Origin of the sequence: Plasticicumulans lactativorans (assembly GCF_004341245.1) — a bacterium.
In the GTDB taxonomy this organism is placed as follows: Bacteria; Pseudomonadota; Gammaproteobacteria; order Competibacterales; family Competibacteraceae; genus Plasticicumulans_A; species Plasticicumulans_A lactativorans.
This window is the reverse complement of record NZ_SLWY01000011.1, coordinates 1-115,343: the sequence shown is the minus strand read 5'-3', so window position 1 is coordinate 115,343 and position 115,343 is coordinate 1. Positions and strand designations below refer to the sequence as shown.

98 protein-coding genes and 3 pseudogenes (1 of these 101 running past the window's edge) are annotated in these 115,343 nt (G+C 69.9%); 60 read left to right on the top strand and 41 right to left on the bottom strand.

Going from position 1 to position 115,343, the window contains the following annotated elements; genetic code table 11:
* The 9 genes from flgB to EV699_RS11095 form a co-directional block, all read left to right on the top strand.
* On the top strand, nt 1-340 hold the 3' portion of the coding sequence (gene flgB, locus EV699_RS11135) for a flagellar basal body rod protein FlgB (RefSeq protein ID WP_132542659.1). 47 nt of this gene lie to the left of the window's left edge; 340 of the gene's 387 nt are visible here — the last part of the coding sequence; the start codon falls outside the window, past its left edge; its stop codon occupies nt 338-340.
* 2 nt (nt 341-342) lie between these two features.
* Nucleotides 343-747 carry a flagellar basal body rod protein FlgC gene (gene flgC, locus EV699_RS11130; protein ID WP_132542657.1) on the top strand — a complete coding sequence of 135 codons (405 nt, stop codon included), beginning with the start codon at nt 343-345 and terminating at the stop codon, nt 745-747.
* A gap of 11 nt (nt 748-758) precedes the next feature.
* On the top strand, nt 759-1,439 hold the full coding sequence (locus tag EV699_RS11125; RefSeq protein WP_132542655.1) for a flagellar hook assembly protein FlgD: 681 nt from the start codon (nt 759-761) through the stop codon (nt 1,437-1,439).
* A 19-nt stretch (nt 1,440-1,458) separates the two neighbouring features.
* On the top strand, nt 1,459-2,757 hold the full coding sequence (flgE, locus tag EV699_RS11120; protein WP_132542653.1) for a flagellar hook protein FlgE: 1,299 nt from the start codon (nt 1,459-1,461) through the stop codon (nt 2,755-2,757).
* A gap of 46 nt (nt 2,758-2,803) precedes the next feature.
* Nucleotides 2,804-3,547: a flagellar basal body rod protein FlgF gene (locus EV699_RS11115; protein WP_132542651.1), complete on the top strand. Its 744-nt coding sequence runs from the start codon at nt 2,804-2,806 to the stop codon at nt 3,545-3,547.
* Nucleotides 3,548-3,560: 13 nt separating this feature from the next.
* The gene (gene flgG, locus EV699_RS11110) at nt 3,561-4,346 is read left to right on the top strand and encodes a flagellar basal-body rod protein FlgG (RefSeq protein ID WP_132542649.1); all 786 of its coding nucleotides are present in this window, start codon (nt 3,561-3,563) and stop codon (nt 4,344-4,346) included.
* 11 nt (nt 4,347-4,357) lie between these two features.
* Nucleotides 4,358-5,020, top strand: coding sequence for a flagellar basal body L-ring protein FlgH (gene flgH, locus EV699_RS11105; protein WP_132542647.1), 663 nt, complete (start codon nt 4,358-4,360; stop codon nt 5,018-5,020).
* Between the two features lie 761 nt (nt 5,021-5,781).
* Nucleotides 5,782-6,132, top strand: coding sequence for a hypothetical protein (locus EV699_RS11100; RefSeq protein WP_132542645.1), 351 nt, complete (start codon nt 5,782-5,784; stop codon nt 6,130-6,132).
* Nucleotides 6,133-6,252: 120 nt separating this feature from the next.
* On the top strand, nt 6,253-6,582 hold the full coding sequence (locus tag EV699_RS11095) for a hypothetical protein (RefSeq protein WP_132542643.1): 330 nt from the start codon (nt 6,253-6,255) through the stop codon (nt 6,580-6,582).
* Nucleotides 6,583-6,943: 361 nt separating this feature from the next.
* On the opposite strand, the gene EV699_RS11090 is transcribed toward EV699_RS11095, so the two are convergent.
* From EV699_RS11090 to EV699_RS11065, 6 genes are all read right to left on the bottom strand, one after another.
* The gene (locus tag EV699_RS11090; RefSeq protein WP_424450030.1) at nt 6,944-7,102 is read right to left on the bottom strand and encodes a hypothetical protein; all 159 of its coding nucleotides are present in this window, start codon (nt 7,100-7,102) and stop codon (nt 6,944-6,946) included.
* A gap of 381 nt (nt 7,103-7,483) precedes the next feature.
* Nucleotides 7,484-8,164, bottom strand: a complete 681-nt coding sequence (gene narI / locus EV699_RS11085) for a respiratory nitrate reductase subunit gamma (RefSeq protein WP_132542641.1) — start codon at nt 8,162-8,164, stop codon at nt 7,484-7,486.
* 16 nt (nt 8,165-8,180) lie between these two features.
* Nucleotides 8,181-8,885: a nitrate reductase molybdenum cofactor assembly chaperone gene (gene narJ, locus EV699_RS11080; protein WP_132542639.1), complete on the bottom strand. Its 705-nt coding sequence runs from the start codon at nt 8,883-8,885 to the stop codon at nt 8,181-8,183.
* A 10-nt stretch (nt 8,886-8,895) separates the two neighbouring features.
* Nucleotides 8,896-10,446: a nitrate reductase subunit beta gene (gene narH / locus EV699_RS11075; protein WP_132542637.1), complete on the bottom strand. Its 1,551-nt coding sequence runs from the start codon at nt 10,444-10,446 to the stop codon at nt 8,896-8,898.
* A gap of 21 nt (nt 10,447-10,467) precedes the next feature.
* On the bottom strand, nt 10,468-14,220 hold the full coding sequence (locus EV699_RS11070; RefSeq protein WP_132542635.1) for a nitrate reductase subunit alpha: 3,753 nt from the start codon (nt 14,218-14,220) through the stop codon (nt 10,468-10,470).
* 83 nt (nt 14,221-14,303) lie between these two features.
* Complete coding sequence (locus tag EV699_RS11065) at nt 14,304-16,976, bottom strand: nitrate/nitrite transporter (protein WP_132542633.1); 2,673 nt, start codon at nt 16,974-16,976, stop codon at nt 14,304-14,306.
* Between the two features lie 398 nt (nt 16,977-17,374).
* Here EV699_RS11065 and EV699_RS11060 point away from each other — a divergent pair, with 398 nt between their 5' ends.
* On the top strand, nt 17,375-19,177 hold the full coding sequence (locus tag EV699_RS11060; protein ID WP_132542631.1) for a histidine kinase: 1,803 nt from the start codon (nt 17,375-17,377) through the stop codon (nt 19,175-19,177).
* Nucleotides 19,165-19,839 (top strand): two-component system response regulator NarL, encoded by a 675-nt coding sequence (narL, locus tag EV699_RS11055; RefSeq protein ID WP_424450031.1) that lies wholly within the window; start codon nt 19,165-19,167, stop codon nt 19,837-19,839. Before EV699_RS11060 ends, narL begins: the two co-directional genes overlap by 13 nt.
* A gap of 10 nt (nt 19,840-19,849) precedes the next feature.
* Here the strand turns inward: narL and EV699_RS11050 are convergent, their stop codons facing one another.
* Nucleotides 19,850-20,743 (bottom strand): SHOCT domain-containing protein, encoded by an 894-nt coding sequence (locus EV699_RS11050; protein WP_132542627.1) that lies wholly within the window; start codon nt 20,741-20,743, stop codon nt 19,850-19,852.
* Between the two features lie 224 nt (nt 20,744-20,967).
* Here EV699_RS11050 and EV699_RS11045 point away from each other — a divergent pair, with 224 nt between their 5' ends.
* From EV699_RS11045 to EV699_RS11035, 3 genes are all read left to right on the top strand, one after another.
* A complete protein-coding gene (locus EV699_RS11045) occupies nt 20,968-22,350 on the top strand; it encodes a type VI secretion system contractile sheath domain-containing protein (RefSeq protein ID WP_132542625.1) in 1,383 nt (460 codons plus the stop codon).
* Between the two features lie 252 nt (nt 22,351-22,602).
* Entirely contained in the window at nt 22,603-23,586 is a 984-nt protein-coding gene (locus EV699_RS11040; RefSeq protein ID WP_132542623.1) for a tripartite tricarboxylate transporter substrate binding protein, read from the top strand.
* A 79-nt stretch (nt 23,587-23,665) separates the two neighbouring features.
* A complete protein-coding gene (locus EV699_RS11035) occupies nt 23,666-24,649 on the top strand; it encodes a tripartite tricarboxylate transporter substrate binding protein BugD (RefSeq protein WP_132542621.1) in 984 nt (327 codons plus the stop codon).
* Nucleotides 24,650-24,751: 102 nt separating this feature from the next.
* Here EV699_RS11035 and EV699_RS11030 read toward each other — a convergent pair whose 3' ends face one another.
* Nucleotides 24,752-25,234: an Lrp/AsnC ligand binding domain-containing protein gene (locus tag EV699_RS11030; RefSeq protein WP_132542619.1), complete on the bottom strand. Its 483-nt coding sequence runs from the start codon at nt 25,232-25,234 to the stop codon at nt 24,752-24,754.
* A 206-nt stretch (nt 25,235-25,440) separates the two neighbouring features.
* Here EV699_RS11030 and EV699_RS11025 point away from each other — a divergent pair, with 206 nt between their 5' ends.
* Nucleotides 25,441-26,694 (top strand): D-amino acid dehydrogenase, encoded by a 1,254-nt coding sequence (locus EV699_RS11025; protein WP_132542617.1) that lies wholly within the window; start codon nt 25,441-25,443, stop codon nt 26,692-26,694.
* A 32-nt stretch (nt 26,695-26,726) separates the two neighbouring features.
* Nucleotides 26,727-27,806 (top strand): alanine racemase, encoded by a 1,080-nt coding sequence (gene alr / locus EV699_RS11020; protein WP_132542615.1) that lies wholly within the window; start codon nt 26,727-26,729, stop codon nt 27,804-27,806.
* A 32-nt stretch (nt 27,807-27,838) separates the two neighbouring features.
* On the opposite strand, the gene maiA is transcribed toward alr, so the two are convergent.
* The 5 genes from maiA to EV699_RS10995 all read right to left on the bottom strand — a co-directional run bounded on the left by maiA (nt 27,839) and on the right by EV699_RS10995 (nt 33,183).
* Nucleotides 27,839-28,489, bottom strand: coding sequence for a maleylacetoacetate isomerase (gene maiA, locus EV699_RS11015; protein ID WP_132542613.1), 651 nt, complete (start codon nt 28,487-28,489; stop codon nt 27,839-27,841).
* Between the two features lie 69 nt (nt 28,490-28,558).
* The gene (locus tag EV699_RS11010; protein ID WP_132542611.1) at nt 28,559-29,899 is read right to left on the bottom strand and encodes an MFS transporter; all 1,341 of its coding nucleotides are present in this window, start codon (nt 29,897-29,899) and stop codon (nt 28,559-28,561) included.
* 178 nt (nt 29,900-30,077) lie between these two features.
* Nucleotides 30,078-30,782: a fumarylacetoacetate hydrolase family protein gene (locus tag EV699_RS11005; protein WP_132542609.1), complete on the bottom strand. Its 705-nt coding sequence runs from the start codon at nt 30,780-30,782 to the stop codon at nt 30,078-30,080.
* Nucleotides 30,783-30,817: 35 nt separating this feature from the next.
* Nucleotides 30,818-31,870, bottom strand: coding sequence for a gentisate 1,2-dioxygenase (gene gtdA, locus EV699_RS11000; protein WP_132542607.1), 1,053 nt, complete (start codon nt 31,868-31,870; stop codon nt 30,818-30,820).
* Between the two features lie 119 nt (nt 31,871-31,989).
* Nucleotides 31,990-33,183, bottom strand: a complete 1,194-nt coding sequence (locus EV699_RS10995) for a 3-hydroxybenzoate 6-monooxygenase (RefSeq protein WP_132542605.1) — start codon at nt 33,181-33,183, stop codon at nt 31,990-31,992.
* 172 nt (nt 33,184-33,355) lie between these two features.
* Between EV699_RS10995 and EV699_RS10990 the strand changes: the two genes are divergently transcribed.
* From EV699_RS10990 to EV699_RS19945, 7 genes and pseudogenes are all read left to right on the top strand, one after another.
* Nucleotides 33,356-34,270 carry a LysR family transcriptional regulator gene (locus EV699_RS10990; protein WP_341540221.1) on the top strand — a complete coding sequence of 305 codons (915 nt, stop codon included), beginning with the start codon at nt 33,356-33,358 and terminating at the stop codon, nt 34,268-34,270.
* 755 nt (nt 34,271-35,025) lie between these two features.
* A complete protein-coding gene (locus tag EV699_RS10985; protein WP_132542603.1) occupies nt 35,026-35,910 on the top strand; it encodes a hypothetical protein in 885 nt (294 codons plus the stop codon).
* A gap of 167 nt (nt 35,911-36,077) precedes the next feature.
* Nucleotides 36,078-36,479 (top strand): annotated as a pseudogene (locus EV699_RS10980) (transposase); the annotation flags it as partial.
* A 75-nt stretch (nt 36,480-36,554) separates the two neighbouring features.
* The gene (locus EV699_RS10975) at nt 36,555-37,229 is read left to right on the top strand and encodes a hypothetical protein (protein ID WP_132542599.1); all 675 of its coding nucleotides are present in this window, start codon (nt 36,555-36,557) and stop codon (nt 37,227-37,229) included.
* Between the two features lie 159 nt (nt 37,230-37,388).
* Nucleotides 37,389-37,660: pseudogene (locus tag EV699_RS10970) on the top strand (DUF4160 domain-containing protein).
* Nucleotides 37,657-37,941, top strand: coding sequence for a DUF2442 domain-containing protein (locus tag EV699_RS10965; RefSeq protein ID WP_132542597.1), 285 nt, complete (start codon nt 37,657-37,659; stop codon nt 37,939-37,941). The pseudogene EV699_RS10970 and the gene EV699_RS10965 overlap by 4 nt, the downstream one beginning before the upstream one ends.
* A 28-nt stretch (nt 37,942-37,969) precedes the next feature.
* On the top strand, nt 37,970-38,176 hold the full coding sequence (locus EV699_RS19945) for a hypothetical protein (RefSeq protein WP_165904099.1): 207 nt from the start codon (nt 37,970-37,972) through the stop codon (nt 38,174-38,176).
* A 41-nt stretch (nt 38,177-38,217) separates the two neighbouring features.
* Here EV699_RS19945 and EV699_RS10960 read toward each other — a convergent pair whose 3' ends face one another.
* The 10 genes and pseudogenes from EV699_RS10960 to EV699_RS10915 all read right to left on the bottom strand — a co-directional run bounded on the left by EV699_RS10960 (nt 38,218) and on the right by EV699_RS10915 (nt 49,538).
* Entirely contained in the window at nt 38,218-38,670 is a 453-nt protein-coding gene (locus tag EV699_RS10960; RefSeq protein WP_207923009.1) for a MaoC family dehydratase, read from the bottom strand.
* 46 nt (nt 38,671-38,716) lie between these two features.
* Nucleotides 38,717-39,129: pseudogene (locus EV699_RS10955) on the bottom strand (PaaI family thioesterase).
* Nucleotides 39,130-39,195: 66 nt separating this feature from the next.
* Entirely contained in the window at nt 39,196-40,836 is a 1,641-nt protein-coding gene (locus EV699_RS10950) for a fatty acid--CoA ligase (protein ID WP_243662634.1), read from the bottom strand.
* 182 nt (nt 40,837-41,018) lie between these two features.
* Nucleotides 41,019-42,374, bottom strand: a complete 1,356-nt coding sequence (locus tag EV699_RS10945; protein ID WP_132542595.1) for a GGDEF domain-containing protein — start codon at nt 42,372-42,374, stop codon at nt 41,019-41,021.
* A 24-nt stretch (nt 42,375-42,398) separates the two neighbouring features.
* On the bottom strand, nt 42,399-43,088 hold the full coding sequence (locus EV699_RS10940; RefSeq protein WP_132542593.1) for a glutathione S-transferase family protein: 690 nt from the start codon (nt 43,086-43,088) through the stop codon (nt 42,399-42,401).
* 260 nt (nt 43,089-43,348) lie between these two features.
* Nucleotides 43,349-45,121 (bottom strand): acetyl/propionyl/methylcrotonyl-CoA carboxylase subunit alpha, encoded by a 1,773-nt coding sequence (locus EV699_RS10935; RefSeq protein ID WP_132542591.1) that lies wholly within the window; start codon nt 45,119-45,121, stop codon nt 43,349-43,351.
* Between the two features lie 7 nt (nt 45,122-45,128).
* Nucleotides 45,129-46,694 carry a 5-oxoprolinase subunit B/C family protein gene (locus EV699_RS10930; RefSeq protein WP_132542589.1) on the bottom strand — a complete coding sequence of 522 codons (1,566 nt, stop codon included), beginning with the start codon at nt 46,692-46,694 and terminating at the stop codon, nt 45,129-45,131.
* Between the two features lie 3 nt (nt 46,695-46,697).
* Nucleotides 46,698-47,492, bottom strand: a complete 795-nt coding sequence (locus EV699_RS10925) for a putative hydro-lyase (protein WP_132542587.1) — start codon at nt 47,490-47,492, stop codon at nt 46,698-46,700.
* Nucleotides 47,489-48,262: a LamB/YcsF family protein gene (locus tag EV699_RS10920; RefSeq protein ID WP_132542585.1), complete on the bottom strand. Its 774-nt coding sequence runs from the start codon at nt 48,260-48,262 to the stop codon at nt 47,489-47,491. Before EV699_RS10920 ends, EV699_RS10925 begins: the two co-directional genes overlap by 4 nt.
* 34 nt (nt 48,263-48,296) lie before the next feature.
* Nucleotides 48,297-49,538, bottom strand: coding sequence for an NRAMP family divalent metal transporter (locus EV699_RS10915; RefSeq protein WP_132542583.1), 1,242 nt, complete (start codon nt 49,536-49,538; stop codon nt 48,297-48,299).
* A gap of 346 nt (nt 49,539-49,884) precedes the next feature.
* Between EV699_RS10915 and EV699_RS10910 the strand changes: the two genes are divergently transcribed.
* A complete protein-coding gene (locus tag EV699_RS10910) occupies nt 49,885-50,541 on the top strand; it encodes a GntR family transcriptional regulator (RefSeq protein WP_132542581.1) in 657 nt (218 codons plus the stop codon).
* A 476-nt stretch (nt 50,542-51,017) separates the two neighbouring features.
* On the opposite strand, the gene EV699_RS10905 is transcribed toward EV699_RS10910, so the two are convergent.
* Nucleotides 51,018-51,686 carry a glutathione S-transferase family protein gene (locus tag EV699_RS10905; protein WP_132542579.1) on the bottom strand — a complete coding sequence of 223 codons (669 nt, stop codon included), beginning with the start codon at nt 51,684-51,686 and terminating at the stop codon, nt 51,018-51,020.
* A 26-nt stretch (nt 51,687-51,712) separates the two neighbouring features.
* Complete coding sequence (locus EV699_RS10900) at nt 51,713-52,255, bottom strand: HD domain-containing protein (RefSeq protein WP_132542577.1); 543 nt, start codon at nt 52,253-52,255, stop codon at nt 51,713-51,715.
* A gap of 157 nt (nt 52,256-52,412) precedes the next feature.
* Between EV699_RS10900 and EV699_RS19940 the strand changes: the two genes are divergently transcribed.
* Complete coding sequence (locus EV699_RS19940; protein ID WP_165904098.1) at nt 52,413-55,511, top strand: mechanosensitive ion channel domain-containing protein; 3,099 nt, start codon at nt 52,413-52,415, stop codon at nt 55,509-55,511.
* Here the strand turns inward: EV699_RS19940 and EV699_RS10890 are convergent.
* From EV699_RS10890 to EV699_RS10870, 5 genes are all read right to left on the bottom strand, one after another.
* On the bottom strand, nt 55,490-56,362 hold the full coding sequence (locus EV699_RS10890; protein ID WP_132542575.1) for an ATP-binding protein: 873 nt from the start codon (nt 56,360-56,362) through the stop codon (nt 55,490-55,492). The genes EV699_RS19940 and EV699_RS10890 overlap by 22 nt on opposite strands.
* 17 nt (nt 56,363-56,379) lie before the next feature.
* Nucleotides 56,380-57,015 (bottom strand): response regulator transcription factor, encoded by a 636-nt coding sequence (locus EV699_RS10885; protein ID WP_132542573.1) that lies wholly within the window; start codon nt 57,013-57,015, stop codon nt 56,380-56,382.
* Nucleotides 57,016-57,184: 169 nt separating this feature from the next.
* Nucleotides 57,185-58,318: an acyl-CoA dehydrogenase family protein gene (locus tag EV699_RS10880; RefSeq protein WP_132542571.1), complete on the bottom strand. Its 1,134-nt coding sequence runs from the start codon at nt 58,316-58,318 to the stop codon at nt 57,185-57,187.
* Between the two features lie 109 nt (nt 58,319-58,427).
* Nucleotides 58,428-59,612: an acetyl-CoA C-acyltransferase gene (locus tag EV699_RS10875; protein ID WP_132542569.1), complete on the bottom strand. Its 1,185-nt coding sequence runs from the start codon at nt 59,610-59,612 to the stop codon at nt 58,428-58,430.
* 246 nt (nt 59,613-59,858) lie between these two features.
* Complete coding sequence (locus tag EV699_RS10870; protein ID WP_243662633.1) at nt 59,859-60,299, bottom strand: MerR family transcriptional regulator; 441 nt, start codon at nt 60,297-60,299, stop codon at nt 59,859-59,861.
* A 253-nt stretch (nt 60,300-60,552) separates the two neighbouring features.
* Here EV699_RS10870 and EV699_RS10865 point away from each other — a divergent pair, with 253 nt between their 5' ends.
* Nucleotides 60,553-60,822 (top strand): hypothetical protein, encoded by a 270-nt coding sequence (locus EV699_RS10865; RefSeq protein ID WP_132542567.1) that lies wholly within the window; start codon nt 60,553-60,555, stop codon nt 60,820-60,822.
* 235 nt (nt 60,823-61,057) lie between these two features.
* Nucleotides 61,058-62,857, top strand: coding sequence for a PHA/PHB synthase family protein (locus EV699_RS10860; RefSeq protein ID WP_132542565.1), 1,800 nt, complete (start codon nt 61,058-61,060; stop codon nt 62,855-62,857).
* Here EV699_RS10860 and EV699_RS10855 read toward each other — a convergent pair.
* Complete coding sequence (locus tag EV699_RS10855) at nt 62,850-63,707, bottom strand: helical backbone metal receptor (RefSeq protein WP_132542563.1); 858 nt, start codon at nt 63,705-63,707, stop codon at nt 62,850-62,852. The two genes, EV699_RS10860 and EV699_RS10855, sit on opposite strands and share 8 nt — an antisense overlap.
* A 74-nt stretch (nt 63,708-63,781) precedes the next feature.
* Between EV699_RS10855 and EV699_RS10850 the strand changes: the two genes are divergently transcribed.
* From EV699_RS10850 to EV699_RS10785, 14 genes are all read left to right on the top strand, one after another.
* Nucleotides 63,782-64,612, top strand: coding sequence for a class I SAM-dependent methyltransferase (locus EV699_RS10850; protein ID WP_132542561.1), 831 nt, complete (start codon nt 63,782-63,784; stop codon nt 64,610-64,612).
* A gap of 98 nt (nt 64,613-64,710) precedes the next feature.
* Nucleotides 64,711-66,399, top strand: coding sequence for an AMP-binding protein (locus EV699_RS10845; RefSeq protein WP_132542559.1), 1,689 nt, complete (start codon nt 64,711-64,713; stop codon nt 66,397-66,399).
* Nucleotides 66,400-66,524: 125 nt separating this feature from the next.
* On the top strand, nt 66,525-69,791 hold the full coding sequence (icmF, locus tag EV699_RS10840) for a fused isobutyryl-CoA mutase/GTPase IcmF (RefSeq protein WP_132542557.1): 3,267 nt from the start codon (nt 66,525-66,527) through the stop codon (nt 69,789-69,791).
* Nucleotides 69,792-69,917: 126 nt separating this feature from the next.
* Nucleotides 69,918-70,772 (top strand): 3-hydroxybutyryl-CoA dehydrogenase, encoded by an 855-nt coding sequence (locus EV699_RS10835; protein ID WP_132542555.1) that lies wholly within the window; start codon nt 69,918-69,920, stop codon nt 70,770-70,772.
* A 10-nt stretch (nt 70,773-70,782) separates the two neighbouring features.
* Complete coding sequence (locus tag EV699_RS10830) at nt 70,783-71,568, top strand: enoyl-CoA hydratase-related protein (protein WP_132542553.1); 786 nt, start codon at nt 70,783-70,785, stop codon at nt 71,566-71,568.
* 104 nt (nt 71,569-71,672) lie between these two features.
* Nucleotides 71,673-72,665, top strand: a complete 993-nt coding sequence (locus tag EV699_RS10825) for an acrylyl-CoA reductase family protein (protein ID WP_132542551.1) — start codon at nt 71,673-71,675, stop codon at nt 72,663-72,665.
* Nucleotides 72,666-72,784: 119 nt separating this feature from the next.
* A complete protein-coding gene (locus tag EV699_RS10820; RefSeq protein ID WP_132542549.1) occupies nt 72,785-73,645 on the top strand; it encodes an ABC transporter ATP-binding protein in 861 nt (286 codons plus the stop codon).
* A complete protein-coding gene (locus EV699_RS10815) occupies nt 73,642-75,576 on the top strand; it encodes a long-chain fatty acid--CoA ligase (RefSeq protein WP_132542547.1) in 1,935 nt (644 codons plus the stop codon). The genes EV699_RS10820 and EV699_RS10815 overlap by 4 nt, the downstream gene beginning before the upstream one ends.
* 11 nt (nt 75,577-75,587) lie before the next feature.
* The gene (locus EV699_RS10810; RefSeq protein ID WP_132542545.1) at nt 75,588-76,481 is read left to right on the top strand and encodes a branched-chain amino acid ABC transporter permease; all 894 of its coding nucleotides are present in this window, start codon (nt 75,588-75,590) and stop codon (nt 76,479-76,481) included.
* A gap of 3 nt (nt 76,482-76,484) precedes the next feature.
* Entirely contained in the window at nt 76,485-77,549 is a 1,065-nt protein-coding gene (locus EV699_RS10805; protein ID WP_132542543.1) for a branched-chain amino acid ABC transporter permease, read from the top strand.
* Between the two features lie 61 nt (nt 77,550-77,610).
* Nucleotides 77,611-78,849, top strand: a complete 1,239-nt coding sequence (locus EV699_RS10800; protein WP_132542541.1) for an ABC transporter substrate-binding protein — start codon at nt 77,611-77,613, stop codon at nt 78,847-78,849.
* A gap of 66 nt (nt 78,850-78,915) precedes the next feature.
* Nucleotides 78,916-79,740, top strand: a complete 825-nt coding sequence (locus EV699_RS10795; RefSeq protein WP_132542539.1) for an ABC transporter ATP-binding protein — start codon at nt 78,916-78,918, stop codon at nt 79,738-79,740.
* Between the two features lie 13 nt (nt 79,741-79,753).
* Complete coding sequence (locus tag EV699_RS10790; RefSeq protein WP_132542537.1) at nt 79,754-80,989, top strand: phenylacetate--CoA ligase family protein; 1,236 nt, start codon at nt 79,754-79,756, stop codon at nt 80,987-80,989.
* 49 nt (nt 80,990-81,038) lie between these two features.
* Nucleotides 81,039-82,991 (top strand): acetoacetate--CoA ligase, encoded by a 1,953-nt coding sequence (locus EV699_RS10785; RefSeq protein ID WP_132542535.1) that lies wholly within the window; start codon nt 81,039-81,041, stop codon nt 82,989-82,991.
* A gap of 13 nt (nt 82,992-83,004) precedes the next feature.
* Here EV699_RS10785 and EV699_RS10780 read toward each other — a convergent pair whose 3' ends face one another.
* Entirely contained in the window at nt 83,005-83,910 is a 906-nt protein-coding gene (locus tag EV699_RS10780) for a LysR family transcriptional regulator (RefSeq protein WP_132542533.1), read from the bottom strand.
* Between the two features lie 117 nt (nt 83,911-84,027).
* Here EV699_RS10780 and leuC point away from each other — a divergent pair, with 117 nt between their 5' ends.
* The 19 genes from leuC (at nt 84,028) to EV699_RS10685 (ending at nt 104,103) form a co-directional block, all read left to right on the top strand.
* Nucleotides 84,028-85,431 (top strand): 3-isopropylmalate dehydratase large subunit, encoded by a 1,404-nt coding sequence (gene leuC, locus EV699_RS10775; protein WP_132542531.1) that lies wholly within the window; start codon nt 84,028-84,030, stop codon nt 85,429-85,431.
* Nucleotides 85,432-85,441: 10 nt separating this feature from the next.
* Nucleotides 85,442-86,092, top strand: coding sequence for a glutathione S-transferase family protein (locus EV699_RS10770; RefSeq protein ID WP_132542529.1), 651 nt, complete (start codon nt 85,442-85,444; stop codon nt 86,090-86,092).
* Nucleotides 86,093-86,128: 36 nt separating this feature from the next.
* Nucleotides 86,129-86,767: a 3-isopropylmalate dehydratase small subunit gene (leuD, locus tag EV699_RS10765; RefSeq protein WP_132542527.1), complete on the top strand. Its 639-nt coding sequence runs from the start codon at nt 86,129-86,131 to the stop codon at nt 86,765-86,767.
* A 243-nt stretch (nt 86,768-87,010) separates the two neighbouring features.
* Entirely contained in the window at nt 87,011-88,087 is a 1,077-nt protein-coding gene (gene leuB / locus EV699_RS10760; RefSeq protein ID WP_132542525.1) for a 3-isopropylmalate dehydrogenase, read from the top strand.
* Nucleotides 88,088-88,098: 11 nt separating this feature from the next.
* Nucleotides 88,099-88,407 (top strand): hypothetical protein, encoded by a 309-nt coding sequence (locus EV699_RS10755; protein WP_132542523.1) that lies wholly within the window; start codon nt 88,099-88,101, stop codon nt 88,405-88,407.
* A gap of 66 nt (nt 88,408-88,473) precedes the next feature.
* Nucleotides 88,474-89,586, top strand: coding sequence for an aspartate-semialdehyde dehydrogenase (asd, locus tag EV699_RS10750; protein WP_132542521.1), 1,113 nt, complete (start codon nt 88,474-88,476; stop codon nt 89,584-89,586).
* Between the two features lie 298 nt (nt 89,587-89,884).
* The gene (locus tag EV699_RS10745; RefSeq protein ID WP_132542519.1) at nt 89,885-92,149 is read left to right on the top strand and encodes a motility hub landmark protein FimV; all 2,265 of its coding nucleotides are present in this window, start codon (nt 89,885-89,887) and stop codon (nt 92,147-92,149) included.
* A gap of 235 nt (nt 92,150-92,384) precedes the next feature.
* The gene (locus EV699_RS10740; protein ID WP_165904097.1) at nt 92,385-92,966 is read left to right on the top strand and encodes a hypothetical protein; all 582 of its coding nucleotides are present in this window, start codon (nt 92,385-92,387) and stop codon (nt 92,964-92,966) included.
* Between the two features lie 36 nt (nt 92,967-93,002).
* Nucleotides 93,003-93,782, top strand: a complete 780-nt coding sequence (gene truA / locus EV699_RS10735) for a tRNA pseudouridine(38-40) synthase TruA (RefSeq protein WP_132542515.1) — start codon at nt 93,003-93,005, stop codon at nt 93,780-93,782.
* An 85-nt stretch (nt 93,783-93,867) separates the two neighbouring features.
* Entirely contained in the window at nt 93,868-94,500 is a 633-nt protein-coding gene (locus tag EV699_RS10730) for a phosphoribosylanthranilate isomerase (protein ID WP_132542513.1), read from the top strand.
* A 1-nt stretch (nt 94,501) separates the two neighbouring features.
* Nucleotides 94,502-95,713, top strand: a complete 1,212-nt coding sequence (gene trpB / locus EV699_RS10725; RefSeq protein ID WP_132542816.1) for a tryptophan synthase subunit beta — start codon at nt 94,502-94,504, stop codon at nt 95,711-95,713.
* Between the two features lie 8 nt (nt 95,714-95,721).
* Complete coding sequence (gene trpA, locus EV699_RS10720; protein ID WP_132542511.1) at nt 95,722-96,537, top strand: tryptophan synthase subunit alpha; 816 nt, start codon at nt 95,722-95,724, stop codon at nt 96,535-96,537.
* Nucleotides 96,534-97,463 (top strand): acetyl-CoA carboxylase, carboxyltransferase subunit beta, encoded by a 930-nt coding sequence (accD, locus tag EV699_RS10715; RefSeq protein ID WP_132542509.1) that lies wholly within the window; start codon nt 96,534-96,536, stop codon nt 97,461-97,463. Before trpA ends, accD begins: the two co-directional genes overlap by 4 nt.
* Before the next feature lie 20 nt (nt 97,464-97,483).
* Entirely contained in the window at nt 97,484-98,755 is a 1,272-nt protein-coding gene (folC, locus tag EV699_RS10710) for a bifunctional tetrahydrofolate synthase/dihydrofolate synthase (RefSeq protein WP_132542507.1), read from the top strand.
* Nucleotides 98,756-98,860: 105 nt separating this feature from the next.
* Nucleotides 98,861-99,760: an SPOR domain-containing protein gene (locus tag EV699_RS10705; RefSeq protein ID WP_132542505.1), complete on the top strand. Its 900-nt coding sequence runs from the start codon at nt 98,861-98,863 to the stop codon at nt 99,758-99,760.
* A 94-nt stretch (nt 99,761-99,854) separates the two neighbouring features.
* Complete coding sequence (locus EV699_RS10700; protein WP_132542503.1) at nt 99,855-100,358, top strand: CvpA family protein; 504 nt, start codon at nt 99,855-99,857, stop codon at nt 100,356-100,358.
* 97 nt (nt 100,359-100,455) lie between these two features.
* A complete protein-coding gene (gene purF / locus EV699_RS10695; RefSeq protein WP_132542501.1) occupies nt 100,456-101,967 on the top strand; it encodes an amidophosphoribosyltransferase in 1,512 nt (503 codons plus the stop codon).
* A 241-nt stretch (nt 101,968-102,208) separates the two neighbouring features.
* Entirely contained in the window at nt 102,209-103,396 is a 1,188-nt protein-coding gene (locus EV699_RS10690; protein WP_132542499.1) for an O-succinylhomoserine sulfhydrylase, read from the top strand.
* An 8-nt stretch (nt 103,397-103,404) separates the two neighbouring features.
* Nucleotides 103,405-104,103: an HAD family hydrolase gene (locus EV699_RS10685; RefSeq protein ID WP_132542497.1), complete on the top strand. Its 699-nt coding sequence runs from the start codon at nt 103,405-103,407 to the stop codon at nt 104,101-104,103.
* A gap of 24 nt (nt 104,104-104,127) precedes the next feature.
* On the opposite strand, the gene EV699_RS10680 is transcribed toward EV699_RS10685, so the two are convergent.
* From EV699_RS10680 to EV699_RS20520, 9 genes are all read right to left on the bottom strand, one after another.
* The gene (locus EV699_RS10680; protein WP_132542494.1) at nt 104,128-104,853 is read right to left on the bottom strand and encodes an LrgB family protein; all 726 of its coding nucleotides are present in this window, start codon (nt 104,851-104,853) and stop codon (nt 104,128-104,130) included.
* Complete coding sequence (locus EV699_RS10675; RefSeq protein WP_243662632.1) at nt 104,846-105,208, bottom strand: CidA/LrgA family protein; 363 nt, start codon at nt 105,206-105,208, stop codon at nt 104,846-104,848. The genes EV699_RS10680 and EV699_RS10675 overlap by 8 nt, the downstream gene beginning before the upstream one ends.
* Nucleotides 105,209-105,212: 4 nt before the next feature.
* Complete coding sequence (locus EV699_RS10670; RefSeq protein WP_132542490.1) at nt 105,213-105,944, bottom strand: SDR family oxidoreductase; 732 nt, start codon at nt 105,942-105,944, stop codon at nt 105,213-105,215.
* A gap of 145 nt (nt 105,945-106,089) precedes the next feature.
* On the bottom strand, nt 106,090-107,517 hold the full coding sequence (gene lpdA, locus EV699_RS10665; RefSeq protein WP_132542488.1) for a dihydrolipoyl dehydrogenase: 1,428 nt from the start codon (nt 107,515-107,517) through the stop codon (nt 106,090-106,092).
* A 78-nt stretch (nt 107,518-107,595) separates the two neighbouring features.
* Nucleotides 107,596-108,879 (bottom strand): 2-oxoglutarate dehydrogenase complex dihydrolipoyllysine-residue succinyltransferase, encoded by a 1,284-nt coding sequence (gene odhB, locus EV699_RS10660; RefSeq protein WP_132542486.1) that lies wholly within the window; start codon nt 108,877-108,879, stop codon nt 107,596-107,598.
* 25 nt (nt 108,880-108,904) lie between these two features.
* Entirely contained in the window at nt 108,905-111,754 is a 2,850-nt protein-coding gene (locus EV699_RS10655; protein WP_132542484.1) for a 2-oxoglutarate dehydrogenase E1 component, read from the bottom strand.
* 213 nt (nt 111,755-111,967) lie between these two features.
* Complete coding sequence (locus tag EV699_RS10650; protein WP_132542482.1) at nt 111,968-112,369, bottom strand: group II truncated hemoglobin; 402 nt, start codon at nt 112,367-112,369, stop codon at nt 111,968-111,970.
* Between the two features lie 228 nt (nt 112,370-112,597).
* A complete protein-coding gene (gene ettA, locus EV699_RS10645; protein ID WP_132542480.1) occupies nt 112,598-114,262 on the bottom strand; it encodes an energy-dependent translational throttle protein EttA in 1,665 nt (554 codons plus the stop codon).
* A 143-nt stretch (nt 114,263-114,405) separates the two neighbouring features.
* The gene (locus EV699_RS20520; protein ID WP_132542477.1) at nt 114,406-115,110 is read right to left on the bottom strand and encodes a pyocin activator PrtN family protein; all 705 of its coding nucleotides are present in this window, start codon (nt 115,108-115,110) and stop codon (nt 114,406-114,408) included.
* Between the last annotated feature and the right edge of the window lie 233 nt (nt 115,111-115,343).

Here is a 115,343-nt window from a genome sequence, read left to right as displayed (position 1 = left end):
GCAGCTGCGCGCCCGCCGGGCCGAGCTGATCGCCGGCAACCTCGCCAACGCCGATACGCCCAACTACCTCGCGCGCGATCTGGATTTCGGCGCGGCGATGGCGACCGCACAGGGCCGCGGGCAGCTCACCACCAGCGCCGAGGGCCACCTCGCCAGCGGCCGCCGCGCCGACGGCGTGGCGCTCTACCGCGAGCCCACGCAGCGCAGCATCGACGGCAACACGGTCGAGCCCGAGCGCGAGAAGGCGCTGTTCTCGCAGAACGCGGTGGCCTACACGGCGAGCCTGCGCCTGCTCGGCAACCGCGTGCAGAGCCTCCTCAACGCGATCCGCGGAGAGTGACCATGTCCTTGTTCAAGGTCTTCGACATCGCCGGTTCGGCGCTGCACGCGCAGAGCGTGCGGCTCAACACCACCGCCAGCAACCTGGCCAACGCCGACAGCGTGGCGAGCAGCGTCGCCGCCACCTACCGCGCGCGCCAGCCGGTGTTCCAGACGCTGTTCGACGATGCCGGCGAGGCCGCCGGCGTCGGCGTGGCCGACATCGTCGAGAGCCAGACGCCGCTCGCGCGCGAGTACCGCCCCGGCCACCCGCTCGCCGACCGTGACGGCTACGTGTTCGTACCCAACGTCAACCCGGTCGAGGAGCTCGCCAACATGATCTCGGCCTCGCGCGCCTACCAGACCAACGTCGAGGTCGCCGAGGCGTCCAAGCAGATGCTGCTGCGCACGCTCGCGCTCGGCGAATAGAGGAGAAGGCGATGGGCACGACGATCGACGATTCCCTGTACCAGCGCCTCAACGCGGGCCTGAACGCCAAGAGCGAGGCCGCGCGCACCTCGACCGGGCTCGACCAGAACGCCTTCCTGACGATGATGATCGCGCAGATGAAGAACCAGGACCCGACCAAGCCGATGGACGCCGGCGAGTACCTCGGGCAGCTCGCGCAGTTCAGCACCGTCACCGGCATCCAGGAGCTGCAGCAGACCGTCAAGGATCTGACGCAGTCGCTGCAGACCTCGCAGGCGATCGCCGGCTCGGAGCTGGTCGGACGCTACGTGCGGGTGTCCGGCGATACCGGCTACCTCGGCAGCAACGCCCCGCTGACCGCCATCGCCCACCTCGACCGCAACGCCAGCGGGCTGACCGCGCAGGTGCTCGATGCGAGCGGCCGCGCGGTGCGCACGCTCGCCCTCGGCACCCAGGCCGCCGGTGACCTCGGCGTGGCGTGGGACGGCAAGGACAATGCCGGGGTGGCGCAGGCGCCCGGCGCCTACCGCCTGAAGGTCGAGGGCAGCGTCGACGGCAAGCGCATGAGCTTCGGCACTTCGGTGCTGCTGCCGGTGACCAGCATCAGCCGCGGCGACGCCACCACCGGCATGACCGCCAACCTGGCCGGCGGCGGCTCCGTCGCCGTCGACGCCATCGAACAGATCTACTGAGCCGCCGCAGGAGGCCGCCATGTCCTTTCGTACCGCCCTGACCGGTCTGAACGCCGCCACCAGCGATCTCGCGGTGGTCGCCAACAACATCGCCAACAACAACACCACCGGCTTCAAGTCGTCGCGGGCCGAGTTCTCCGACATCTTCTCGACCAGCTCGCTCGGCACCGCCACCCGCCGCACCATCGGCAGCGGCGTGCAGCTCGCCGCGGTCACGCAGCAGTTCAAGCAGGGCAACATCAACGGCACCGGCAACCCGCTCGACATCGCCATCGACGGCGAGGGCTTCTTCAAGCTGACCGACCAGCGCGGCAGCGTCTCCTACACCCGCGCCGGCAGCTTCGGCATCGACCGCGACGGCTTCGTGGTCAGCAACATCGGCCAGAAGCTGCAGGCCTTCCCGCTCGACGCCAACGACCAGCCCTTCGGCTCGCCGACCGATCTCAAGCTGACCACCAACGACATCGACCCCAAGGCCACCACCAAGGTCGAGTACGGCATCAACCTCGATGCCGCGGCGACCGCGATCGACGCCTCGATCTTCCCGTTCGATCCGGCCAACCCGAGCACCTACAACTACACCACCTCGCTGGCGGTCTACGACAGCCTCGGCGCCAGCCACACGTTGTCGGTGTTCTTCGTCAAGAACCCGCTCGCCAGCGGCGCCACCAGCAGCAGCTGGACCGTCTACGGCACCCTCGACGGCACCGACGAGAACCTGGTGCATTTCGGCACCGCCCTGACCGATCCGAATGCGTCGTCGCTGAGCTTCGACGACAAGGGCCGGCTGCTGTCGCCGCTGACGCCGCTCGACGTCACCATCGACCTGCAGGGCGTGGCCACCGCGATCGGCCAGCCCACCAGCGCGACGCAGCCGCTGGCGATGAAGCTCGACTTCACCGCCGCGACGCAGTTCGGCGGCCAGTCGAGCACCAACAACCTGGTCCAGGACGGCTACGCCTCGGGCACGCTGGTGGGGGTCAACGTCGCCGACAACGGCGTGATGTTCGGCCGCTACACCAACGGCCAGTCGAAGGCGCTCGGCCAGCTCGCGCTGCACCACTTCCGCAACCAGGGCGGCCTGGCGCCGGTCGGTGACACCGCCTGGGCCGAGACCTTCGCTTCCGGGCCGGCGGTGGCCGGCGTGCCGGGTTCGGCGCGGCTCGGGCTGATCCGCTCGGGCGCGCTCGAGGGCTCCAACGTCGAGCTGACCGAGCAGCTCGTCAACATGATCAACGCGCAGCGCAACTTCCAGGCGAACGCCCAGGTGATCAGCACCTCGGATTCGCTGACGCAGACGCTGCTGCAGATCCGCTGAGGCGCGCCCGCCGCGCCGGCGGGGCGCGGGGCGCCGGAGGTCGACCATGGACCGCATGCTCTACGTTGCGATGGCCGGTGCGCGGCAGACGCTGACCGCGCAGACGATGAACAGCCACAACCTGGCCAACGCCAGCACCACGGGCTTCCGCCAGGACCTCGCCGCGGCGCGCAGCGTCCCGGTGTTCGCCGCCGAGGGGCTGCCGAGCCGCGTGTACGCGCTCGCCGAGCGCGCCGGCATCGACCAGCGCCCCGGGCCGATCACCACCACCGGCCGCGACCTCGACGTCGCGCTCGCCACCGAGGGCTTCCTCGCGGTGCGCGACGCCGCCGGCAACGAGGCCTACACCCGCGCCGGCGACCTCAAGCTCGACGTCAACGGCCAGCTCACCACCGGCGCCGGTCACCCGGTGCTCGGCGATGCCGGCCCGATCGCCATCCCGCCGGCCGAGGCGATCGAAGTCGCCGCCGACGGCACGGTGTCGATCCGCCCGCTCGGGCAGAGCGCCGCGACCCTCGCGGTGATCGACCGCATCCGCCTGGTCCGCCCCGACCCGGCGCGCCTGTACAAGGGCAACGACGGCCTGCTGCACCTCGACGCCGGCGTGACCGCCGCGCCCGACGCCGGCGTGCGCCTCGCCTCCGGTGCGCTCGAAGGCGCCAACGTCAATGTGCCGGCCGCGCTGGTGCAGATGATCGACCTCGCGCGCCAGTACGAAACCCAGGTCAAGCTGATGTCGGCCGCCGCCGACAACGAACGCGCCACCGACCGCCTGATCGGCCTCAGCTAGGAGCAGCCCCGCGATGAACCCCGCACTCTGGGTGGCCAAGACCGGCCTCGATGCGCAGCAGACGCGCATGGACGTGATCGCCAACAACCTCGCCAACGTCAACACCACCGGCTTCAAGAAGAGCCGGCCGATGTTCGAGGACCTGCTGTACCAGAACGTGCGCCAGGTCGGCGCGCAGACCTCGCAGAACACCACGCTGCCGTCGGGGCTGATGCTCGGCACCGGGGTGCGCGTGGTGGCGACCGAGAAGCTGTTCACCCAGGGCAACGTGATCCAGACCGGCAACGCGCTCGACGTCGCCATCAACGGCCGCGGCTTCTTCCAGATCAGCCTGCCCGACGGCACCATCGCCTACACCCGCGACGGCAGCTTCCAGATCAACGACCAGGGCCAGATCGTCACCAGCGAGGGCTACGCGCTCGAACCGGCGATCACCATCCCGCCCAACGTGCTCAGCGTCAGCGTCGCCAGCGACGGCGTGGTCAGCGTCACCGAGAGCGGCACCGCCACGCCGACGCAGATCGGCAACATCCAGCTCGCCGACTTCATCAACCCCACCGGGCTGCAGCCGATCGGCGAGAACCTGTTCCTGGAGTCGGGCGCGAGCGGCGCGCCGCAGGTCGGCGATCCGCGCACCAACGGCATGGGCGCGCTCAGCCAGGGCATGCTGGAGAGTTCGAACGTCAACGTCGCCGAGGAACTGGTGAACATGATCGAGACCCAGCGCGCCTTCGAGGTCAACTCCAAGGCGATCCAGACCACCGACCAGATGCTCCAGTACCTCAACAACAACACCTGAGGCGCGTGCCGATGAAAGCCTGGCCGGTCCTCGGTGCCGCGCTGCTCGCCGGTTGCGAGGGCCTCCCCAACAACCACACCTTCAGCCCGGTGGCGCCGACGGTGATGGGCACGCTGCCGGTCGCAGCGGTGCCGGCGCGGCCGACCGGGGCGATCTACCCTTACGGCCGCGACCTGCGCCTGTTCGAGTCGCGCACCGCGCGGCGGGTCGGCGACATCATCACGATCCGCCTCGCCGAGCGTACCAATGCCTCGAAGAAGGCCAACACCAGCGTCGACAAGGACGGCAAGAACGAACTCGACGTGCCGGTGCTGTTCGGCAACAGCGTCAGCGACCTCGAAATGGACCTGGAACAGAAGCGCAGCTTCGACGGCAAGGGCAGCAGCGACCAGTCCAACAGCATCACCGGCACGCTGTCGGCGGTGGTGATCGGCGTCTACCCCAACGGCAACCTCGCCATCCACGGCGAGAAGCAGTTGACGCTGAACCAGGGCGAGGAGGTGGTGCAGATCCAGGGCGTGGTGCGCCCCGACGACATCGCCGCCGACAACTCGGTGGCCTCGGGCCAGGTCGCCGACGCCCAGATCACCTACGCCGGCCGCGGCGCGCTCGCCGACAGCAACGCGATGGGCTGGGCGAGCCGCTTCTTCAACAGCCCCTACTGGCCGTTCTGAACCGCGCGACGGCCGGCCGGATGTTCTGGCCCCGGTCAGGTGGAGTGACGCTGCAGACGCGCCTGTCCAGGTGAGGCGGGCGCATCCACCCGGCAGATCGACGCGTTTCTCCGCCGCCTGCACGCGTGTGGAAGCCTCGTACAACCGTGTACTCGCCACGTACACGCGTGTACGTGGCTTTTTTGCGCGTGTACGAACGAAGTTTTCGCGATTCCCAGGCGCGTACACGCGTGTCGGAAGCCGGAAGTCGCGTGTGCTTGCTTCGCACAAGCGATTTCAAGGCATGTACACGCGCTGTTTTGCTTCGTACACGTGTGTACGAAGGAAGGAGGCGGACGACGCGGGTGGGGAGGAGGATGTCCAAGGTCCGACTATGGGTTGCCATCGTCGCAGGAGAGCCATTGTTCCGGCGAAACCGGAGGAGTCCGGCAGAGAACAAAGAGGTGCACCCTTGTCGACACCGCCTGCTCCCGTAGGGCGAAGCAGTACTGGCAAATGCGGTCCGCATAAAATTTCTCATGAGTCGATAACAGGTTGAATATGAAGTATTTTTATGTGAATCGGGTCAGGTGTTAGGCGGACGGATCGCCGCACCATTTTTTATTGCGGCGATCCGTCCGCCTAACGCACGAAAAATTCCCGGGCAGCCTTGCCAACCGACTGATCGACCGCTATTTTTCGGTGAATTTCCCGCGACCGCGGGCGTGTTTAGGCGGCCGGCAGGTCGCCTACTTATAGTTAGCATTCATAAGGAGGAGTTCGTGGCATTCATCACTCGTCAGTGGCTCCAAGGTCGTACTTCGAGGAACCGAGGGCATTGTCCGGTAAAGGTAGAAATAAAAACAGATCGATCAACCGGTGCATGGTCGAAGGAGAACGAAGTAGTCCTCGATCTTTATGCGCGTACTAGGGACGAAGAAAGCTTTGAGGTGCAAAGCTATCAAGCGATCTATTTGAGAAGCGACGAAGTAGGCTATTTAGCAAACTCACTTGTTCAAGCATCTGATGCTCCGACGAAGATGGATCTTGCGGTTACTATTCTGGCCGATCTATCGGATTCAGAACTGGTCGCAACCATGTCTCGTGCTCTTATTAAACGAGAGAAGAGGTGAATGCTAACCAGTTGTTGCAGCGGACGCCTTCGCGCTGCGCGCTGCGGCGCCGCTGAACAGCGCATTAGGCCTCACATCATTCGATCGCATTGGCGATCTTCGTTAGCCAGAGGAGTCATCATGACCAAGCCAGTTCCACCATACCTTGCCGAAGATTCAGAGGCAGCCGACCTCATCAATCAATATCTTTCTCATGTACCTGATTGGGATGGCAAGGTGGCCTTCTCAAACTTCATTGAAGCAGTTGTCGGGCCGGCGCTAGTCGGACTTCTCATCGCCGCACTGGGCTCCTGGCTTTTCAGTATCGATCGGACGCAACAAGTGTTTGTCTTCTGTGCCATCGCTGTGTCCTACGCGATTGGTCAAATGAATTCAGGAACAAACACACCTCAGCATCATATTGCATTGGCTCTAAAGGCGCTGGTTGTTGCGGTTTATAGAAGACGCTAGCAAAGCTAACCTGCATGACAGCATCTGACCAGCGTGGACTGCCGTGATTCCACCCCCTCTCGGACGCCCCCTGAAGAAAGCCGTGTGAGGCCTAACATCTCGTATATGGACTCCTCCGTAAATCAAGACAGATCGTGTTTTTGACTTTCCGGGGCGCATCACCTGCAGTCGACTATCCGGCATCTGTGGTGGGTTCTGAATGACCCGTGCCGACATGGCATCTGCCCGCGATGCACCAATCGTTACAAGCGGCTGCTGGAGAGCCGGAAGCGTTATCGGCGTCAATTCGCGTGGGTGTGACCCGGTTTGCCATGATGAGCGATCCGTCTCGGCGCAAGGGTGAGGAGAAAGGGTGAATCGATCAGGCAGCGATGGCGAAGGCGGTGCATTCGAGCTTCTTGTTCGGGCGCGGTTGCGGATGGCCATAAGCGACGTGGTCGCGCAGGACCGCATAGCCGATGCGGGCACGTTTGTTGGCCAGCGCGCAGGCGGCCTTGTTGTGATGGGTGCGGCGCTGCACCTCGGTCGCCCAGGTGCGCAGTCCATCCAGGGGTCGACCCGCGTTGCGGGCCAGCGCCGCTGCACGCTGAACCGCCCCGGGTTCTGCAGAGATTCGTTCGTTTAAGTCAGACGGGCGCGGCCTGACCAGCGCGTTGACCTCGTCGCTCTGCTCATGACGCTATCCTCGTCAACGTCTGGAGCCTCCATGATTCCCGGGGCAATCCAGCCCCGGTTCGCCGTGAGCCTCGGGCCTGGCGCAGCGCGTTTTGATGGCTACGCAAACCCGAGGCTCAACAGCGGCTTGGCATCATCCTCTCTCACTCGCTTCCGCCGCTGGCGGGTCGCCCCATGCCTCCCCGTCGGAGCGGCCCGCTGATCCGGTGAGCGCGCGTGTCGGGCCTCAGCGGCTGCGCACCACCTGGTAGGGGCGGCGCACGTAGCCGACCGGCACGCTCCAGATGTGCACCAGGCGCGAGAACGGGAACAGCAGGAAGATCGTCATCCCGAGCAGCAGGTGCAGCTTGAAGATGAAGCCCTGGTCGGCGACCACCGCGGCGGCCTCGATGCCGTCGAAGGTGACGATGTTCTGCGCCCAGGCCATCAGCTTCAGCATGTTGCCGCCGTCGAGGTGGAACAGCGACACCGGGATGGTGAGCAGGCCGAGGGTGAGCTGCGCGTACAGCGCGAGCAGGATGACGATGTCCATCGTGCTCGAGTTGGCGCGCACGCGCGGGTCGGTGAGCCGCCGCCGCACCAGGAAGGTGAGGCCGATGAAGGCCGCCACGCCGGCGATGCCGCCGATGACGATGGCGATCACCTGCTTGGCGCCGGCGGAGATGCCGAGCGCGTGGAACACCGCGGGCGGCGTCAGCAGGCCGAAGAAGTGACCGACGAAGATCACCAGCACGCCGACGTGGAACAGGTTGCTGGCGCGGCGGAAGCCCCGGCTAGACAGCATCTGGCTCGAATGGGCTTTCCAGGTGTACTGGTCGCGCTCGAAGCGCACCAGGCTGCCGATCAGGAACACGGTGCCGGCGATGTAGGGATAGACGCCGAACAGCAGATCGTTGAGGTATGACATCGTGCGAGTCCTCCGCTCAGTGGGGGGTGTTCGGAGCCGGTCGCGGCATCCGCTGCAGCGGTTGCGCCGCCCGGCCGGCGCCGGTGGACGGGCAGCCGCCGCCTTGCTGCGGGGCGAGGAAGGTGACCGCTTCTTCCTCCCAGAGCTTGTCCATGTCGACGATGGCCGGGTCGGGGCCCTCGCTCGCCGCCTGCGCGCGGATCGCGGCGAGCGTGGCGGGCGCGCCGGCGATGGCGCCGAGCGCGTCGAACAGCACGTGGTAGTCGCTGCCGCGCTCGGCGAGGCGTGCGCCGAGCAGCGCCAGGGTCTCGCCGGCATCGCCGAGCAGCGCCCGCGCCTCGGCGGCCGGGCGCTGCGACAGGAACTCCAGCAGCAGCGGCAGGTAGTCGGGCAGCTCGCGCGCGGCGAGCTCGAAGCCCGCGCGCCGGTACAGCTCCAGCAGCTCGACCATCGCCGCGCCGCGCTCGCGCGACTCGCCGTGGACGTGCTCGAACAGGTGCAGGCTGAGCGCGCGGCCGCGGTCGAACAGCGCCACGTACTGCTCCTGCAGCGTCAGGAGCTCGCTGCGCTCGAGCCGGTCGACCAGGGCGAGCAGCGCCTCGCGCTCGCGCCGCGGCAGCGCGCGCTCGGCGGCGATGGCCTCGGTGAGCTCGGGCAGCGCCGCGATCAGCTCCGGCTGCGGGTAGCAGAGCAGGGCGGAGACGACTTTCAGGATCCTCATCGCCGCGCCCTCACTTGCTGCCCGGCTCGACGCGGATCGGGATCGCCTTGCGCTCGGTCTGCTTCTTGCCGCCGAACAGGTTCACCCGGCTCTCGCCGCCCGAGCAGCCGTTGCCGAAGCTGAAGCCGCAGCCGCCGCGCTCGCCGAAGGCGTCGTAGGTGGCGCTGGCGTACTCGCGGTGCGAGGTCGGGATGACGAAGCGGTCCTCGTAGTTGGCGATGGCGAGGTAGCGGTACATCGCCTCGACCTGGTCGAGGCGCAGGCCGACGGCGTCGAGCACGTCCTGGCGGATCTCGCCGTCGACGGTCTTGGCGCGCATGTAGGCGCGCATCGCCAGCATGCGTTCGAGGGCGAGCTTGACCGGGGCCTCCTCGCCGGCGGTGAGCAGGTTGGCGAGGTAGCGCAGCGGAATGCGCAGGCTGCCGACGTCGGGGATGATGCCGTTCATGCCGATCGCGCCGGCCTCGGCCTTGGCCTGGATCGGCGACAGCGCCGGCACGTACCAGACCATCGGCAGCGTGCGGTACTCGGGGTGCAGCGGGAAGGCGATCTTCCAGTCGATCGCCATCTTGTACACCGGCGATTCCTTGGCGGCTTCGAGCCAGGCGTCGGGGATGCCCTCGGCGCGCGCCGCGGCCTGCACCGCCGGGTCGAAGGGGTCGAGGAAGATGTCGAGCTGGGCCTGGTACAGCGCGCTCTCGTCACGCACCGACGCCGCCTGCTCGATGCGGTCGGCATCGTAGAGCAGCACGCCGAGGTAGCGGATGCGGCCGACGCAGGTCTCGGAGCACACCGTCGGCTGCCCGGCCTCGATGCGCGGGTAGCAGAAGATGCACTTCTCCGATTTGCCGGTGTTCCAGTTGTAGTAGATCTTCTTGTACGGGCAGGCCGAGACGCACATCCGCCAGCCGCGGCACTTGTCCTGGTCGATCAGGACGATACCGTCCTCCTCGCGCTTGTAGATCGCGCCCGAGGGACAGGCGGCGACGCAGGCCGGGTTCAGGCAGTGCTCGCACAGGCGCGGCAGGTACATCATGAAGGTGTTCTCGAACTCGCCGTAGATCTCCTTCTGCACCTGCTCGAAGTTGTAGTCCTGCGAGCGCTTGGCGAACTCGGTGCCGAGGATCTCCTCCCAGTTCGGCCCCCATTCGATCTTCTGCATGCGCTCGCCGCTGACCACCGAGCGCGGCCGTGCCACCGGCATCGCCTTGGACTCGGGTGCGTTCTGCAGGTGCGCGTAGTCGTAGTCCCAGGGCTCGTAGTAGTCGTCGATCTCCGGCAGGTCGGGATTGGCGAAGATGTTGGCGAGCACCCGCCACTTGCCGCCGATCTTCGGTTCGATCTTGCCGTTCTTCTTGCGCGTCCAGCCGCCCTTCCAGCGCTTCTGGTTCTCCCAGTCCTTGGGGTAGCCGATGCCGGGCTTGGTCTCGACGTTGTTGAACCACGCGTACTCCATGCCCTCGCGCGAGGTCCACACGTTCTTGCAGGTCACCGAGCAGGTATGGCAGCCGATGCATTTGTCCAGGTTCAGGACCATGCCGATCTGTGCACGTACTTTCATGATGTCTCCGTCCTCGCCGGTTCAGTGGCCCGCCGCCGCATCCGCGGCCGCTTCGTCGTCGAGCCAGTCGACCTTCGCCATCTTGCGCACGATGATGAATTCATCGCGGTTGGCGCCGACCGTGCCGTAGTAGTTGAAGCCGTAGCTCTGCTGGGCGTAGCCGCCGATCATGTGGGTCGGCTTGAGCACGGTGCGGGTGACCGAGTTGTGGATGCCGCCGCGGGTGCCGGTGATCTCCGAACCGGGGGTGTTCGTGATCTTCTCCTGCGCGTGGTACATCATCGACATGCCCTCGGGCACGCGCTGGCTGACCACGGCGCGGGCGGCGATGGCGCCGTTGACGTTGAAGGCCTCGATCCAGTCGTTGTCCTCGATGCCGGCCTTCTTCGCGTCGATCTCGCTGATCCAGATGATCGGGCCGCCGCGCGACAGCGTGAGCATCAGCAGGTTGTCGGTGTAGGTGCTGTGGATGCCCCACTTCTGGTGCGGGGTGATGAAGTTCAGCACGATCTCCGGGTTGCCGTTGCCGCGCTTGCCGAGCATCGGCTCGACGGTCTTCATGTCGACCGGCGGGCGGTAGGCGCACATCGCCTCACCGAAGCCGAGCATCCACGGGTGGTCCTGGTAGAACTGCTGGCGGCCGGTCACGGTGCGCCAGGGGATCAGCTCGTGGACGTTGGTGTAGCCGGCGTTGTAGCTGACCTTCTCGTCCTCCAGCCCCGACCAGGTCGGCGACGAGATGATCTTGCGCGGCTGCGCCTGGATGTCGCGGTAGCGGATCTTCTCGTGCTCCTTGGGCAGCGCCAGGTGGGTGTGGTCGCGGCCGGTGATCTTCGACAGCGCCGCCCAAGCCTTGACCGCGACGTGGCCGTTGGTCTCCGGCGCCAGCATCATGATCATTTCGGCGGCGTCGATGTCGCTGTCGATGCGCGGCCGGCCCTGGCTGACGCCGTCCTCCAGCACCGTGTAGTTCAGCGAGGCGAGCGCCTCGACCTCGTGCTGGGTGTTCCAGCCGATGCCCTTGCCGCCGTTGCCGAGCTTGTCGAGCAGCGGGCCGACCGAGGTGAACTTCTTGTAGGTGCTGGGGTAGTCGCGCTCGACCACGATCAGGCTCGGCGCGGTCTTGCCGGGGATCAGGTCGCACTCGCCCTTCTTCCAGTCACGCACCTCGGGCATCGCCAGTTCGCTCGGGGTGTCGTGCTGCGTCGGCAGCGCGACCAGGTCCTTCTCGACCCCCAGGTGGCCCTTGCAGACCTCGGAGAAGGTCCGCGCGATGCCCTTGAAGATGTCCCAGTCGGTGCGCGCCTCCCAGGCCGGGTCCACCGCCGCCGACAGCGGGTGGATGAAGGGGTGCATGTCGGAGGTGTTGAGGTCGTTCTTCTCGTACCAGGTGGCGGTCGGCAGCACGATGTCGGAGTACATGCAGGTCGTCGACATGCGGAAGTCGAGCGTCACCAGCAGGTCGAGCTTGCCGGTCGCGGCCTCGCGCCATTCGACTTCGAGCGGCTTCTCGCCGCCTTCCTCGCCGAGGTCCTTGCCCTGCAAGCCGTGGGTGGTGCCGAGCAGGTACTTGAGGAAGTACTCGTGGCCCTTGCCGCTGGAGCCGAGCAGGTTCGAGCGCCACACGAACAGGTTGCGCGGGAAGTTGACCGGGTTGTCCGGGTCCTCGAAGGAAAAGCGCACGTCGCCGGCGAGCAGTTGCGCCTTCACGTAGTCGGCCGGGGCCTGGCCGGCCGCCGCCGCGGCGCGGGTGAGCTCCAGCGGATTGGCGTCGAAGTGCGGCGCGGTCGGCAGCCAGCCCATGCGCGCCGAGCGCACGTTGTAGTCGATCTGCGTGCCCTGCCACTGCGCCGGGTCGGCGAGCGGCGAGAGGATCTCGCGCATGCCGAGCTTCTCGTGCCGCCACTGGCTGCTGTGCACGTAGAAGAACGAGGTCGAGTTCATGTGCCGCGGCGGACGGTTCCAGTCGAGCGCGAAGGCGAGCGCGGTCCAGCCGGTCTGCGGGCGCAGCTTCTCCTGGCCGACGTAGTGCGCCCAGCCGCCGCCGCTCTGGCCGACGCAGCCGCACATCATCAGGAGGTTGATGACGCCACGGTAGTTCATGTCCATGTGGTACCAGTGGTTCATCGCCGCGCCGATGATGATCATCGACTTGCCGCGGGTGCGATCGGCGTTGTCGGCGAACTGGCGCGCCACCGCGATCACCTGCGCGCGCGGCACGCCGGTGATCTTCTCCTGCCAGGCCGGGGTGTAGGGCACGTCGTCGTCGAAGGAGCTGGCGACGTTGCCGCCGCCGAGGCCGCGGTCGAGGCCGTACTGCGCGAGCGTGAGGTCGTACACGGTCGCCACCAGCGCTTCGCTGCCGTCGGCGAGGCGGATCTTCTTCGCCGGCACGTTGCGCACCTGGATCGCGTCGTGCGTGGTGCAGGCGAAGTGCGGGTGGTGGGTGGCGCCGAAGTAGGGGAAGGCGACCGGCACCACCTCGTCGCGGATCTCGTTGACCGACAGGCGCAGGCGCAGCTCGGCGCCGCTCAGCGCCTCCTTCTGTTCGAGGTTCCACTTGCCGACCAGGTCGCCCTGCTCGCCCCAGCGGAAGCCGATCGAGCCGTTCGGCACCACCAGGTTGCCGCTCGCCTCGTCGAAGGCGAGGGTCTTCCACTCGGGGTTGTTGGCCTGGCCGGCGCCGTCGGCGAGGTCGGAGGCGCGCAGGAAGCGGCCGTTGACGTAATGGCCGTCGGCACCGCGGTCGAGCCGCACCAGGTAGGGGAAGTCGGTGGTCTCGCGTACGTAGCGGTCGAAGTACTCGCTCTTGCCGTCGAGGTGGAACTCGCGCAGCACCACGTGCCCCATCGCCATCGCCAGCGCGGCGTCGGTGCCCTGCTTGGGGTGCAGCCAGATGTCGGCGAACTTCGAGGCTTCGGAGTAGTCGGGGCAGACCACCGCGATCTTCGTGCCCTTGTAGCGGACCTCGGTCATGAAGTGTGCATCGGGCGTGCGCGTCTGCGGCACGTTCGAGCCCCACATCATCAGGAAGGTCGAGTTGTACCAGTCGGCCGATTCGGGCACGTCGGTCTGCTCGCCCCAGACCATCGGCGAGGCCGGTGGCAGGTCGCAGTACCAGTCGTAGAACGAGCCGCAGTTGCCGCCGATCAGCGACAGGTAGCGGCTGCCGGCGGCGTAGCTGACCATCGACATCGCCGGGATCGGCGAGAAGCCGAAGATGCGGTCGGGGCCGTAGCGCTTGATCGTGTAGGCGTTGGCCGCGGCGATCAGCTCGTTGACCTCGTCCCAGGTCGAGCGCACGAAGCCGCCCAGGCCGCGCTTGCTCTTGTACTCGGCGCTCTTCTCCGGGCTCTCGACGATGCTCGCCCAGGCGTCGACCGGATCGCGGCCGCGCCGCGCCTCGCGCCACAGCGAAAGCAGCCGGCCGCGCATCATCGGGTACTTCACCCGGTTGGCGCTGTACAGGTACCAGCTGTAGCTCGCGCCGCGTGCGCAGCCGCGCGGCTCGTGGTTGGGCAGGTCGTCGCGGGTGCGCGGGTAGTCGGTCTGCTGGGTCTCCCAGGTGACCAGCCCGTTCTTGACGTAGATCTTCCACGAGCACGAACCGGTGCAGTTCACGCCGTGGGTGGAGCGCACGATCTTGTCGTGTTGCCAGCGTGCGCGGTAGGCGTTCTCCCAGCCACGGTCCTCGCCGGTGACCAGGCCGTGCCCGCCGGCGAAGGTGTCCTGCGCCTTGGTGAAGAAGCTCAGGCGATCCAGAAAATGACTCATGTTCCGTTACCTCTCTCCGTTCGTGGGAACGGGGGGCGGCGCCCCCGCTCCCTGGCCCCTCCCGCGTGGGGAGGGGAAGATGATCAGCAGGGCATCTCGGCGTTGCGGCGGGCGTAGTACCACCAGGTGAGCGCGATGCAGGTCAGGTAGAAGACGACGAAGCCGTACAGCGCGCCCTCGGGGCCGCCGAACAGCTCGATCGAGCTGCCGAAGCTCTTCGGGATGAAGAAGCCGCCGTAGGCGCCGATCGCCGCGGAGAAGCCGAGCACCGCGGCGGCCTCCTTGTTGGCGTCCTTGACCGCCTGCTCCTGCGCGGCGGCGTCCTGGCCGGCGGCGGCGCGCTGGCGTTCGGTGAGGAAGATCACCGGGATCATGCGGAAGGTGGAGCCGTTGCCGATGCCGGTGGTGACGAACAGCACCATGAACATCGCCAGGAAGCCGACGAAGCTGCCGCCCTGGCCGCCGTGCGGCAGGACGGCGAGCACGCCGAACACCGCCGCGATCATCGCGATGAAGTTCCAGAAGGTGACCCGCGCGCCGCCGAGCCGGTCGGACAGCCAGCCGCCCAGCGGCCGGACCAGCGCGCCGACCAGCGGGCCGAGGAAGGCGTACTGGGTCGGGTTGACGTCGGGGAACTGCGTCTTGGTGAGCAGCGGGAAGCCCGCCGAGAAGCCGATGAAGGAACCGAAGGTGCCCAGGTACAGCCAGCACATCAGCCAGTTGTGCTTGCGCTTGAAGACCACCGCCTGCTCGGCGAACGAGGCCTTCGCCGAGGCGATGTCGTTCATGCCGAACCACGCCGCCAGCGCCGCGACGATGATGAACGGCACCCAGACGAAGCCCGCGTTCTGCAGCCACATCTGCCGGGTGGCATCGCCCTTGGCCCAGGTCAGCGGCTCGCCGCCGAGGCTGCCGAACACGCTCGCGGTGATCACCAGCGGCACCACGAACTGCACCGCGCTGACGCCGAGGTTGCCGAGGCCGGCGTTGAGCCCGAGCGCCGTGCCCTTCTGCGCCTTCGGGAAGAAGAAGCTGATGTTGGCCATCGACGAGGAGAAGTTGCCGCCGCCGAAGCCGCACAGCAGCGCCAGGATCAGCATCACCAGGTAGGGCGTGTCGGGGTTCTGCACCGCGAAGCCGATCCACACGCAGGGGACGAGCAGCGAGATCGTGCTCAGCGTGGTCCAGCGCCGGCCGCCGAAGATCGGCACCATGAAGCTGTAGAAGATGCGCAGCGTCGCCCCCGACAGCGCCGGCAGCGCGGCGAGCCAGAACAACTGGTTCGCCGTGTACTTGAAGCCGAGGTTCGGCAGGTTGACCACCACCACCGACCACACCATCCACACCGCGAAGGCGAGCAGCAGGTTGGGGATCGAGATCCACAGGTTGCGCGTGGCGATGCGCCGGCCCTTGGCCTCCCAGAAGGCCTTGTCCTCGGGCTCCCACTCGGTGAGCGTGAGCGGGCTCGGCTGCACCAGTTCGGGCAGGTCCTGCGACAGGGCGTCGAGCTGCGGCAGCGCGCGGTGTTCCATCCGCAGGATGGCGAAGTGCATCCACACCGTCGACACGCCGACGATCACGAACAGCAGCATGAAGCAGCTCTGCCACACGCCGGTGAGGTCGTTGAGCATGCCGAAGGTGATCGGCAGCAGGAAGCCGCCGAGGCCGCCGATCATGCCGACGACGCCGCCGACCGCGCCGACGTGGTTCGGGTAGTACACCGGGATGTGCTTGAACACCGCGGCCTTGCCGAGGCTCATGAAGAAGCCGAGGACGAAGATCAGCACGATGAACAGGCCGATGCCGGTTTCCATCGAGAACTCGACCGGGCCGTGGATGCCGCGGATGGTGAAGCTCGCCGGCGGGTAGGCGAGCAGCAGCGTGCAGATCACCGACACGCCGAAGGTCCAGTACATCACCCGGCGCGCGCCGTAGCGGTCGGACAGCCAGCCGCCGAAGATGCGGAACAGCGACGCCGGGATCGAGTAGGTCGCGGCGATCATGCCGGCGTGCTTGATGTCCATGCCGTAGGCGCCGGTCAGGTAGCGCGGCAGCCACAGCGACAGCGCCACGAAGGCCCCGAACACGAAGAAGTAGTAGAGCGAGAAGCGCCACACCTGCAGGTGCCTGAGCGGCTCCATCTGCTGCAGGAAGCTGAGCGGCTTGGCGCCGGTCGCGCGCCGCTCGCGCAGGCTCGGATCGTCATCGGTGAACAGCCAGAACAGCACCGCCATCACCGCGATCGCCGTGGCCCACACCTGGGCGACGGTCTGCCAGCCGTAGGCCACCATCACGAAGGGCGCGACGAACTTGGTCACCGCCGCGCCGACGTTGCCGGCGCCGAAGATGCCGAGCGCGGTGCCCTGCTTGGCCGATTCGAACCACTTCGACACGTAGGCGACGCCCACCGCGAACGAGCCGCCGGCGATGCCGACGCCGAGCGCGGCGAGCAGGAAGGTTTCGTAGGTGGTGGCGTAGGTGAGCAGCCAGGTCGCCACCGCGGCCGACAGCATCACCACGACGTTCACCAGGCGCCCGCCGTACTGGTCGGTCCAGATGCCGAGTACCAGGCGGATCAGCGAGCCGGTGAGGATGGGGGTACCCACCAGCAGGCCGAACTGGGTGTCGTTGAGACCAAGCTCTTGCTTGATCTGTACCCCGATGATCGAGAACACGGTCCACACGGCGAAACACACCGTGAACGCCACCGTGCTCATCACCAGGGCGCGGGTCTGTGGACCTTTGCCGGCTTGCATGGGAGTGCCTCCTCGCGTCTGTGCGCGCCGTTCCAAATTTGGCGTGACGGTAAGGAAAGCTAGGCGAGACCCTGTTGATGCGCGTCAAGCCAGACCGAGGTGGGTAGGCCGGTGCGCCGCCGGGCTGCCTCCGGCTACCTCGCCCGGAGCGGCTGCTTAGGCACGGAAACGCTTACGCTTTTCCACATGGCACTGGCCGGGAGCGGTGTGCTCGTCTACCACCATCGGGTCGACGACATGTGCAACCGTGGACAGCGTGGCGGCGGCGGCGGGGCGCGCGGCGCGCTTGAGGCAGGTCAAGGCCGGCGGGCGTCGGCTCGCCGAGCCTGCGGGAGAAGGGCCGTGGTGGCCGGGGAGGAGACGTGGGAGCAGGAGGGGAACGGGTCGCAGGGCCCGGGTTGCGCGACTCGCTGATGCTGCGCATGGGCGTGCTGCTCGGCGGCATCGCGCTGTTCGCGGTGATCGGCATGGGCAGCTCGCTGACCATCGCCGAGGCCGGGCGCGGCGACGCCGCAGCGATCAACCTCGCCGGCTCGCTGCGCATGCAGAGCTACCGCATCGCCACGCAGGTGGCGCAGGTGCGCGCCGGCGTCGCGCCACCCGCGCGCGTCGACGAGGCCGGCGCGGAGTTCGAGCGCCGCCTCGGCAGCCGCGTGCTCGACCGCGCCGCCGGCGAGGACGCGCGGCGCGACCTGCTCGCGCAAGTGCGCGGTCACTGGCAGAGCGCGATCCGCCCGCTGCTGCCGGTCGCCGCAACGGACGCCGGCGCCCGCGGCGACGGCTTCCTCGAACGGGTGGACGCCTACGTGGCCGACATCGACCGCCTGGTGACGGCGCTGGAGCAGGGCGCCGAGGCCAAGCTCGTCTGGCTGCGCTGGCTGCAGGCGCTCGCGCTCGGCGCCTGCGCGATCCTCGCCGCGCTCGCCTGGCGCGAGGTGCACCGCTGCGTGCTGCCGCCGCTGCGCGACCTGCTCGCGCTCGCCCAGCGCGTGCGCGGCGGCGACTTCTCGCGCCGCGCCGCGTACACCGGCGCCGACGAACTCGGCGTGCTCGGCCAGGCCTTCAACGCCATGGCCGGCGACCTCGCCAAGCTCTACGCCGACCTCGAAACCCGCGTGCGCGAGCAGACGCGCGCGCTGCGCCAGTCCAACCGCTCGCTGCAGCTCCTCTACGACACCGCGCGGCGCCTCGGCGCCGGGCCGCCGGCGGCGGCGACGCTGCGCCCGCTGCTCGGCGAGGCGGTGCGCTCGACCGGCGCCGCCGCCGCCGCGCTGCACCTGGAACCGGAGGCCGCGGCCGCGCTCGACGAGATCGACGGGCGCGGCGGCGCGACGGCGCCGGACTGCATCGCCGCCGACCCCGAGCGTCCGCCGCGGAGCGACGCCGCGACGCTGCGCATCGAGGTGGCCGACCAGGGGCGGCGCTACGGTGTGCTCGAGATCGAGCGCGCGGCCGACGGCGCCCCCGGCCCCGAGCACCAGCGCCTGCTCGAAACCGTCGCCCAGCACATCGCCGCGTGCCTGCACGCGCGCCAGCGCGACCTCTCGCAGCGCCGCCTCGCGCTGCTGGAGGAGCGCAACGTGATCGCGCGCGAGCTGCACGACTCGCTCGCGCAGTCGCTCTCGTACCTGAAGATCCAGGTCAGCCGGCTGCAGTCGGCGCTGCCGGCGGGGCAGCCGGCGCAGGTCACCGACATCCTCGGCGAGCTGCGCGAGGGCCTCGGCAGCGCCTACCGCGAGCTGCGCGAACTGCTGGTGACCTTCCGTATCGCGATGCCCGAGACCGGGCTCGAAACCGCGCTGGCGCGCGCGCTGGCGGAGTTCGGCAGCCGCGGCGGGCTCGCCATCGAGCTCGATTTCGCTCCGGGTGCGCAGGCGCTGAGCCCGCACCAGGAGATCCACGTGCTGCAGATCGTGCGCGAGGCACTGTCGAACATCGTCCACCACGCCCGCGCGCGCCACGCGCGGGTGAGCCTCGCGCGCTGCGGCGCACGCATCCGCGTGCACATCGACGACGACGGCGTCGGTCTGGGCGACAATCCCGGCCGCGAACGTCACTACGGCCTCACCATCATGCGCGAGCGCGCCCGCAGCCTCGGCGGCGAGATCGCCTTCCTGAACCGGGACGGCGGCGGCTGCCGCGTCGAGCTCGGCTTTCCGGCCAGCGCCGCTGCCCCATCCGACGGAGGATCCAGCCCATGAACGCGCCCGACCTCGAGCCCCAGACCCTGCTGGTGATCGACGACCATCCGCTGCTGCGCAAGGGCGTGTCGCAGCTCGTCGCGCTCGAACCGGCGATGCGCCTGGTCGGCGAGGCCACCGACGGCGCCGAGGGCCTGCGCCTGGCGCGCGAGCTCAAGCCCGACCTGATCCTGCTCGACCTGCAGATGCGTGGCATGGGCGGGCTCGACGCGCTGCGCGCGATCAAGGCGCTCGACCTCGACACGCGGGTGATCATGTTCACCGTGTCCGACAGCGAGGAGGACGTGCTCGCCGCGCTGCAGGCCGGTGCCGACGGCTACCTGCTGAAGGACATGGAGCCCGAGGAGATGCTGGCGAGCCTGCGCCAGGCCGCGCGCGGGCGCCTGGTGCTGTCGGCGCCGGTCACCGAGCTGCTGGCGCGGGCGCTGCGCCACGAAGGGCCCGCCGCCGGGCTGCCGCTGTCGGAGCTGACCGAGCGCGAGCACCAGATCCTGCTGCACATCGCCGCCGGCAAGAGCAACAAGCTGATCGCGCGCGAGCTCGACATCACCGAGGGCACGGTGAAGGTCCACGTCAAGCACGTGCTGAAGAAGCTCGGCCTGCGCTCGCGCGTCGAGGCCGCGGTGTGGGCGGTCAAGACGGGGCTCGCGCCGCGCGCCTGAGCGCCGCGCGCTACAGCCGGCCGAGCAGCTCGGCCTTCTTGGTGGCGAACTCCTCGTCGCTGAGGATGCCCTTGGCGTGCAGCGCGGCGAGCTTCTCGATCGTCGCGAAGACGTCGGCCTCGCCACCGCCCGGCGCCGGAGCAGGTGCCGCGGCCGGTACCGGTGCCGCGGCCGATGCCGGCGGTGCGACGGGGGCGGGGCTGCGCACCGGCACGCCGTCGATCGACACCACCGGCAGGCTGGCGACGTCCACCAGCCCGTACTGGCTGGTGAAGCTGAGCGAGCCGCCGTAGCCCTGCTGCTGCGCGAAGCCGCCGATCTGGTGATCGAGCGTGTCGTAGACGGTGACGTGGCCGTTGACCTCGATCGCGAGCCGCCGCGCCTGCGCGAACAGCGCGTAGCGCACGTCGTTCTGCGCGCCGGTGCTGTTCGGCCAGCGCAGTTCGCTGCCCCACCAGTCGCCGCCGTCGCCGGGCGCCGGCGGCACGAACAGGCTCACCGGCCCGAGCGGCCCGCTGCCGTCCTGCTGCTGGCTGCCGCCGTAGCCGCCCTGCTGCTGCTGTTGCCCGCCGCCGAACGCCGCCTGCTGCTGGCGGCCCTGGCTCTGCGACTGGAAGCTGCCGCTGCGCAGCAGCTCGGGCTGGCTCGCCACCAGCCCCGCCAGTTCGTAGCAGAGCCCGTCGACGCGGCTCTTCAGGTAGTTGTTGAACATGTCGCCGAGCATCGTCATGCCACCCAGCATCCACTGGCCGGAACCGCCGAACTCGGGGTGGCTGAACTGCGCCATGCTGCCGTTGCCGTTGATCACGGCGTCCAGCATCACCAGCACGGCATCGGGGCTGAAGCCGTGGCGACGTGCCAGATCGTCGATGATCTGCTGGCCGGCGGGGGAGAGTTGTCGCATCGGGGTGTACTCGTCGTCGTCCGGCGGCGGGCCGCAGCGCGGTGCCGCGAGGCCGGACCAGGAAATGCCGCAGTGCGGCGGAAGTCGAGCATAGGGAGGCCGGAGCGGTTCGCGCAATGCCCGCTGGCCACCGGGCGCACGGCGGCGACGGCAGCGGGGCGTGCGGCTGGACTAAGCTCAAAGCCGCGCCGCGCGCCCCGCGGCCATCGCCCGGAGGACCCGAGATGCCCGGACGGATCGAATTCGCATTCGGCAACGCCCCGCGCCCGCGGCGCGGCACCGGCAGTTGCCGCATCCTCGTGCTCGCCGATCTCGCCGGCGATGCGCCGCGCGCGCCGCTCGCCGCCCGCGCGCCGCTCGCACTCGCCAGCGGCGGCACCGACGCCCTCGCCGCGCGCCTCGCGCCGCGGCTGGTGCTGCCGGCCGACGCGACGCTGCCGGCGCTGACGCTCGACTTCACGAGCGTCGACGACTTCCACCCCGATGCCCTGCTCGCGCGCGTGAGCCTGTTCGAGGAGGTGGCCGCGGCCGCCCGCCGCCTCGGCGACCAGTTGCAGGCGCCGGCCCCGGCGCCCGCCGCGCCGTCGCCGCCGCCGCCGGCGCCCGACGACACGTTCGCGTCGCTGCTCGGCGGCGCCGTCGGGCAGGGGCTGCCGGCGCAGCGGCATGCCGAGGACCTCATCCGCCGCCTGGTGGGCAATGTCGGCACGCCCGCGCCCGACCCGCGCCGGCAGGTGCTGGAGGTCGCCGCCGACCTCGCCCGCACCCGGGCGCTGCGTGCGCTGCTGCACCAGCCGCGCTTCCAGCGCCTGGAGGCGGCGTGGCGCGGTCTCGCCTGGCTCGCCGGCAACCTCGACACCGATGCCGGGGTGCAGATCGCGGTGCTCGACCTCGGCCGCGACGAACTCGTGGCCGACCTGCTGGGGGAGGCGCCGGTGCTGCCCGCGCTGTTGAGCGCGGCGGCCGAGGCGGGCGGGGCCTTCGGGCTGATCGCCGCCGATTTCGTCTTCGCCGCCACCCGCGAGGACGTGCAGGTGCTGGCCGGCCTCGGCGGGCTGGCCGATGCGCTCGATGCACCGCTGCTCGGCGGCTTCGAGCCGACGCTCGCGCAGGCGCCGCAGCGGCTGGCGGGGGAGACGCCCGAGGCGGCGCTGTGGCAGGCGCTGCGCCAGACCGGCGGCGCCGCGCGGCTCGGGCTCGCGCTGCCGCGGCTGCTGCTGCGCCGGCCGTTCGGGGCGCGCTCCGACCCGATCGACAGCTTCGCCTTCGAGGAGGACAGCGCCGGGGCCGGGCACGAGGAGCTGCTGTGGGGCAACCCCGCCTGGGGGCTCGCGCTGCTGCTCGGCCGTGCCTGGACCGACGCCGAGGGCTGGGACTTCGCCCCCGACGACAGCTGCGAACTCGACGACCTGCCGCTGCACGTGCGCGCGGTCGACGGCGAACGCGCGATGCAGCCCTGTGCCGAGGTGTTCCTGAGCGAGAGCGCCGCCGAAGCGCTCGACGCGCTCGGGCTGATGCCGCTGATCAGCCGCCGCGACCGCAACGCCGCGCGGCTCTACCGCTGGCGCTCGCTCGCCGGTGCGCTGCAGGGCCCGTGGGGCGGCTGAGCGACGGCGTCGCGGGCGCGCCGCGACCGGTTTGGGCCGTGCGCTTCATGCGTGTCGCGGCGGCCCTCCCATCCGGGCTGGTGGCGGGCGCAGGCCGGGTGGTGGGCTAGACTGCTTCGGCCGCGAACGCGCCGCGCAGGCGCCGGCCGGGTAGCGCCGGCGGCGCGCGCGGGGCCGCGTGCACCCAACCATAACGATGAGGTCGCCGGCAGCGCGAAGGCATCGCGCGCCCGACAGGAGGAAGCGAAAGTGATGAGAACGGCTGTGTTCCCCACCTGGGCGCGCAAATGCGCCCTGATGCTCGTGGCGCTCGCCGCCTTCAGTGCGTCCGCCGCCGAGTGGCCCGAGAAGACCGTGACCGTCGTCGTCCCGTTCCCGCCGGGGGGCCCCTCCGACATCGTCGCCCGGCCGATCACGACCAGGCTCGCCGAAGTCTTCGGCAAGCCGTTCATCATCGACAACCGCGGTGGCGCCGGCGGCAACATCGGCACCGATCTGGTCGCCAAGTCGGCGCCGGACGGCCATACGCTGCTGATCTCGTCGAGCGCGCCGATCGTCATCAACCCGAGCCTCTACAAGAAGCTCGCCTTCGACCCGGCGAAGGACCTGGCGCCGATCACGATGCTGGCCAAGGTGCCGCTGGTGCTGGCGGCGCATCCGTCGGTGCCGGCCAAGGACCTGCAGGAGCTGGTCGCGCTGATCAAGTCCAAGGACGGCAACTTCCAGTACGCGTCGTCCGGCAGCGGCACGCCGCAGCACATGACCGGCGAGCTGTTCAAGACCACCGCGAAGCTCGACATGATCCACGTGCCCTACAAGGGCTCGGCGCCGGCGATCACCGACCTGATGGGCGGCCACGTGCCGGTGATGTTCGACAGCCTCATCGCGATCCTGCCGCACATCAAGGCCGGCAAGGTCAAGGCGATCGCGGTCACCAGCGCGCAGCGCTCGCCGCAGCTGCCGGACGTGCCGACCTTCATCGAGGCCGGCTACCCGGGCTTCGAGGCCTATGCGTGGTACGGCTTCTTCACCCGCGCCGGGACGCCGCCGGCGGTCATCGACAGGATCAACGCCGAAACGCTGAAGATCATGAAGACGCCCGAGTTCAGCCAGCGCCTGGAGGAGATGGGGTCCGCGTTCGTCGGCGACACGCCCGACAACTTCCGCGCCTTCATCACCAGCGAAACCGCCAAGTGGGCCAAGGTGGTCAAGGAAAGCGGCGCGACGGTGGATTGACTGTCGCCGGGAAGTGTCTATCGGACGGCCCCGCACGCGCAGCGGCGGGGCCACCGCACGGCCACCGAGGAGCTCGTACATGATCAGCACACACACCACCATCGCCGGCCTGCTCGCCGCCGCCCTCGTCGTCGCGACGCCGGCACGGGCGAGCGAAGACTACCCGATCAAGACGATCACGATGATCGTGCCCTTCGCCGCCGGCGGCCCCACCGACACCGTCGCCCGCCTGGTGGCGGCCGCGATGGGAACCGACCTGAAGCAGACGGTCATCGTCGAGAACGTCGGCGGGGCCGGCGGCACGCTGGGCGCCGGACGTGCCGCGCGGGCCGCGCCCGACGGCTACACCCTCTTCATGCACCATATCGGCCAGGCCACCGCACCGGCGCTCTACCGCAAGCTGCCCTACGACCCCGTCGCCGATTTCGAGCCGATCGGCCTGGTGACCGACGTGCCGATGACGCTGGTGGGGAAGAGCGACTTCCCGGCCAAGGACGTCAAGGAACTCCTGGCCTACGTGAAGGCGAACAAGGACAAGGTCACGCTGGCCAACGCCGGCATCGGTGCCGCCTCGCACCTGTGCGGCATGCTGTTCATGAGCGCGATCGAGACCGAGCTGACCACGGTGCCGTACAAGGGCACCGGCCCGGCGATGAACGACCTGCTCGGCGGCCAGGTCGACCTGATGTGCGACCAGACCACCAACACCACGAGCCAGATCCGCGCCGGCAAGATCAAGGCCTACGGCGTCACCACCAGGACCCCGGTGGCCTCGCTGCCGAACCTGCCGACGCTCGACTCCGCCGGGCTGCCGGGCTTCGAGATCACCGTCTGGCACGGCCTGTACGCGCCCAAGGGCACGCCCAAGCCGGTCATCGACCGGCTGGTGCAGTCGCTGCACGTCGCGCTGAACGACGCCACCGTCAAGCAGCGCTTCGCCGATCTCGGCACCGAACCGGTCGCCGCCGACCGTGCCACCCCCGAGGCCCTGCGCAGCTACCTCAAGGCCGAGATCGACAAGTGGGGGGTGGTGATCAAGAAGGCCGGCGTCTACGCCGACTGAGCCCGCATCCGCCCGTCCGCGCGGCATCCCATGCCGCACGGACGGGCAGCGGCGGACGGGGGGCCGCGGTGCCGTGCAGCACGCCCGCCCGTCGCCGGGCGTTCAGGGGCCGTCGGCGATCGGGATCGCCAGGCTCTCCTTCACTTCCTCCATCACGACGAAGCTGTGCGAGTCGCGCACGCCGGGCAGCGTGCGCAGGATCAGGCCGAGCAGTTCGCGGTACTCGGTCATGTCGGCGATGCGGATCTTCAGCAGGTAGTCGAAGTTGCCCGAGACCAGGTGGCATTCCTGCACCTGCGGCACCTGCAGCGCGGCGCGCTTGAACTGGTCGAAGATGTCGGGCGAGGTGTAGTCGAGGCTGATCTCGACGAACACCAGCAGCCCGGCGCCGAGCTTGCGCGGGTTGAGCACCGCGGTGTAGCCGAGGATCACGCCGTCCTTCTCCAGCCGGCGCACGCGTTCGAGGCAGGGCGAGGGCGACAGCCCCACCGCGGCGGCGAGATCGACATAGGACAGCCGCCCCTGTTCCTGCAGCTTGCGCAGGATGCGCCGGTCCATGCGATCGAGTTTTCGGGCCTGGGCCATGACGCCACCGCAAGATTTTCGGCCGCCCGCGGGGCGAACCGGTGATACCGGCAATTCCGCCTGTATCGCCGCATCATTTCGACGCTATCGGCGGCACTCTTCCTCATACAATAGGTCATCTTGCTGAGATTGCCCCGGTTCATCGCAAGAGCGATCCCCGATCCGGGGCGGGGCGGCAGTCACCGGTTCGTAGAGGAGCGCAGCGCATGAAGATCGTCGTTCTGGGCAGTGGCGTGGTCGGCACCAGCACCGCTTATTACCTGGCCAAGGCCGGGCACGAAGTCGTGGTGCTCGAGCGCCAGCCGGGGCCTGCGCTCGAAACCAGCTATGCCAACGCCGGGCAGATCTCGCCCGGCTACTCGGCGCCCTGGGCCGGGCCGGGCGTGCCGCTGAAGGCGCTGAAGTGGATGTTCATGGAGCACGCGCCGCTGGTGCTGCGGCTCAAGTTCAATCCGGAGATGTGGCGCTGGATGTGGGAGATGCTGATGAACTGCAACGCCCGCGCCTACGAGGTCAACAAGTCGCGGATGATGCGCCTCGCCGAGTACAGCCGTGACCAGTTCGTCACGCTGCGCGCCGACACCGGCATCAGCTACGACGACCGCCAGCAGGGCACGCTGCAGTTGTTCCGCACGCAGAAGCAGGTCGACGACGCCGCCAAGGACATCGCCGTGCTGCGAAGCCTCGGCGTCGGCCACGAGGTGCTCGACCGCGCCGGCTGCGTGGCCGCCGAACCCGCGCTCGAACTGGTCTGCGACAAGATCCAGGGCGGCCTGCGCCTGCCCGGCGACGAGACCGGCGACTGCTTCAAGTTCACCCAGCGGCTGGCCGAGATGGCGGCCGGGCTCGGCGTGCAGTTCATGTACGGCACGGCGATCTTCGGCCTCGACCACAGCGGCGGCGAGGTCACCGGGGTGCAGACCAACAGGGGGCGCATCACCGGCGACGCCTACATCTGCGCGCTCGGCAGCTATTCGACCAAGCTGATGCGCGAGCTCGGCTACCGCATCCCGGTGTTCCCGGTGAAGGGCTACTCGATCACCGTGCCGATCACCGACCCGGCCTTCGCGCCGGTGTCGACGGTGATGGACGAGACCCACAAGGTCGCGATCACCCGCCTCGGCGACCGCATCCGCGTCGCCGGCACCGCCGAGCTGACCGGCTACGACCTGCAGCTCACCCACGAGCGCGGCAACACCGTGCGCCACGTGGTCACCGACCTGTTCCCGCGCGGCGGCGACGTCAGCCGCGCCGAGCTGTGGACCGGCCTGCGCCCGAACACCCCGGACGGCACGCCGATCATCGGTGCCACGCCGCTGAAGCGGCTGTACCTGAACACCGGCCACGGCACGCTGGGCTGGACCATGAGCTGCGGCTCGGCGCGGGTGATCAGCGACATCGTCACCGGCGCGCAGCCCGACATCGACACCGCCGGCCTCGGCATGGACCGTTACGCCTGAGCCCGACGGGCCCCGGCAGGAGGACTTCCGACATGCGTCCGGCCACCGCCGTGATCGACCTCGCCGCGCTGCGGCACAACCTGGGCCGGGTGCGGGCGCTGGCGCCGCACGCGCGCGTGTTCGCCGTGGTCAAGGCCGACGGCTACGGCCACGGCGCGGCGCGCCTGTTGCCCGCGCTCGGCGACGCCGACGCGCTCGCCGTCGCCTGCATCGAGGAGGCGCTGGCGCTGCGCGCGGCCGGCGCCACGCAGCCGGTGCTGCTGCTCGAAGGCGTGTTCGAGGCCGACGAGCTTGCGCTCTGCGCCGAGCACGGCTTCGAGATCGCGGTGCGCGACGAGGCCGGCCTGCGCCTGCTCGAGGCCGCGCGCCTGCCACGGCCGCTGAAAACCTGGCTCAAGCTCGACACCGGCATGCACCGGCTCGGCATCGACCCGCGGCACACCCGCGCCTTCGTCGAGCGCCTGCGCGCCTGCCCGGCGGTCGCCGACGAACTCGGCGTGATGAGCCACCTGGCGAGCGCCGACGACCCGGCGCACGCGCAGACCGCGCAGCAGCTCGCGAGCTTCGAGGCGGCCACCACCGGCCTGCCGGTGCGCCGCGCGCTGTCGAACTCCGCCGGCGTGCTGGCCTGGCCGGCCGCGCACCACGACTGGGTGCGGCCGGGGATCATGCTCTACGGCTGCTCGCCGATGCTCGGCCAGACCGGCCCCGACGCCGGCCTGAAGCCGGTGATGACCTTCAGCACCGGGCTGATCCAGGTGAAGACCGTGGCTCGTGGCGAGACCATCGGCTACAGCGGCACCTTCACCTGCCCGGCCGACATGCGCGTCGGCATCGCCGCGGTCGGCTACGCCGACGGCTACCCGCGCCACGCGCCGACCGGCACGCCGGTGCTGGTCAACGGCCGGCCGAGCCGCACCCTCGGCCGGGTGTCGATGGACATGCTCTGCGTCGACCTCACCGACCACCCCGAGGCGCAGCTCGGCGACCGCGTCACGCTGTGGGGCGAGGGCCTGCCCGCCGAGCGCATCGCCGAGGCCGCCGGCACCATCGCCTACGAAATCCTCTGCAACCTCGCCGGGCGCGTGCACAAGCGGGTGATCGGCGGCTGAGCCGCCACACCCGCGGTGCGCCCGCTGCCGCCTCACTCGGCGTCGGGCTGACGCTCCGGGCTCGCCGTGCGGAACGCCTCGAGTGCCTCACAGTTGGCGTGGATGCGCAGCGTCTCGGTGGCGAAGCCGAGGTCGCAGCCGAAGCGCTGCGCGTTGAAGATCTGCGGCACCAGGCAGCAGTCGGCGAGCGTCGGCGTGTCACCGTGGCAGAAGCGCCCGGTCGCGTCCGACGCACGCAGTTGCGCCTCGAAGGCGCGCAGCCCCGTCTCCACCCAGTGCCGGTACCACGCGTTCCGGTCGGCCTCGCTGACGCCGAGGCGGTTGGTGAGGTACTGCAGCACGCGCAGGTTGTTGATCGGGTGGATCTCGCAGGCGATCAGCTGTGCCAGCGCCTGCACCCGCGCGCGCTCCAGCGGGTCGCCCGGCAGCAGCGCGGGCGTCGGGTGCAGCGCGTCGAGGTATTCGATGATCGCGAGCGACTGCGTCAGGTGCTGGCCGTCGGCGGTCTCCAGCACCGGCACCAGCCCTTCGGGGTTCAGCGCGAGGAACTCGGGCCGTGCGGTCTCGCCGCCGTTGCGGGTCAGGTGCCAGGGCACGTACTCGTAGGCGAGGCCCTTCAGGTTCAGCGCGATGCGCACGCGGTACGAGGCGGAACTGCGGTAGTAGTTGTGCAGGCGGTACATGGGGCGACTCCGGGATCGGTCTGAGAGCAAGGCGGGCCGCGCTGCCGCGGCCCGCGGTCGGGGGTGGGGTCAGGCGTTGGCGCCGGCGGCTTCGCGCTGCGCTTCGAGGCGGCCCATTACGAAGATGGTGAGCGCGGCGAGCAGCGCCGGGACCGCGACGATCGCGAACATCAGCGACAGCGGCAGGCCGGCGGCGAGCATCACGCCGCCGCTCATCGAGCCCAGCACCGAGCCGATGCGGCCGACCGCCGAGGCCCAGCTGACGCCGGTGGCGCGCACGTGCGTCGGGTAGTAGGCCGCGGCGAGCGCGTTGGCACCGACCTGCGAGCCGCTGATGGTGACGCCGGCGCAGAACACCGCGAGCCCGAGCAGCCAGGGATTGGCGTGGGAGACACCGATCAGCGCGACGCAGCCCGCCCCCAGCGCGTAGGCGATCGCCAGCACGGTGCCCGGCGGGTTGCGGTCCATGAAGCGCCCGATCAGGATCGCGCCGACGGTGCCGCCGATCTGGAACATCGCGGTGACCACCGAGGCCATCTGCAGGCTCATGCCGGTGCTGCTGATCACCGTGGGCAGCCAGCTCGACAGCAGGTAGATGATCAGCAGGGTCATGAAGAAGGTGGCCCACAGCAGCACGGTGCCCCTGCCCAGCCCTTCATCGAACAGGTGGCGCGCGGGGAAGCCCTTGGCCTTGTGGTCCTTGAGCACGAAGCGGGCGTCCTGCAGGTCGGCGCCGGGCGCGATCCGGCGCAGCGTGCGGGCGATGCGTTCACCGGCATGGCCGTTCAGCACCTGGAAGCGCACCGACTCGGGCAGCACGAACCACAGCACCGGCACCAGCGCGAGCGGCAGCACGCCGCCGAGCAGCAGGATGCCGCGCCAGCCGATCGCCGGCACGAGCTGCGCCGCGGTGAGCCCGCCGATCGCCGAGCCGACGGTGAAGCCGCAGAACATCAGCGTCACCAGCGACGAGCGCCGCGCCGCCGGGCAGTACTCCGAGGTCAGCGTGATCGAGTTCGGCATCGCCCCGCCGAGCCCGAGCCCGGTCAGGAAGCGCAGCACCACCAGTTGTTCGAGGTTCGCGCTGTACATCGACACCAGGCTCGCGGTGCCGAAGAAGGCCACCGAAAAGAGCAGGATGGCCTTGCGCCCGTAGCGGTCCGCCAGCGGGCCGAAGATGAAGGCGCCGAGCATCAGCCCGCCGAGGCCGGCACCGAACAGCGGCCCGAGCGCCTGCGGCGTCAGCCCCCATTCGGCCTTCAGCGCCGGGGCGATGAAGCCGATCGCCGCGGTGTCGAAGCCGTCGACGGCGACGATCAGGAAGCACAGCGTCAGGATGGCCTTCTGGTATGCCGAGAAGGGGTGGTGGTCGATGAAGTCCTGCACGTCGATCGTGCGCTTGGCGTCCATCGTGATCTCCTCCGGGGATGTGGTTTCTTGTCGGGTGGTCGCCCGCCGGCGCGGCCCTCGGCCGCGTGCGGCCGGGCCGGATGCGGGCAGGCCGCACCCGTCGGGGGTTCCGGCGGGGAACCCCCGATGGCCGCCGCGGGCGCGGCGGGGCTCGGTCAGGCGGGGGTGATGGCGGGCGTCAGGCGACCTTCACGCGTAGCTCGCCGAGGCCGTCGATGCGGCCGACCATGGTCTGGCCGCGCTCGACCGCGCCGACGCCCTCGGGGGTGCCGGTGAAGATCAGGTCGCCGGGGCGCAGCTCGAACAGGGTCGACAGGTTCGCGATGATCTCGGGCACCGACCAGATCAGCTTGGCGAGGTCGCTCGCCTGGCGGGTCTCGCCGTCGACGCTGAGCGTGATCGCGCCGTGCTCGATCTCACCGGTGGCGTCGAGCGGGTGCAGCGGGGCGATCGGCGCGGAGAGGTCGAAGGCCTTGCCGACCTCCCACGGGCGGCCCATCTCGCGCATCTTCATCTGCTGGTCGCGGCGGGTCATGTCGAGCCCGACCGCGTAGCCGAAGATGTGCTGCGTCGCCTGCTCGACCGGGATGTTGCTGCCGCCGCGGCCGATCGCGACCACCAGCTCGATCTCGTAGTGGTAGTTCTGCGTCTCGGCCGGGTAGGGGATGGTCGCCGTGGTGCCGTCGGCGACCGGGACGATCGAGGCGTCGTCGTTCGGCTTGCAGAAGAAGAACGGCGGCTCGCGGTCCGGATCGAAGCCCATCTCGCGGGCGTGGGCGGCGTAGTTGCGGCCGACGCAGTAGACGCGGCGCACCGGGAACTGCTCGTCGCGACCGGCGATGGGCAGGCCGACGGTGGGGGTGGGGGCGAAGGCGAAGTTCATGGCGGTATCTCCTCGGGTGGCGTCAGGTGATGTGATCAGGCAAGGGTTTCTTCGCGCAGCAGGCCGAGCAGGCGCTGCACGGGGCGGTCGGAGAAGCTGAACAGCACGGTGTCGGTGGCGGCGCGCAGCGCGTGCGGGGTCCACGACGGGATCACGAAGTGGTCGCGCGGCCCGAACTCGATCACCTCGCGACCGGCGGGGGTGTCGAGCACCACCTCGCCGCGGCCCTCGACCACGCTGAACACGGTCGCGTCGGTCGAGCGGTGGCGCGCACCGTTGAAGTCGGCCGGCAGCCACTGCAGGAAGGTGCCGATGGTCGGCATCGCCGAGCCGCCGGTGACCGGGTTGATGTACTGCAGCTTGTGGCCGTGGGCCGGGTCCGGGGCGTCGGCACGGGCGAGCGCGTGCAGCGCGGCCCGCGACTGCCGGTACGGGTAGGCGAAGATCGGCGAGGTCGGCGTCGCCGGCGCGTAGCCCACCGGGGCCATGTTGTTGCCGAAGCGCGCGAGCGACTGGCCCTCGGCCTTGGTCACCGGCTGCACCTCCAGCGGGTGGTTCTCGGCGAAGCGCGCGTCGCAGAGGTCGACGATCGGGATGTCGAGCCCGTCGAGCCAGATCACCGGTTCGCTGCCGGGGTTGCCGTGGTCGTGGAAGGTCCACGACGGCGTGATGATGAAGTCGCCGGGCTCCATCGTGTGGCGCTCGCCGTCGACCGCGGTGTAGGCGCCGCGGCCCTCGACGACGAAGCGCAGCGCCGACTGCGTGTGGCGGTGGCTGGGCGCGACCTCGCCGGGCAGGATCAGCTGCAGGCCGGCGTAGAGCGCCTTGGTCACCCGCGAGCTGCCGCGCAGCGCCGGGTTTTCGAGCACCAGCACGCGGCGCACGGCTTCGCGGGCGGTGATCAGCTCGCCGCCCTGCATCAGGTAGGGGCGGATCTCGTCGAAGCGCCACAGCGCGGGGGCGCAGGGCGAGTCCGGCGTCGTCGGCACCAGCGTGTGCAGGTTCTCCCACAGCGGCGAGAGGTTGAGGCCGTCGATGCGCCGGTAGTAATCGGCGCGGGCGGCGTGGAGCGGGGCCTGGTTGGACATGTCGGCAGTTCTCCAGGCAAGCCGGGGGCGTACGGCGATCGCACGGATCCCGTCGGCAGCCTTGCAGGGGGTTGGGGGGCGGGCACGCGGCCCGCGGGATTCGGTGTCGCGCCGCCGCCTCAGGCGGCGAGGCAGTTCTCGACCTTCCAGCCGTACAGCCACTCCATCGCGTCGTAGAAGCGCTCGGCCGAGCGGCGCTGCCAGAGGTCGTTGCGCACCAGGCGCTCGACGCCCTTGGCGTGGAAGATGCGGCCCATCTCGCGAGCCGACAGCACCACGCGGGCGGTGCGGGCGATGCGCGAACGCTGGTACAGCGCAAACGCCTTGGCGACGTCGTTGCCGCTGACGCGCAGCGCCTCGCCGAGCGTCACCGCGTCCTCGAGCGCCATGCACGCGCCCTGCGCCAGGTACTGCAGCGTGGGGTGGGCGGCGTCGCCGAGCAGCGTGACGCGGCCGAAGGTCCAGTTGCCGATCGGCTCGCGGTCGGCGGTGGCCCAGCGCTTCCAGTCCTTCGGCAGGTCGATCAACTGGCGCGCCTTCGGGCAGATACCCTCGAAGTAGCTCTGCACCTCCTCGCGGCTGCCTTCGCGCACGCTCCACTCTTCCTTTTCGCGGCTGTGGAAGGTGACCACCACGTTGTACTGCTCGCCGCCGCGCAGCGGGTAGTGCACCAGGTGGCAGTTCGGGCCGACCCAGATGCTCGCGGCGTTCCACTGCAGCTCGGCCGGGAAGTCCTTGCGTTCGACCACCGCGCGGTACACCACGTGGCCCGACACGCGGGCGTCGTCGCCGACGTACTGGCGGCGCACCGCCGACTTCACGCCGTCGGCGCCGATCAGCGCGATGCCGCGGTGGCGGCGGCCGTCGGTGTCGTGCACGGTGACGCCGTCGTCGTCCTGCTCCACGCGCTGCACGGTGGTGGCGGTCAGCACCTCGATGCGGTCCGAGGCCTGCGCGCCTTCGAGCAGCGAGCGGTGCACGTCGGCGCGGTGGATCACCGCGTAGGGGTTGCCGAAGCGCTCGCGGAACGCCTCGCCGGTGGGGATGCGGCCGACGAGGAATTCGTCGAGCGCGTCGTGCATCACCATCTCGTCGGTGTAGACCGCGCGGCTGCGCGCCAGCGGGCCGACGCCGAGCGCATCGAAGGCGGCGAAGGCGTTCGGGCCGAGCTGGATGCCGGCGCCGATCTCGCCGAGCTGCGGCGCCTGTTCGAGCACCTTGACGTTGAAACCCTGGCGCGTCAGCGCGAGCGCGGCGGCGATGCCGCCGATGCCGCCGCCGGCGATCAGGATGGGCAGATTCGAATTCGACATGTGTGTTCTCCTCCTGGGGTCTGGTGCAGCGGCGAACGTGGGTGCCGCCGCCTGCCTCGGGAGCTGCTTCGGTGGGCCGCTCCGTTGACGACATCCTGAAGGCGAAGCACTATTTCGTTAATCACCTGCGGCCTATGGGCGCGATCAGGATTTCTGATAAAGGGGGGAGGGCGTGGACATCGAACTGCGCTGGCTGACGATCTTCGACGAGATCTACAAGACCGGCAGCGTCACGCAGGCCGCCGAGAACCTCGAACTCAGCCAGCCCTCGGTCAGCCTCGGCCTGGCGAAGCTGCGCAAGTACTTCAACGACCCGCTGTTCGTGCGCACCTCGCGGGGCATGGAGCCGACCCCGCACGCCGCCGAGCTGATCGGCCCGATCCGCCAGGCGCTCACGCTGCTGCACACCGCGGTGCGCCACCGCGTGGTGTTCGACGCGGCGCGCTCGGAGCGCACCTTCCGCATCGCGATGACCGACATCAGCCAGGTGATCCTGCTGCCGCAACTGATGAACCACCTGAAGCGGGTGGCGCCGGCGCTGCGCGTCGAGGTGATGCACATCGGCGCCGGCATCGCCGCGGAGCTGGAGGCGGGCGCGGCCGACCTCGCGATCGGCTTCATCCCGCAACTGGAAGCGGGCTTCTACCAGCAGCAGTTGTTCCGCCAGCAACTGCTGTGCGTGGTGCGGCGCGACCACCCGCGCATCGGCGACACCCTGACGCTGGAGCGCTTCGTCGCCGAGGCGCACATCGTCGTGTCGCTGTCGGGCACCGGCCACTGGATCGTCGACAAGGTGCTGGAAGACCGCCAGATCCACCGCCGCATCGTGCTGCGCGTGCCGAGCTTCCTCGGCATCGGCCGGCTGGTGGCGAGCACCGACCTGATCGTGATCGTGCCCGGCCGCTTCGCGCAGTTGCTGGAACAGAGCGAGGGAGTCAAGGCGCTCGCCCCGCCGATCGAACTTCCCGCGTTCGCGGTCAAGCAGCACTGGCACGAGCGCTACCACCACGACGAAGGCAACCGCTGGCTGCGCGCGACGGTATCGGAACTGTTCGCCGATCACACCGGGGCGCTGCTGCGGCAGTGAGGGGTGGTGGGGCGTTACGCAAGAGCGGGGGAGGCGAGTGGGATGTATTTTATGGCGCATCGAAAAATGCGTTAGGCGGACGGATCGCCGCACTATTTTTTATTGCGGCGATCCGTCCGCCTAACGCACGAAAAACTCCCGGGCGCAGCCTTGCCAAGCAACTGACCGACCACTACTTTTCGGTGAGTTTCCCGCAACCGCGGGCGTGTTTAGGCGGACGATAAGTCGCCTACTTATAGTTGGGCCCCGACATCCCTGTGCCTATGCCCTGACACTTAAGCATGTGAAAATTACCTAAAAATAATTGATCTACATCAATTCCGGGAAAACCGGTTTGGTGTAGATAATTACAAAAATTAGATGATAATTTTTGACATCATTTGAGTGACGCATAGATAAAATGCTCTGAGAAATGAAGCGCATTGTTTGCGTTTTCGATAGGCACATACCTCACCTGAAGAGTGCGAGCGTGATGTGTTGATGGGATGACGGTGCAAACTGACGTGGAACCAGCCTGATAACGACTTCGGTCCCTGCAGGTTGTTCTACTAATGAGGCTTTCACGGAGTGAATGTCATCAGGGCCAGTGCCGACGGGCACCTTGGTAGGCTGGATAGATTCCTGCAGGTTTGTTCCCGACAACCAACAGCACAAAACGCTTGCAAAATATAGGGGATCTATAGATGGGCGTATTGTCTCATGTGACAGTACTTATGAGAAGGTTGGTATATTGGCTCTGTCTAAGGAGAAATGAAATGAAGAAAACAAGACAAAAAAAATATGCATTCATTCTGGCAATAGTATCGTTTGCTATCCTCACTTCAGAAAGCGCAAGAGGTACGCCAATCGATTTTGATTTTCATTTATACGGTACCGTGCTTACGCCAACATTAGGTTTTGGAGATTTCGAGTTCAACGTGACTTACAATAGCGTTAGTGTGGCCAGTGGTTCAGCTGATTATGATGGCGTTCAGTGGACGTCATCTGGCATGCTTTCCGGTATTGCGTTGCCCCCCAGAGGTCAGTGGGGTGTTATAGATGTGAGCTTTACCAGAACTTTTGACGTGGACCCGACTAATGGAGGTCAGTTTGGGATGACGCTTAATGCTAACGGTGTCCGTATGCCGATCGATTTCGCCAACAGATTCGCCTATGCCAGTGCTCCACCGTCCAGTGGACGGCAAGGCCTGACCGTCATCGCGCTTCGCGGAGGTTCATTAGAGTTCATATCAGATAATACCGAACTATTTGCCCTTGCGTCCAATGAGGGCAATATTGAGACAGATATTCAAAACCCTCCCAATCGTGCCGATATTCTTAACTCCGCAAGCAGTGCTCCTGCAACTGCTTATGCGTGGGTCACCGGAGTTACGGATGGACTGTTCAATGTTACAGCTTTTCCCTCTGCCGGTGGTTTCCCGGATGATTTAATATATGATCTCACGAAGGCGAGTATCGGGGTTATTGATCCAACCCGACCGAACATTCGCTTAATTTCCGGACCGAGCTCAATTCCTGAACCGAACACACTCGGTCTATTTTTACCAGGAGTCGCATTGCTCATCGCAATGGCCCGCTTAGGATGGGTAGAGCGTACTACCCATCGCGAAGTCCATCCTACGGGCTATGGGCTTTGCTGAAGGAAGACCCCCGCTGATGGCAAGGCGGTTGCAGGCGCATGCGTATGACGGCACCGAGGGGGTGGGGTTTCTACGCCATCGCCTGCGCCATCTCGCGGGGCCGTTGTATGTCCTGTGGGGTGGGGCATCGATTCATCGCAGCGCCGTCTTGACGCGGACGGCGCGTCGAAGGGAGCGCGCCGGTCAATCCAGGCATGAATATTACGGTGGTGGGCTCACTAGGACGGTACGGCATGACCTCGATGATGAGGCTGCCAGGTGCCCTTGATGGCGTAGCCTTCAAAGCCTATGTGGACGCCTGCCTCGTACCGGTCCTGCGGCAAGGGGATGTGGTCCTGATGGATAATCTTCGGGTTCACAAAGTAAAAGACATTGCGGCTGCGATTGAGAAATCGGGCGCCAAAGTAAAATTCTTGCCACCCTATTCTCCTGATCTCTCACCGATTGAGTTGGCGTGGTCAAAGATCAAAGGACTGCTGCGCCAAGCAGCCGTACGGAGCTATGAGGCATTACAGAAAGCCATCGCTCATGCGGTTCAGTGCATCACTGAAAGCGACATTCTCGGATGATTTAAACATTGTCACTATTGTGTTTGACTGATCTAAATATCGCTGTATGGTTCGGCAAGATTGAGAGAGGACATCATGAAAATCATTTGTTTCAGAATCGAAGTTAATCCTCGCAAATGGACTTCAGTTGTGGTGGCATTGGCTTTGTTGGGGTGCTTCAATCATGCCTTTGCTGTTACTTATGGCGAACTTAATCAACAAAGATCTGCCATCGGTTTGCCACTTCTTACAGGGAATGGCCAAGTAGATTTTCAAATGCTGGTAAAGGAATGCAATAGAGGTATTAAATATTCGTGTTTTCTCGCGCAGCAACTACAAGGCGAGCCACAGCAACAACGTTCATCACCGACTATTCCATTTGATCTTAATAATCCACTTGAAGGTCTTCCGAAACTTAATCCGTCACAGTTAGAAGATAGTTCTGAAGTCAATGGCGCCTCACCTCAACCGTTTGACCTTAGAGACCCACTCGAAGGTCTTCCACTCTTAGGCACAAAATCGCAGCAGTGCGCTCAGTTAGCTGGTCGTATTAGCAATATGAAACAAAGGACAGCAGACCTCGTTCGCCAATCAGAGTTAGCGCAAAGTGAAATGGATTCTGTGTGTCGTGGCAAATCGCAAGTAAATTGTGCCATTGCAACTGGCAAAGCATCTGGTTCTGCTCAAGCAAGTAGCCGAGAGGGGGAGTTTTATGCCCAAAGAATAAATGAATTAGCTAAACAATATTACCAAATGGGTTGCGGGCAGTAGAAATGTCTGAGCAAGAGGAAAAGACTGCGTGAAATTATATTTAGAATGCCGAACAACCGCATTAAGGCCGACGCCGGGAAGCGCGGTGGCGCTGCGCGGCAAAGGCATTGGCGGCGCGGCTTATGCAGAGCGTTGGGCGTAACAAAAGAGAGCATCGTCATGCCCACAATTTCGATGTTCTATGATATTCTTATTCGAATGTTTTTCTATGACACCGACAAGCACAAACTGCCTCACATTCACGCCGAATATCAAGGCCAGGTGGCCGTGATTCTATTCTCGACGGTACCGTCTTGGCAGGTGAACTTCCACCGAAGAAGCACAAGCTAGTCGTTGCGTGGGTTGAAATACATCAGGATGATCTGTTTGCAGATTGGCAATTGGCGGTCAACGGCAAAAAGCCATTCCCCATTAGAGGACTTGATCAATGAATATCGCAGAAGTTATTCCCAAAGATAATTACGTGCTGTTTGTCATAGCAGAAGACGGAAAAACAGGTTTATTTGACCTAAAGCCATATCTCGAATCGGACGCCTTTGCTCCGCTGAAAGACAAAAATGAGTTTGAGCTAATTCATAACGGTAAATACTTCATCGAGTGGGACTGTGGAGCAGACCTGTCCGCCGACACCATTCAGGCACGATGGGAAATAGCGTCAACTGAAAACGCCCAACAAGTCGCTCCAGTCGACGCCCAAAAGCGGCGCGGCTGAGTTTGTTCGTCAGAACTCTAGGGCACCAATGGGCCTCACACTCATTCAAGACGCTGTATCGAGTCTGACGGTTGCCTCGGATATCGCTCAGGGCTTTCTCAAGCTGAAGTCAATTTCCGAGGTTCATGGCAAGGTTATTGATTTGCAGCACGGCAAGCAGATCAGGGCTCATCCAGAGCCCGGCATGTATCCGGAGACCCGGCGGCGATCCAGCCGGCCGATTCGCCGCCACTGACCGGCCGGCGTGCCATCAGATGAACCGCCGGCCGGCGGTGTTCAGGTGTCGCCGCGGGCCTGCACCCAGTAGCTCGGCGTTGCCACGGCGACGGTTTCGCCGTGCTGGTTGCGGGTGGTCCAGCGCGCGCGCATCACGCCCCAGCCGGGCTGCGAGCGCGACGGGGTGACGTCGAGCACCTCGATCGTCACCCGCAGCGTGTCGCCGGCGCGCACCGGGCGCGGCCAGCGCACGCCCTCGACGCCCATGCCGACGTGGCCGTTGGCGATGGTCATCGGCGAGCGCACCACCAGGCCCATCGTCAGCGCCAGGGTGTGCCAGCCGCTCGCCGCCAGCCCCTTGAACAGCGAGGCGTCGGCCGCGGCGTGGTCGAGGTGGAAGGGCTGCGGATCGAAGTCGCGGGCGAAGGCGTGGATCATCGCCTCGGTGACCTCGAGGGCATCGGTTTCGAAGGTGCGCCCGGGGGTGAGGTCTTCCAGGTACAGCAGGCTCATCGCATGTCCTCGTCGGTGGCGTGATGCGGGGGATCGCCGCGCCGGCTCAGCGCAGCACCATCTGCGTGCAGCGGAACATCGCGATGCGCCTGTCGCCGGCGCGGACGGTGGCGTCCCACACCTGGGTGTTGCGGCCGAGGTGCACCGCCACGCCCTCGCAGTCGACGATGCCGTCGCGCGCGGTGCCGAGGAAGTTCGACTTCAGCTCGACCGTGGTGAAGTTGCTCGCGCCTTCGGGCAGGTGCGCGACGGTGGCGTAGCCGCACAGGGTGTCGGCGAGCGCGATCACGCTCGCCGCGTGCAGGTAGCCGTCGGCGCGAGCAGCTCGGGGCGCAGCGCCAGGCAGCCGGCGATGCGGCCGGGTTCGAGCGCGGTCACCTGCACGCCGATCAGGCCGGGCAGGCGGCCGTTGCCGCGGACCTGCAGCTCGGCGAGGGTACAGCGCAGAGGGGTGTCGATCGTCACGGTGTCTCCTCGGGCGGGGCGGTGCCGGTGGCCGGCACCTCGGGAACGGGGCGTGCGCCGTCACGGCGTCCAGTGCGCGCGCATCGCCTTCTTGTCGAGCTTGCCGACGCTGGTCTTCGGCAGAGCCTCGACCACCTCGATGCGCTCGGGCACGCCGTACTTCGAGATCAGGCCCTGCGCCGCGCAGTCGGCGAGCAGCGCGTGCAGCGCGGCCGGGTCGAGCTCCTGGCCGGCCTTCGGCACCACCAGCGCGAACGGGCGCTCGCCCCAGCGCTCGTCGGGCAGCGCGATCACCGCCGCCTCGGCCACCGCCGGGTGGCGCAGCAGCAGGTCTTCGAGCGCGAGCGACGAGATCCACTCGCCGCCGGTCTTGATCACGTCCTTCACGCGGTCGGTGATCTTCAGGTAGCCCTCGGCGTCGAGCGTGCCGATGTCGCCGGTGTGCAGCCAGCCGCCGGCCCACAGCGCGGCACCCGCGGCCGCGTCGCGCCAGTAGCCCTGGGTCAGCCACGGCGCGCGCACCACCACCTCGCCCTGGCTCGCGCCGTCGTGCGCCACGTCGCGCAGCTCGGGGTCGACCACGCGCAGCTCCACCAGCGGGATCGCGCGCCCGGCCTTGCAGCGCAGCGCGAGCTGCTGTTCGAACGGGCGTTCGAGCATCGGCGCTTCGAGCTGCGCGAGCGTCAGCAGCGGGCAGGTCTCGCTCATGCCGTAGCCGCCGAAGACGTCGATGCCGCGCGCCAGCGCCGCGCGCGCCAGCGCCTGCGGCAGCGCCCCGCCGCCGATCACGACCTTCCAGCCCGACAGGTCGGTGCCCGCGGCGAGCGGGTGGGTGAGCAGCAGGTGCAGGATGGTCGGCACGCAGTGCGAGAAGGTCACGCCCTCGGTGGCGATCAGCCGGAGCAGCACCTCGGGCAGGTAGCGGCCGGGGTAGACCTGCTTCATACCGAGCGTGGTCGCGGTGTAGGGGAAGCCCCAGGCGTGCACGTGGAACATCGGCGTGATCGGCATGTAGACGTCGTTCTGGCCGACGTGGCCCTGGCCGGTGCCGAGCACCGCGGCGCGCTCGGCCAGCGTGTGCAGCACCAGCTGGCGGTGGCTGAAGTACACGCCCTTCGGCTGGCCGGTGGTGCCGGTGGTGTAGAAGGTGGTCGCGCGCGCGTCCTCGGGGAGGTCATCGGGGAAGGCGAAGGCCGGGTCGGCGGCGGCGAGCAGGGCCTCGTACTCGCCGGCGCCGCCGGCCGGCGCCGCGGCCCCGGCGGCATCGGCGAGCAGCACCAGTTGCACCGGGCGCTCGATGCGCGCGCGGATGCCCTCCACGAGCGGCACGAAGTCGGCGTGCACGAGGATCACGTCGTCCTCGGCGTGGTTGATCGTGTAGAGGATCTGCTCCGGGGCGAGGCGGATGTTCACCGTGTGCAGCACCGCGCCCAGCATCGGCACCGCGAAGAAGCATTCGAGGTAGCGGTGCGAGTCCCAGTCGAGCACCGCCACGGTCTGCCCGGCGCGCACGCCGAGCCGCGTCAGCGCCGAGCCGAGCCGCGCCACACGCTCGCCGAAGCGGCGGTAGTCGAGGCGCGTGTGCCCGGCGTAGACGATCTCCCGCTCGGGGAACTGCGCCAGCGGCACCTCGAGCAGCTGGCGGATCAGCAGGGCGCCGGGGTTGGCGCCGGCGGCGCGCGGGATGGCGGGGACGTTCACGGCGATGTTCCTCCTCGGATCGGGGGTGCGTCTGCCTTGCAGTGCGGACGAGCCGCCGGCGCGGATGCAGGTCGCTGCTGCGTGGTCATCGGCGGTGGACGATCGAGGGTGACGAGGGCGCGGCGGCCCGCGGCAGCGCCCCACAGCATGGTGCACGTCACCGCCGCCTGCCAGGCGCCGCGCTACGCGGCGGCGAGCGCGCGGTTGCGGCCGTCCTGCTTGGCGCGGTACAGCGCGGCGTCGGCGCGTGCGAGCAGCGGCGCGGCGCCTTCGGTTTCGAGCGGGCGCAGGCTGCTGCAGCCGATGCTCACCGTCACCACGCCCCGCGGCGCCGGCTGCGCCGCGGCGACCACCGCGCGGCGCAGCCGCTCGGCCACCGTGCGCGCCGCCGCCGCATCGGCGTCGGGCAGGATCAGCGCGAACTCCTCGCCGCCGTAGCGGGCGGCGAGGTCGCCGGGGCGCTGCGCGTGGGCGGCGACCAGCGCCGCCACGCGCTGCAGGCAGGCGTCGCCGGCCGGGTGGCCGAAGGCGTCGTTGTAGGGCTTGAAGTGGTCGACGTCGATCAGCAGCAGCGACAGCGGCGTGCCGTCGCGCTGCGCGCGGCGCAGCTCCTCATCGAGGCGCAGGTCGAAGTGGCGCCGGTTGTGCAGGCCGGTGAGGCCGTCGCGGGTGGCGAGTTCGGCCAGTTCGCCGTTGACGGTGGCGAGGCGCGCGTACAGGCGGTGCACCTCGCGCAGCATCACGCCGAGGATCACCGTGGCGGTCACCAGGCTCATGCAGCGCCCCAGGTACCAGCCGGCGCCGAAGCGCACGCCGCTGGCCAGGTTGATCAGCACCGAGCAGACGTGCGCGAGCAGCGCGATGGCGAGCCACAGGTGCAGCACCGAGCGCAGCCGCGTGCGCCACGTCAGCAGCGCCAGCGCGGCGATGCCGAAGCCGATCACGCTGCGTCCCAGGGGGCTGTCGCGGATCGGCGTGTAGTCGCCGGCGTCGATCAGCGTCGGCAGCGGGGCGCTGGTGTCGAGCGCGATCGTGGTGAGGAGGGTCGCGAGCGCGAGCGGCAGCCCGAGCAGCGCCGACAGCAGCGCGCCGGCGGGCATCGCGGCAATGACCGCCGGCGCCGGGCGCGTCGCCGCGGCCACCGATGCGGTGACCAGCAGCGCATAGCCGACGTGCCAGAACACCCACACCCACACCGCGGTCTGCGTGCCGGCGCCGAGCAGGCCGGTGGCGCCGAACACGCCCGGGAAGGCCAGCAGGTGCACGGCGACCAGCGGCGTGGTGTAGGCGTAGGCCATCGCCAGCAGGCCGAGCGTCGGCATGCGCGTGGCCAGGAACTGCATGGTCAGCAGGTACGCGGTGATGCCGTCGGCCATGATCACCGCGCTCGCGTACATCGGCAGGAAGGCGGCGACCACCGGCCACGGCCGCGAGGCGATCGGCAGCGTCGCCGCGGTCGCCGCCAGCAGCGCCAGCGCCAGCGCCGCGGCGAGCAGGCGGTCGCGCGGCTGCGGCGTTTCCGTGAGGACGCTCAGCATCCGTCCCCCCGGATCAGGCGGGGCTCATGACCGGGCCGGGTCGGTTTCGCCAGCCTCGTCGGCTTCGACCACCTCGGTTTCGGCCTGCGCAGCCGCAAGCCAGGCCTGCAGCGCCGGCAGCGCGAGCAGGGCGTCGATGTAGGCCTGCACCACGGCGTCGCGCGACACGTCGTAGGTCAGCAGGCGCAGCGCCACCGGCGCGTACATCGCATCGGCGATCGAGAACGCGCCGAACAGCCAGGGCCCGCCGTCGCCGTAGTGCTGGCGGCACACGCGCCAGCTCGAATAAATGCGCTGCAGGTCGGCCTCGCAGGCCGCCGAGCGCTGCACGCGACGGCCGCGCGCGCGGCAGTTCATCGGCAGTTCGTTGCGCAGCGCCATGAACCCCGAATGCATCTCGGCGCACACCGAGCGCGCGTGCGCCCGCGTCGGCGGGTCGGCCGGCCAGCCGCGGCCGGGCGCGAGCACGTCGTTCGCGTACTCGCAGATGGCGAACGAGTCCCACACCGTCAGCCGCCCGTGCCTGAGCACCGGCACCCGCCCGGTCGGGCTCCACTGGCCGATCTTCTCCGCGAACTCGGGGGTGTCGAGCGGCAGGCGCACCTCGGTGAAGGGGATGCCGAGCTGCGTCAGCAGCAGCCACGGGCGCAGCGACCACGACGAGTAGTTCTTGTTGCCGATGACCAGGATCGGGGTGGTTTCGGTATCTGCCATCGTGATGAGCTCCGGGATGCGGGTGGAACACGCGCGTGACGTGCCGCCGTGCCGCCCGTGATCACGTGCGGCGGGACGGGCGCGGCGTCGCCGCCGTTCGGTACCCCTGTACCGTAGAGCCCTCACCCCGCTTTTTCCGTCCGGCGCTGCAGAAAAGTCCCGCCCGGCCGGCCTCCGCGCCGCGGATGCCGCCGCCATCCCCCGCCTGCCCCACGTCCGCGCACCGCACCCGTCGACGGGCTGCGGTGCGCGTGCGGGGGTTACTCGATGCGGCCGATGGCCTTGCCGAAAGCGACGGCCGTCCCCGTCGCGGCGCCGTGGCGCAGGCGGCCGGGGCGATGGGCCTCGATCCGGGTCTCCATCTTCATCGCCTCGATCACGGCGATAACCTGGCCGCTCTCGACCTCGGCGCCATCCTCGGCATGCCACAGCGTCAGCGTGCCCGAAACCAGCGCGGCGACGCTGGTGGCGTCGTCGGCCTGCGGTTCGGCGGCGCTGGCGCCCGTGCCCGCGGCGGGCAGCGCCGCCAGCAGGCCCGCGGGCAGGCCCAGTTCATGCCGCCGGCCGTCGATCTCGACGGCGATGCGCAGCAGCGCGGGCGCGGCGGCGGGCAGCACGCGGGCATGCGGGGCGACGGCCGCGGCCAGGCGCTCGGCGAAGTCGGTCTCGATCCAGCGGGTGTGGACGCGGAAATGACCGTCCGCGGCGCGGAAATCCGGCTCGGCCAGCACGGCGCGGTCGAAGGGCAGCACCGAGGCGACGCCGTCGATGCGGAATTCCTGCAGCGCACGTTCGGCGCGCTGCAGGGCCTCCTCGCGGGTGGCGCCGGTGACGATCAGCTTCGCCATCATCGAGTCGAAGCTGCCGGGCACGACCGAGCCCGCGAGCACGCCGCTGTCCATGCGGATGCCGGGGCCGGTGGGGGGCTCCCAGGCCTCGATCGGGCCGGGGGTGGGCAGGAAGCCGCGCGCCGGGTCCTCGGCGTTGATGCGGAACTCGATGGAATGGCCGCGCGGGGCGGGCACCGTGTCATCGGCGAGCCGCGCCCCCCGCGCCACGCGGATCATCGCGCGCACGAGGTCGATGCCGGTGGTTTCCTCGGTCACCGGATGTTCGACCTGCAGCCGGGTGTTGACCTCGAGGAACGAGATCGTGCCGTTCGCCGACAGCAGGAACTCCACCGTCCCCGCGCCGCTGTAGCCGGCATGGGCGCAGATCGCGCGCGCGGAGGCGTGGATGCGCTCGCGCTGCGCGTCGCTCAGGAAGGGCGCGGGGGCCTCCTCGACCAGCTTCTGGTTGCGCCGCTGCAGCGAGCAGTCGCGGGTGCCCAGGACCTTGACCGTGCCGTGCCGGTCGGCCAGCACCTGCGCCTCGATGTGGCGGGGGCGGTCGAGGAACTGCTCGATGAAGCATTCGCCGCGGCCGAAGGCAGTCAGCGCCTCGCGCGTGGCGCTGTCGAAGAGTTCCTCGACCTCTTCGAGGCGCCAGGCCACCTTCATGCCGCGCCCGCCGCCGCCGTAGGCGGCCTTGATCACCAGCGGCAGCCCGTATTCGCGCGCGAAGGCCAGGGCGCTGGCGGCATCCGCGACCGGCCCGGGGGTGCCCGCGACCAGCGGCGCCCCGACGGCCTCGGCGATGCGGCGGGCCTCGATCTTGTCGCCGAGCGCCTCGATCACCTGCGGGTCGGGGCCGACCCAGATCAGCCCGGCCGCCTGCACGGCGCGGGCGAAATCGGCACGCTCGGAGAGGAAGCCGTAGCCCGGGTGGATCGCGTCGGCCCCGGCGCGGCCGGCGATGGCGATGATCTTCGCGGCATCCAGGTAGGTGTCGGCCGGGCGCTCGCCGCCCAGGGGATAGGCCGCGTCCGCCATCCGCACGAACAGCGCGTCGCGGTCGGAATCGGCGTAGACGGCCACCGTCCCGATGCCCTCGTCGCGGCAGGCGCGGATGATGCGCACGGCGATCTCGCCCCGGTTGGCGATCAGCAGCCGCGCGAGCGGGCGAAGTTCGGGGCCTTCGGCAAACAGCGTCATGTGTGCCTCACTTCGGTTCGATGGGGGCGAAGGGGGTGCGGGCGACGAAGCGGATGCGCGCGCCGGGCGGGGTCTGCCCGGCGAGATCGAGCGCGGCGGGGTCGAGCGTCGCGATCACCGGGTAGCCGCCGGTCAGCGGGTGGTCGGCGAGGAACAGCACCGGTTGGCCGGAATGCGGAACCTGGATCGCGCCGGTCTCGGTCCCTTCGGAAGGCAGTTCGGTGGCCTCGGGGCGGGACAGCGGCTCCGCGCCCTGCAGGCGGATGCCGACGCGCGAGCTCTGCGGCGTGACCAGCCATTCCTGCGTCAGGAACCGGGTGACCATGTCGGGCGTGAACCAGTCGGTGCGGGGGCCGAGCGTCACCGGCAGCTCGACCAGGTCGCCCGGTTTCGGCAGCGCGGGGCCGGGCGCGGGTTCGGCGGCGACGGCCCCCGCCGGACGCTGCGCCGGTGCCAGCACGGCGCCGTTCGTGACGGCGGGCGGCCCGACGTGCGCCAGCGTGTCGGTCGCCGCCGAGTCCAGCACCGGGGCCACGGCAAAGCCGCCGCGCAGCGCGAGGTAGCTGCGCATGCCCGCCTCGGGCGGGGGCAGGAGCAACTCGTCCCCCGCATCCATCGCGAAGGCCGCGCCCGGCGTGACCGGCGTCGCCTGCCCGTCGCGCACCACCGTGGCCGTAGCCGCGCCGGTCAGCGCGAGCGTGAGCGGCCGGTCCGCGCGCATCCGCACCGGGCCGAGCGTGATCTCGAGGGCCGGCGTGCCCGAGGGGTTGCCGAGCGCGCGGTTCGCCCGCCGCAGCGCCCCGATGTCGAGCGCCCCCGACACCGAGACCCCCTGGCCACCCTGTCCCGGCCGGCCCTCGTCCTGGAACACGATCGGGAAGGCGGTCGAGACCACGGTCAGTCCGGGTTCGGCCGCGGCGGGCGCCGGGAGCGCGGCCACGGGGTGGATCCCGGCCGTGCCGGCGACGAAGCGCGCACGCACGCCCGGGCGCAGCAGCGCGGGCGGCGTGCGGCCGAGGTCCCACATCGGCACGCGGGTGGTGCCGATCAGCTGCCAGCCGCCGGGGGTTTCCTGCGGGTAGATGCCGCAGAAGCGCCCCGCCAGCGCGACCGAGCCCGCCGGGATGCGGGTCCGCGGCGAGGGCCGGCGCGGCAGGTCGAAGCGCGCGTCGTCGCCGGTCATGTAGGCGAAGCCGGGCGCGAAGCCGCAGAAGGCCACCTGCCAGGTCGTCGCCTGGTGCGCGGCGATCACCTCGGCCACGCTCAGGCCCAGGTGCTTCGCGACGTCGGCCAGATCCTCGCCGTCATAGCTCACCGGGATCTCGACCGTCTCGACCGCGCGCGCGGCGGGGCGGGTGCCCGGCGCGGGCCGGCGTTCCGCGATGCGCGCGGCGAGCGCGGCATCGGCGGCGACGCCGGGAAGGGTGCGGATCATCAGCGTGCGCGCGGCGGGGATGATCTCGGCCACGCCCGCGACGGGATCGGCACCCAGTGCGTCGAACAGGACGAGCGTCTCGTCCAGGTCTGCCAGTTCGACGAGCAGCGTGCGGGGTCCAATCGGAAGGAAGCGCATCGCCTACACCTGCCAGTGCGTGTCGGGCACATCGGTGATGAACATGTAGCCCGGCGCATGGGTGATCGCGAAGGGCGGCTTCGACGCCATCACCGCCGCCTGCGGCGTCACCCCGCAGGCCCAGAACACCGGGACCTCGCCGTCGCGGAGGTCGACCGGGTCACCGAAGTCCGGGCGCGAGAGGTCGGCGATGCCGAGCGCCTCGGGCGCGCCGATGTGGACGGGGGCGCCGTGGACGGCGGGCGTGCGGCCCGAGATCATCACCGCCTCGGCCACCCGGGCGGCCGGGATCGGCCGCATCGAGACCACCAGCCGGCCGTGCAGCCGCCCCGCCGGGCGGCAGTCGCGCGCGGTCAGGTACATCGGCACGTTGCACCCCTGCGCGATGTGGCGCACCTCGATCCCCGCCTGCTGCAGCGGCGTTTCGAAGGTGAAGGAGCAGCCGATCAGGAAGGTCACGAGATCCGGGTGCTCGGCCCAGGCCGCGCGCGCGTCGCTCACTTCCTCGGCGAGGACGCCGTCGCGCCAGACGCGGTACCGCGGCAGGTCCCGTCGCAGGTCGGCCTCTGGCGCCAGCGCGGTGCGGTGGCTGCCGGGATCGGTGACGTCGAGGACCGGGCAGGGCTTCGGGTTGCGCTGCGCATAGAGCAGGAAGTCCCAGGCCCAGTCCTTCGGCAGCGCGATCAGGTTGCACTGGGTGAAACCCGGTGCGACCCCGGCGGTGGGCACGGCAAGCCCGTCGCGGTAGGACAGCCGTGCCGCGCGGGCGCTCGCGGGATCGGGAAGCCGCGCGCTCATCCCGCCACCCCGGCGAAGGAGGCGATGGTGACGCCGTTGGCCACGAGGACCTCGCGCACGCGCCGGGCCATGCCGACGGCATCGGGGCTGTCGCCGTGGATGCAGATGCTGTCGGCCGCGAGCCGCAGGGTGGAGCCGTCGGCGGCCGCGAGCGTGCCCTCGGTGGCGAGGCGCAGCATCCGGGCGGCGACCGCCTCGGCGTCATGCAGCACCGCGCCCGGCAGGCGGCGCGAGACGAGCTGCCCGTCGGGCGTATAGCCGCGATCGGCGAAGGCCTCGGCCACGGTGGCGAGCCCCGCGTCGCGGGCGCGGTCCAGGACCGGCGTCCCGGACAGGCCCATCAGGATCAGCGCGGGATCGATCTCGCGGATCGCCGCGATCACGGCGTCGGCCTGGCGGGCGTCGGTGGCGATGGTGTTGTAGAGCGCGCCATGCGGCTTGACGTAGCGCACGCGGGTGCCGGCGGCGGCGCAGACCCCCTGCAGCGCGCCGATCTGGTAGATCACGTCGGCGGTGAGTTCGGCCGAGGTCACGTCCATCGGGCGGCGGCCGAAGCCCACGCGGTCGGGGTAGGACACGTGCGCGCCGATCGCCACGCCCCGTGCCGCGGCCTCGCGCACCGTGGTCAGGATGGTCAGCGGGTCGCCCGCATGGAAGCCGCAGGCGACGTTGGCCGAGCTGACGATGCCGAGCATCGTCGCGTCATCGCCCATCTTCCAGGCGCCGTACCCCTCGCCCAGGTCACTGTTGAGATCGATCCGATGGCTCATCGCATGCCTCCTGAGATGGGAACGGGCCGCTGGGTCACTTGCCGAGGAAGGCGAAGATCGGGCCGATCGACTTGAAGCCCATGTACCAGGTCAGCGCGCAGACCACGGCGGCGGCGATCAGCAGCGGGCGGTTGTAGACATGGCCGCCCATCAGGTCCGACCGCGCGAATCCGACATAGGTGAAGATGGTCAGGCCGATGGGCAGGATCAGCCCGTTGAAGCCGCCGACGAAGACGAGGATCGCCGCAGGTGCCGTCCCGAGCGAGATGTAGACCGCCAGCGAGAGGGCGATGAAGGCCACCGTGGCGATGTTGCGGGCGCGGTCATCCATCGGGCTGAACACCGTCAGGAAGCTGACCGAGGTGTAGGCCGCCCCGATGACCGAGGTGATCGCCGCCGCCCACAGCACCACGCCGAAGATCCGCATGCCCCAGTCGCCCAGCACGGCGGCAAAGGCCTGCGCCGCGGGGTTGGCGGCCTGGCTGGACAGCTCCAGCGTCACGCCCGAGGCGACGACGCCGAGGATCGCCAGGAACAGCACGGCGCGCATGAGGCCGGTGACCGCGATCCCGCTCAGCGAGGCGCGGGTGACGGCGGCCAGGTTGTGCTCGCCGGTGAGGCCCTTGTCCAGCAGCCGGTGTGCGCCGGAATAGGTGATGTAGCCGCCCACGGTGCCGCCGACGATGGTGGTGATGGTGGCGAAATCCACGATCTCGGGCAGGATGGTCTGGCGCAGTGCCTCACCGACCGGCGGCTGCGAGACCAGCGCCACGACCAGCGTCATGCCGATCATCAGGAGGCCAAGCCCGATCAGCGACCGGTCCAGGAGCAGCCCGGCCCGTTTCGACAGGAAGATGCCGATGGCCAGCAGTGCCGAGATCACGCCGCCGAGCTTCGGGTCCAGCCCCAGCATCGCATTCACGCCCAGCCCGGCCCCGGCGATGTTGCCGATATTGAAAGCCAGCCCGCCGATCAGCACCAGCACCGCCAGCAGATAGCCCGAGCCGGGAATCGCCGCGTTCGCCGTGTCCGAGGCATTACGCCCGGTCAGCGCGGTGATGCGCCAGATGTTGAGCTGCACCACGAAGTCGATGACGATCGAGGCGAGGATCGCGAATGCGAAAGCCGCGCCGAGTTTCGCGGTGAAGGTCGCGGTCTGGGTGATGAAGCCCGGCCCGATGGCCGAAGTCGCCATCAGAAAGATCGCCGCCATGAACCCGCTGCGGGCGGCAGCATGGGTGGCAGTGGCAGAAAGGGATGAGACGGATTCGGCCATCGGTCATGCTCCTGCTGCATGTCTGCCATGCGTCGTTGGAATGATTCAACTATGAATTCGACGCCACCATCCGTCAACAGGATTATTGTTGAACAATCCTCCCGGTTTCGTTGAACGAAATGCGGGGCGCCCGCCGATTAAGCGATTCCGACCGCGCCTTGCTTATTCTGGCGCATTCTACGCGAACGGGCGAAAGGCGATCGGATCAGGCAATCCGGCGCCGTACCCGTCCATGCCGCGGGCGCTGCCGGTGCCGTCGCGCGATGCAGGCGACGGGCCCCGTCTTGTCTGCACCCGGTGTCTCGGACATGATCGCCAGGTCGCGACGAATTAAAGATGCCTCGCCATGGCGGATGCACGAGAACAGACCACGGGCCTTGCCGAAGAGATCGCCACCCGGCTGTGCGAGCAGGTGGCGAGCGGTGCGCTGCGGCCCGGCCAGCGCCTGTTCGAGACGAAGTTCGCGACCGAGATGGAGATCTCGCGCAATACGCTGCGCGAGGCGTTCCGCCTGCTGACGCGCGACGGCGTCCTGCGCTACGAGCCGAACCGGGGCGTCTTCGTGGCCGTGCCCTCGATGGCCTCGATCCTCGACATCTACCGCGCACGGCGGCTGATCGAGGTGCCCGCGCTGGCCCAGGCCTGGCCGCGCCATGAAGCCGTGGCGCGGATGCGCCTCGCCGTCGACCATGCCGAGCGCATGGCCTCCGTGCTCGACTGGCGGGCCGTCGGCAGCGCCAACATCGAATTCCACCGCGCCATCGTCGCCTTGACCGACAGCCCGCGCCTGATCGCCTTCTTCGCGCGGCTCTCGGTCGAACTGCGCCTGGCCTTCGGCCTCCTGAAACACCCCGCCGTGCTGCACGAACCCTACATCAGCCTCAACCGGGCGATCGTGCAGCGCATCGAGGACGGCGACCAGAAATGCGCGGCCGATCTGCTGGAGGATTACCTGGCGAAATCCGAACGCATGATCATGGCGAGTTTCGCCCGCCTGGATTGAACCCCGCCGCGTGGCCGCTCACCCTGTGCGCGATGCTGCGATAAGCGTTCTGCATTCTCCCGGAAACCGTTTTGACGAATGATCGGCGTGGCACGCGAAACGCCGCTTGCATTCCATGACCGCCTGATATGACGGCTGCGCATCTGATCGGCATTTACGGTGAACGATGGCGGCCATGACGCGGTGACGCTTTCTGCATCCGGCATTCGCCTTAAATATTCTCCAGAAGTGGAATCGGCGCAGGGCCTGTCGGATTCGAAAAGGTGCGGTGGACGCTCTTTTCCTCAAAAGGCTTTCTGGCCAGGATTCGACAGGCTCTGCGCGGGCGCGTCGAGAACGCTGGGTCCGCCGATGACATGGCGCTGCGTGCCGGCGCCCGGGCGGATGCCCGACTGGAAAAACGGACGCCCTCGCCTGATCAGCCGTAAAGCACCGGGGAGCCGGGGCGCCGCAAGGCATTCGCCGCGCCGGCGGGCTCAGGGGCGGGCGAGGCGGGCGCGGACCTTGTCCATCACCGCGGCCTCCTCGGCGAGCAGCGCGGCGAAGGGCAGGGTGGCGAGGGTGCGTGCGGCGAGCGCGCACAGGCGCGGGTGGCGGGTCGGGTCGAGCGCCTCGCCGCCGTAGCCGTAGTTGACGGTGTGGGTGGCGAAGGCGAGGTCGGCGAGCGTCGGGCCGGCGCCGACCAGCCAGTCACGGTCGCCGAGCTCGGCTTCGAGCCAGTCGAGCAGCGGCGGCAGCCGCTCGTCGATCGCCGCGCGGACCTGCGCCTCGTCGACGGGCTGGCCGAGCAGCGGGCGGATCACGCGCTGGCCGAACACCGCGAAGGTCAGCAGGGGGCCGAGCTCGGTGTCGGCGTAGCGCTCGAACCAGCGCGCGCGGGCGCGCGCCCACGGCTCGGCCGGCAGCAGCGGCGGCTCGGGGTACACCTCGTCGAGGTAGTGGCAGATCACGCTCGATTCGCACAGCGGCCGGCCGTCGACCTCCAGCACCGGGATGCGCCCGATCGGGTTGAGCTCGCGCAGGCGCACGGCCTGGCGCCAGGGGTCGATCGGGTCGAGCGTGCAGGCGACGTGCTTCAGTGCGAGCGTGACGCGCACCTTGCGTACGTAGGGGGAGAGCGGGGCGCCGTGCAGCACCAGTTCCATCGTGAACCTCCGCGTCGGGGGTGGGATCAGTCACCGGCGTCGAGCAGCGCCAGGCCCTCGGCGAGGGCGGCGTCGAAGCGGGCTTCGAGTTCGGCGTGGCTGCCGCGGCAGCCGTCGACCACCGCGGCGGCCCAGGCCAGGTACTCGCGGCGGCGCGCGTGCGGCCAGTCGGGCGGGTGATGGGTGACGTCACGGACGTTGCAGATCTTGTCGGCGAGCTTGACCAGCCGCGCCCCCGCCGACAGCTGCGGGGCGTGGACGATCTGCAGGCGCTTGCGTTCGGCCTTGGGCAGCCGCTTGTCGTCGGTGACCTCGGCGACCAGTCCGGCGATGCGCGCGCCGAAGCGTGCGGCGAGCTCGTCCGGGGTGGTCTCGGTGTCCTCGACGGTGTCGTGCAGCAGCGCCGCGGCGAGCACGGCGGCATCGTCCACGCCGCATTCGGCGAGGAGGGCGGCGACCTCCAGCGGGTGGTTGATGTAGGGCGAGGCATCGGCGCCCTTGCGCCGCTGGGTGCGGTGGCGCACGGCGGCGAAGTGGGCGGCGTCGAGCAGCAGGCGGGCATCGGTCATCGGCGGCGGTCCGGGGGATGCGACCGGTGGGCGGCCGCGCTCGCCTGAGTGTAGCCGGGGCGCCGGCCACCCACCGGCGGGCGGCGCGCCGCGGCGGTTGACTTCGGCGCCCGGCTCGGCTTCCCTCGCGGACTGCCTGCCGCCGTACGGTTCCGCCATGTCTCACCTGCTGTCGACCCTGATCCTGCTGTTCGTGCTGCTGCCGGCGCACGCGGCGCTCGACGACGTGGCGCCCGCCACCACCGCGCCGATCGACCCGTCGAAGGCCGCCGAACAGACCGCCACGCGCAGCCAGGCCCTGGCCGAGGAGGCCGCGGTGGTCGAGCGCGTGCGCCAGGAGCTGGCGGCGCTGGCGGCCGAGGTGCCGCGGCGCATCGCCGCGCTGACCCCCGACAGCGTCACCGAGGACGCGGTCGAACAGGCGCGTGTCGATACCAAGGCCGCGCTGCTGCGCCTCGAAGACCTGCGCGTGGACGCCACCAACACCGAGCAGCGCGTCCGCACGCTGACGCAGACCGTGCGCGACCTGGAGGCGCGCGTGCAGCTGCTGAGGAGCCCGACGTCGCCGACGCTGCAGGGCGACGCCGCCGGCGCCCAGCTCGAACTCGCCACCCGCGACCTCGGCCAGCGCCGCGACGAGCTCGCCCTGGAGCAGAAGCACCTCGAACAGGTGCGGGTGCAGACCGAGCTGCTGACGCAGCGCGTGGCGCTGCTCGAACAGTGGCAGACGCGCCTGGAGCAGGCCTTCCGCCAGCAGGAGGACCGCAGCCGCCGCGAGGCACAGGCCGACCGCGAGGCCGAGCTGCAGCGCGCGGCGCAGGCCGCCTCGGAGCGCGCGGCGACCCTCGCCGCGCAGCTCGAGCGCGAGGGCGACCGCCTGAGCGACGCCGAGCGGCGCGTGCTCGACCTCGAGCGCCAGGTGTCGATCGAGCGCGCCAAGCTCGCCGAGGTCGACGTGCGCCTGCTGCGCATCGGCCTCGACCTCGAGCGCATCGGCCGCCTGCCGAACGCCTCGCCGCGCCCGGCGCTGCGCGAGTTCAGCTCGGCGCTCGACACCGCGCGGGCGATGATCACCACGCTGCGCGCCACCGCCGAGGTGCTCGAACGCAAGGTCGAGCTGTACGCCCAGCAGAAGGCGGTGATCGAGCGCCGGGCCGTCGCCAGCGACGCCGAGCGCCAGGGCGCGGAGCGCGAACGGCGCCTGCTGAGCGACATCGGCGGGCAGCTCGCCGAGCGCGTGCAGCGCATGCGCGAGGTGCTCGGCAACGCCGAGACGATGCGCGACAAGCTCGATGCCGCCTACCGCGAGTCGCTGCGCCACGACCTGCTGAGCCGCCGGCCCTTGCCGGTGACCGCGGATGCCTGGCAGCAGATCGGCGAGCGGCTGGCGACCACGCCGACCTTCCTCACCTACCAGGTGCGGCTGAGCCTCGAAACCGCGTGGAACAGCCTGCGCGCGGCCGATCCGCTGCTGTGGCTCGGCCTGCTGGTCGGGCAGGGGCTGCTGCTGCGCCTGGCGCTGCACCTGCGCCGCGCGCTCGGCCGCGCGATCGAGCGGCGCGGCCCGGACGACGGCGAGGCCGACGCCGGCCGGCGCTACACCGACCGCGTGCTGCGGGTGCTGCAGCAACTGCTCAAGCGCAACGTGGTTGGCGCGAGCCTGTCGGCGATGATCGTGCTGGCGCTGTGGGGCAGCGCCACGCCACAGCCGAGCTTCGGCATCCTGGTGACGCTGGTGCTGCTGTGGGTGGCGGTGAAGCTGCCGCTCACGCTCACCTGGCTGCTGCTGGTCGCGCGCCCCGGCGCCGGGACGCGCCGGCGCACGCTGTACCGCCTGATCGCGGTGGTGGTGGTGGCGGGCGCGGCCTGCGGCGCGCTGGCGATCATCGCCCGGCTGGTGGCGCTGCCCGACCAGCTCGTCGACCTCGCCGACCAGGTGTTCATGCTCTACCTGGCGGCGACCTTCCCGGCGGCGCTGCGGGTGCGCCGCTACCTGCTCGACGCCCTGGAGCCGATGCAGCAGGCGCGGCGCACCTGGTTCGTCGTGCTCAAGCTGATCACGCTGCTGCTGCCGCTGGCGCTGCTCACCGCCGCGCTGCTCGGGCTCGCCGGCTACATCAACCTGGCGTGGGAGGTGGCGCGCCAGCTGATGGTGCTGATCGTGGTGCTGGCGCTGCTGATCGTCGTGCTCGGCCTGCTCGACGACGTGTTCGAGGCGGCGGCCGAGCACTTCATCAAGGGCTCCGGTTACGGTCGCGGCTGGACCCACGAGCTGCTCGACCCGCTGCACCACATCGCGCGCGTGCTCGCCTTCGTCGCTGCCGCATGGCTGCCGCTGTACTCGCTCGGGCGCGGCGGCGAATCGGCGCTGGTCGACGGGGTGTTCGAGCTGCTGCGCAAGCCCTTCGCCCAGTTCGGCGAACTCGCGCTGAGCCCGTACAGCCTCGGCGTGACGGTGCTGGCGGCGCTGATGATGTTCTGGGGCGGGCGGCTGCTGCGCGCGGTCACCTACCGCTGGGTGCTGTCGGGCGTGGGCGACTCGGGGGTGCGCAACAGCCTGGCGGTGTTCACGCAGTACCTGGCGGTGCTGATCGGCGTGCTGGTGGCGCTGCGCGTGATCGGCGTCGACCTGACCACGCTCGCGGTGTTCGCCGGCGCGGTCGGTGTCGGTATCGGCTTCGGCCTGCAGGCCATCGCCAACAACTTCATCAGCGGCGTGCTGCTGCTGATCGAGCGTCCGCTGCGCAGCGGCGACACGGTGAAGATCGGCGAGGACGAGGGCGAGATCGTGCGCATCGGCATCCGCTCGCTGACGCTGAAGACCTTCGACAACATGGAGGTGATCATCCCCAACTCCGAGGTGATCAGTAACGCCTTCACCAACTGGACCCACAGCGACAACATCATCCGCCAGGTGCTGTACTTCGGCGCCGCCTACGACTTCGAGCCGCAGCGCGTGGTCGACCTGATCGCCCGCGTGATCGGCCAGCACCCGGCGGTGCAGATCAACCCCGCGCCGCTCGCGCTGGTGTGGGACTACGGCGTCACCGGCGTGCGCTACCGCGCGCAGTACTACGTCGACGTCAACCGCCACAACATCCTGGTGGTGCGCTCCGAGGTCAACCTCGGCGTCTGGGAGAGCTTCCGCAAGGCCGGCATCGCGATGCCCTACCCGCAGCGCGACCTCTACATCCGCGCCTGGCCCGAAGGCTTCCCGGCGGCCGCGCCGCCGACTCAGCCGCCGTCGAGCCCCTGACGGCCGACGTGGTCGCGGGCGAACTGGTAGGCGACGCGCCCGCTGCGCGAACCGCGCGTCAGCGCCCAGCGCAGCGCCAGCGCCCGCGTCGCTTCGTCGAGGTCGGCCGGTGCGCCGAGTTCGCCAAGCCAGTAGGCGACCACCGCGAGGTAGTCGTCCTGGGTGAAGGGGTGGAACGACAGCCAGATGCCGAAGCGCTCCGACAGCGAGATCTTCTCCTCCACCGCCTCGCCGTGGTGCAGCTCGCCCTCGACCATGCGCGCGTCGCGGTTCTCGCTCATGTACTCGGGCAGCAGGTGGCGCCGGTTCGAGGTCGCGCAGATCAGCACGTTCTCCGACGGCGCGGCCACCGAGCCGTCGAGCACCGCCTTCAGCGCCTTGTAGCTGCCGTCGTCGGCGTCGAAGCTGAGGTCGTCGCAGAACACCAGGAAGCGCTCGGGGCGGTCCTCGACCAGCTCGACGATGTCCGGCAGGTCGATCAGGTCGTGGCGCTCGACCTCGATCAGGCGCAGGCCCTGCGCCGCGTAGGCGTTCAGCAGCGCCTTCACCAGCGAGCTCTTGCCGGTGCCGCGCGAGCCCCACAGCAGCGCGTGGTTGGCCGGCCGGGCGGCGACGAACTGGCGCAGGTTGCGGTCGAGCTCGGCCTTCTGCCGGTCCACCCGCTGCAGGTCCTGCAGGCGCAGGCGGTGCGGGTGGCGCACCGGCGCGAGCCAGCCGCGGCCGCCGCGCTTGCGCCAGCGGAAGGCGATGCTGGCCTCCCAGTCGGGAGCTGCGACGGTCGGTGGCAGCAGGTTCTCCAGGCGCTCGAGCAGGCGCTCGGCGCGGTCGGCAAGCAGTTCGAAACGTTCCATGGGCGGGCTCGCTGGCGTCAGGCGTGGGGTTCGCGCACGTCGAGCAGGCCGACGCTCATCGCCATGCGGATCAGATCCGACAGCGATTCGGCCTGCATCTTGTCCATCACCTTGGCGCGGTGCACCTCGACCGTCTTGCGGCTGACGGCGAGCGCCTCGGCGATGTCCTTGTTCGGTTCGCCCCGCACCACCAGCGCCATCACCTCGCGCTCGCGCGGCGTCAGCGAGGCGTAGCGCTCGGCGAGCACGTGCGCGTGGTCGAGCGCCTCGCGCCGTGCGCGGTCGCGGGCGAGCGCGTTGTGCACGCAGTCGAGCAGCAACTGGTCGTTGAAGGGCTTCTCGATGAAGTCGACCGCCCCGGCCTTCATCGCCGACACCGCCATCGGCACGTCGCCGTGGCCGGTGATGATGATCACCGGGATCGCCACCCCGAAGCTCGGCAGCCGGCTCTGCGCCTGCAGCCCGCCCATGCCCGGCATGCGCACGTCGAGCAGCAGGCAGGCGGGAACGCCGGGGTCCTGCCAGCCGGCGAGGAACTCCTGGGCATTGGCGTGCACGTGCGCGGTCAGGCCGACGGATTCGAGCAGCCATTTCAGCGAATCACGCAGGGCCGGATCGTCGTCGACGACGTGGACGATGGAGGCGGTGGTCATCGGCTATCCCGGTGGTGGTGGAGGGATGCCCCGCGCAGCCGGCGGGGCGGACGCCCGCCAGTTTAGCCACCCGCGCCGCCGGCGTGCCGATCGCCGCGTCACGCGGCGACGGGGGCCGCCTGCGCCGCGCCGCGACCCGTCGGCGGCGCGTGCGGGCGGCCGGGCGCCGTCAGCCGGCCAGCGCGCGGCCGATGACGATGCGCTGCACGTCGCTGGTGCCTTCGTAGATCTGGCACACGCGCACGTCGCGGTAGATGCGCTCGACCGGGAAGTCGGCGAGGTAGCCGTAGCCGCCGTGGACCTGGATCGCCGCCGAGCAGACGCGCTCGGCCATCTCCGAGGCGAACAGCTTGGCCATGCTGGCTTCCTTCAGGCACGGGCGCCCGGCGTCCTTCAGGCTCGCCGCGTGCAGCACGAGCTGGTGCGCGGCCTCGAGCTCGGTGGCCATGTCGGCGAGGCGGAAGTTGACCGCCTGGTGCTCGAAGATCGGCCGGCCGAAGCTCTCGCGCTCGTGGGCGTAGGCGAGCGCGGCGGCGAAGGCGGCGCGCGCCATGCCCACGCACTGTGCGGCGATGCCGATGCGCCCGCTTTCGAGGTTGGCGAGCGCGATGCGGTAGCCGTCGCCCTCGGCGCCGAGGCGGTTCGCCACCGGCACGCGGCAGTCCTCGAACACGATCTGCGCGGTGTCGGAGGCGTGCTGGCCGAGCTTGTCCTCGATGCGCGCGACCACGTAGCCGGGGGTGTCGGTGGGCACGACGAAGGCGCTGATGCCCTTCTTGCCGGCGGTGGGGTCGGTGATCGCGAACACGATCGCGACCTGCCCGTTCCGGCCCGAGGTGATGAACTGCTTGGTGCCGTTCAGCACGTAGTGCTCGCCGTCGCGCAGCGCGCGGGTGCGGATGGCGCCGGCGTCGGAGCCGACGTGCGGCTCGGTGAGCGCGAACACGCCGAGCCACTCGCCGCTGGTCATGCGCGGCAGGTAGTGCGCGCGCTGCGCGTCGCTGCCGAACTTCAGGATCGGGCCGATGCCGACCGAGTTGTGCACGCTGACGATGGTGCTGGTGGCGCCGTCGGCGGCGGCGATCTCCTCCAGCGCGAGCGCGAAGGCGACGTAGCCGGCATCGGTGCCGCCGTAGGCCTCGGGGGTGGTCATGCCCATGACGCCGAGCTCGGCGAGCCCGAGCAGGGCCTCACGTGGAAACGTGGCGTGGCGGTCCCAGTCGGCGGCGAACGGCGCGATGCGCTCCTGGGCGTAGGCGCGCACCGCGTCGCGGATCATTTCCTGCTCTTCGGTGAGGATCATGGGCGGGTTACCGGTGGCGGGGTCGAGGGGCCCTGTGCCGGGGCGGACAGGGGCCGGATGCCGTGTCGGGCGTTTCCCCCGCGCCGGCGGCGCGGGGGGCGGGGCGCGCTCAGAGCCGCTCCACCGCGAGCGCCGTGGCCTCGCCGCCGCCGATGCAGAGCGAGGCCACGCCGCGGCGCTTGCCGTACTGGGCGAGCGCGGCGAGCAGGGTGACGACGATGCGCGCGCCGCTCGCGCCGATCGGGTGGCCGAGCGCGCAGGCGCCGCCGTGGACGTTGACCTTGGCGTGGTCGAGGTCGAGGTCCTGCATCGCCGCCATCGTCACCACGGCGAAGGCCTCGTTGATCTCCCACAGGTCGACGTCGGCGACCGACCAGCCGGCCTTGTCGAGCAGCTTCTGCATCGCCCCGACCGGCGCGGTGGTGAACAGGCCCGGCTTCTGCGCGTGGCTGGCATGGCCGACGATGCGCGCGAGCGGCACGAGGCCGCGGCGCGCCGCCTCGGAGGCGCGCATCAGCACCAGCGCGGCGGCACCGTCGGAGATCGAGCTGGAATTGGCCGGGGTCACGGTGCCGTCCTTGCGGAAGGCGGGCTTGAGGCTCGGGATCTTGTCCGGGCGCGCCGACAGCGGCTGCTCGTCGGTGTCGAGCAGCACCTCGCCATCCCGGCCCCTGACCGGCACGCCGACGATCTCGCCCTTGAAGCGGCCGCCCTCGATCGCGGCCCTGGCGCGACGCAGCGACTCGATCGCGTAGGCGTCCTGCGCGGCGCGGGTGAAGCCGTAGCTGTCGGCGCACTCCTCGGCGAAGGTGCCCATCAGCCGGCCCTTGTCATAGGCGTCCTCGAGGCCGTCGAAGAACATGTGGTCGAGCGTCTGCCCGTGGCCCAGGCGATAGCCGGCGCGCGCCTTGGGCAGCAGGTAGGGGGCGTTGCTCATGCTCTCCATGCCGCCGGCGAGCACGACGCTGTTGGTGCCGGCGAGCAGGCCGTCGTGTGCGAGCATGATCGCCTTCATGCCCGAGCCGCAGACCTTGCTGACCGTGGTGCAGGGCGTGCCGAGGTCGAGCCCGCCGCCGAGCGCGGCCTGGCGCGCCGGCGCCTGGCCGACGCCGGCGGGCAGCACGCAGCCCATGTACACCTCCTGGATGTCCGCCGGCGCCACGCCGGCGCGCTCGACCGCCGCGCGGATCGCCGCCGCGCCGAGCTGCGGTGCGCTCTGGCTCGCGAACATGCCCTGGAAGCCGCCCATGGCCGTGCGGGCCATGCCGACGATGACGACGGGATCGTTGCTCATGTGTCCTCTCCTGCGCACGGGGCGCGTGGATTATCGGCGGCCGCGACGCTTGCCGCCGGATGATCATCGGGATCGGCCCGGCAGCGGCGGCAGCGCCACGACGGACGTGGTGGCGTTATAGACCGCAAGCCGGGCACGGTATGAAAAACGTTATATTACGTTTACGTAAACGTCAATGTTGCTCACCGATACCGCCTTCAATGCCGCATGGCGACGCCCTGTTCGGAGCCGACCGCACGGCGCCTGCTACGGCGCCTTGGCGTGTTCCGCGCTGCGGGCGGATTCGGGGGGCTTGGCGTCGAGCAGGCGTTCGCATTCGGCCTTGGCGCTGTCGATCTCGTGCAGCACGGCTTCGATGTCGCGCTGCTGCTGCTCGAGGATCGCGCGGCGGTCGTCGAGGATGCGCAGGAACTGCCGCAACCGCATCTCCTCGCCGCGCGAACTGTCGAACAGTTCGAAGAGTTCGCGTGTTTCACCAAGCGTCATGCCGAGGCGCTTGCCGCGCAGGATGAGCTTGAGCCGGGTGCGGTCGCGCTTGTTGTAGATGCGCCTGCGGCCCTCGCGGCGCGGGTTCAGCAGGCCCTGATCCTCGTAGAAGCGGATCGCGCGCGTGGTCACGTCGAACTCCCTGGCCAGGTCGCTGATGGAGTAGGTGACGGTTTCCGGTGGCCGGATGCTGCTGTTCAAGCTCGTTCTCCGCGCGGGCCCTCCGCCCGCAGACAAGGTAAAGCGATTGACGTAAACGTCAACACTCCCGACCTGCCGCGGCACCGGTGCGCGGCGGGGCGCGGCCGGTCGGCGCGGGCAGGCGGGGACATCTGCGGGTGCTAGTGTTTCCAGCGTGTTTCACGGCGCCGTCCGGAAACCGACCCGGCGGGCGAAAACGCCCGGCCCTGCGCCGGGCGGCGATCCGCCATGCACGCGGAGGAGGGTAAAAACCATGTTGTCCTACGAAGACTGTATCGGCATGTGCGAACTCACCCCCGAGGAGATCGAGGCGGTGGCGGAGCACGAACACGTCCCCGAGATCGTCGCCGCCGAGCTCGGCAACTACCTGCTGAACTGCGAGGACGGCGTGCTGCGGATCCGCCGCATCCTGCTCGACGACATCCACGCCGCCGAGGCGGCCGGCGACCGCGCGCGCTGCCTGCACCTGAAGCTCGTGCTCAAGCACTTCATGGACAACCACCCCGATCGCCGGGCCGACTGAGGCCTTGCACGGCGAGGTGCGCGGTGCAATGCACGCGACATTCGCCAGACGCTTTCGGGGCCGACCATCGCAGTCGTCAGCGCAGGCCGGGGTGCAGTCTTTCAGCGTACATGTGTGCGTACGGTTGCAAGGCGAAAAGGTGCTCGCTAGCGTAGAGGCAGTCACGGAACACCAGGGAGGGCTTGCGCAGAATCCGCCGGAGCCGCGAACGGCTTCGCATGCATGAGGGTTGCCCATGTCCGCCGAAACGAACCCTCCGGTTTCGCTTCCCGATCCGCTCGTCATCGCCGAGACGCTGCGGGAGATCACCGATACCAGCAACCGCCTGATGAACAGCCTGCTGCAGCGCCGGCTCGACGGCCAGGCGGTCGCCTACAGCGACGAGCTCGGCATCGGCCAGGCGTTCCTGGAGATGTCGGGCAAGCTGATGCTCGACCCGTTCCGCCTCGCCGAGAACCACCTGAGCCTGTGGCGTGACGCCCTGGAGCTGTGGACCAGCACCTGTACCGGCGCGCTGGGGCTGCGCTCGGTGCCGGTGATCGCGCCCAGCCAGGGCGACCGGCGCTTCAAGGACGAGGCCTGGAACGAGCACGTGCTGTTCGACTTCATCAAGCAGTCCTACCTGCTCGGTGCGCGCTGGCTGCAGCAGACGGTCGCCGGCGTCGATGGCCTCGACGAGCGCACGGCGCGCAAGGTGGAGTTCTACACGCGGCAGTTCATCGACGCGCTGGCGCCGACCAACTTCGCGCTGACCAACCCCGAGGCCCTGCGCGAGATCTACCGCACCGGTGGCGAGAGCCTGCTGAAGGGACTGCGCAACCTGCTGGTGGATCTGGAGCGCGGCGGCGGGGGGCGTCTGGCGATCCGCATGACCGACCCCGATGCGTTCGAACTCGGCGTCAACGTCGCCGTGACCCCTGGCAAGGTCGTGTTCCAGAACGCGATGATGCAGCTGATCCAGTACGCGCCGCACGGCAAGACCGCGTGGCGGCGGCCGCTCTTGATCGTGCCGCCGTGGATCAACAAGTTCTACATCCTCGACCTGCGCGAGCGGAATTCCTTCATCCGCTGGGCGGTGCAGCAGGGCCACACGGTGTTCGTGATCTCCTGGGTGAATCCGTCGGCGGAGTACGCGCAGCGCGGCTTCGACGACTACCTCGCCGAGGGCACGCTCGCCGCGCTCGACGCGATCGAGCTCGCCACCGGCGAGCGTCGCGTCAACGCCGTCGGCTACTGCCTGGGCGGCACGCTGCTGGCGGCGACGCTCGGCTGGCTGGGCGCGGCCGGCGACGAGCGCATCGCCTCGGCGACCTTCTTCACGACGATGATCGACTTCAGCGAACCCGGCGAGCTCGAGGTGTTCCTCGACGACGTGCAGTTGTCGTCGATCGAGAAGCGCATGGAACGCGCCGGCTACCTCGATGGCGCCGAGATGGCGACGACCTTCAACATGCTGCGGGCGAATGACCTGATCTGGTCGTTCGCGGTCAACAATTACCTGCTGGGCAAGGACCCGTTCCCGTTCGACCTGCTGTACTGGAACAGCGACTCCACGCGCATGCCGGCGAAGATGCACAGCTTCTACCTGCGCAACATGTACCAGAAGAACCTGCTGCGCGAGCCCGGGGGGCTGAACATCGCCGGTCGTCCGATCGATCTCGGCCGGGTCACCGTCCCGGTGTACTTCCTGTCGACGATCGAGGATCACATCGCGCCGTGGAAGTCGACCTACCTGGGCGCACCGCTGTTCGGCGGGCCGGTCAAGTTCGTGCTCGGCGGCTCCGGGCACATCGCCGGGGTGATCAACCCGCCGGTGGCGCGCAAGTACGGCTACTGGACCAATCCGGTGCTGCCCGCCGACAGCGGTGCCTGGCTCGCCGACGCCGTGCAGACGCCGGGGTCGTGGTGGGACGACTGGAGCCAGTGGGTCGAGGCGCACGACGCCGAGCGCGTGCCGGCGCGCGAGCCCGGCGACGGCGCGCTGCCGGCGCTCGAGGATGCCCCCGGCAGTTACGTCAAGCGGCGCATCACGTGAGGCGACTGAGGCGACCGCGCGCGGGCGTTCGGCCGGCCGCGGCGAACGCCTCCAGATAATCGAGTCCCGCGATCGCCCGGCTGCCGTACCACGACACCATTTCGGCGTCGATCAACCGCACCCGCGCGGGGTCGAGGGCATGCTCGGCGGCGAGGCTCGCGGTGTCGGCCGCGGTGAAGCGGTAGGGCTCGGAGCTCAGCAGCACCGTGTCGACCGCGGCCAGCACCTCCGCGCTGAGGTCCAGACTCGGGTAGCGCATGTTCGTCGGCGCGACCCAGGTCTGCCAGTTCACCAGCGCGAGCGTGCGCGCGATGTAGGTGTCGCGGCTCACGCTCATCCACGGCTCGCGCCAGATCAGGTACAGCACGCGGCGCGGCGGCCAGGCGCGGGCCGCGAGGCGCCCGAACCCGGCCGTGAGCGCGCCGCAGAGCCGCTCGGCTTCGTCCTGCCGCCCGAACACGGCGCCGAGCAGCCGATACAGCGCGAGGTTGTCGTGCGGACCGAGCGGGTGGGTGACGATCACCTGCGACACGTATTCCGCCAGTGCCTCGGCCATCTCGCGCGGGTTCTCGTCGATGTTGACGATGACGTGGGTGGGGGCGAGCGCCCGCAGCGCCCGGTGCTTGATCTTCTTCGTCCCGCCCACCGCGGGTACCGCCGCGACCGCCTCGGCCGGGTGCACGCAGTAGTGGGTGCGCGCCACCACCTGGGTACCGAGGCCGAGCGCGAACAGCAGTTCGGTGATGCTCGGCACCAGGCAGGCGATGCGGGCGCCGGCAGCGGCCGGCGGGATCGGGCGTCCGAGTGCGTCGACGGGGCGGTGCGGGGCGAGCGGCGGGAGCGTGGGCATGGCGGGCGGCGAGGGTTGACGTTTACGTCAATCGAGCATACCCCTGCGCGCAGCTTTCCGCTGCGAGCACCGCCATGTCCGACACCACCGACCTGAACGCCGCCATCGCGCGCCACTGGAGCCGGGGCGATCCGCTGGGCTGGATCGAGGCCCGCCTCGCGGCCGCCGGCATCGCGCACCCCGACTACCGCGACGTGGCGCGCTACGACCAGATCCATGCCGGCGGACTCGCCGCGGTGCGCGAACTCGCTGCGCTCGTCGGCGTACACACCGGCGAGCGCGTGCTCGATCTCGGCGGCGGGCTCGGCGGCGCGGCGCGCTGGCTGGCCGGCGAACTCGGCTGCGAGGTGCTGTGCCTGGACCTCACCCCGCAGTTGGTCGTCGCCGGCGCGGCACTCACCGCGCGCGTGGGGCTGCAGGCGCGTATCCGGCACCTCGTCGGCGACGCGACGGCAACGCCGCTGCCGGCGGCCAGCGTCGACGGCGTCTGGGTACAGCACCTCGCCCAGCACATCCCCGCGGCCGGGCAACTGTGGCGGGAAGCGGCGCGGGTGCTGAAGCCCGGCGGCTGGCTCGGCTTCCACGAGTGGGTGCTCGGGCCGGCCGGTGCACCGTACTACCCGGCGCCATGGGCACCGGCCGACGGCAGCCTGAGTTACCTCGACACCCGCGACGCGCTGGAGCACGCGCTGCAGGTCGCCGGCTTCACGCAGCTCGCCATCGTCGACGTCTCCGCCGCGATGGCCGCCGCCTATGCGCGGCAGCTCGCCGCGCTGCGCGCGCAACCCGTCGCCGACAACCCGGTGCTGCCGGGACCGGAGTCATTGCTCGCGCTCGCCAATGCGCAGGCGAGCCTGGTCGAACGGCGCGCCGCTTGCCTGATGGGGTGCGCCCGCTTCGTTTAGCGACGAAGGCGTAGGGGAGATGTCGCAGGTAAATTGACGTTGACGTAAACGTAATATATCGTCCGGCGCCATTGCGAAACCAAGATGAGGAGGGGCCGATGTCGTCCAGCGACGCATTCATCCGGGCGCGGGATTTCCTGCTCGCACACCGCGAGGACTACGCCACGGCCTACGCCGGCTTCCGCTGGCCCCAACTCGATACCTTCAACTGGGCGCTCGATCACTTCGACGTGATGGCGCGCGACAACGCCGCGCCGGCGCTGTGGGTGGTGGCCGACGACGGCAGCGAGGAGAAGCTCAGCTTCGCCGAGCTGTCGGCGCGCTCGAACCGCGTGGCGAACTTCCTGCGTGCGCAGGGCGTGCAGCGCGGCGACCGGGTGCTGATCATGCTCGGCAACGTCGTGCCGCTGTGGGAAACCATGCTCGCGGCGATCAAGCTCGGCGCGGTGATGATCCCGGCGACCACCCTGCTGACGCCCGAAGACCTCGCCGATCGCTTCGAGCGCGGCGGGGTGCGTCACGTGGTGACCAGCGCCGCCGACGTGGCGAAGTTCGACACCCTCGGCGGCGACTACTCGCGCATCGCCGTCGGCGGCGCGCCCGCCGGCTGGGTGGCGTTCGAGCAGGCTTACGCCGCGCCGGCGCAGTTCGTGGCCGACGGCGCGACCCGCGCGAGCGATCCGCTGCTGCTGTACTTCACCTCGGGCACGACCTCCAAGCCCAAGCTCGTCGAGCACACCCACGCGAGCTACCCGGTCGGCCACCTGTCGACGATGTACTGGATCGGCCTGCAGCCGGGCGACGTGCACTGGAACATCAGCTCGCCCGGCTGGGCCAAGCACGCCTGGAGCAACGTGTTCGCGCCCTGGAACGCCGGCGCGACGGTGTTCGTGTACAGCTACGCGCGCTTCGACGCCAGGCGCGTGCTCGACGCCGTGGTGCGCTACGGGGTCACCACGCTGTGCGCGCCGCCGACGGTGTGGCGCATGCTGATCCAGGAGGACCTGGCGGCCTATCCGGTGCGGCTGCGCGAACTGGTCGGGGCCGGCGAGCCGCTGAACCCCGAAGTCATCGAACGCGTGCAGCGCGCCTGGGGCATCACCCTGCGCGACGGCTACGGCCAGACCGAGACCACCGCGCAGATCGGCAATCCGCCGGGGCAGCCGCTCAAGGCGGGCTCGATGGGGCGGCCGCTGCCCGGCTACCGGGTGGAGCTGCTTGATCCCGACGGCCGGCCGGCGGCGGAAGGCGAGATCGCGCTCGCGCTCGACCCGCGGCCCCTGGGGCTAATGGCCGGCTACCGCGGCGATGCCGGGAAGACCGCCGCGGTGATGCGCGACGGTCATTACCGCTGCGGCGACGTCGCGAGTCGTGATGCCGACGGCTACCTTACCTACGTCGGCCGGGCCGACGACGTGTTCAAGGCGTCCGACTACCGCATCAGCCCGTTCGAGCTGGAGAGCGTGCTGATCGAGCATGCGGCGGTGGCCGAGGCCGCCGTGGTGCCGAGCCCCGATGCGCTGCGCCTGGCGGTGCCGAAGGCCTTCGTGATCCTGCGCCAGGGTTACGAGCCGAGCCGTGCGCTGGCGGCGTCGATCTTCGCCTTCCTGCGCGAACACCTCGCGCCGTACAAGCGCGTGCGCCGGCTGGAATTCGCGGATCTGCCGAAGACCATCTCCGGCAAGATCCGCCGCGTGGAGCTGCGCAAGCTCGAGGAGGCGCGCGATCCAAAAGATGCGCGCCGCCCGCTGGAGTTCTGGGAAGACGACTTCCCCGAACTGAAGTGAGCCGTGCCGCGGGGCGCGCCAAAAGGCGGCCCCGGGGTGCACGTGCCATACCGAAACGCGGCGCCCGCACCCCACCGGGTGGTCCGTCGCGATCCATCAAGACCACCATGGGAGCGCACATCCCGATGTCCGCAGTCGCGCAACCGGCCAAGGCGCCGGCGAAGAACGCCTACAAGCCGCACAACAAGGTCCGCTTCGTCACCGCGGCGAGCCTGTTCGACGGCCATGACGCCTCGATCAACATCATGCGGCGCATCCTGCAGTCGCAGGGCGCCGAGGTGATCCACCTGGGCCACAACCGCTCGGTGGACGAGGTCGTCACCGCGGCGCTCGCCGAGGACGTGCAGGGCATCGCCGTCAGCTCCTACCAGGGCGGCCACGTCGAGTACTTCAAGTACATGATCGACCTGCTGAAGAGCCGCGGCGGCGAGAACATCCGCGTGTTCGGCGGCGGCGGCGGGGTGATCGTGCCCTCCGAGATCAAGGAGTTGCACGCGTACGGCGTCACCCGCATCTTCTCGCCGGAGGACGGCCAGACGATGGGGCTGGCCGGGATGATCCGCTGGATGGTCGAGACCTGCGACGAGGACCTCGCGGCGCACGCGCCGAAGACCCTCGACGGCCTGCGCGCCGGCAGCCACCGCGACCTCGCGCGGCTGGTCACCGCGCTCGAGAGCGGCGGCCTCGACCCGGCGCTGCGCGAGGCCATCGTCGCCGAGGCCGGCACGCGCACGGTGCCGGTGCTCGGCATCACCGGCACCGGCGGTGCCGGCAAGTCCTCGCTCACCGACGAGTTGATCCGGCGCTTCCGGCTCGACCAGAGCGACCGGCTGAAGATCGCGATCATCGCCGCCGACCCGTCGCGGCGGAAGAGCGGCGGTGCGCTGCTCGGCGACCGCATCCGCATGAACGCGGTCGACCACCCGCACCTCTACGTGCGCTCGCTGTCGACCCGCGCCGGCGGCGCCGAGGTGCCCGAGAACCTCGGCGACGTGATCGCCGCGTGCAAGGTCGCGGGCTTCGACCTGGTGGTGATCGAAACCCCCGGCATCGGCCAGGGCGGGGCCGGCATCGTGCCCTTCAGCGACGTCTCGCTGTACGTGATGACGCCCGAATTCGGCGCCGCGAGCCAGCTGGAGAAGATCGACATGCTCGACTTCGCCGACGTGGTGGCGATCAACAAGTTCGACCGCAAGGGCGGCGAGGACGCGCTGCGCGACGTGCGCAAGCAGATGCAGCGCAACCGCGAGGCCTTCACCACGCCGGTCGACGAGATGCCGGTGTTCGGCACCATCGCCTCGCGCTTCAACGACGACGGCGTGAGCGCGCTGTACCACAACCTGCTCGGCCTGCTGCAGGTGAAGGGGCTCAAGGTCGGCACGAGCGCGCTCGCGCCGGTGGCGACGCACGCCTCGACCGGCAGGACGGTGATCGTGCCGGCGGCGCGCAACCGCTACCTCGCCGAGATCGCCGATGCCGTGCGCGGCTACCACAAGGCGATCCGCGAGCAGGCGGCGCTGGTGCGCAGCCGCCAGCAGCTGCAGGCGGTGCAGGCGCTGGTGGCGAAGGAGGGCGGCGACACCGCGACGCTCGCGGCGCTGCTGGCGAAGGTCGAGGAGCGCATCGATCCGCGCGCGCGCAAGCTGGTCGACCAGTGGCCGGCGGTGGTCGAGAGCTACTCGGGCGACGAGTACGTGGTGAAGATCCGCGACAAGGAGATCCGCTACGCGCTGACCACCAAGTCGCTGTCGGGCACCCGCATCCCCAAGGTGGCGCTGCCGCGCTTCACCGACCACGGCGAGCTGCTCACCTTCCTGCTGAAGGAGAACCTGCCCGGCAGCTTCCCGTACACCGCCGGGGTGTTCGCCTTCAAGCGCGAGGGCGAGGACCCGACCCGCATGTTCGCGGGCGAGGGCGACGCCTTCCGCACCAACAAACGCTTCCACTACCTGTCGAAGGGGCAGCCGGCGACGCGCCTGTCGACCGCCTTCGATTCGGTGACGCTGTACGGCTGCGACCCCGACGAGCGTCCGGACATCTACGGCAAGGTCGGCAACTCGGGCGTGTCGATCGCCACGCTCGACGACATGAAGGTGCTGTACTCGGGCTTCGACCTGTGCTCGCCGAGCACCAGCGTCAGCATGACCATCAACGGCCCGGCGCCGACCATCCTGGCGATGTTCCTGAACACCGCGATCGACCAGCAGATCGACAAGTTCGCCCGCGACAACGGCCGTGACCCGACCGACGACGAGATCGCCAAGATCCGCCCCTGGGTGCTCGAGAACGTCCGCGGCACCGTGCAGGCCGACATCCTCAAGGAGGACCAGGGCCAGAACACCTGCATCTTCTCGACCGAGTTCGCGCTGAAGATGATGGCGGACATCCAGGAGTACTTCGTCCAGAACCGGGTGCGCAATTTCTACTCGGTCAGCATCAGCGGCTACCACATCGCCGAGGCCGGCGCGAACCCGATCAGCCAGCTCGCCTTCACGCTCGCCAACGGTTTCACCTACGTCGAGACCTACCTCGCGCGCGGCATGCACATCGACGACTTCGCGCCGAACCTGAGCTTCTTCTTCTCGAACGGCATGGACCCCGAGTACACGGTGCTCGGCCGCGTCGCGCGGCGCATCTGGGCCACGGCGATGCGCTTCAAGTACGGCGCCAACGAGCGCAGCCAGAAGCTCAAGTACCACGTGCAGACCTCGGGGCGTTCGCTGCACGCGCAGGAGATGGCGTTCAACGACATCCGCACCACGCTGCAGGCGCTGATCGCGATCTACGACAACTGCAACTCGCTGCACACCAACGCCTACGACGAGGCGGTGACCACGCCGACCGAGGAATCGGTGCGCCGGGCGATGGCGATCCAGATGATCATCAACCGCGAGTGGGGGCTGGCGAAGAACGAGAACCCCAACCAGGGCAGCTTCATCATCGACGAGCTGACCGACCTGGTGGAGGAGGCCGTGCTCAAGGAGTTCGAGCGCATCGCCGAGCGCGGCGGCGTGCTCGGGGCGATGGAGACCGGCTACCAGCGCGGCAAGATCCAGGAGGAGTCGCTGCTCTACGAGACCATGAAGCACGACGGCTCGCTGCCGATCATCGGCGTCAACACCTTCCGCAACCCCAGGGGCGATGCCGAGAACGTCATCATCGAGCTGGCGCGCTCGACCGACGAGGAGAAGCAGTCGCAGCTCACGCGCCTGCGCGACTTCCAGCTGCGCCACCGCGGCGAGGCCGAGGCGCTGATCGGGCGCCTGAAGCAGGCGGCGATCGACAACCGCAACATCTTCGCGGTGCTGGTGGAGGCGGTGCGCTACTGCTCGCTCGGCCAGATCACCGAGGCGCTGTTCGACGTCGGCGGCAAGTACCGGCGCAACATGTGAGGACGCGCGGCGCGCGGCTTCGCCTACGCTTGAGCGCGCCGGGTGCTGCGGCGCGCGGCGCGGGTGCGGTCGCACGCCGGGCCCGCGGCAGGCGCGCGGCGCCGCCGGCAACATCGGGAGAACACCATGCAGATCAGCAGGATCGGCGTCGTCGGCGCCGGGCAGATGGGTAACGGCATCGCGCAGGTGTGCGCGATGGCGGGCTACGCCGTGGTGATGCGCGACGTCGCCGAGGCCGCGCTGGCGCGCGGTCTCGCGACGATCGAGCAGAGCCTCGCGCGGCTCGCGGCGAAGGGCCGGCTGAGCCACGAGGAGCAGGCCGCCGCGCGCGCGCGCATCGAAACGAGCACCGCGCTCGCGGCGCTCGCCGACTGCGACGTGATCATCGAGGCGGCGACCGAGAACGAGGCGCTGAAGCTCGCGATCTTCCGCGAGCTCGACGCCGTCGCGAAGCCCGGCGCGATCCTCGCGAGCAACACCTCGTCGATCTCGATCACCCGCATCGCCGGCGCCACCGGGCGCGCCGACCACGTCATCGGCATGCACTTCATGAACCCGGTGCCGGTGATGCAGCTGGTGGAGATCATCCGCGCGCTGCAGACCGCCGATGCCGTGTACGCGGCGACCGAGGCGCTGGCGCGCGCGCTCGGCAAGACCCCGGTCGAGGTGCGCGATGCTTTCGGCTTCGTCTCCAACCGCGTGCTGATGCCGATGATCAACGAGGCGGTGTTCTGCCTCTACGAAGGCGTGGGCACGCCCGAGGCCATCGACACGGTGATGAAGCTCGGCATGAACCACCCGATGGGGCCGCTCGCGCTCGCCGACCTGATCGGGCTCGACACCTGCCTGTCGATCATGGAGGTGCTGCACACGGGCTTCGCCGACTCCAAGTACCGCCCCTGCCCGCTGCTCAGGCAGATGGTCGACGCCGGCTGGCTGGGGCGCAAGAGCGGCCGCGGCTTCTACGTCTACGGCAGCTGAGCGGCGGCGCATGAGCTACGACAACCTGCTGCTCGAAGAGCCCGAGGCCGGCATCTGGCGGCTGACGCTGAACCGTCCGCACGCGCTCAACGCGCTCAACGCCGCCACGGTCGCCGAACTGCATGCCGCGGTGCTGGCGGTGGGCGCGGCGCCCGGCGCGCGCGTGCTGCTGGTGACCGGCGCCGGCGACAAGGCCTTCGTCGCCGGCGCCGACATCAAGGAGATCGTCGACCTGACGCCGCTCGGCATCCGCGCGTTCGGCAGCCGCGCGCACGCGGCGTTCGCGGCGATCGCCGACCTGCCGGTGCCGGTGATCGCGGTCGTCAACGGCTACGCGCTCGGCGGCGGGCTCGAACTCGCGCTCGCCTGCGACTGGATCATCGCCTCGGAGCGGGCGGTGTTCGGGCTGCCCGAGGTGTCGATCGGCGCCACTCCGGGGTTCGGCGGTACGCAGCGCCTGCCGCGGCGCATCGGCCGCGCGCGCGCGCTCGAACTGGTGTGCACCGGGCGCCAGGTGCGCGCCGCCGAGGCGGCGGCGATCGGGCTCGCCAATCACGTGTACGCGCCCGAGCGCCTCGCCGAGGAGGCGCTGGCGCTGGCGCGCACGATCGCCGGCAAGGCGCCGCTCGCGGTGCGCCTGTCCAAGGAGGCGGTGCGCAGCGGCGGTGAGCTCGACCTCGACAGCGGCTGCCGCTTCGAGGCCCAGATCTTCGGCCTGGCATGGTCGACCGAAGACCAGAAGGAGGGCATGCACGCCTTCATCGAGAAGCGCCCGCCGGTCTTCCGCGGGCGCTGAACGCCGGCCCGCGCCGGCGGCGGCGCCGGGCCGAACGACACGACGAGAGTGGCGGCGGGGCCTCGCCCCGACCGCGGCCCGTACCGCAGCGGAGGAGGGGAACCATGGCCGCATTCAGCGCCTATCGCGCGCACCAGATCGACGGCAGGGTCGTGTCGCGTCTCGACACGCTGACGCTCGACGAGCTCGGCCCCGGCGACGTCGTCATCCGCGCCGCCTGGTCCGACATCAACTTCAAGGACGCCCTCGCGGCGACCGGCGCCGGCAGGATCCAGAAGCGCTTCCCGCTGGTCGGCGGCATCGACGTCGCCGGCCACGTCGCGCAGTCGACCGACCCGCGCTTTCGCGACGGCGACGCCGTGCTGGTGGTCGGCTGCGGGCTCGGCGAGGTGCACGACGGCGGCTACGCCGAGTACGTGCGCGTGCCGGGCGACTGGGTCGTGCCGCTGCCGGCGGGCCTCGGCCTGCGCGAGGCGATGGCGATCGGCACCGCGGGCTTCACCGCCGCACTCGGCATCCACCAGCTGGAGCACCTGGGGCTCGCCCCCGGCCAGGGGCCGGTGCTGGTGAGCGGCGCCACCGGCGGCGTCGGCAGCCTCGCCATCGACATGCTCGCCGGGCGCGGCTACGAGGTCGTCGCGCTCTCCGGCAAGCGCGCCGAGGCCGACTACCTCGCCGCGCTCGGGGCCGCGCGGGTGCTGTGGCGCGACGAGCTCGACCTCGGCAGCCGGCCGCTGGAGACGGCGCGCTGGGCCGCCTGCGTCGACAACCTCGGCGGCGAGGTGCTGACGTACATGACGCGCACCGTGCAGCCCTTCGGCAGCATCGCCTCGATCGGGCTTGCCGCGGGGCCTGCGCTCGTCACCACGGTGATGCCGTTCATCCTGCGCGGGGTGAACCTGCTCGGCATCAATTCCACCTACTGCCCGGCGCCGATCCGTGCGCGCGTGTGGCAGCGGCTGGGCGCGGACCTCGCGCCCCGGCATCTCGATCGCATCGTCAGCGGCGAGGTCGCGCTCGCCGAGCTGCCCGATGCGTTCGCCGCCTACCTCAGCGCCGGCGTCACCGGCCGCAAGCTGGTGCGCATCGGCGCCTGACACGACGACGGGCGCGGCAGGTACCGCGCCCGCGCAGCCACCCACGCCGTTGGAGGAGGACGACCGATGACCCCACAGGTGCCCCTCGCGCCCCCGCGCGCCGACCCGGAGGCCGGGCGATGAGCGCGCTGCCGCAGGTTTCCGCCGCACGCCCCGTCGCCAGCGCCGTCGCCGCCGCGCCGCTGCTCGCGGTCGACGCCATCTCGCTCACCTTCGGCGGCATCAAGGCGCTCACCGAGGTGAGCTTCGAGGTGCGCCCGCAGGAGGTGTTCTCGATCATCGGCCCGAACGGCGCCGGCAAGACCTCGCTGCTCAACTGCGTGTCGGGGCGCTACCGCCCGTCGCGCGGGCGCATCGCGTTCAAGGGCACCGACGTCACCGCGCTGCGCCCCAACGAGCGCTGCCACCTCGGCATCGGCCGCACCTTCCAGAACCTCGCGCTGTTCAACCACATGACGGTGCTCGACAACATCATGGTCGGGCGCCATCACCTGCTGAAGAACAACTTCTTCACCGGCGCCCTGTACTGGATCGGCGGCGCGCAGCGCGAGGAGCTCGAACACCGGCGCGCCGTCGAGGAGATCATCGACTTCCTCGAGATCACCCACATCCGCAAGGCGATCGCGGGCACGCTGTCCTACGGGCTGCGCAAGCGCGTGGAGCTGGCGCGGGCGATCGCGCTGAAGCCCGACCTGATCCTGCTCGACGAGCCGATGGCCGGCATGAACCTCGAGGAGAAGGAGGACATGGCCCGCTACATCCTCGACCTCAACGAGGAGTGGGGCATGACGGTGATCATGATCGAGCACGACATGGGCGTGGTGATGGACGTGTCGCACCGGATCATGGTGCTCGACTTCGGCCGCAAGATCGCCGAGGGCGCGCCCGAGGCGATCATCGAGAACCCGCACGTGAAGACCGCCTACCTCGGCGCCGACGTCGAGATGAGCGTGGTGGCCGATGCCGGGGGGCCGGCATGAGCGCGCTGCCGCAGTACCCGGACGTGCGCCGCTACGACACCCTGCCCAAGCTGCTCGCGCACAACGCCGAGCACTGGCCGCGCGAGGTGGCGATGCGCGAGAAGGACTTCGGCATCTGGAACGAGTTCACCTGGGAGGACTGCGCCGCGCGCGTGCGCGAGATCGCGCTCGGCCTCCATGCGCTCGGCCTGCGCCGCGGCCAGGTGGTCGGCATCATCGGCGACAACCGCCCGCAGTGGGTGTGGAGCGAGGTCGCCGCGCACGCCGTCGGCGCGCTGAGCCTCGGCATCTACCAGGATTCGATGAACGAGGAGGTGGCCTACCTCCTCAACTACGCCGAGACCCACGTGGTGGTCGCCGAGGACGAGGAGCAGGCCGACAAGCTGCTCGAGATCGCCGACGACTGCCCGGGGCTGCGCCACATCGTCTACTGCGACCCGCGCGGCATGCGCAAGTACGACGACCCGCGCCTGATCGGGCTCGAACAGGTCTGCGCGCGCGGCGCGCAACTGCACGCCGAGCAGCCGGGGCTGTACGCCGAGCTCGTCGCCGCCGGCAGCGGCGAGGACGTCGCGATCCTCTGCACCACCTCGGGCACGACCTCGGCGCCGAAGCTCAGCATGATGCAGGGCGGGCCGTTCATCGAGCACTGCACCGCCTACCTGCGCGCCGATCCGAAGCGGCCGGGCGACCGCTACGTGTCGGTGCTGCCGCTGCCGTGGGTGATGGAGCAGGTGTACGCGGTGGCGCAGTGGCTGATCGCGCGCTGCACCGTGAACTTCGTCGAGAGCGCCGAGACCCTGATGGCGGACCTGCGCGAGATCGGGCCGACCTTCGTGCTGCTCGCGCCGCGCGTGTGGGAGTCGATCGCCGCCGACGTGCGCAGCCGCATGATGGACGCCGACCGCTTCAAGCGCGCGCTGTTCGACTACGGCATGAAGCTCGGCCGGGCCGCGCTCGCCGAGGGCCGCCGCTCGCCGCTCGCCGACCTGATCCTGTTCCGCGCGCTGCGCGACCGCCTCGGCTTCACCTACCTGCGCTCGGCGGCCACCGGCGGGGCCGCGCTCGGGCCCGACACCTTCAAGTTCTTCCTGGCGATGGGGGTGCCGCTGCGCCAGCTCTACGGCCAGACCGAACTCGCCGGCGCCTACACCGTGCACCGGGCCGACGACGTCGATTTCGACAGCGTCGGCGTGCCCTTCGACGACGCGCAGCTGCGCATCGAGGCGCCCGACGCCAACGGCGTCGGCGAGATCGTCGCGCGCAACGCCGGGATGTTCCTCGGCTACTACCGGAACGCCGAGGCCACCGCGAAGGACAAGCGCGACGGCTGGATGTACACCGGCGACGCCGGCTACATCAACGCGCGCGGCCACCTGGTGGTGATCGACCGCATCAAGGACATCGCCACCACCGCGGACGGCGCGCGCTTCTCGCCGCAGTACATCGAGAACAAGCTCAAGTTCTCGCCGTACATCGCCGAGGCGGTGATCCTCGGCGACAAGCGTCCGTACCTGTCGGCGATCGTCTGCATCCGCTACGGCATCGTCGCCAAGTGGGCCGAGGCGCAGGGCATCGCCTTCACCAACTACACCAACCTGGCGTCGCAGCCGCAGGTCTACCGCCTGCTCGAGGCGGAGCTCAAGGCGGTCAACGCGCACCTGCCCGAGGCGCAGCGCATCCGCCGCTTCGTGCTGCTCTACAAGGAGCTCGACCCCGACGACGGGGAGCTGACGCGCACGCGCAAGGTGCGCCGCGGCGTCATCGCCGAGAAGTACGCGGACATCATCAAAGGCATCTACGGCGATGCGGCCAGCGTCGCGGTGGACACGGTGATCACCTTCCAGGACGGCAGCAGATCGCGCATCCGCGCCGATCTGCGCATCGTCGACCTGCTGCCGCCCGCGCACGCGCCGCGCGCGGCCGCCTGAGGAGCCCCGCCATGAACCTCGACTTCCTGCTGCAACTCGTCGTCAACGGGCTGATCGTCGGCACGCTCTACGGCGTGGTCGCGATGTGCTTCGTGCTCATCTACAAGTCGACGCAGATCGTCAACTTCGCCCAGGGCGAGTTCCTGCTGATCGGCGCCTGGGTGTGCTGGTGGTTCATGACCGAATACCGGCTGCCGCTGTGGGCGGGGCTGCCGCTGACCTTCGCCTTCATGGCGATCTTCGGCGTGCTGCTGCAGATCGTGGTGCTGCGGCCGATGATCGGCCAGCCGATCATCTCGGTGATCATGGTGACGATCGGCCTGTCGATGGTGTTCCAGGCGCTGATGGGCTGGATCTTCGGCGTCTTCGCCAAGCCCTTCCCGCCGGTGTTCGAGCACGCGGCCGTCAACGTGCTCGGGCTGCAGGTGCAGAGCGCCTACCTGATGAGCCTGCTGATCTCGGTGGTGATCATGGCGGGCTTCTACTGGTTCTTCAAACACTCGCGGATCGGCCTGGCGATGCGCGCCACCGCCTACGACCAGCAGGCGGCGCAGAGCCTGGGGGTGTCGGTGAAGCAGGTGTTCGCGATGGCCTGGGCGATCTCGGCGGTGGTGTCGGCGCTCGCCGGGGTGGTCGTCGGCATGGTCAACGGCGTGTCCTCGGCGCTGTCGTTCTTCGGCATCAAGGTGTTCCCGGCGGTGATCCTCGGCGGGCTCGACTCGATCGTCGGCGCCATCGTCGGCGGCCTCGTCATCGGCGTGCTCGAGAACGTCGCCGAGTACTTCGACAGCCAGTGGCTGCACATCGGCAACCTCTACACCGTGGCGCCGTTCTACGCGCTGGTGATCATCCTGATGATCAAGCCGTACGGCCTGTTCGGCACCCGCAACATCGAGAGGATCTGAACGATGTCCGGCGGACACACGACCATGCGCTGCGGCGAGTTCCGCACCAGCTACCGCGCCGACACGACGATCTTCCCGACGCCGATGTCGCGCCGGGTCGCGCTCGGCGCGGTGGTGCTGGCGGCGAGCTTTCCGCTGTGGCTCAACGCCTACTACCTGAACCTGCTGATCCAGATCGGCTACTACGGCATCGCCGCGCTGGGGCTGAACATCCTGGTGGGCTTCACCGGGCAGATCTCGCTCGGCCACGCGGCCTTCTTCGGCTTCGGCGCGTTCTGCTCGGCCTGGCTCAACAACCGCTTCGGCCTGCCGGTGGTGCTCGCGGTGCCGCTCGCCGGCCTGCTCACCACCGCGGTGGGCATGTTCGTCGGCATCCCGGCGGGGCGCCTGAAGGGGCTCTACCTCGCCATCGCCACGCTCGCCTCGCAGTTCATCCTCGAGGACTTCTTCGCTCGCGCCGAGTGGTTCACCGGCGGCTCGGCCGGCGCGCTGGCGCAGCCGTTCACGCTGTTCGGCTTCGCCTTCAACAACGACCAGCGCTTCTTCTACGTGGTGCTGGTGGCGGTGATCGTCATGTACCTGGCCGGCGCCAACCTGCTGCGCTCGCGCGACGGGCGCGCCTACGTGGCGGTGCGCGACCACTACCTGTCGGCCGAGATCATGGGCATCAACCTGACCAAGTACCGCATCCTCGCCTTCGGCTCGGCATCGTTCTACGCCGGCGTCGGCGGGGCGCTGTACGGGCACTACCTGGGCTTCGTCTCGGCCGAGGGCTTCACCATCCTGCTGTCGATCCAGTTCCTCGGCATGATCATCATCGGCGGCCTCGGCTCGGTGATGGGCTCGCTGCTCGGCACCGCCTTCATGGTGCTGCTGCCCGAGGTCATGGAGGCCAGCGCCCAGGGGCTCGGCGGGGTGATCCCGGGGCTCAAGGACAGCGTCGCCTACCTCAAGCAGATGGCGATCGGGCTCGCCATCATCCTGTTCCTGATCTTCGAGCCGCAGGGGCTCGCCCACCGCTGGAAGCTGACCAAGGCGTACTGGAAGCTCTACCCGTTCTCGTACTGAGAACGCCTGGCAACGACGGGCCACCGCCAGACGTGGCCGCGCACGAGGAGAACATCCAACAATGCACAAGCACGCCGTGCTCCATCCGCTGGCGCTCGCGCTGCTGGCCGCCGCCGCGGCCCCGGCGCTCGCCGACGACATCGTCGTCGGCCACCTCGCAGCCTACACCGGCCCGACCTCGGACGTCGGCAGGCCCTACGGCCAGGGCGTCGCCGACGCGCTGAACTACCTCAACCAGAAGGGCGGCATCAACGGCCGCAGGATCGCCTTCCAGACCGTCGACTACGGCTACAACGCGCCGCAGGCCATCGCCACCTACAAGAAGTGGATGTCGGCCGACGCCAAGCCGGTGGCGGTGCAGGGCTGGGGCACCGCGGATACCGAGGCGCTGGCGCAGTTCGCGGCGACCGACAAGGTGTTCTTCATGTCGGCCTCGTACTCGGGCCACCTGACCGATCCGCAGGGCAAGAGCCAGTACGTCAAGGCGCCGGCGCCGTACAACTTCTTCTACGGCCCGTCGTACACCGACGGCTGCCGCGGCGTGGTGCAGTGGGCCGCCGAGGACTGGAAGCGGAAAGGCGGCAAGGGCGCGCCCAAATTCGTGCACATGGGGGACAACCACCCGTATCCGAACGCGCCGAAGGAGGGCTGCGCCGCCTATGCCAAGGAGCTCGGCTTCGAGGTGCTGAACCCGATCGTCTACTCGCTGAAGCCCGGCGACTTCAAGGCGCAATGCCTGAGCCTCAAGGAGTCCGGCGCCCACTACGCCTATCTCGCCAACACCTCGGGATCGAACATCTCGCTGCTGCAGTCGTGCCGGACGGTCGGCGTGGACACCCAGTTCCTGTCGAACGTCTGGGGCTGGGACGAGTACGCCGAGGCCGCGGCCGCCGGTGCCGGCAGGAGCATCGTCTGGGTGGTGGGTGCGGCGGGGTGGAAGGACGACGTCCCCGGCATGGCGGTGGTGCGCGAGGTGTCGAAGGTGTCGGATGCCGCCGGCAGCGAGGTGCGCCCGCTGCACTACATGCGCGCCGTCTGCGGCGTGTTCCTGATGCGTGACGCGATGCTCGCCGCCGACAGGATGGCCGGCGGCATCACCGGCACCAACATCAAGGCGGCGATGGAGCAGTTCCGGGACCACCGGCCGGAGGAACTCGGCGACGTCTGCCTGAAGTCGACCTGGACCGCCGAGGACCACCGCGGCACCAACCAGGTGCTGGTGTACCAGAGCACCGACAAGGGCTTCGAGAAGATCTACACGGCCACCCTCGAACGCCGCCCCGACTGGCTCGGCTGGTGAGCGGCCGGCGGCGGCCCGACACCGGGCCGCCGCCGACTCCCGGGGCGTCGACGCGGAGGTTCCGACATGGCGGCAGCGGCCGAACGCATTGAAACCAAGCCGAGCATCCTCTCGGTGAACAACATCGAGGTCGTCTACGACGAGGTCATCCTGGTGCTGCGCGGCGTCAGCCTCGAAGTCCCGGAAGGCGAGATCGTCACCCTGCTCGGCCCCAACGGGGCCGGCAAGTCGACCACGCTGAAGGCCATCTCCGGACTGCTGAAGACCGAACGCGGCGAGGTCACCCGCGGCTCGGTGAACTTCATGGGCGAGGAGATCAGCAACCGCGACCCGGAAGCCATCGTCCGCCGCGGCATCTTCCAGGTGATGGAGGGGCGGCGGATCATCGGCGACATGACGGTGATCGAGAACCTGCGCCTCGGCGCCTTCACCCGCCGCGACGGCCAGGTGCGCGACGACATCGAGCGGGTGTTCAGCTACTTCCCGCGGCTCAAGGAACGCACCGGGCTCGCCGGCTACCTGTCGGGCGGCGAGCAGCAGATGCTCGCGATCGGCCGGGCGGTGATGGCGCGCCCGAAGATGATCCTGCTCGACGAACCGTCGATGGGGCTGTCGCCGCTGCTGGTCAAGGAGGTGTTCAACATCATCCACAAGATCAACCGCGAGCAGGGCATCACGATGCTGATCGTGGAGCAGAACGCCAACATGGCGCTGCACCATGCCGGCTACGGCTACATCATGGAGTCGGGCAAGATCGTGCTCGACGGCACCCAGACCGAACTGCTGAACAACCAGGACGTGAAGGACTTCTACCTCGGCCACGGCGGCGGCGAGGAGCGCAAGTCCTTCAAGAACCTGAAGTCCTACAAGCGCCGCAAGCGCTGGCTGTGAGGCGGGGGCGGACATGAGCAGGTTCTACGACGACCGCGAGACCGCGCCCGCGGAGCTGCGCGAGGCGCGGCTGCTGGCGGCGCTGCCGGGGCAGATCGCGCATGCGCAGCGCGCCGCGCCGGCGCTCGCCGAGGCGCTCGCCGGCGTCGACGCCGCCGCGGTGACGACACGCGCGGCACTGGCGCGCCTGCCGGTGACGCGCAAGGGCGAGCTCGCCGAGCGCCAGCGCGCCCGCCCACCGTTCGGCGGCTACGCCGCCGCCGGCTGGGGCGCGCTCGGCAAGGTATTCCAGTCGCCGGGGCCGTTGTACGAGCCCGAGGGGCGGCGCACCGACTACTGGCGCTTCGCGCGCGCGCTGCACGCCGCCGGCTTCCGCGCCGGGCAGCTCGTGCACAACGCCTTCTCGTACCACTTCACCCCGGCCGGCTCGATGTTCGAGAGCGGGCTGCTCGCGCTCGGCTGCACGGTGTTCCCGGCGGGGACCGGGCAGACCGAACTGCAGCTCGCGGCGATCGCCGACCTGCGCCCCGACGGCTACGTCGGCACGCCCTCGTTCCTGCGCATCCTGCTCGAGCGGGCGGCCGAGACCGGCACCCCGGTCGAATGTCTGCGCCGCGCGCTGGTCACCGGCGAGGCGCTGCCGCCGGCGCTGCGCGCGGCGATCGAGGCGCACGGGGTGACGGTGCTGCAGTGCTACGGCACCGCCGACCTCGGTCTGATCGCCTACGAAACCCCGGCGCGCGAGGGGCTCGTCGTCGACGAGGAGCTGATCGTCGAGATCGTCACCCCCGGCACCGGCGACCCGCTGCCGGCGGGGGAGGTGGGCGAGGTCGTCGTCACCACGCTGAACCCCGACTACCCGCTGATCCGCTTCGGCACCGGCGACCTCTCCGCCGAACTGCCGGGCACCAGCCCCTGCGGGCGCACCAACCGGCGCCTGCGCGGCTGGCTCGGGCGCGCCGACCAGACCACCAAGGTGCGCGGAATGTTCGTGCACCCGGGGCAGGTCGCGGCGGTGCTCAAGCGCCACCCCGAGGCCGGGCGCGGGCGGCTGGTGGTCGACCGCGACGGCCTCGACGACGTGATGATGCTGCGCGTCGAGGCGGCCGGCGCGCCCGCCGGGCTTGCCGAGGCGCTCGCCGCGAGCCTGCGCGAGCTGACCAAGCTGCGCGGCGAGGTCCGCCTGGTGGCGCCCGACAGCCTGCCGCGCGATGGCAAGGTGATTGACGATCGGCGTCAGCACGGGTAAAAAGTTTCGATCGAAACCAATTATTCGACGATCCACCTGGGAGATTCCGATGACCGACGCCCCGTTGTGGCAGCCTTCGGCTGCGCGCATCGAAGCCGCCAACCTCACCGCCCTGCGCCAGCGCATCGCGCGCGAACACGGCGTGGACCTGCCCGACTACGCCGCGCTGTACGCCTGGTCGCTCGCCGAGCCGGCGGCGTTCTGGCGCGCCGTGTGGGACGACGCCCGCCTCGTCGGCGAGCCCGGCGGCGTGGTGCTCGCCGACGCCGGGCGCATGCCGGGGGCGCGCTGGTTCCCCGAGGCGCGGCTGAACTTCGCCGAGAACCTGCTGCGCCGCAACGATGACGGCGACGCGCTGGTGTTCTGGGGCGAGGACAAGGTGCGCCGGCGCCTGAGCTGGGCCGAGCTGCAGGCGCAGGTGGCGCGCCTGGCGCGCGCGCTCGCCGCCGACGGCGTGCAGGCGGGCGACCGCGTCTGTGCCTTCATGCCGAATATGCCCGAGACCGTCATCGGCATGCTCGCCACGGCGAGCCTCGGCGCGATCTGGTCGTCGTGCTCGCCGGACTTCGGCGTCAGCGGCGTGCTCGACCGCTTCGGCCAGATCACCCCGAAGGTGCTGCTCGCCTGCGACGGCTACCACTACAATGGCAAGCGCATCGACGTGCGCGGCAAGCTCGCCGAGATCCGCGCCGGCCTGCCCACGCTCGCGCGCGTGCTGGTGGTGGGCTACCTCGACGCCGCCCCGGTGCTCGACGGCCTCGCCGATGCCGTGCGCTTCGACGACTACCTCGCCGCCCAGCCGGCCGGGCCGATCGACTACGTCCGCCTGCCGTTCGATCACCCGCTGTACATCATGTTCAGCTCCGGCACCACCGGCGTGCCCAAGTGCATCGTGCACGGGGTCGGCGGCACGCTGCTGCAGCAGGTCAAGGAGCACCGCCTGCACGTCGACGTCAAGCCCGGCGACCGCGTGTTCTACTTCACCACCTGCGGCTGGATGATGTGGAACTGGCTGGTCGCCGCGCTCGCCTGCGAGGCCACCGTGCTGCTCTACGACGGCTCGCCGTTCTACCCCGACGGCCGCGTGCTGTTCGACTACGCCGATGCCGAGGACATGGACGTGCTCGGGACCTCGGCCAAGTACCTCGATGCCTGCGCCAAGGCCGGGCTCGCCCCGGCGCGCACGCACCGCCTGGCGCGCCTGCGCGCCATCCTCTCGACCGGCAGCCCGCTGCTGCCGGAGAGCTTCGACTACGTCTACCGCGACGTGAAGGCCGACGTGCAGCTGAGCTCGATCTCCGGCGGCACCGACATCCTCTCCTGCTTTGCGCTCGGCAACCCGGTGCTGCCGGTGTGGCGCGGCGAACTGCAGTGCCGCGGCCTCGGCCTCAAGGTCGAGGTGTGGGACGACGCCGGGCGGCCGCTGCGCGGCGAGAAGGGCGAACTGGTGTGCACCGCGCCGTTCCCGTCGATGCCGCTCGGCTTCTGGAACGACCCCGACGGCGCCAGGTACCGCGCCGCGTACTTCGAGCGCTTTCCGGGCGTGTGGTGCCACGGCGACTACGTCGAGCTCACCGGGCACGACGGGCTGGTCATCTACGGCCGCTCCGACGCCGTGCTCAACCCCGGCGGCGTGCGCATCGGCACCGCCGAGATCTACCGCCAGGTCGAGCGCCTCGACGAGGTGGTCGAGAGCCTGGTGATCGGCCAGGAGTGGGCGGGGGACGTGCGCGTGGTGCTGTTCGTGCGCCTGCGCGAGGGCCTCGTCCTCGACGCCGCGCTGGTGGCGAAGATCCAGCAGCAGATCCGCGCCAACACCACGCCGCGGCACGTGCCGGCGAAGGTGCTGCAGGTGGCCGACATCCCGCGCACCAAGAGCGGCAAGATCGTCGAACTGGCGGTGCGCGAGGTGGTCCACTGCCGCCCGGTGAAGAACGTCGAGGCGCTCGCCAACCCCGAGGCCCTGGCGCTGTTCCGCGACCGCCCGGAACTCGCCTGCTGAGCGCGGCAGCCCTTCAGTAGCCGCGCCACGGCGCGGCGACGCCGTCACCGGGCGCCTCGCACGCCAGCAGTTCCAGCATCGCCCGCGCCGCGTTCGACGGCGTCTGCCGCGCGTGCGTCACCACCCCGAGGCGGCGATCGGGGCAGCCGCCGGCGAGTTCCAGCGCCGCCAGGCTGCCGTCGACCATGATCTGCGGCAGCAGGCTCCAGCCCATCCCCACCGAGACCATCATCTTGATGGTCTCCAGGTAGTTGGTGGAGAACGCCACCGGCGGCTCCAGCCCCAGCGGTTCGAACAGACGGTCGATCAGCCGCCGCGTGAAGGTGCCGGCGCCGGGGAGGATCGCCGGGTAGCCCATCAGCTGCTGCGGCGACACGCGGCGCTGCTTGGCGAGCGGGTGCACGTGGTCGGTGACCAGCACGAGGACGTCGCGCCACAGCGGCGTCAGCGTGAGCGCCGCGGGCGGGACGTCCGGCAGCGTGACGATGGCGAGCTCGACCTCGCCGTGCAGCACCTGCGCGCAGGCGACTTCCGAATCCATGAAGCGCATGTCGAGCCGCACCTGCGGGTGGCGCACCGCGAAGCGGCGCAGGATCGGCGGCAGGCGGTGCAGGCCGATGTGGTGGCTGGTGGCGAGCACGAGCGGCCCGGCGATCGCCCCCGAGAGGTTGTCGAGCGCGCGCCGGCAGTCGTCGAGCTCGGCGAGGATGCGCCGCGCGCGCGGCAGCAGCGTGCGCCCGGCCTCGGTGATCAGCACGCGCCGGCCGATGCGGTCGAACAGCCGTGCGCCCAGCCGGGCTTCGAGCGCGCCGATGCGCTTGCTCACCGCGGGCTGGGTCAGGTGGAGGCGTTCGCCGGCGAGCGAGAACGACGCCGTCTCGGCCACCGCGACGAATGCGATCAGGCTGTCTATATCCATGCAGGCTCCATCAAGCCATGGAATTCCTGATTGTCATGCAATCCATGAACAAGATGAATTTGTTTTATTGACCGTGCGCTCGTAACCTGTCTGGCACCTGCTGAGGAGAGACCCGCCATGTCCGCCAAGACCCTCTACGACAAGCTCTGGGACGCCCACGTCGTGCGCACCGAGGCCGATGGCACGGCGCTGCTCTACATCGACCGGCACCTGGTCCACGAGGTCACCTCGCCGCAGGCCTTCGAGGGCCTGCAACTGGCCGGCCGGCCCCTGTGGCGGCGCGACGCCATCGTCGCGATGGCCGACCACAACACGCCGACCGACCCCGGCTTCACCGAGATCGCCGATCCGGTGTCGCGCACCCAGGTCGAGACGCTCGACGCCAATGCCCGCACCTTCAGCCTCGAGTACTACCGCATCGGCGACGCCCGCCGCGGCATCGTGCACGTGGTCGGCCCGGAGCAGGGCGCCACGCTGCCGGGGATGACGGTGGTCTGCGGTGATTCGCACACCTCGACCCACGGCGCCTTCGGCGCGCTCGCCTTCGGCATCGGCACCTCGGAAGTCGAGCACGTGATGGCGACGCAGTGCCTGGTGCAGAAGAAGTCCAAGGCCATGCTGGTGCGCGTCGACGGCGAGGTCGGCCCCGGCGTGACCGCCAAGGACATCGTGCTGGCGATCATCGGGCGCATCGGCACCGCCGGCGGCACCGGCTACGCGATCGAGTTCGGCGGCAGCGCCATCCGCGCGCTGTCGATGGAAGGCCGCATGACGGTGTGCAACATGGCGATCGAGGCCGGCGCGCGCGCCGGCATGATCGCCGTCGACGACACCACCATCGAATACCTGCGCGGCCGTGCGCACGCGCCGCGGCCCGAACACTGGGAGCAGGCGGTGGCGTGGTGGCGCACGCTGCACTCCGACGTCGACGCGACCTTCGATGCCCTGGTCGAGATCCGCGCCGAGAGCATCGAGCCGCAGGTGACCTGGGGCACCTCGCCCGAGATGGTCGTGCCGATCTCCGGCCAGGTGCCCGACCCGGCCGTCGAGGCCGATCCGGTCAGACGCAGCGGCATGGAGAAGGCGCTGGCCTACATGGGGCTCACGGCCAGGCTGCCGGTGACGGCGATCGCGCTCGACCGCATCTTCATCGGTTCGTGCACCAACGCCCGCATCGAGGACCTGCGCGCGGCCGCCGCGGTGGTCCGCGGCCGCAAGGTCGCCGCCAGCGTCAAGCAGGCGCTGGTGGTGCCGGGCTCGGGCCTGGTCAAGGCGCAGGCCGAGGCCGAGGGGCTCGACCGCGTGTTCACGGCGGCGGGTTTCGAATGGCGCGAACCCGGCTGCTCGATGTGCCTGGCGATGAACGCCGACCGGCTCGGCCCCGGCGAGCATTGCGCGAGCACCAGCAACCGCAACTTCGAGGGGCGCCAGGGGGCCGGCGGACGCACGCACCTGGTGAGCCCGGCGATGGCGGCGGCGGCGGCGATCGCCGGCCATTTCGTCGACGTGCGCGGGTTCTGAGGCGGCTGCCATGCGTGCGCAACTGGTGATCGGCAACAAGACGTACTCATCGTGGTCGCTGCGCCCCTGGCTCGCCGCGCGCCACGCCGGCATCGATTTCGAAGAGGTGCCGGTGCGCCTCGGCACCGCCGAGGGCGCGGCGCGCATCGCCGAGCTGTCGCCCTCGGGCAAGGTGCCGGTGTGGCGCGAAGGCGGCCTGGTGGTGTGGGAGTCGCTCGCGATCTGCGAGCGCCTCGCCGAACTCGCGCCGACGCTGTGGCCCGCCGATTCGCGCGCCCGCGCCGTGGCGCGCGCGGTGAGCACGGAGATGCACGCGGGCTTCCCGGCCATCCGCAGCACCCTCTGCATGAACGCCCGCGCCAGCGGGCGCCGGGTGACGCTGACCCCCGAGGTCGAGGCCGAGATCGCGCGCATCGAGGCGATCTGGGGCGACTGCCGCGCGCGCTTCGGCGTCGACGGCCCGTGGCTGTTCGGGCCGTTCTCGATCGCCGACGCGATGTTCGCGCCCTTCGCCTTCCGCTTCCCGCCGTACGGCATCAGCCGCCCCGGCGTGGTGGACGACTACCTCGCCACGCTGCGCGCGGATGTGCACGTGCGTGCCTGGGCCGACGCCGCCGCGCGCGAACCCGATGTGATCGAAGCATTCGAATGCGGCCGCTGAAGCCCGCGGCCCCCAGCGTACAGAGAAGGTGACGTCATGCAGGCTTTCACTCGCCACACCGGACTGGTCGCCCCGCTCGACCGGCCGAACGTCGACACCGACGCCATCATCCCCAAGCAGTTCCTGAAGTCGATCAAGCGCTCGGGCTTCGGCCCCAACCTGTTCGACGAATGGCGCTACCTGGATGTCGGCCAGCCCGGGCAGGACTGCGCGACGCGCCCGCGCAACCCGGACTTCGTGCTCAACCAGCCGCGCTACGCCGGTGCCAGCGTGCTGCTCGCGCGCGAGAACTTCGGCTGCGGCAGCTCGCGCGAGCACGCCGTGTGGGCGCTGGACGACTACGGCTTCCGCGCGGTGATCGCGCCGAGCTTCGCCGACATCTTCTTCAACAACTGCGGCAAGAACGGCGTGCTGCCGATCCGCCTCGACGCCGGCGTCGTCGACCGCCTGTTCGCCGCGGTGGCGACGCAGCAGGGCTACGCGCTGACCATCGACCTGCCCGCGCAGACCGTCACCACGCCCGCCGGCGAGGTGTTCGGCTTCGACATCGACCCGTTCCGCAAGCACTGCCTGGTCGGCGGCCTCGACGACATCGGCCTGACCCTGCAGCACGCCGACGACATCCGCGCCTACGAGGCGAGGCGGCGCGAGGAGGCGCCCTGGCTGTTCGGCTAGGCGCTGTCCGCTCCCGGTACCGTTAGATTTTTTTACAGTCGGTGCGAAGCCCCGGCGGGAGCGCGGCGAGCGCGATGACGGCGGGCGGAGCGGGTGACGGCGGGGCAGGCACTTGGCGATGCGCCAGGGGCCGCCAGCGCCGCCGGACGGGCACCCGGGGCGGTGTTCGGTGGTTTGGCACACAAGCTGCTTGGAGGTTGGATCGGGCGCCGTCCGGCGCGACCGGCAGACAGGTGAGATGTGATGAGCAAGAAGATTCTGGTGTTGCCCGGCGACGGGATCGGGCCCGAGATCGTCGCCGAGGCGGTCAAGGTGCTCGAAGCCCTGCGGCGAGACTTCGGGCTTGCGGTCGAACTCGAGTCCGGCCTGCTCGGGGGCTGCGCGGTCGACGCCCACGGCCAGCCCTACCCGGAGGAAACGCGCCGCCTGGCGCGCGCGGCCGATGCAATCCTGCTCGGCGCGGTCGGTGGCCCGAAGTGGGAGGCCATCGAACGGCCGCTGCGGCCCGAGCGCGGGCTGCTGGCGATCCGCGCCGATCTCGAACTGTTTGCCAACCTGCGCCCGGCGATCCTCTACCCGCAGCTCGCCGCGGCCTCGGCGCTGAAGCCCGAGGTGGTGTCGGGGCTCGACATCATGATCGTGCGCGAGCTGACCGGCGACATCTACTTCGGCCAGCCGCGCGGCATCCGCACCCTTGACAGCGGCGAGCGCGAGGGCTTCAACACGATGGTGTACCGCGAGTCGGAGATCGTGCGCATCATGCGCGCCGCCTTCGACGCCGCGATGAAGCGCGATCGCCGGGTGTGTTCGGTGGACAAGGCGAACGTGCTCGAAGTGTCGGAACTCTGGCGCGAAATCGCCCAGACCGTCGCCGCGGACTACCCCGAGGTGAGCCTGAGCCACATGTACGTCGACAATGCCGCGATGCAGCTGGTGCGAGCACCGAAGCAGTTCGACGTGATCGTGACCGGCAACATCTTCGGCGACATCCTGTCGGACTGCGCCGCGCAGCTCACCGGTTCGATCGGCATGCTGCCTTCGGCCTCGCTCGATGCGCACGGCAAGGGTATGTACGAGCCCATCCATGGCTCGGCGCCCGACATCGCCGGCAGGGGGGTGGCGAATCCGCTCGCGACCATCCTGTCGGTGGCGATGCTGCTGCGCCACACGCTGAACGAGCCCGCGCTGGCCGAGCGCATCGAGCGCGCCGTCGGCCGCGTGCTCGATCGTGGCCTGCGTACCGCCGACATCGCCTCGGAGGGCACGACGCGGGTCGGTACGGCGGAAATGGGGGGCGCGGTCGTGGCCGCGCTTGACTGACGGTGGCCGCCGTGGCGGGGGATACGACCAAGCCGCACGTGCACACGCGCGAGCGCGTGCAGCGCGCACGCGCGATCGGCTTCACGATCGGCCTGCTGTGCGGAGCCGTGGTGGGCAGCCTGCTGTCACACCTGATGAACGGCGAATCCCCGACGGGACCGTTGCTGATCGAAGAGGCGGAGACCGCCCGCAGCCTGATGATGGGGAGCACCTTCGTGATGATCCCGGTCTGCGCCGTCGTCGGTGGGCTGCTCGGCTACTTCATCGGCAGGCGCCTGGTGAAGCGCCGCCCGTCCAGCAGGCATCAACCCTGGGGCTAGCGGCGGATGCGCGGTACGGTTCTTTAGAATGCACGGCCAGGGCCGTGCAATGGTGAGGAAGCAGTGATGATGCGAGTGGGGCTTGTAGGGTGGCGCGGAATGGTCGGTTCCGTGCTGATGGAGCGGATGCGCGCGGAGAACGACTTCGCGCTGATCGATCCGGTGTTCTTCACCACCTCGAACGTGGGAGGGCGCGGCCCGGATATCGGCAAAGATCTGCCGGCGTTGCAGGACGCGCGCTCGATCGACCAGCTCAAGGCGACCGACGCCATCATCTCCTGCCAGGGCGGCGACTACACCCACGAGATCTACCCGCAACTGCGCGCCGCGGGCTGGAAGGGCTACTGGATCGACGCCGCCTCGGCGCTGCGGATGAAGGACGATGCGGTCATCGTGCTCGATCCGGTCAACCTCGACGTGATCGAGCGTGCCCTGCATCAGGGCGGTCGCGATTTCATCGGCGGCAACTGCACGGTCAGCCTGATGCTGATGGCGCTGGGTGGCCTGTTCCGGCACGGCCTGGTCGAGTGGATGAGCGCGATGACCTACCAGGCGGCCTCCGGGGCCGGCGCCAACAACATGCGCGAGCTGATCCGGCAGATGGGGGCGATTCACGCCTCGGTGGCGGCGCAGCTCGACGATCCGGCCTCGGCCATCCTCGAGATCGATCGCATCGTGGCCGATACCCTGCGTTCCACCGCGTTCCCGGCCGATCACTTCGGCGTGCCGTTGGCCGGCTCGCTGATCCCGTGGATCGACAAGCAGCTCGACAACGGCCAGAGCCGCGAGGAGTGGAAGGGGCAGGCCGAGACCAACAAGATCCTCGGACGCGAGGCCGACCCGATCGCCATCGACGGGCTGTGCGTGCGTATCGGGGCGATGCGCTGCCACAGCCAGGCCCTGACCATCAAGCTCACGCAGGACGTGCCGCTCGACGAACTGAACGAGATCATCGGCACCGCCAACGACTGGGTGAAGGTCGTCCCGAACGAGCGCGAGATCTCGATGCGCGAACTGACGCCGACCGCCGTCACCGGCAAGCTGCACGTGCCGGTCGGACGTCTGCGCAAGCTGAACATGGGCCCGACCTTCCTCGGCGCCTTCACCTGCGGCGACCAGTTGCTGTGGGGGGCGGCGGAGCCCTTGCGGCGCACGCTGCGCATCCTGCTGCAGGCCTGAGCGGTACCGCTTCCTGCCGCCTGCCCGCGCGGGCAGGCGGCAGGCTCGACCCTGCCCGGCGCCGCTTTGCGCCGGCCGCCCGGTGTCCGCGCGGCGCCGGGAGCGGGGCTTGAATCTGCGGGTAGCGGCGGATAAGGTGCTGCACGCGCCTGTCATGGCGTGACAATGGCCGAGAATCCGCGCGAAAGCGGGCATCGGCGCCGCTATGCCGCTTCGGCGTAACGGCACTCCCTGGCCGCCGGCCCCTTTCGGCAGCCTTTTCCGTTGAACATCCCCGCGGGCGCTGACGCGATCGACGATGGCAAAAGGGAAGCACAGTCGTTTTCTTGTCGCCTGTCTGCTGCTCGCGCCCGGTGTCGCCGGTGCGCTGGGGGTCGGCCCGCTGCAGGTGCGGTCGGCACTCAACCAGCGCCTGCTCGCCAGTGTCGAACTGTTGTCGGTCGGGCCGGACGATCTGCAGAACCTCACCGTGCGACTCGCGTCGCCGCAGGAGTTCTCCCAGGCCGGCATCGACCGACTGCCGCTGTTCAGCGACATCAGCTTCACGCTCGAGGCCAGGCCCGACGGACGCACGTTCGTGCGGCTGACCTCGCAGCGCCCGATCCGTGAGCCGGCGCTGAACTTCCTGGTCGAGATCTCCACCGGCCGCGGGCGCGTCGTGCGCGAGTTCGCCGTGCTGCTGGACCCGGTGCGCCCCGGTCAGCGCCGCTTCGCCGAGGCCACGCCGGGCGAAGCCCCGTTGCCGGCATCGGCGTCGTCGCGGGCGCGTCCGCAGGCGTCAGGCAGCGCCGGTAGCTATGGGCCGGTCGCCAGCGGGGAGACGCTCTGGAGCATCGCCGAGCGCCTGCGCCCGCCGACGATGAGCACGCGCCAGGCGATCAACCGCCTGTACGAAGCGAATCCCCAGGCCTTCAGCGCGCGTGGACCCGACGGACTGCGTGCCGGCGCCATGCTGCGGCTGCCGGGCGACGGTGACTGGGGCGGGGCAGCCGTCGCCGCGACGCCGCCCGCCGCCCCTCCGTCGGCATCGGCGCCGGCAGCCGTCGCACCCCCCCCTGTCGCCCCGTCGCCGGCGGCACCCTCCGAAACACCCGTAGCGCCGCCGCCCGACATGGGGGCGCAGGTGCGCCTGCTGCCGCCGGGAGGCGAAACCTCAGGGGCTGGCAGTGGCACGGGTTCCGTCGGCGACGGCGGGGCGGGCGCGTCCGCCGTGGCGCCGATCGTGCTCGACAACGGGCGTCTGCGCCTGCAGGCCGCCGGCCTCGAACACCTGCGCAGCCGCATCGACCGCCTGCCGGCTGCGGTGGAAACCGCCGCGCCGCCCGCGGCGTCCCCCGCCGCGCCTGAAGCACCCCGTCCGGCGGCCGGCGCAACGCCACCCCCGAGCCCCCCGACGGTGGCCGCCGCTGCGCCGCCCCCGGCGGTGGCACCTGCCGGGAGTTCAACGGCCGAGGAAACCGGCTTCCTCGGCAGCCTGCTCGACACCCTCGCCAATCCGCTGGTGGTCGCCGGCCTCGGCCTTGCCGCGCTGCTGTCCGGTCTGGTCGGCGTGCTGGCCTTCCGGCGCGCCAAGACCACGGCGAACGACACGGCGTTGGCACCGGTGACCGGATCGTGGGGCAGCGTCGAGCCGCCCGTCGCGCTGCCGCCACCGCGGCGGGAGGCCGTGATGGCGCGCGCGCCGACGAGCGCCGCGCCGGTCGAGGACCCGCTGGAGCGGGCCGCCCTGTTGCTGGCCGTCAGCAATTACGGTGAAGCACGTGCCCTGCTGCAGCGGGCGCTGACGGAGGCCCCCGACAACACCGGCCTGCGCGCCCGTCTCATCGACGTGCTCTACGCGATGGGCGATGCGGCGAGCTTTCGCCTGGAGGCCGGCCTGCTGCGGCAGCAGGTCTACGGCGAGGCCGATCCGACCTGGGTCAAGGTGGTACGCATGGGGCGTGAACTGTGCCCCGACGATCCCTTGTTCGCACCCCCCACACCCAGGCCCGTGCTGCCGGATCTGGCGATGGAGCTTGCCGGGGCGCGTGCCCCGGCCGCGGTCGAAGCGGAGCCGAAGGCGGGCGGCGGCGGCGGTGCGGGCGACGATGACATCTGGCGGGAACTCGGCCTCAAGCCGATCGAGCTTCCCGAACTGGGCGTCGAAGCGCCGACGGTGGCGGCGAAACCGGTGATACCGCCGATGTCGCCGATCGAACTGCCCGCGGTGCTCGACTGGACGCCGTCGTCGTTGGCGGGCGGCGAGTCCGCTGCCGCCGTGCGCGACGGGGCCGGTGAGCGGGCGCAGAGCAGGCCCACGGCGGCGTCCGGCCTGTCGCTCGAACCCCTCGCGGCGGCCCCGGTTGCGGCGCCGGCCATCACGGCAGCGGAGGAGGCGCCGGCAGGCGCTGCGCCGGCCGCCAGCACCGAAACGGATTTCGTCGAGACGAAGCTCGACCTCGCGCAGGCGTACCTGGAGATGGACGACACGCTCGGCGCGCGCGGACTGCTCGACGAGGTGCTCGAAGAAGGCGACGAGGCGCAGCGTGAACGCGCCAGGGCCCTGCTGGAGAAGCTCGGCTGAACGCTGCCCCGCCGGTCGCGCCGGCTGCTCCGATGTGCCCGACGCACGCCGTGGCGACGGCCTCGGCTTCGACGCCGCACGGCGTTGGCCGGTGACGGCAGGCACGTCGCGACGTCGGACCCCCTTCCGGACCATGTTTCCACGCCCGCATCCGGCCGTCGGCCTGAGCTGTTTTCTCGTCTTCGCGGTGGCGGTTGCATCGGCCGCCGCCCCCCTGGTGCTGGCAGGTGCGGCCGTGCTCGTCGCGGCGGGTACGGGCGCACGCTCCCTGCCCGCGGGCGGCTGGCGACTGCTGCGGCGCCTGCGCTGGCTGCTGCTGGCACTCGCCGTGACCCACCTGTGGGCGACGCCCGGCCCCCCGTGCCTGGCGTCGGCACCGGGCTGGTCGCCGAGTTGCGAGGCGCTGGTGCTGGCACTGCGGCGTGCGCTGGCGCTGATCGAACTCGCCGTGGCGGGCGGCTACGTGCTCACGGGGTATTCGCGCGAGGAACTGATCGGCGCGCTGCACCTGCTCGCCGCGCCGCTCGACCGTTGCGGGCGGCTGCGCGAGCGCATGACGGCGCGGCTCGCGCTGACCCTCGCGGTGGTGCCGCGCCTGGCGGCCGTGCTGCAGGCGCGCCCCCGCACGGGTGGCCAGCCGCTGCGGCGGGCGGCGGCGACCGCGGCCTGGGCGTGGCGTGTGACCGTCGCCGAAGCTGCGCGGGCCGCGGACACGAGCATCGACGTCGCCCGCCTGCCGGTTCCGCCGCGCACCGCCTGGCTGCTGCCGCTGCTGCTCGCGGCGGTCTTCGCGGCGGCCGCTTGCGGTGCCGGCTGAGCGCTCCCACCCGGACCTGAAGAGACACTCGCCCGCATGCGCATCGCTCTCGGAATCGAATACGACGGCGCCGGCTTTCGCGGCTGGCAGAGCCAGGAGGCGGGCGTGCGCACGGTGCAGGGCTGCCTCGAAGCCGCGCTGTCGCGGATCGCCGCTCATGCCATCGACGTCATCTGTGCCGGGCGCACCGACGCGGGGGTGCACGGGCTCGGCCAGGTGGTGCACTTCGACACCAGCGCCCGCCGTGCCGGGACCGCCTGGGTCCTCGGCAGCAACGCACTGCTGCCCGCCGACGTGAGCGTGCGCTGGATGTGCGAGGTGCCCGGGCATTTCCACGCCCGCTTCTCGGCGGTCGCGCGCCGCTATCGCTACGTGATCCTGAACCGCCGCCAGCGCTCGGCGCTCGTCCACGGCCGCGCCACGCCGTACCACCGCCCGCTCGACGCCGAACGCATGCACGCCGCCGGCCAGGCGCTGCTCGGCGAGCACGACTTCTCGGCGTACCGGGCCGCCGGCTGCCAGGCCACGCACCCGCGGCGTGCGCTCTATGCGCTGACGGTCGGGCGGCGGGGCGACTACGTCGTGCTCGAAGTCGAGGCCAACGCGTTCCTGCACCACATGGTGCGCAACATCGCCGGCGTGCTGCTCGCGATCGGCGCCGGCGAGCGCCCGGTGGACTGGGCCGGGCAGGTGCTGGCCGGGCGCGACCGCCGTGCCGGCGGGGTGACCGCGCCTCCCGACGGGCTGTATTTCCTGCACGTGCAGTACCCGCAGGGCTTCGTGCTGCCGCAGCCGGACAATCCCTTCATTCCCTGAGCCCGCCCTGCAGTGCCGCCGCCGCGGCCTCGGCAGGCGGGCGCGATTTTGTTACGCTGCGCCCCTTTTCCGGCAGTCCCGCGCGATGACCCGTACCCGCGTCAAGATCTGTGGCATCACCCGACCCGATGACGCCCGCGCCGCCGCACTGGCCGGTGCGGACGCGATCGGCGTGGTGTTCGTGCCGTCCAGCCGCCGCCACGTCGATCCCGAACACGCGCGCGCCGTCATCGCCGCGCTGCCGCCGCTGGTCGCCGCCGTCGGGCTGTTCCAGGATGCCGACCACGGGCTGGTGCGCGAGGTGCTGGAAACCCTCGCGCTCGGCTGGCTGCAGTTCCACGGCGACGAGGATCCCGCCTACTGCGCGAGCTTCGGTCGCCCCTACCTGAAGGCGGTGCCGATGGGAGCAGGGGCGGACGTCGCCGACTACGCGCGCCGCTTCGCCGGCGCGGCGGGGCTGCTGCTCGACAGCCACGGCGGCACGCGCAGCGGCGGGAGCGGCGAGACCTTCGACTGGGACGCGATCCCGCGCGGACTGGCCGTGCCGCTGGTGCTCGCCGGCGGGCTCGGCCCGCACAACGTCGCCGACGCGGTGCGGCGGGTGCGGCCGTGGGCGGTGGACGTGTCGAGCGGCGTGGAGGCCGCGAAAGGTATCAAGGACGCCGCGAAACTCGCGGCGTTCATGCAAGGTGTCAGAGACGGAGACAGCCGTGGGTGAGATGACCGATTCGATCGACTTCAGCCGCTTCCCCGATGCCGGCGGCCACTTCGGCCCCTACGGCGGGCTGTTCGTCGCCGAGACGCTGATGGCCGCGCTCGAGGAGCTGCGCGATGCCTACCTGGGCCTCAAGGACGACCCGACCTTCCAGGCCGAACTCGACTACGACCTCGCGCACTACGTCGGCCGGCCCTCGCCGCTGTACCACGCCGAGCGCCTGAGCCGGCAGTGGGGCGGGGCGCAGGTGCTGCTGAAGCGCGAGGACCTCAACCACACCGGCGCGCACAAGGTCAACAACACGGTCGGCCAGGCGCTGCTCGCGAAGCGCCTCGGCAAGTCGCGCATCATTGCCGAGACCGGCGCCGGCCAGCACGGCGTGGCCACCGCCACGGTCGCCGCGCGTCTCGGCCTGGAGTGCGTGGTGTACATGGGCGCCGAGGACATCAAGCGCCAGATGCCGAACGTGTTCCGCATGAAGCTGCTCGGTGCCACGGTGGTGCCGGTGGAGTCGGGCTCGAAGACGCTGAAGGACGCCCTCAACGAGGCGCTGCGCGACTGGGTCACCAACGTCGACGACACCTTCTACATCATCGGCACCGTCGCCGGCCCGCACCCGTACCCGATGATGGTGCGCGACTTCCAGGCGGTGATCGGCCGCGAGACCAGGGCGCAGATGCTCGCCGAGTACGGGCGCCTGCCCGATGCCCTGGTGGCCTGCGTCGGTGGCGGGTCGAACGCGATCGGCCTGTTCCATCCCTTCCTCGCCGACCGCGAGGTCGCCCTGTACGGGGTCGAGGCCGCCGGCGACGGCATCGAAACCGGCCGCCACTCGGCGCCGCTCAGCGCCGGGCGGCCGGGCGTGCTGCACGGCAACCGCACCTACCTGATGGAAGACGCCAACGGCCAGATCATCGAGACCCACTCGATCTCGGCCGGGCTCGACTACCCCGGCGTCGGCCCCGAGCACGCCTGGCTCAAGGACATCGGCCGCGCGCAGTACGTCGGCATCACCGACGGCGAGGCGATGAGGGGCTTCCACGAACTCACCCGCATCGAAGGCATCATCCCGGCGCTCGAAAGCGCGCACGCGATCGCCTTCGCCAGGCAGCTCGCGGCGCGCATGCGCGCCGACCAGTTCATCGTCGTGAACCTGTCCGGCCGCGGCGACAAGGACATCTTCACCGTCGCCGCGCGCGAAGGCATCTCCCTCTGAGGTCCGCCATGAACCGAATCGCCACCCGCTTCCAGGCGCTCGCCGCCCGCGGTCGCCAGGCGCTCGTGCCCTACATCACCGCCGGCGATCCCGATCTCGCGACCACCGAGGCGCTGCTGCACACGCTGGTCGCCAACGGCGCCGACATCATCGAGCTCGGCGTGCCGTTCTCCGACCCGATGGCGGATGGGCCGGTGATCCAGCGCGCCTGCGAACGCGCCCTGGCCGCCGGCACGCGCCTGCTCGACGTGATCGAGCTGGTGCGCCGCTTCCGCACGACCGACACCACCACGCCGGTGGTCCTGATGGGCTACCTGAACCCGGTCGAGGTGCTCGGCTACGAAGCCTTCGCCAAGGCGGCGGCCGAAGCGGGCATCGACGGCGTGCTGACCGTCGACCTGCCGCCCGAGGAAGCACACGACCTGGCCGGGGCGCTGGTCACGCACGGCCTGGACCCGATCTTCCTGCTCGCGCCGACCTCGTCCGACGCCCGCGTGCGCAGGATCGCCGAGGTCGCGCGCGGCTACCTCTACTACGTGTCGCTGAAGGGCGTGACCGGTTCGTCGGCGCTCGACGTCGCCGACGTCGCCGCGCGCGTCGCCCACATCCGCTCGCTGGTGAACGTCCCGGTCGGTGTCGGCTTCGGTATCCGCGATGCGGCCTCGGCCGGTGCCATCGCACGCGTGGCCGATGCCGTGGTCGTCGGCAGCGCGCTGGTGTCGCGCATCGAGACGCTCGCCGCCGAGCCCGAACGCCTGCACGCCGAGATCGGTGCGCTGATCGCGGCGATGCGCGCCGCGATGGATGGAGCGCCCGCCGCATGAAAGAGGATTCCTGGAAGAGCTGGTTCGAGAAGCTGGTCCCCTCGCGCATCCGCACCGAGGGCGGCAACCGGCGGCAGATCCCCGAGGGGCTGTGGACCAAGTGCGAGGACTGCGGGGCGGTGCTGTACCGCGTCGAGCTCGAGCGCAACCTGAACGTCTGCCCCAAGTGCGACCACCACATGCGCATCGGCGCGCGCGCGCGGCTGGCGAGCTTCCTCGACGAGGACGGGCGCGTCGAGATCGGCGAGAGCGTCGAGCCGGTCGACTTCCTCAAGTTCAAGGACAGCAAGAAGTACAAGGACCGCCTGGTCGCGGCGCAGAAGGCCACCGGCGAGAAGGACGCCCTGATCGCGATGCAGGGCCGCGTCAAGGGCATCCCGGTGGTGTGCGTCGCCTTCGAATTCACCTTCCTCGGCGGCTCGATGGGCTCGGTGGTGGGCGAGCGCTTCGTGCGTGCCGCGCAGGCGGCGCTCGCCGCGCGCGCGCCGCTGGTGTGCTTTTCGGCGAGCGGCGGTGCGCGCATGCAGGAGGCGCTGGTGTCGCTGATGCAGATGGCGAAGACCAGCGCCGCGCTCGCCCGCCTGTCGGCCGCGGGCGTGCCGTTCATCTCGGTGCTCACCGATCCGACCACCGGCGGCGTGTCGGCGAGCCTGGCGATGCTCGGCGACCTCAACGTCGCCGAGCCGAAGGCGCTGATCGGCTTCGCCGGGCCGCGGGTGATCGAGCAGACGGTGCGCGAGAAGCTGCCGGAAGGCTTCCAGCGCAGCGAGTTCCTGCTCGAACACGGCGCCGTCGACCTCATCGTCGACCGGCGCCAGCTGCGCGACCGCCTCGCCGGCATCCTGGCGATGCTGCTGCGCCGGCCGCTTCCCGAAGCCGGTGCCGTGCCGGCCGGCACCGAGCCCGACGCGCCCGCCGCGGTCTGACGCCACGGGTCCACTTGCCCATGCCGCGCTTCACCTGCCTCGCGGACTGGCTCGGCTGGCAGGAACGCCTGCACCCCGTCGGCATCGATCTCGGGCTCGAGCGCGTGCGCGCGGTCGCCGAGCGCCTCGGCGTGCTGCGCCCGGCGCCGGTGGTGATCACCGTCGGTGGCACCAACGGCAAGGGTTCGACCGTCGCCGTTCTCGACGCCGTGCTGCGTGCCGCCGGCTACCGCGTCGGCGCGTACCTGTCGCCGCACCTGCTGCGCTACAACGAACGCGTGCGCCTGCGCGGGCGCGAGGTCGACGACGAGGCGCTGTGTGCCGCCTTCGCGGCGGTCGACGCCGCCCGCGGCGAGATCTCGCTCACGTACTTCGAGTTCGGCACGCTCGCCGCGCTGTGGCTGTTCGTCCGCAGCGGGCTGGACGTGGTCGTGCTCGAGGTCGGTCTCGGTGGACGGCTCGATGCCGTCAACGTGGTCGATGCCGACGCCGCCATCGTCACCAGCATCGGCATCGACCACGTCGAATACCTCGGTCCCGACCGCGACAGCATCGGTTTCGAAAAGGCCGGCATCTTCCGCGCCGGGCGACCGGCGATCTGCGCCGACCCGGTGCCGCCCGGGCGCCTGCTCGCGCACGCGGCGGCGGTCGGGGCGTCGTTGCTGCAGGTCGGCCGCGACTACGGCTGGGCGCGCGACGCGAACGGATGGACGTGGTGGGGGGGCGGCACTTGCCATGCGGATCTGCCGCCGCCGGGCCTGTCCGGAGCACACCAGTTCGGTAACGCCGCGGCGGCGCTGGCCGCGCTCGCGGCACTGTCCGCACGCCTGCCGGTGGCGCCTGGCGCGATCGCCGAAGGAATTTCCAAGCCCATGATAAATGGGCGTTTTCAGATCGACGCCGGCGCGGTTGAGTGGATATTCGATGTCACCCATAATCCGCACGGCGCCACGGCCCTGGCGGCTGCGTTGCGGGCGCGGCCGTGCGCCGGCCGTACGCTCGTGCTGCTCGGCCTGCTCGCCGACAAGGATGCCGCGGGCTTCGCCGAAGCCCTGGCGGTACCGGTGGCGGTGTGGTGTTGTGCCGGCCTGGCGGGCGCGCGCGGACGCAGCGGCGAAGCGCTCGCCGCGGCGATCGGCGAGGCGGGCGGCGACGCCGCACGGCTGGTGGCGGCGGATGTGCCCGCCGCCTGTGCGCAACTCGCCGCCGTGGCGCAGCCCGGAGATCGGGTGGTGGTCACCGGTTCCTTCCATACGGTGGCCGAGGCACTGGTGGCGCGCGGCGTGGTCTGAGGGGCGCGTCGGTAGGCGAGGCCGCGTGCCGTTGTCGGAAAGGTCCGAAGCGCTCCGTCCGTGACGATCCCGGGTATGCCCGCGCGATCGCTTGGAGAGGTTTCTGTGGAACAGCGTTTGAAGCAACGCCTGCTGGGTACGGCCGTGCTGGTCGCACTCGCGGTGCTGATCGTCCCGGAGATGCTGAAGGGGTCCGGCCCGGCGCCCGCGCCCGCGGCGAACATGGCGGTACCGCCGCGGCCCGAGGCGCCACCCGGGCGCAGCGTGACCGTGTCGCTGCCGCCGCCGGAACCCCCTGCGCCGGTGCCGGCCGAAGCGCCCGCGGTCGAGACATCGCCGGCCGCCGCACCGGCACCGACGAGCGTCGCGACGGCGCCGCCGCTCGCCCCCGTACCGGTGCCCGTTCCCGCCCCGGCGCCCGAGGCCCCAACGCGGCCGCCCGTCGCCGCCGCGCAGCCGCCGGCGGCCAGGCCCGCGGAGCCGGTACGCCCGGCGCCCAAGCCCGCCGCCGAGCCGGCACCCAAGCCCGCGCCCACGACGCCGCCTCGCGTTGCCGCGACCCGGCCGCCCGAGTCGCCGAAGCCACCGAAGCCGGCTCCGCCTCCGTCCGAGGCCACCGCGGCGCGCACCTCGGTCAAGCCGCCGCCGGCGGCCGTCGCGCTGCCGAAGATCGAACTGACCAGCCGCTCCTCCAGCCTGTCGGCGAGCGCCGAGGCGCCCGCCCCGCGTCCGGCGCCGGCACCCGCGCCGCGCGCCGCGAGCGGCGGGGGAGCGAACTGGGCCGTGCAGGTCGGCAGCTTCGGCATGGAGGAGAACGCCAACCTGCTGCGCGACCGCCTGCGGGCGCAGCGCTTCCCGGCGGTGGTCGAGCGCATCACGGCGAGCGGCCAGACCATGTACCGGGTGCGCATCGTCGGCCAGGACTCACGCGTGTCGAGCGAGGCCATGCAGTCGCGGCTGCGTAGCGCGGGTGTCAGCGGCAACATCGTCGGGCCGGGCGAATAGGGCGCGGTTGGGGGCGGCGGGAGCGGTCTGTTAGAATCGGCAGCCTCCGCCCCGTGCCCGACCCGGGCCAGCCACGACCGGACGGTTTCCGAGCATGCTGGAGCACTTCATCTGGGTCGACTACGCCATCCTCGGCATCGTCGGCCTGTCGGTTCTGGTAAGCCTCTGGCGCGGCTTCATGCGCGAGGCCATCGCGCTGGCCGCCTGGGTCATCGCCTTCTTCGTCGCGCTGAATTTCTCCGATCGCGTCGCCGGGTATCTGGTCGAGTACATCTCGGTACCGTCGGTCCGCCAGGCGGCGGGCTTCGGGCTCGCCTTCGTCGGCACGCTGTTCGTCGGCGGCGTCGTCAACCTCGTGGTCGGGCAGATCGTTGACAGCACCGGCCTCGGCGCCACCGATCGCCTGCTCGGGGTCGTCTTCGGGGTGCTGCGCGGGGTGCTGATCGTCGCCATCCTGGTGCTGCTGGCGGGGATGACGCCGGTGGTGAACGATCCGTGGTGGCACCAGTCGCAGTTCCTGCCGCATTTCCAGGCCCTGGCACTGCAGATCCGTGCCCTGCTGCCGCCCGGCGTGGCCGATGCGGTGCACTTTCCTTAGTGCGCGCGGGGGGCGGGATGCGGAGGCCTGCTCCCGGCGCGCTCCGACCCACGGTACGACGGTGATCCCGTCCGTCCCGGCGAGCGAGTAGCGAAGCATGTGCGGCATCATCGGAGTCGTCGGGCACAGCCCGGTCAACCAGAGCATCTTCGACGGTCTTACCGTCCTGCAGCATCGCGGTCAGGATGCGGCGGGCATGATGACCTGCGACGGCGGGCGTCTGTACCTGCGCAAGAACAACGGCCTGGTGCGCGACGTGATCCGCACCCGCCACATGCTGCGCCTGCTCGGCAACATGGGCATCGGCCACGTGCGCTACCCGACGGCGGGCAGTTCCAACTCGGCCGAGGCGCAGCCGTTCTACGTCAATTCGCCGTTCGGCATCTCGATGGCGCACAACGGCAACCTGACCAACGCCCGCGAACTGCGCGACGCGCTGTTCCGCGCCGACCGACGCCACATCAACACCGATTCCGATTCCGAGGTTCTGCTCAACGTCTTCGCGCACGAGCTCGGGCGGCGGGCCGAGCTGCGCCTCGGCACCGAGGACGTCTTCGCCGCGGTCGCCGGGCTGCACCAACGCGTGCGCGGCGCCTATGCCGCGGTGGCGATGATCATCGGCTACGGCCTGGTGGCGATCCGCGACCCCAACGGCATCCGTCCGCTGTGCTACGGCTACCGCGACAGCGAGGACGGCCGCGAGTACATGGTGGCGTCGGAGAGCGTCGCGCTCGATGCGCTCGGCTTCACCCGCGTGCGCGACGTCGCCCCCGGCGAGGCGATCTACATCACCACGGACGGCGAGGTGTACGCGCGCCAGTGCGCCGAGCATCCGCAGCATTCGCCGTGCATCTTCGAGTACGTGTACTTCGCCCGGCCGGACTCGGTGATCGACGACGTTTCGGTGCACCGCGCGCGCCTGCGCATGGGCGACCGGCTCGCCGACAAGATCCTGCGCGTGTGGCCGGAGCAGGACATCGACGTCGTCATCCCGATCCCCGACACCAGCCGCACCGCGGCGCTGCAGCTGGCCTACGCGCTCGGCGTGCAGTACGCCGAGGGTTTCATCAAGAACCGCTACATCGCGCGCACCTTCATCATGCCGGGGCAGAAGCTGCGCACCAAGTCGGTCCGCCAGAAGCTCAACCCCATCCCCAGCGAGTTCGCCGGCCGCAACGTGCTGCTGGTCGACGACTCGATCGTCCGCGGTACCACCTCGGGCGAGATCATCCGCATGGCGCGCGACGCCGGGGCGCGTCGGGTGTACTTCGCCTCGGCCGCACCGCCGGTGCGCTACCCCAACGTCTACGGCATCGACATGCCGGCGGTGGACGAACTGATCGCACACGGGCGCAGCGAGGAGCAGGTGGCGGCGGCGATCGGCGCCGACCGGCTGGTGTACCAGGACCTCGCCGACCTCGAGGCCTCGGTGCGCGAGAGCAATCCGCGGCTGGGCCGCTTCGACGTCTCCTGCTTCATCGGCGAGTACGTGACCGGTGACATCGATCACGCCTACCTCGCCGAGCTCAGCGCCGAGCGCAACGACGGCGCCAAGGCACAGCGCGAGAGTGCCGACGAGGGCGTGCCGGAGCTGCACAACGTCAACTGAGGCACGCCGTGCTACGGTGATGCCGGGGCGGGCGGCGCGCATGCACCGGTCGCCCGAACCGCGGACCAGGGAGGTCCGGGCGCCGATTTGATTCAGCTTGCGGGCGCCTGACAAATGTCGCTAAAGCGGGGCCTGTCTCCGTTTGGTTCGAGCTGAAGGAGCGGGCGGCCGAGGGGCCGTCACCGACAATGTTCGGGGAGCGGCCGGCGCTGGGCTCCCCCAAGCGTGGAGAGAAGCGCACATGTTTGACGAATTCGACCTGGGGATCGACAGCCTCGCGGTGCGGGCCGGGCAGACCCGCTCGGCTGAGGGCGAGCACGCCGAGGCCCTGTACCTGACCTCGAGCTTCGTGTTCGAGAATGCCGCCGAGGCCGCCGCGCGCTTCGCCGGCGGGCGTGAGGGCAACATCTACTCGCGCTTCACCAATCCCACCGTGCGCATGTTCGAGCAGCGGCTGGCGGCGCTCGAAGGCGCCGAGAGCTGTGTGGCCACCGCCTCGGGCATGGCGGCGATCCTCACCACGTTCATGGGCCTGCTGAAGGCCGGCGACCACGTCATCTGCTCGCGCGGGGTGTTCGGCAACACCACCAGCCTGCTGAACAACTTCATGGCGAAGTTCGGGGTCGAGACGAGCTACGTGGCGCTGACCGATCTCACCGCCTGGCAGGCCGCGATACGGCCGAACACGCGGCTGCTGTACCTGGAAACGCCGTCGAATCCGCTGATGGAGACCGCTGACATCCGCCAGCTGGCGGACCTCGCGCACGCCCACGGCGCCTGGCTGGTGGTCGACAACTGCTTCTGTACGCCGGTGCTGCAGCGCCCGCTCGCGCTCGGCGCCGACGTCGTCGTGCACTCGGCGACCAAGTACATCGACGGCCAGGGGCGCTGCCTGGGCGGCGCCGTGCTCGGCGCGACGGCGCTGATCGACAAGGACATCTTCACCTTCGTGCGCAACGCCGGGCCCAGCATGAGCCCGTTCAACGCCTGGGTATTCCTGAAGGGGCTGGAAACCCTGCGCCTGCGCATGCAGGCGCACTGCGCCAGTGCCCACGCGCTGGCGCAGTGGCTGGAGCGCCACCCGGCGGTGGCGCGCGTGCACTACCCGGGGCTGCCGTCGCATCCGCAGCATGCGCTGGCGGCACGCCAGCAGAGCGCGTTCGGTGGCGTGGTGTCGTTCGAGGTGCGCGGCGCGCGCGCCGAGGCCTGGGGGGTGATCGACGCGGTGCGGATGCTGTCGATCACCGGCAACCTCGGCGACACCAAGACCACGATCACGCACCCGGCGACCACCACGCACGGCAAGCTGAGCGCCGAGCAGCGGGCCGCGGCGGGCATCAGCGAGGCGCTGATCCGGGTGTCGGTCGGGCTCGAGGACCTCGTCGACATCCAGGCCGACCTCGCCCGCGGCCTCGACCGCCTCGCCTGAGACGCGCGATGGCAGGCCCGGTGCGCGCGCTGAGCTTCGACCTCGACGACACCTTCTGGGACGTTTGGGCGGCGGTCGCACGTGCCGAGGCCGCGCTGCACGCCTGGCTCGCCGAGCGCCACCCGCCGATCGCCGCGCGCTACACCCCGCTCGGCCTGCGCGCGCTCGGCGCCGAGATCGCGCAGGCCGAGCCGGCGATCGCGCTCGACCTCAGCGAGCGTCGCCGCCGCGCGCTGTGCCTCGCCGCCGAACGCTGTGGCTGCGCCCGCGGCTTTGTGGTCGAGGAGGCCTTCGCGGTGTTCTACGCCAGCCGCAACCGGGTCGAGTTCTTTCCCGGTGTGCTGGCGGTGCTCGAACGGCTCGCGGCGCACTATCCGCTGATCGCGCTCAGCAACGGCAACGCCGACCTCGGGCTGGTCGGCATCGCGCATCACTTCCGCTTCGCGCTGAACGCGGTCGCGGTCGGCGCGCCCAAGCCCGATCCGCGCATGTTCCTCGCCGCCGCGGAACGCCTCGGTCTCACCCCCGGAACGATCGTGCACATCGGCGATCACCCCGAGCACGACGTGCTCGGCGCCTTGCGCAGCGGCTATCGCAGCGTGTGGTTCAACCCCGGCGGGGCGGCGTGGGCGGCGCCGGACTACCGGCCCGATGCCGAGATCGCCGCCTTCGACCAGCTCGAAGCCGTGTTGCAACGCTGGGACTGAGTCGCGTCCGGCGTGGCGGGCGCCTCAGCCCGGCGGCAGCAGGGGCAGCAGCAGGGGCACCAGCAGCGCGGTGATGACCGCGTTGAGGCCGATCGCGAGCCCGGCGAAGGCGCCGGCCAGCGTGCCGATCTGGAAGGCGCGCGCGGTGCCGATGCCGTGGGCGGCCACGCCGAGCGCGAGGCCCTTGACCTCCTCGCTGTCGATGCGCAGCCGGGCGAGCAGCGCCGGCCCGGCGACGGCGCCGATGATGCCGGTGAGCATCACCAGCACCGCCGCGAGCGAGGGCAGGCCACCGATCTTCTCGGCGATACCCATGGCGACCGGTGCCGTGACCGACTTCGGCGCGATCGACAGCAGGGTCTGCCGCGAGCCCCCGAACAGCCAGACCAGGCCGGTCGCCGAGACGATCGCCGTGGCCGATCCCGCCAGCAGGCCGGCGGTGATCGGCAGCCACATCGCGCGGATGCGCGCAGCGTTGTAGTACATCGGCACCGCCAGCGCGACGGTCGCCGGGCCGAGCAGGAAGTGCACGAACTGCGCGCCGTCGAAGTAGTGCGCGTAGGGCGTGCCGGTCAGGGCCAGCAGCGCGCACAGCAGCAGCACCGCGATCGCCACCGGGTTGCACAGCGCGTGCTTGCCCGAGCGCAGGAACAGCGCCTGCCCGAGCAGGTAGGCGGCCAGCGTCGCCGCCAGCCACAGCAGCGGCGAGGCGGCGAGATAGACCCAGATCTGCACCAGCGTCTTATCCATCGCTGGGCTCCCGTGGCGGCCTGCGGCGCAGCACCGCGCGCATCGCCAGCGCGGTGGCGGCGATGGTGATCAGCGTGCTGAGCACCAGCGCGGCGAGGATCGCCAGCCACTCGTGGGCGATGCGTTCGACGTGCAGCAGCACCCCGACGCCCGCCGGCACGAACAGCAGCGAGAAGTTGCCGAGCAGGGTCTCGGCGACGCCGTGGAGCGCCTTGGGCACGCGCCCGCACTGCGCGAGCCCGAACACCAGCAGCAGCATGCCGATCACCGGGCCCGGCACCGGGATGCCGGTGATCCGCACGATGAATTCGCCCGCGAGCTGCAGCGCGAGCAGCGTGAACAGCGCGCCGATCACGGCGTCACCACGGCAGCGCGACGCCGTCGCGGAAGAAGCCGCCGCTCGGACCGTCATCGGGCAGGGTCGCCGCCCAGACGATCCCGGCCGCCGCCTCCTCGGGCGAGCGCTCGGCGTTCTGTCCGCCCATGTCGGTGCGCACCCAGCCGGGGCTGATGGCGTTGACGAGGATGCCGGAGCCGGCGGTCTCGGCGGCGAGGATGCGCGTCAGTGCGTTGAGCGCGGCCTTCGAGATGCGGTAGGCGGGCCAGTGCCCGCCCATGTCGGCGAGCTGGCCCATGCCGCTCGACACGTTGACGACGCGCCCGTAGCCGCGGGTGCGCATCAGCGGCACGAACTCCTGCGCCAGCGCGAGCGGGCCGTAGACGTTGGTCTCCATCGTCGTGCGCAGGGTGTCGAGGCTCGCCTTGAACGCGCTGCTGCCGTTGCGGTCGACGAGGCCGTGACCGTCGAGCAGCACGCCGGCGTTGTTGACGAGCACGTCGATGCGCCCGCAGCGGCTGCGCACGAAGGCGCCGAGCGTGGCGACGCTGCCCGCGTCGGTGACCTCGAGGGGGTGGAAGGCGACGTCGAGGCCGGCGGCGGCGAGGCGCTCGGTGGCCGCCGCACCCGCCTCGGCGTTGCGGCTGGTCATCAGAACGTGCAGGCCGTGGCTTGCCAGCGCCCGCGCGGTGGCGAGGCCGAGGCCCCGGTTGGCCCCGGTGACCACGGCGACGGGTCGGTCGAGTTCGGCCATGTCGTCCCTCCCAAGACGGTATGCGGTTGGCGATCGGCCTCGATTGTGGCAAGCGGCGGCGTGCCGTGTACAGGTGGTGGCGCGGTAAACGCGAAGGCCCCGCCACGGGCGGGGCCTGGTAGCGGGGAGGGCGCAGCGCCGGCGGTCAGTTGACCTTGTGCAGCGCGCGGCCGTGGACCGAGAGGGCGGCCTCGTGGACGGCCTCGGCGAGGGTCGGGTGGCCGTGGATAGTGAGCTGCAGGTCCTCGACGCTGGCGCCGAAGGCCATCGCCAGCACCATCTCCTGGATCAGCTCGGAAGCCATCGGACCGACGATGTGGGCGCCGAGCAGGCGGTCGGTGTCGGCGTGGCCGATCAGCTTGACCAGGCCGGCGGCGGCGTCCATCGCCTTGGCACGGCCGTTGGCGGCGAACGGGAAGGTGCCGACACGGTAGGGCACGCCCTCGGCCTTCAGCGCCTGCTCGGTCTTGCCGACCCAGGCGATCTCCGGGTTGGTGTAGATCACCCAGGGAATGGTGTCGTAATTCATGTGGCCGTGCCGCCCGGCGATCAGCTCGGCGACCATCACGCCTTCCTCGGAACCCTTGTGGGCGAGCATCGGGCCGCGCACGCAGTCGCCGATCGCCCACACCCCCGGCAGGTTGGTACGGCACTCGTCGTCGACGTGGATGAAGCCGCGCTCGGTGAGTTCGAGATCGGCGTCGGGGTCGGCGAGGCCGTCGGTGGCGGGGCGCCGGCCGACGCACACCAGCAGCTTGTCGACGCCGAGTTCGTGGTCGCCGTCCTTGTCCTTGTAGTGCACGGTGACGGCATCGCCGTCGCTGCGCGTGGCGGTGACGCGCGCACCGAGGCGGATGTCGAGGCCCTGCTTCTTGAACTGGCGCAGCGCGTCCTTGGCGATCTGCTGGTCGACCGCGGCGAGGAACTCGTCCATCGCCTCGAGGACCACCACCTCGGCACCGAGGCGGCTCCAGACGCTGCCGAGTTCGAGGCCGATGACGCCGGCGCCGATCACGCCGAGACGCTTGGGCACCTCGGTGAAGGCGAGCCCGCCGGTGGAGTCGACGATGCGCACGTCGTCGCGCGGCGCGGCGGGGATGTCGATCGGCAGCGAGCCGGCGGCGAGGATGATGTTGTCGCCCTCGACGATTTCCACCGAGCCGTCGTGGCGGGTGACCTCGACCTGGCGCTCGGCGAGGAGCTTGCCGCGGCCCTGCAGCCAGGTGACCTGGTTGGCCTTGAACAACTGCGCGATGCCCCCGGTGAGCTGGGCGACGATGGTCTGCTTGCGCGCCTGCAACTGGCCGACGTCGACGCTCACCGCACCGTCGATGCGGATGCCGTGGGCGGCGAAGCCGTGGGTCGCGCGATGGAAGTGCTCCGAACTCTCCAGCAGGGTCTTGGAGGGGATGCAGCCGACATTCAGGCAGGTGCCGCCGAGCGCCGGTTCGCCCTGCGGGGTGAGCCACTTTTCGACGCAGGCGGTGGCGAGTCCGAGCTGCGCACAGCGGATCGCCGCGACGTAGCCGGCGGGTCCGCCGCCGATCACGACGACATCGTAGGTCTTGGCCATGAGAACCTCCGGTGAGGAGCGGGATGGGAAGCCGGTGGGGCCGGCACCGACGCCGAGGCGCCGGCCCGGCCCCGCGGATTACACGGCGAGCAGGATGCGGGCGGGGTCCTCGATGGCGTCCTTGACCGCGACCAGGAAGCCCACCGCCTCACGTCCGTCGATGATGCGGTGATCGTAGGAATGCGCCACGTACATCATCGGCCGGGCGACGATCTGGCCGTGCTCGACGACGGCACGCTCCTTGGTGGCGTGCATGCCGAGGATGCCGCTCTGCGGAGGGTTGAGGATGGGGGTGGACAGCAGCGAGCCGAACACGCCGCCGTTGGTGATGGTGAAGGTGCCGCCGGTCATCTCCTCGACGGTGAGGGTTCCTTCCTTGGCGCGGCGGCCGAAGTCGACGATGGCCTTCTCGACGTCAGCGAGGCCCATGGTCTCGGCGTTGCGCAGGATCGGCACCACCAGGCCGCGGGGCGAGCTGACGGCGATGCCGATGTCGTAGTAGCCGTGGTAGACGACGTCGTTGCCGTCGATCGAGGCGTTGACCGCGGGATAGCGCTTCAGTGCCTCGACCACCGCCTTGACGAAGAAGGACATGAAGCCGAGCTTGACCCCGTGGGTCTTCTCGAAGGTGTCCTTGTAGCGGTTGCGCAGGTCCATCACCGGCTGCATGTTGATTTCGTTGAACGTCGTCAACATCGCGGTGGAGTTCTTCGCCTCCAGCAGGCGCTCGGCGATGCGCGCGCGCAGGCGCGTCATCGGCACGCGCTGCTCGGCGCGCTGCACGAAAGGCCAGGCGCCGGGGGCGGGCGAAGCGACCGGGGTGACGCCGGCGGGCGCAGCCGCCGGCGCGGCGGCCGGCCTGGGCGCGGCGGGCGCAGCCGGGGCCGGCGTCGGCGCCGCGACGGGCGCGGTGGCCGGCTTCGGTGCGGCGAGGTAGGCGAGCACGTCTTCCTTGGTCAGGCGCCCGCCGCGGCCGCTGCCCGGGATGCGGGCCGGGTCGAGGCCGTGCTCGGCGATCAGGCGGCGCACCGCCGGGGACATCGCGTCGAGGTCGACCACCGTCGCCGAGGCGGCGGCGGCCGGCGCGGCCGCAGGCGCCGGCGCGGTGGCGGCAGGGGCCTCGGCGCCGGCGAGCACGGTGGCGATCAGGTCGCCGGCCTTCACGGTGGCGCCGTCGGCCTGCAGGATCGCCCCGAGCACGCCGTCGGCGGGGGCGGGGACTTCGAGCACCACCTTGTCGGTTTCCAGATCGACGAGGTTCTCGTCGCGCTTGACCGGATCACCGGGCTGCTTGTGCCAGTTCACCAGGGTGGCATCGGCCACGGACTCGGGGAGGTTGGGGACACGGACTTCTACGCTCATGCTGCGGATTCCCAGACGGTTCTGATTATTGGCCGAGGGCCTGGTTGACGAGGGCCTGCTGCTGTTCGACGTGGCGGTGGTGCGAACCGACCGCAGGCGACGCCGACGCCGCGCGCCCGGCGTAGAGCACGTCGCGCTCGCCGCCGAAAGGCTGTTCGAGGCGGTGGCGGATCTGGTACCAGGCGCCCTGGTTGAGCGGCTCCTCCTGGCACCAGACGATGTCCTTCGCCTTCGCGTAGCGGCTCAGTTCGGCGGTGTACTGCTCGGCCGGGAACGGGTAGAGCTGCTCGATGCGCACCAGCGCGACGTGCGTGAGGTCGAGCTCACGGCGGCGCTCGAGCAGGTCGTAATAGACCTTGCCGGAGCAGAACACCACCCGCGTGACGGCGGCCGGGTCGAGCGGGTCGACCTCGGGGATGATCTCCTGGAAGCGTCCCTCGGCGAGGTCCTCGAGGGTGTTCACCGCGAGCTTGTGGCGCAGCAGGCTCTTCGGGCTCATCACCACCAGCGGCTTGCGGAAGCTGCGCTTCATCTGGCGGCGCAGCATGTGGAAGCACTGCGCCGGCGTGGAGGGCACCACCACCTGCATGTTGTTCTCGGCGCACAGCTGCAGGTAGCGCTCGAGGCGGGCCGAGGAGTGCTCGGGGCCCTGGCCCTCGAAGCCGTGCGGCAGCAGCATCACCAGGCCGCAGAGGCGGCCCCACTTGGTCTGCCCGGAACTGATGAACTGGTCGATGACCACCTGTGCGCCGTTGGCGAAGTCCCCGAACTGCGCCTCCCAGATGGTCAGGCTGTTGGGCTCGGAGGTGGAGAAGCCGTACTCGAAGGCGAGCACCGCCTCTTCCGACAGGATCGAATCGATCACCGTGAAGGCCGGCTGGTCGGGGCGCAGGTTGGCGAGCGGGATGTACGCCGAGCCGTCCTTGGCGTTGTGCAGCACCGCATGGCGGTGGAAGAAGGTGCCGCGGCCGCAGTCCTCGCCCGACACCCGCACATGGAAGCCCTCGTCGAGCAGGGTGGCGTAGGCCATGATCTCGGCGAAGCCCCAGTCGAGCGCGAGCCCGCCGGCGGCCATCTTGTGCCGGTCCTCGATGATCTTGCCGACGCGCGGGTTGAGCTCGAAGCCTTCCGGCAGGCGCTGCAGGCGCTCGGCGAGCTGCTGCAGGCGCGCCAGTTCCACGCCGGTGTCAAACGGCGCGTGCCAGTCCTCGACCTTGTACGGACCCCAGTCGACCGAGTAGGGGTTGGAGACGCCGATCAGCGTCGGCCGCGACACCTGCTGCCCGGCATCGAGCTTGGCGCGGTACTCGGCGACCATCGCGGCGAACTCGCCCTCGGCGAGCACCCCGGCGGCGGCGAGCTGCTCGGCGTAGAGCGCCGCGGTGGTCGCGCGGGCGCGGATCTTCTTGTACATCATCGGTTGCGTGGCCGAGGGCTCGTCGGCCTCGTTGTGGCCGTGGCGGCGGTAGCAGACCAGGTCGATCACCACGTCGCGTCCGAACGTGGTGCGGTAGTCGAGCGCCAGGCGGGTCACGAACAGCACCGCCTCGGGGTCGTCACCGTTCACGTGGAAGATCGGCGCGCCGATGATCTTGGCGACGTCGGTGCAGTAGGTCGACGAGCGGGTGTCGAGCGGGTTGGACGTGGTGAAGCCGATCTGGTTGTTGACCACGATGTGCACGGTGCCGCCGGTGCGGTAGCCGCGCACGAAGGCCATCTGGAACAGCTCCTGGTTGACGCCCTGGCCGGCGAAGGCGGCGTCGCCGTGGATCAGCACCGGCAGCACCTCGGCGAACAGCAGCGGTGCGTCCTGCCCGCCCTGCTTGCGCCGCTCCATGCGCGCGCGCACCGAGCCGTCGACCACCGGGTTGACGATCTCCAGGTGCGAGGGGTTGAAGGCGAGCGCCAGGTGCGCGACGCCGCCCGGCGTGGCGACGTCGGAGGAGAAGCCCATGTGGTACTTGACGTCACCCGAGGCCATCGCGTCGTCGTGCTTCTTCTTGCCCTCGAACTCCTCGAACAGCTCCGCCGGCGACTTGCCGAGGATGTTGACGAGCACGTTGAGGCGGCCGCGGTGGGCCATGCCGATGACGATCTCCTTTGCACCGGCGCCGCCGGCGTGCTGGATCAGCTCGTCCATCATCGGGATCAGGCTGTCGCCGCCCTCGAGCGAGAAGCGCTTCTGGCCGACGTACTTGGTGTGCAGGTACTTCTCCAGCCCCTCGGCGGCGACCAGCCAGCGCAGCAGTGCCCTGCGCTGCTCGGTGGTCAGTTCGAGGCGGGCGCGGGTGCCCTCGAGGCGGCGCTGGATCCAGCGCTTCTCCTCGGTGACGTTGATGTGCATGTACTCCGAGCCGATCGTGCCGGTGTAGACCTCGCGCACCAGGTCGAGGATCTCGCTGAGCGGCAGCTGCTGCGTCGGCACCTGCAGCGAGCCGACATTGAAGGATGTGGCGAGATCGGAGTCACCGAGATCGTGGATCGCGGGGTCGAGATCGGCCACCGGCGGACGCTCGCGCAGGCGCAGCGGATCGAGGTTGGCGGCCTGGTGGCCGCGGGTGCGGAAGGCGTTGATCAGGCGCAGCACGCCGGCCTGCTTCTGCGCGGCCTCGGGATTGAGCGTCTCGCCGGCGCCGGGCAGGCTGATGATCGCACGCGGGTTCTGCGCCAGCCTGGCGAAGGCCTCGCGCACCGGCCCGTGCAGGTGCTCGGACCGCGCGCCCGCGGTGCCCTGCAGGCCGAGGAAATAGGCGCGCCAGGTTTCCGCAACCGAGGTCGGATCCTGCAGGAACTGCTCGTAGAGATCTTCGATGAAGGCGGCGTTGCCGCCCGACAATACCGAGGTCTGTCGGAACTGGTCGAAAGAGGTGCTCATGGGCCTTGTCTTGACTCCCCGTCGATGTGGACAACCGCAGCCATGCCCGTCCTCGCGGAACGGTGGGCGCGGAGCGATGGATGCCAGGTCTGCTGCCGGGAGACCCGTCGTGCGGGCCACTCTCGTTGTTCTTCGTACCCGCCCTTCTTCGCGGCGGTGTCATGGTCCTGTGCGTGGCGGATACGGGCGCCCGCCACGCTCGTGCCGTGCTGCTCAGGCGTCCGCGCCGTCGGCACGGTTACGCAGGTGGTCGGCAAGCTGCGCCAGCGCCCGCTCGAGCGCCGTGCGCAGGGATTCGTCCACACCGGTTTCGACCAGCGCGCGGCGCATGCACAGCAGCCACTGGTCGCGCATCGTGCTGTCGATCGCAAAGGGTAGATGCCGGGCCCGCAGTCGTGGGTGGCCGTAACGCTGTTCGTAGAGGGGCGGGCCGCCGAGCCAGCCGCAGAGGAACTCGTGGAGCTTGTCGCGCGAGGCGCCGAGATCGGCCGGGTGCAGGCGGCGCAGGGCTTCGAACTCCGGCAGCACGTCCATCAGATCGTAGAAACGATCCACGAGTCGGCGCAGCGTGTGTTCACCACCGATCAACTCGAAAGGCGTCGCCTGCGTGGGCATCTTGGGTTCTTGGATCCCTGTGTCGGCGAGGGCGCGCAGCCTTGCACTGCCAGGGCGCCCAAAAAGTGGGCGAATTCTAAACCGCCGGGCTGCGGGCTTGAAGCCATGAGCGGGCCGCAGCACGGGCATTCGGTTTCGGATCACGGTGATGGTGCGCCGAAGCGCACCGGATCGCGGCGCGGGCGGTCTGGCCGGGGGCGCGGCACGCACCCCCGGCTGCAGGTCGCGTCAGGCCAGGCGCTTGTACTTGATGCGGTGCGGCTGGTCGGCCTCCTGCCCCAGGCGCCGCTTGCGGTCGGCTTCGTAATTGGCGTAGTTGCCCTCGAACCACACCACCTGCGAATCGCCCTCGAAGGCCAGGATGTGCGTCGCCACGCGGTCGAGGAACCAGCGGTCGTGCGAGATGATCACCGCGCAGCCGGCGAAGGCGAGCACCGCCTCCTCGAGCGCGCGCAGGGTCTCGACGTCGAGGTCGTTGGTGGGCTCGTCGAGCAGCAGCACGTTGCCGCCGCTCTTCAGCAGCTTGGCCAGGTGCAGGCGGTTGCGTTCGCCGCCCGAGAGGTCCTTGACGAACTTCTGCTGGTCCGTGCCCTTGAAGTTGAAGCGCCCGAGGTAGGCCCGCGAGTTGATCGAATAGCTGCCGATGGTGATCACGTCGAGCCCGTCCGAGACCTCCTGCCAGACGGTCTTGGCGCCGTCGAGCGCATCGCGGCTCTGGTCGACGTAGGCGAGCTTGACCGTGTCGCCGACGCGCAGGCTGCCGCCGTCCGGGCGTTCGAGGCCGACGATCATCTTGAACAGCGTCGACTTGCCGGCGCCGTTCGGGCCGATCACCCCGACGATGCCGCCGCGCGGCAGCTTGAAGTCGAGCCCGTCGATCAGCAGGCGCTCGCCGAAGGCCTTGCGCAGGCCGCCGGCCTCGACCACCAGGTCACCGAGGCGCGGCCCCGGCGGGATGTACAGCTCCTGGGTCTCGTTGCGCTTCTGGAATTCCTGGCTTTCGAGCTCCTCGAAGCGCGCGATGCGCGCCTTGCTCTTGGCCTGGCGTCCCTTCGGGTTGGCGCGCACCCACTCGAGCTCCTGCTTCATCGCCTTGATGCGCGCGTTCTCCTGCTTCTCCTCGACTTCGAGGCGCCGCTCCTTCTGCTCCAGCCACGAGGAGTAGTTGCCCTCCCAGGGGATGCCGTGGCCGCGGTCGAGTTCGAGGATCCAGCCGGCGACGTTGTCGAGGAAGTAGCGGTCGTGGGTCACCGCCACCACGGTACCCGGGTACTCGTGCAGGAAGCGCTCGAGCCAGGCGACCGATTCGGCGTCGAGGTGGTTGGTGGGCTCGTCGAGCAGCAGCATGTCCGGCTTCGACAGCAGCAGCTTGCACAGCGCCACGCGGCGCCGCTCGCCGCCCGACAGCGTGGTGACGTCGGCGTCCCACGGCGGCAGGCGCAGCGCATCGGCGGCGACGTCGAGCGTGCGGTCGAGGTTGTGGCCGTCGACCGTGTGCAGGTAGGCCTCGAGCTCGGCCTGCTGCGCGGCGAGCTTGTCGAAGTCGGCATCGGGCTCGCTGTAGGCCGCGTACACGGCGTCGAGGCGCGTCAACGCGTCCTTGATCGGCGCGACGGCTTCCTCGACGTTGCCGCGCACGTCCTTGTCCGGGTCGAGCTGCGGCTCCTGCGACAGGTAGCCGACCTTGATCCCCGCCTGCGGACGCGCCTCGCCGATGATGTCGGTGTCCACCCCGGCCATGATGCGCAGCAGCGTCGACTTGCCCGAACCGTTCAGCCCGAGCACGCCGATCTTGGCGCCCGGGAAGAACGACAGGGAGATGTCCTTCAGGATCTCGCGCTTCGGCGGCACGACCTTGCCGACGCGGTTCATCGTGTAAATGTACTGGGCCATGCGCTGGAGCAACCTTCTCTAGAGTGTTCGCGGGGGCTTGTTTTCTTCTGCTTTTCTTTAAGCATCAGAAGCTTGTGTTGCCGATTGCCGTTGCGCCAGTAGCGGCGAGTTGCGGTCAGTAGCGTTGTGTTCTTGCCGATTTGCTACGCCGTAGCAACCTGTCCGCTGCTTGTAGCAAATCGGCAGGAGGCAGCGTGGCAACGATCACACCGCGCAAGCGTCGCGATGGATCCACGTCGTGTACCGCACAGATCCGCATCAATCGTGGCGGCGAACGATACACCGAGAGCGCGACCTTCAGCACACGCAAGCTCGCCGAGTCCTGGGCGCGTACGCGCGAGTCGGCGATTGAGCGAGACGGGATCCCTCGACAGCACGAGGGCGCGACGGTGGCGGAGCTGGTCGAGTGGTACGAGCGCGACGTGTACGCGTTGCGCAAGTGGGGATCTGCCAAGGCTGCGCGCTTGAAGTTGCTGCGTGAATCCGAACTCGGCAGCTTCTCGGCTGAGCGCATCGCGGTCGGCGAGTTGCTGGAGCACATGGCGCGGCGGCGCAAGCGGGTGGCGCCGTCGACGGTGCTGCAGGAGTTGACGTGGCTGCGCATCGTGTTGCGGGCGGCGCGAGCGATGCTCAATGTGCCGGTAGTGCTTGATGTTGCACCGCTCGCCCTCGCGCAATTTGAAAGCCGGTACCGGCAGCCGCTGCCGGGCGGCGGCGCACTTCGCCTGCTTCTCGTTTAGGCCAAACCAGTCCTCGGCGATCTCGGCGAGCGGCACTACGTAACGCCCGCCGAACTGTATCTGTAAGCCGAGGGCTTCCAGGGGCAGAGGCTGATGCTTGGCGCTCATGCCGCGCTCCTCGCGCAGAGGTCATCCGTGAATTGCGCTCGTGGCAGCGCTTCGGCGAGCTTGCCAAGTGACTGATCGACGTCTACCTTCCGAATCAGCTGCGACTGAGCAATATCAAAGGAGCGCCAGTGTGTTTATTACTGATCTCTGCTTAGCTTTTTAATAAACTATGGTTATCAAAAGAACCGCCGGAGGTTGATAGCCATGTCATCGCAGACAGCGGATGGATTTGA

Coding starts and splice junctions, on each gene's coding strand:
- flgC (WP_132542657.1), top strand. CDS start 343: ATGTCCTTGTTCAAGGTCTTCGACATCGCCGGTTCGGCGCTGCACGCG.
- EV699_RS11125 (WP_132542655.1), top strand. CDS start 759: ATGGGCACGACGATCGACGATTCCCTGTACCAGCGCCTCAACGCGGGC.
- flgE (WP_132542653.1), top strand. CDS start 1,459: ATGTCCTTTCGTACCGCCCTGACCGGTCTGAACGCCGCCACCAGCGAT.
- EV699_RS11115 (WP_132542651.1), top strand. CDS start 2,804: ATGGACCGCATGCTCTACGTTGCGATGGCCGGTGCGCGGCAGACGCTG.
- flgG (WP_132542649.1), top strand. CDS start 3,561: ATGAACCCCGCACTCTGGGTGGCCAAGACCGGCCTCGATGCGCAGCAG.
- flgH (WP_132542647.1), top strand. CDS start 4,358: ATGAAAGCCTGGCCGGTCCTCGGTGCCGCGCTGCTCGCCGGTTGCGAG.
- EV699_RS11095 (WP_132542643.1), top strand. CDS start 6,253: ATGACCAAGCCAGTTCCACCATACCTTGCCGAAGATTCAGAGGCAGCC.
- narI (WP_132542641.1), bottom strand. CDS start 8,164: ATGTCATACCTCAACGATCTGCTGTTCGGCGTCTATCCCTACATCGCC.
- narJ (WP_132542639.1), bottom strand. CDS start 8,885: ATGAGGATCCTGAAAGTCGTCTCCGCCCTGCTCTGCTACCCGCAGCCG.
- narH (WP_132542637.1), bottom strand. CDS start 10,446: ATGAAAGTACGTGCACAGATCGGCATGGTCCTGAACCTGGACAAATGC.
- EV699_RS11070 (WP_132542635.1), bottom strand. CDS start 14,220: ATGAGTCATTTTCTGGATCGCCTGAGCTTCTTCACCAAGGCGCAGGAC.
- EV699_RS11065 (WP_132542633.1), bottom strand. CDS start 16,976: ATGCAAGCCGGCAAAGGTCCACAGACCCGCGCCCTGGTGATGAGCACG.
- EV699_RS11050 (WP_132542627.1), bottom strand. CDS start 20,743: ATGCGACAACTCTCCCCCGCCGGCCAGCAGATCATCGACGATCTGGCA.
- EV699_RS11045 (WP_132542625.1), top strand. CDS start 20,968: ATGCCCGGACGGATCGAATTCGCATTCGGCAACGCCCCGCGCCCGCGG.
- EV699_RS11040 (WP_132542623.1), top strand. CDS start 22,603: ATGAGAACGGCTGTGTTCCCCACCTGGGCGCGCAAATGCGCCCTGATG.
- EV699_RS11035 (WP_132542621.1), top strand. CDS start 23,666: ATGATCAGCACACACACCACCATCGCCGGCCTGCTCGCCGCCGCCCTC.
- EV699_RS11030 (WP_132542619.1), bottom strand. CDS start 25,234: ATGGCCCAGGCCCGAAAACTCGATCGCATGGACCGGCGCATCCTGCGC.
- EV699_RS11025 (WP_132542617.1), top strand. CDS start 25,441: ATGAAGATCGTCGTTCTGGGCAGTGGCGTGGTCGGCACCAGCACCGCT.
- alr (WP_132542615.1), top strand. CDS start 26,727: ATGCGTCCGGCCACCGCCGTGATCGACCTCGCCGCGCTGCGGCACAAC.
- maiA (WP_132542613.1), bottom strand. CDS start 28,489: ATGTACCGCCTGCACAACTACTACCGCAGTTCCGCCTCGTACCGCGTG.
- EV699_RS11010 (WP_132542611.1), bottom strand. CDS start 29,899: ATGGACGCCAAGCGCACGATCGACGTGCAGGACTTCATCGACCACCAC.
- EV699_RS11005 (WP_132542609.1), bottom strand. CDS start 30,782: ATGAACTTCGCCTTCGCCCCCACCCCCACCGTCGGCCTGCCCATCGCC.
- gtdA (WP_132542607.1), bottom strand. CDS start 31,870: ATGTCCAACCAGGCCCCGCTCCACGCCGCCCGCGCCGATTACTACCGG.
- EV699_RS10995 (WP_132542605.1), bottom strand. CDS start 33,183: ATGTCGAATTCGAATCTGCCCATCCTGATCGCCGGCGGCGGCATCGGC.
- EV699_RS10985 (WP_132542603.1), top strand. CDS start 35,026: ATGAAGAAAACAAGACAAAAAAAATATGCATTCATTCTGGCAATAGTA.
- EV699_RS10975 (WP_132542599.1), top strand. CDS start 36,555: ATGAAAATCATTTGTTTCAGAATCGAAGTTAATCCTCGCAAATGGACT.
- EV699_RS10965 (WP_132542597.1), top strand. CDS start 37,657: ATGAATATCGCAGAAGTTATTCCCAAAGATAATTACGTGCTGTTTGTC.
- EV699_RS19945 (WP_165904099.1), top strand. CDS start 37,970: ATGGGCCTCACACTCATTCAAGACGCTGTATCGAGTCTGACGGTTGCC.
- EV699_RS10960 (WP_207923009.1), bottom strand. CDS start 38,670: ATGAGCCTGCTGTACCTGGAAGACCTCACCCCCGGGCGCACCTTCGAA.
- EV699_RS10945 (WP_132542595.1), bottom strand. CDS start 42,374: ATGCTGAGCGTCCTCACGGAAACGCCGCAGCCGCGCGACCGCCTGCTC.
- EV699_RS10940 (WP_132542593.1), bottom strand. CDS start 43,088: ATGGCAGATACCGAAACCACCCCGATCCTGGTCATCGGCAACAAGAAC.
- EV699_RS10935 (WP_132542591.1), bottom strand. CDS start 45,121: ATGACGCTGTTTGCCGAAGGCCCCGAACTTCGCCCGCTCGCGCGGCTG.
- EV699_RS10930 (WP_132542589.1), bottom strand. CDS start 46,694: ATGCGCTTCCTTCCGATTGGACCCCGCACGCTGCTCGTCGAACTGGCA.
- EV699_RS10925 (WP_132542587.1), bottom strand. CDS start 47,492: ATGAGCGCGCGGCTTCCCGATCCCGCGAGCGCCCGCGCGGCACGGCTG.
- EV699_RS10920 (WP_132542585.1), bottom strand. CDS start 48,262: ATGAGCCATCGGATCGATCTCAACAGTGACCTGGGCGAGGGGTACGGC.
- EV699_RS10915 (WP_132542583.1), bottom strand. CDS start 49,538: ATGGCCGAATCCGTCTCATCCCTTTCTGCCACTGCCACCCATGCTGCC.
- EV699_RS10910 (WP_132542581.1), top strand. CDS start 49,885: ATGGCGGATGCACGAGAACAGACCACGGGCCTTGCCGAAGAGATCGCC.
- EV699_RS10905 (WP_132542579.1), bottom strand. CDS start 51,686: ATGGAACTGGTGCTGCACGGCGCCCCGCTCTCCCCCTACGTACGCAAG.
- EV699_RS10900 (WP_132542577.1), bottom strand. CDS start 52,255: ATGACCGATGCCCGCCTGCTGCTCGACGCCGCCCACTTCGCCGCCGTG.
- EV699_RS19940 (WP_165904098.1), top strand. CDS start 52,413: ATGTCTCACCTGCTGTCGACCCTGATCCTGCTGTTCGTGCTGCTGCCG.
- EV699_RS10890 (WP_132542575.1), bottom strand. CDS start 56,362: ATGGAACGTTTCGAACTGCTTGCCGACCGCGCCGAGCGCCTGCTCGAG.
- EV699_RS10885 (WP_132542573.1), bottom strand. CDS start 57,015: ATGACCACCGCCTCCATCGTCCACGTCGTCGACGACGATCCGGCCCTG.
- EV699_RS10880 (WP_132542571.1), bottom strand. CDS start 58,318: ATGATCCTCACCGAAGAGCAGGAAATGATCCGCGACGCGGTGCGCGCC.
- EV699_RS10875 (WP_132542569.1), bottom strand. CDS start 59,612: ATGAGCAACGATCCCGTCGTCATCGTCGGCATGGCCCGCACGGCCATG.
- EV699_RS10865 (WP_132542567.1), top strand. CDS start 60,553: ATGTTGTCCTACGAAGACTGTATCGGCATGTGCGAACTCACCCCCGAG.
- EV699_RS10860 (WP_132542565.1), top strand. CDS start 61,058: ATGTCCGCCGAAACGAACCCTCCGGTTTCGCTTCCCGATCCGCTCGTC.
- EV699_RS10855 (WP_132542563.1), bottom strand. CDS start 63,707: ATGCCCACGCTCCCGCCGCTCGCCCCGCACCGCCCCGTCGACGCACTC.
- EV699_RS10850 (WP_132542561.1), top strand. CDS start 63,782: ATGTCCGACACCACCGACCTGAACGCCGCCATCGCGCGCCACTGGAGC.
- EV699_RS10845 (WP_132542559.1), top strand. CDS start 64,711: ATGTCGTCCAGCGACGCATTCATCCGGGCGCGGGATTTCCTGCTCGCA.
- icmF (WP_132542557.1), top strand. CDS start 66,525: ATGTCCGCAGTCGCGCAACCGGCCAAGGCGCCGGCGAAGAACGCCTAC.
- EV699_RS10835 (WP_132542555.1), top strand. CDS start 69,918: ATGCAGATCAGCAGGATCGGCGTCGTCGGCGCCGGGCAGATGGGTAAC.
- EV699_RS10830 (WP_132542553.1), top strand. CDS start 70,783: ATGAGCTACGACAACCTGCTGCTCGAAGAGCCCGAGGCCGGCATCTGG.
- EV699_RS10825 (WP_132542551.1), top strand. CDS start 71,673: ATGGCCGCATTCAGCGCCTATCGCGCGCACCAGATCGACGGCAGGGTC.
- EV699_RS10820 (WP_132542549.1), top strand. CDS start 72,785: ATGAGCGCGCTGCCGCAGGTTTCCGCCGCACGCCCCGTCGCCAGCGCC.
- EV699_RS10815 (WP_132542547.1), top strand. CDS start 73,642: ATGAGCGCGCTGCCGCAGTACCCGGACGTGCGCCGCTACGACACCCTG.
- EV699_RS10810 (WP_132542545.1), top strand. CDS start 75,588: ATGAACCTCGACTTCCTGCTGCAACTCGTCGTCAACGGGCTGATCGTC.
- EV699_RS10805 (WP_132542543.1), top strand. CDS start 76,485: ATGTCCGGCGGACACACGACCATGCGCTGCGGCGAGTTCCGCACCAGC.
- EV699_RS10800 (WP_132542541.1), top strand. CDS start 77,611: ATGCACAAGCACGCCGTGCTCCATCCGCTGGCGCTCGCGCTGCTGGCC.
- EV699_RS10795 (WP_132542539.1), top strand. CDS start 78,916: ATGGCGGCAGCGGCCGAACGCATTGAAACCAAGCCGAGCATCCTCTCG.
- EV699_RS10790 (WP_132542537.1), top strand. CDS start 79,754: ATGAGCAGGTTCTACGACGACCGCGAGACCGCGCCCGCGGAGCTGCGC.
- EV699_RS10785 (WP_132542535.1), top strand. CDS start 81,039: ATGACCGACGCCCCGTTGTGGCAGCCTTCGGCTGCGCGCATCGAAGCC.
- EV699_RS10780 (WP_132542533.1), bottom strand. CDS start 83,910: ATGGATATAGACAGCCTGATCGCATTCGTCGCGGTGGCCGAGACGGCG.
- leuC (WP_132542531.1), top strand. CDS start 84,028: ATGTCCGCCAAGACCCTCTACGACAAGCTCTGGGACGCCCACGTCGTG.
- EV699_RS10770 (WP_132542529.1), top strand. CDS start 85,442: ATGCGTGCGCAACTGGTGATCGGCAACAAGACGTACTCATCGTGGTCG.
- leuD (WP_132542527.1), top strand. CDS start 86,129: ATGCAGGCTTTCACTCGCCACACCGGACTGGTCGCCCCGCTCGACCGG.
- leuB (WP_132542525.1), top strand. CDS start 87,011: ATGAGCAAGAAGATTCTGGTGTTGCCCGGCGACGGGATCGGGCCCGAG.
- asd (WP_132542521.1), top strand. CDS start 88,474: ATGATGCGAGTGGGGCTTGTAGGGTGGCGCGGAATGGTCGGTTCCGTG.
- EV699_RS10745 (WP_132542519.1), top strand. CDS start 89,885: ATGGCAAAAGGGAAGCACAGTCGTTTTCTTGTCGCCTGTCTGCTGCTC.
- truA (WP_132542515.1), top strand. CDS start 93,003: ATGCGCATCGCTCTCGGAATCGAATACGACGGCGCCGGCTTTCGCGGC.
- EV699_RS10730 (WP_132542513.1), top strand. CDS start 93,868: ATGACCCGTACCCGCGTCAAGATCTGTGGCATCACCCGACCCGATGAC.
- trpB (WP_132542816.1), top strand. CDS start 94,502: ATGACCGATTCGATCGACTTCAGCCGCTTCCCCGATGCCGGCGGCCAC.
- trpA (WP_132542511.1), top strand. CDS start 95,722: ATGAACCGAATCGCCACCCGCTTCCAGGCGCTCGCCGCCCGCGGTCGC.
- accD (WP_132542509.1), top strand. CDS start 96,534: ATGAAAGAGGATTCCTGGAAGAGCTGGTTCGAGAAGCTGGTCCCCTCG.
- folC (WP_132542507.1), top strand. CDS start 97,484: ATGCCGCGCTTCACCTGCCTCGCGGACTGGCTCGGCTGGCAGGAACGC.
- EV699_RS10700 (WP_132542503.1), top strand. CDS start 99,855: ATGCTGGAGCACTTCATCTGGGTCGACTACGCCATCCTCGGCATCGTC.
- purF (WP_132542501.1), top strand. CDS start 100,456: ATGTGCGGCATCATCGGAGTCGTCGGGCACAGCCCGGTCAACCAGAGC.
- EV699_RS10690 (WP_132542499.1), top strand. CDS start 102,209: ATGTTTGACGAATTCGACCTGGGGATCGACAGCCTCGCGGTGCGGGCC.
- EV699_RS10685 (WP_132542497.1), top strand. CDS start 103,405: ATGGCAGGCCCGGTGCGCGCGCTGAGCTTCGACCTCGACGACACCTTC.
- EV699_RS10680 (WP_132542494.1), bottom strand. CDS start 104,853: ATGGATAAGACGCTGGTGCAGATCTGGGTCTATCTCGCCGCCTCGCCG.
- EV699_RS10670 (WP_132542490.1), bottom strand. CDS start 105,944: ATGGCCGAACTCGACCGACCCGTCGCCGTGGTCACCGGGGCCAACCGG.
- lpdA (WP_132542488.1), bottom strand. CDS start 107,517: ATGGCCAAGACCTACGATGTCGTCGTGATCGGCGGCGGACCCGCCGGC.
- odhB (WP_132542486.1), bottom strand. CDS start 108,879: ATGAGCGTAGAAGTCCGTGTCCCCAACCTCCCCGAGTCCGTGGCCGAT.
- EV699_RS10655 (WP_132542484.1), bottom strand. CDS start 111,754: ATGAGCACCTCTTTCGACCAGTTCCGACAGACCTCGGTATTGTCGGGC.
- EV699_RS10650 (WP_132542482.1), bottom strand. CDS start 112,369: ATGCCCACGCAGGCGACGCCTTTCGAGTTGATCGGTGGTGAACACACG.
- ettA (WP_132542480.1), bottom strand. CDS start 114,262: ATGGCCCAGTACATTTACACGATGAACCGCGTCGGCAAGGTCGTGCCG.
- EV699_RS20520 (WP_132542477.1), bottom strand. CDS start 115,110: ATGAGCGCCAAGCATCAGCCTCTGCCCCTGGAAGCCCTCGGCTTACAG.